The 92,070-nt window shown below is 41.5% G+C and carries 84 protein-coding genes and 2 tRNA genes (1 of these 86 running past the window's edge); 41 read left to right on the forward strand and 45 right to left on the reverse strand.

The window, feature by feature from the left end; genetic code table 11:
• The 20 genes from AB1401_03105 to AB1401_03200 form a co-directional block, all read right to left on the reverse strand.
• Positions 1-135 carry the 5' end (the start) of a radical SAM protein gene (locus AB1401_03105; protein ID MEW6614448.1) on the reverse strand. Its footprint begins 1,254 nt before the window's first position, so 135 of the gene's 1,389 nt are visible here — the first part of the coding sequence; it begins with the start codon at positions 133-135; its stop codon lies beyond the left edge, outside the window.
• A gap of 90 nt (positions 136-225) precedes the next feature.
• Positions 226-1,611, reverse strand: coding sequence for an NAD-dependent epimerase/dehydratase family protein (locus AB1401_03110; GenBank protein ID MEW6614449.1), 1,386 nt, complete (start codon positions 1,609-1,611; stop codon positions 226-228).
• Positions 1,612-1,644: 33 nt separating this feature from the next.
• Positions 1,645-2,682, reverse strand: a complete 1,038-nt coding sequence (neuB, locus tag AB1401_03115; GenBank protein ID MEW6614450.1) for an N-acetylneuraminate synthase — start codon at positions 2,680-2,682, stop codon at positions 1,645-1,647.
• Between the two features lie 25 nt (positions 2,683-2,707).
• A complete protein-coding gene (gene neuC, locus AB1401_03120) occupies positions 2,708-3,862 on the reverse strand; it encodes a UDP-N-acetylglucosamine 2-epimerase (protein ID MEW6614451.1) in 1,155 nt (384 codons plus the stop codon).
• 49 nt (positions 3,863-3,911) lie between these two features.
• A complete protein-coding gene (locus AB1401_03125; protein ID MEW6614452.1) occupies positions 3,912-4,577 on the reverse strand; it encodes a NeuD/PglB/VioB family sugar acetyltransferase in 666 nt (221 codons plus the stop codon).
• A gap of 2 nt (positions 4,578-4,579) precedes the next feature.
• Positions 4,580-5,749: a DegT/DnrJ/EryC1/StrS family aminotransferase gene (locus AB1401_03130; GenBank protein ID MEW6614453.1), complete on the reverse strand. Its 1,170-nt coding sequence runs from the start codon at positions 5,747-5,749 to the stop codon at positions 4,580-4,582.
• A gap of 51 nt (positions 5,750-5,800) precedes the next feature.
• Positions 5,801-6,949: an NAD-dependent epimerase/dehydratase family protein gene (locus AB1401_03135; GenBank protein ID MEW6614454.1), complete on the reverse strand. Its 1,149-nt coding sequence runs from the start codon at positions 6,947-6,949 to the stop codon at positions 5,801-5,803.
• A gap of 47 nt (positions 6,950-6,996) precedes the next feature.
• Positions 6,997-9,003, reverse strand: coding sequence for a hypothetical protein (locus AB1401_03140; GenBank protein ID MEW6614455.1), 2,007 nt, complete (start codon positions 9,001-9,003; stop codon positions 6,997-6,999).
• Between the two features lie 21 nt (positions 9,004-9,024).
• A complete protein-coding gene (locus AB1401_03145) occupies positions 9,025-10,503 on the reverse strand; it encodes a Wzz/FepE/Etk N-terminal domain-containing protein (protein ID MEW6614456.1) in 1,479 nt (492 codons plus the stop codon).
• A 34-nt stretch (positions 10,504-10,537) separates the two neighbouring features.
• Entirely contained in the window at positions 10,538-11,842 is a 1,305-nt protein-coding gene (locus AB1401_03150; protein ID MEW6614457.1) for an alkaline phosphatase family protein, read from the reverse strand.
• Positions 11,802-13,058, reverse strand: a complete 1,257-nt coding sequence (locus AB1401_03155; protein MEW6614458.1) for a GTP-binding protein — start codon at positions 13,056-13,058, stop codon at positions 11,802-11,804. Before AB1401_03155 ends, AB1401_03150 begins: the two co-directional genes overlap by 41 nt.
• Positions 13,059-13,061: 3 nt before the next feature.
• Entirely contained in the window at positions 13,062-13,865 is an 804-nt protein-coding gene (cysD, locus tag AB1401_03160; GenBank protein ID MEW6614459.1) for a sulfate adenylyltransferase subunit CysD, read from the reverse strand.
• Between the two features lie 254 nt (positions 13,866-14,119).
• The gene (locus AB1401_03165; protein MEW6614460.1) at positions 14,120-14,647 is read right to left on the reverse strand and encodes a UpxY family transcription antiterminator; all 528 of its coding nucleotides are present in this window, start codon (positions 14,645-14,647) and stop codon (positions 14,120-14,122) included.
• Between the two features lie 18 nt (positions 14,648-14,665).
• Positions 14,666-15,247 (reverse strand): winged helix-turn-helix transcriptional regulator, encoded by a 582-nt coding sequence (locus AB1401_03170; GenBank protein ID MEW6614461.1) that lies wholly within the window; start codon positions 15,245-15,247, stop codon positions 14,666-14,668.
• Between the two features lie 164 nt (positions 15,248-15,411).
• A complete protein-coding gene (locus AB1401_03175; GenBank protein ID MEW6614462.1) occupies positions 15,412-17,037 on the reverse strand; it encodes a Gfo/Idh/MocA family oxidoreductase in 1,626 nt (541 codons plus the stop codon).
• Positions 17,038-17,100: 63 nt separating this feature from the next.
• Positions 17,101-17,289 carry a hypothetical protein gene (locus AB1401_03180; GenBank protein ID MEW6614463.1) on the reverse strand — a complete coding sequence of 63 codons (189 nt, stop codon included), beginning with the start codon at positions 17,287-17,289 and terminating at the stop codon, positions 17,101-17,103.
• Positions 17,290-17,400: 111 nt separating this feature from the next.
• Entirely contained in the window at positions 17,401-20,409 is a 3,009-nt protein-coding gene (locus AB1401_03185; protein MEW6614464.1) for an SLBB domain-containing protein, read from the reverse strand.
• A gap of 146 nt (positions 20,410-20,555) precedes the next feature.
• Positions 20,556-22,118 (reverse strand): capsule assembly Wzi family protein, encoded by a 1,563-nt coding sequence (locus AB1401_03190; protein MEW6614465.1) that lies wholly within the window; start codon positions 22,116-22,118, stop codon positions 20,556-20,558.
• Between the two features lie 41 nt (positions 22,119-22,159).
• Positions 22,160-22,741 carry a ribosome biogenesis GTP-binding protein YihA/YsxC gene (yihA, locus tag AB1401_03195; protein MEW6614466.1) on the reverse strand — a complete coding sequence of 194 codons (582 nt, stop codon included), beginning with the start codon at positions 22,739-22,741 and terminating at the stop codon, positions 22,160-22,162.
• A gap of 5 nt (positions 22,742-22,746) precedes the next feature.
• Positions 22,747-23,883: a pyridoxal phosphate-dependent aminotransferase gene (locus tag AB1401_03200; protein ID MEW6614467.1), complete on the reverse strand. Its 1,137-nt coding sequence runs from the start codon at positions 23,881-23,883 to the stop codon at positions 22,747-22,749.
• Positions 23,884-24,387: 504 nt separating this feature from the next.
• Here AB1401_03200 and mnmG point away from each other — a divergent pair.
• The 19 genes from mnmG (at position 24,388) to AB1401_03295 (ending at position 38,807) form a co-directional block, all read left to right on the forward strand.
• Complete coding sequence (gene mnmG, locus AB1401_03205) at positions 24,388-26,265, forward strand: tRNA uridine-5-carboxymethylaminomethyl(34) synthesis enzyme MnmG (GenBank protein ID MEW6614468.1); 1,878 nt, start codon at positions 24,388-24,390, stop codon at positions 26,263-26,265.
• Between the two features lie 224 nt (positions 26,266-26,489).
• Positions 26,490-26,705: a hypothetical protein gene (locus AB1401_03210; GenBank protein MEW6614469.1), complete on the forward strand. Its 216-nt coding sequence runs from the start codon at positions 26,490-26,492 to the stop codon at positions 26,703-26,705.
• A gap of 86 nt (positions 26,706-26,791) precedes the next feature.
• Entirely contained in the window at positions 26,792-27,022 is a 231-nt protein-coding gene (locus AB1401_03215) for a type II toxin-antitoxin system HicB family antitoxin (protein MEW6614470.1), read from the forward strand.
• Positions 27,023-27,035: 13 nt separating this feature from the next.
• Complete coding sequence (locus AB1401_03220) at positions 27,036-27,185, forward strand: hypothetical protein (protein MEW6614471.1); 150 nt, start codon at positions 27,036-27,038, stop codon at positions 27,183-27,185.
• 136 nt (positions 27,186-27,321) lie between these two features.
• On the forward strand, positions 27,322-28,092 hold the full coding sequence (locus tag AB1401_03225) for a hypothetical protein (GenBank protein MEW6614472.1): 771 nt from the start codon (positions 27,322-27,324) through the stop codon (positions 28,090-28,092).
• A 5-nt stretch (positions 28,093-28,097) separates the two neighbouring features.
• Complete coding sequence (locus AB1401_03230; GenBank protein ID MEW6614473.1) at positions 28,098-28,346, forward strand: hypothetical protein; 249 nt, start codon at positions 28,098-28,100, stop codon at positions 28,344-28,346.
• Positions 28,347-28,535: 189 nt separating this feature from the next.
• On the forward strand, positions 28,536-28,697 hold the full coding sequence (locus AB1401_03235; GenBank protein ID MEW6614474.1) for a hypothetical protein: 162 nt from the start codon (positions 28,536-28,538) through the stop codon (positions 28,695-28,697).
• Positions 28,698-28,809: 112 nt separating this feature from the next.
• Positions 28,810-29,037: a hypothetical protein gene (locus AB1401_03240; protein ID MEW6614475.1), complete on the forward strand. Its 228-nt coding sequence runs from the start codon at positions 28,810-28,812 to the stop codon at positions 29,035-29,037.
• A gap of 33 nt (positions 29,038-29,070) precedes the next feature.
• Positions 29,071-29,235, forward strand: coding sequence for a hypothetical protein (locus tag AB1401_03245; GenBank protein ID MEW6614476.1), 165 nt, complete (start codon positions 29,071-29,073; stop codon positions 29,233-29,235).
• Positions 29,236-29,375: 140 nt separating this feature from the next.
• On the forward strand, positions 29,376-29,603 hold the full coding sequence (locus AB1401_03250; protein MEW6614477.1) for a hypothetical protein: 228 nt from the start codon (positions 29,376-29,378) through the stop codon (positions 29,601-29,603).
• Complete coding sequence (locus AB1401_03255; GenBank protein ID MEW6614478.1) at positions 29,591-29,821, forward strand: DUF2283 domain-containing protein; 231 nt, start codon at positions 29,591-29,593, stop codon at positions 29,819-29,821. The genes AB1401_03250 and AB1401_03255 overlap by 13 nt, the downstream gene beginning before the upstream one ends.
• Positions 29,822-29,953: 132 nt before the next feature.
• A complete protein-coding gene (locus AB1401_03260; protein ID MEW6614479.1) occupies positions 29,954-30,631 on the forward strand; it encodes a hypothetical protein in 678 nt (225 codons plus the stop codon).
• Positions 30,632-30,701: 70 nt separating this feature from the next.
• Positions 30,702-31,910: a nicotinate phosphoribosyltransferase gene (locus AB1401_03265; GenBank protein ID MEW6614480.1), complete on the forward strand. Its 1,209-nt coding sequence runs from the start codon at positions 30,702-30,704 to the stop codon at positions 31,908-31,910.
• Positions 31,911-31,914: 4 nt separating this feature from the next.
• The gene (locus AB1401_03270) at positions 31,915-32,358 is read left to right on the forward strand and encodes an Hsp20/alpha crystallin family protein (GenBank protein MEW6614481.1); all 444 of its coding nucleotides are present in this window, start codon (positions 31,915-31,917) and stop codon (positions 32,356-32,358) included.
• 10 nt (positions 32,359-32,368) lie between these two features.
• Positions 32,369-34,780: an endopeptidase La gene (gene lon / locus AB1401_03275; protein ID MEW6614482.1), complete on the forward strand. Its 2,412-nt coding sequence runs from the start codon at positions 32,369-32,371 to the stop codon at positions 34,778-34,780.
• A gap of 38 nt (positions 34,781-34,818) precedes the next feature.
• On the forward strand, positions 34,819-35,463 hold the full coding sequence (locus AB1401_03280) for a protein-L-isoaspartate(D-aspartate) O-methyltransferase (GenBank protein MEW6614483.1): 645 nt from the start codon (positions 34,819-34,821) through the stop codon (positions 35,461-35,463).
• Complete coding sequence (locus AB1401_03285; protein MEW6614484.1) at positions 35,448-36,542, forward strand: hypothetical protein; 1,095 nt, start codon at positions 35,448-35,450, stop codon at positions 36,540-36,542. The genes AB1401_03280 and AB1401_03285 overlap by 16 nt, the downstream gene beginning before the upstream one ends.
• Positions 36,539-37,879, forward strand: coding sequence for an exodeoxyribonuclease VII large subunit (gene xseA / locus AB1401_03290; protein ID MEW6614485.1), 1,341 nt, complete (start codon positions 36,539-36,541; stop codon positions 37,877-37,879). The genes AB1401_03285 and xseA overlap by 4 nt, the downstream gene beginning before the upstream one ends.
• A 184-nt stretch (positions 37,880-38,063) precedes the next feature.
• Positions 38,064-38,807: a M23 family metallopeptidase gene (locus AB1401_03295; protein MEW6614486.1), complete on the forward strand. Its 744-nt coding sequence runs from the start codon at positions 38,064-38,066 to the stop codon at positions 38,805-38,807.
• On the opposite strand, the gene ispH is transcribed toward AB1401_03295, so the two are convergent.
• From ispH to moaC, 7 genes are all read right to left on the reverse strand, one after another.
• The gene (ispH, locus tag AB1401_03300) at positions 38,799-40,562 is read right to left on the reverse strand and encodes a 4-hydroxy-3-methylbut-2-enyl diphosphate reductase (protein ID MEW6614487.1); all 1,764 of its coding nucleotides are present in this window, start codon (positions 40,560-40,562) and stop codon (positions 38,799-38,801) included. The two genes, AB1401_03295 and ispH, sit on opposite strands and share 9 nt — an antisense overlap.
• Before the next feature lie 117 nt (positions 40,563-40,679).
• Complete coding sequence (locus AB1401_03305) at positions 40,680-41,435, reverse strand: TlyA family RNA methyltransferase (GenBank protein MEW6614488.1); 756 nt, start codon at positions 41,433-41,435, stop codon at positions 40,680-40,682.
• A gap of 8 nt (positions 41,436-41,443) precedes the next feature.
• Positions 41,444-44,206, reverse strand: a complete 2,763-nt coding sequence (ppdK, locus tag AB1401_03310; protein ID MEW6614489.1) for a pyruvate, phosphate dikinase — start codon at positions 44,204-44,206, stop codon at positions 41,444-41,446.
• A gap of 81 nt (positions 44,207-44,287) precedes the next feature.
• Positions 44,288-46,360, reverse strand: coding sequence for a glycine--tRNA ligase subunit beta (glyS, locus tag AB1401_03315; protein ID MEW6614490.1), 2,073 nt, complete (start codon positions 46,358-46,360; stop codon positions 44,288-44,290).
• A gap of 13 nt (positions 46,361-46,373) precedes the next feature.
• Positions 46,374-47,243: a glycine--tRNA ligase subunit alpha gene (glyQ, locus tag AB1401_03320; protein ID MEW6614491.1), complete on the reverse strand. Its 870-nt coding sequence runs from the start codon at positions 47,241-47,243 to the stop codon at positions 46,374-46,376.
• A 469-nt stretch (positions 47,244-47,712) separates the two neighbouring features.
• The gene (locus tag AB1401_03325; GenBank protein ID MEW6614492.1) at positions 47,713-48,582 is read right to left on the reverse strand and encodes a helix-turn-helix domain-containing protein; all 870 of its coding nucleotides are present in this window, start codon (positions 48,580-48,582) and stop codon (positions 47,713-47,715) included.
• A 12-nt stretch (positions 48,583-48,594) separates the two neighbouring features.
• The gene (gene moaC / locus AB1401_03330) at positions 48,595-49,077 is read right to left on the reverse strand and encodes a cyclic pyranopterin monophosphate synthase MoaC (GenBank protein ID MEW6614493.1); all 483 of its coding nucleotides are present in this window, start codon (positions 49,075-49,077) and stop codon (positions 48,595-48,597) included.
• Positions 49,078-49,583: 506 nt separating this feature from the next.
• On the opposite strand from moaC, the gene tatB reads away from it, so the two are divergent.
• Positions 49,584-49,898 carry a Sec-independent protein translocase protein TatB gene (gene tatB / locus AB1401_03335; protein ID MEW6614494.1) on the forward strand — a complete coding sequence of 105 codons (315 nt, stop codon included), beginning with the start codon at positions 49,584-49,586 and terminating at the stop codon, positions 49,896-49,898.
• On the forward strand, positions 49,891-50,655 hold the full coding sequence (gene tatC / locus AB1401_03340) for a twin-arginine translocase subunit TatC (protein ID MEW6614495.1): 765 nt from the start codon (positions 49,891-49,893) through the stop codon (positions 50,653-50,655). Before tatB ends, tatC begins: the two co-directional genes overlap by 8 nt.
• Positions 50,656-50,678: 23 nt before the next feature.
• On the opposite strand, the gene AB1401_03345 is transcribed toward tatC, so the two are convergent.
• From AB1401_03345 to hrcA, 4 genes are all read right to left on the reverse strand, one after another.
• The gene (locus AB1401_03345) at positions 50,679-51,230 is read right to left on the reverse strand and encodes a phospholipase D-like domain-containing protein (GenBank protein MEW6614496.1); all 552 of its coding nucleotides are present in this window, start codon (positions 51,228-51,230) and stop codon (positions 50,679-50,681) included.
• Between the two features lie 119 nt (positions 51,231-51,349).
• Complete coding sequence (gene dnaK / locus AB1401_03350; GenBank protein MEW6614497.1) at positions 51,350-53,266, reverse strand: molecular chaperone DnaK; 1,917 nt, start codon at positions 53,264-53,266, stop codon at positions 51,350-51,352.
• Between the two features lie 47 nt (positions 53,267-53,313).
• Positions 53,314-53,976 carry a nucleotide exchange factor GrpE gene (gene grpE / locus AB1401_03355; GenBank protein ID MEW6614498.1) on the reverse strand — a complete coding sequence of 221 codons (663 nt, stop codon included), beginning with the start codon at positions 53,974-53,976 and terminating at the stop codon, positions 53,314-53,316.
• Between the two features lie 100 nt (positions 53,977-54,076).
• Positions 54,077-55,114 (reverse strand): heat-inducible transcriptional repressor HrcA, encoded by a 1,038-nt coding sequence (gene hrcA, locus AB1401_03360; protein ID MEW6614499.1) that lies wholly within the window; start codon positions 55,112-55,114, stop codon positions 54,077-54,079.
• Between the two features lie 420 nt (positions 55,115-55,534).
• Between hrcA and AB1401_03365 the strand changes: the two genes are divergently transcribed.
• The 8 genes from AB1401_03365 (at position 55,535) to AB1401_03400 (ending at position 65,791) form a co-directional block, all read left to right on the forward strand.
• Positions 55,535-55,622: transfer RNA gene (locus tag AB1401_03365), tRNA-Leu, on the forward strand.
• A gap of 225 nt (positions 55,623-55,847) precedes the next feature.
• The gene (locus AB1401_03370) at positions 55,848-56,606 is read left to right on the forward strand and encodes a hypothetical protein (protein MEW6614500.1); all 759 of its coding nucleotides are present in this window, start codon (positions 55,848-55,850) and stop codon (positions 56,604-56,606) included.
• Between the two features lie 124 nt (positions 56,607-56,730).
• Positions 56,731-59,853 (forward strand): CHAT domain-containing protein, encoded by a 3,123-nt coding sequence (locus AB1401_03375; GenBank protein MEW6614501.1) that lies wholly within the window; start codon positions 56,731-56,733, stop codon positions 59,851-59,853.
• A gap of 185 nt (positions 59,854-60,038) precedes the next feature.
• Entirely contained in the window at positions 60,039-60,683 is a 645-nt protein-coding gene (locus AB1401_03380) for a hypothetical protein (protein ID MEW6614502.1), read from the forward strand.
• 252 nt (positions 60,684-60,935) lie between these two features.
• The gene (locus AB1401_03385) at positions 60,936-63,602 is read left to right on the forward strand and encodes a valine--tRNA ligase (GenBank protein MEW6614503.1); all 2,667 of its coding nucleotides are present in this window, start codon (positions 60,936-60,938) and stop codon (positions 63,600-63,602) included.
• Positions 63,603-63,606: 4 nt separating this feature from the next.
• Positions 63,607-64,464 (forward strand): carboxylating nicotinate-nucleotide diphosphorylase, encoded by an 858-nt coding sequence (gene nadC, locus AB1401_03390; GenBank protein MEW6614504.1) that lies wholly within the window; start codon positions 63,607-63,609, stop codon positions 64,462-64,464.
• Positions 64,465-64,674: 210 nt separating this feature from the next.
• On the forward strand, positions 64,675-65,439 hold the full coding sequence (locus AB1401_03395) for a type III pantothenate kinase (protein MEW6614505.1): 765 nt from the start codon (positions 64,675-64,677) through the stop codon (positions 65,437-65,439).
• A 52-nt stretch (positions 65,440-65,491) separates the two neighbouring features.
• On the forward strand, positions 65,492-65,791 hold the full coding sequence (locus AB1401_03400) for a DUF167 domain-containing protein (protein MEW6614506.1): 300 nt from the start codon (positions 65,492-65,494) through the stop codon (positions 65,789-65,791).
• Here the strand turns inward: AB1401_03400 and AB1401_03405 are convergent.
• Complete coding sequence (locus AB1401_03405) at positions 65,788-66,567, reverse strand: inositol monophosphatase family protein (GenBank protein ID MEW6614507.1); 780 nt, start codon at positions 66,565-66,567, stop codon at positions 65,788-65,790. The genes AB1401_03400 and AB1401_03405 overlap by 4 nt on opposite strands.
• A gap of 357 nt (positions 66,568-66,924) precedes the next feature.
• Between AB1401_03405 and fabG the strand changes: the two genes are divergently transcribed.
• From fabG to fdhD, 7 genes are read left to right on the forward strand one after another with little or no spacing between them, the layout of a single operon-like run.
• Positions 66,925-67,662: a 3-oxoacyl-ACP reductase FabG gene (gene fabG, locus AB1401_03410; GenBank protein ID MEW6614508.1), complete on the forward strand. Its 738-nt coding sequence runs from the start codon at positions 66,925-66,927 to the stop codon at positions 67,660-67,662.
• Between the two features lie 60 nt (positions 67,663-67,722).
• On the forward strand, positions 67,723-69,801 hold the full coding sequence (locus tag AB1401_03415) for an ankyrin repeat domain-containing protein (GenBank protein ID MEW6614509.1): 2,079 nt from the start codon (positions 67,723-67,725) through the stop codon (positions 69,799-69,801).
• 10 nt (positions 69,802-69,811) lie between these two features.
• Positions 69,812-70,306, forward strand: coding sequence for a nucleotidyl transferase AbiEii/AbiGii toxin family protein (locus AB1401_03420; GenBank protein ID MEW6614510.1), 495 nt, complete (start codon positions 69,812-69,814; stop codon positions 70,304-70,306).
• Positions 70,293-70,472 carry a hypothetical protein gene (locus AB1401_03425; GenBank protein ID MEW6614511.1) on the forward strand — a complete coding sequence of 60 codons (180 nt, stop codon included), beginning with the start codon at positions 70,293-70,295 and terminating at the stop codon, positions 70,470-70,472. Before AB1401_03420 ends, AB1401_03425 begins: the two co-directional genes overlap by 14 nt.
• 14 nt (positions 70,473-70,486) lie before the next feature.
• On the forward strand, positions 70,487-71,860 hold the full coding sequence (locus AB1401_03430) for a caspase family protein (protein ID MEW6614512.1): 1,374 nt from the start codon (positions 70,487-70,489) through the stop codon (positions 71,858-71,860).
• A gap of 9 nt (positions 71,861-71,869) precedes the next feature.
• Complete coding sequence (locus AB1401_03435; GenBank protein MEW6614513.1) at positions 71,870-73,090, forward strand: DUF401 family protein; 1,221 nt, start codon at positions 71,870-71,872, stop codon at positions 73,088-73,090.
• 4 nt (positions 73,091-73,094) lie between these two features.
• The gene (fdhD, locus tag AB1401_03440) at positions 73,095-73,910 is read left to right on the forward strand and encodes a formate dehydrogenase accessory sulfurtransferase FdhD (GenBank protein ID MEW6614514.1); all 816 of its coding nucleotides are present in this window, start codon (positions 73,095-73,097) and stop codon (positions 73,908-73,910) included.
• Between the two features lie 10 nt (positions 73,911-73,920).
• On the opposite strand, the gene AB1401_03445 is transcribed toward fdhD, so the two are convergent.
• Positions 73,921-74,847 carry a bifunctional riboflavin kinase/FAD synthetase gene (locus AB1401_03445; GenBank protein MEW6614515.1) on the reverse strand — a complete coding sequence of 309 codons (927 nt, stop codon included), beginning with the start codon at positions 74,845-74,847 and terminating at the stop codon, positions 73,921-73,923.
• A 157-nt stretch (positions 74,848-75,004) separates the two neighbouring features.
• Between AB1401_03445 and AB1401_03450 the strand changes: the two genes are divergently transcribed.
• A tRNA-Leu gene (locus AB1401_03450) sits at positions 75,005-75,091 on the forward strand.
• A 102-nt stretch (positions 75,092-75,193) separates the two neighbouring features.
• On the opposite strand, the gene AB1401_03455 is transcribed toward AB1401_03450, so the two are convergent.
• The 12 genes from AB1401_03455 to AB1401_03510 form a co-directional block, all read right to left on the reverse strand.
• Positions 75,194-75,481, reverse strand: a complete 288-nt coding sequence (locus AB1401_03455) for a hypothetical protein (GenBank protein MEW6614516.1) — start codon at positions 75,479-75,481, stop codon at positions 75,194-75,196.
• Between the two features lie 3 nt (positions 75,482-75,484).
• Positions 75,485-75,817 carry a hypothetical protein gene (locus tag AB1401_03460; GenBank protein MEW6614517.1) on the reverse strand — a complete coding sequence of 111 codons (333 nt, stop codon included), beginning with the start codon at positions 75,815-75,817 and terminating at the stop codon, positions 75,485-75,487.
• A 153-nt stretch (positions 75,818-75,970) separates the two neighbouring features.
• A complete protein-coding gene (locus tag AB1401_03465; GenBank protein MEW6614518.1) occupies positions 75,971-76,627 on the reverse strand; it encodes a hypothetical protein in 657 nt (218 codons plus the stop codon).
• A 195-nt stretch (positions 76,628-76,822) separates the two neighbouring features.
• Positions 76,823-77,353 (reverse strand): GNA1162 family protein, encoded by a 531-nt coding sequence (locus AB1401_03470; GenBank protein MEW6614519.1) that lies wholly within the window; start codon positions 77,351-77,353, stop codon positions 76,823-76,825.
• Positions 77,354-77,852: 499 nt separating this feature from the next.
• Positions 77,853-78,269 (reverse strand): cobalamin-dependent protein, encoded by a 417-nt coding sequence (locus AB1401_03475; GenBank protein MEW6614520.1) that lies wholly within the window; start codon positions 78,267-78,269, stop codon positions 77,853-77,855.
• A gap of 112 nt (positions 78,270-78,381) precedes the next feature.
• Positions 78,382-79,632: an ABC transporter substrate-binding protein gene (locus tag AB1401_03480; GenBank protein MEW6614521.1), complete on the reverse strand. Its 1,251-nt coding sequence runs from the start codon at positions 79,630-79,632 to the stop codon at positions 78,382-78,384.
• Complete coding sequence (locus tag AB1401_03485) at positions 79,610-81,304, reverse strand: methylmalonyl-CoA mutase family protein (protein ID MEW6614522.1); 1,695 nt, start codon at positions 81,302-81,304, stop codon at positions 79,610-79,612. Before AB1401_03485 ends, AB1401_03480 begins: the two co-directional genes overlap by 23 nt.
• A 285-nt stretch (positions 81,305-81,589) precedes the next feature.
• Positions 81,590-82,498 (reverse strand): PAS domain S-box protein, encoded by a 909-nt coding sequence (locus AB1401_03490; protein ID MEW6614523.1) that lies wholly within the window; start codon positions 82,496-82,498, stop codon positions 81,590-81,592.
• A gap of 66 nt (positions 82,499-82,564) precedes the next feature.
• A complete protein-coding gene (locus AB1401_03495) occupies positions 82,565-83,767 on the reverse strand; it encodes an ABC transporter substrate-binding protein (protein ID MEW6614524.1) in 1,203 nt (400 codons plus the stop codon).
• A gap of 171 nt (positions 83,768-83,938) precedes the next feature.
• The gene (locus AB1401_03500; GenBank protein MEW6614525.1) at positions 83,939-84,883 is read right to left on the reverse strand and encodes a nitronate monooxygenase; all 945 of its coding nucleotides are present in this window, start codon (positions 84,881-84,883) and stop codon (positions 83,939-83,941) included.
• Positions 84,884-85,062: 179 nt separating this feature from the next.
• Complete coding sequence (locus AB1401_03505; GenBank protein MEW6614526.1) at positions 85,063-86,502, reverse strand: hypothetical protein; 1,440 nt, start codon at positions 86,500-86,502, stop codon at positions 85,063-85,065.
• A 109-nt stretch (positions 86,503-86,611) separates the two neighbouring features.
• Positions 86,612-88,141, reverse strand: a complete 1,530-nt coding sequence (locus AB1401_03510) for an AMP-binding protein (protein MEW6614527.1) — start codon at positions 88,139-88,141, stop codon at positions 86,612-86,614.
• Positions 88,142-88,694: 553 nt separating this feature from the next.
• On the opposite strand from AB1401_03510, the gene gap reads away from it, so the two are divergent.
• The 4 genes from gap to AB1401_03530 all read left to right on the forward strand — a co-directional run.
• On the forward strand, positions 88,695-89,705 hold the full coding sequence (gene gap / locus AB1401_03515) for a type I glyceraldehyde-3-phosphate dehydrogenase (protein MEW6614528.1): 1,011 nt from the start codon (positions 88,695-88,697) through the stop codon (positions 89,703-89,705).
• A 17-nt stretch (positions 89,706-89,722) separates the two neighbouring features.
• On the forward strand, positions 89,723-90,913 hold the full coding sequence (locus AB1401_03520) for a phosphoglycerate kinase (protein ID MEW6614529.1): 1,191 nt from the start codon (positions 89,723-89,725) through the stop codon (positions 90,911-90,913).
• Positions 90,914-90,945: 32 nt separating this feature from the next.
• Positions 90,946-91,698: a triose-phosphate isomerase gene (tpiA, locus tag AB1401_03525; protein MEW6614530.1), complete on the forward strand. Its 753-nt coding sequence runs from the start codon at positions 90,946-90,948 to the stop codon at positions 91,696-91,698.
• A gap of 185 nt (positions 91,699-91,883) precedes the next feature.
• Positions 91,884-92,070, forward strand: a 187-nt coding sequence (locus tag AB1401_03530; GenBank protein MEW6614531.1) for a hypothetical protein, incomplete at its 3' end; no start/stop codon positions are given.

The following is a 92,070-nucleotide window of genomic DNA, read 5'->3' on the forward strand; positions in this document are numbered from 1 at the left end:
ATAATGAAACTTGTCTTGATTATATATTTCTACCTGGTATCCTTCTTTTAAAAGTACTGAAGCAATATAGGCGAGGCCCTGTGGGAACCAATGTATATAAGATTCATTATCATATACTACTAACAGGATTCTCATTATTGTTTACCATTTCCCTTTTTATAAAATCCATAACCACTGGACAAGAGTTAGCTAAATTTAAGAAAAACATAAATATATAAAAGTCTTTTAAATTCTACTTAACGATAGATAATTGTGGTATTTTGAGTCGTTGTAATCATGGAACAGGTTTTCTTGCCGGTATGCAGTAACGAAATCTTTAATAGTATCAGCCAGTTTATATTCTACCGAAAACCCTAAGTGTCTCCTTATTTTTTCAAAACTTACTCTATAGTTTCTTTTATCTATCTGGTCCTTTAAATATTCTATTTCCACCTCAGGCAGAATGTTTTTAATAATCATGCCTATCTGGGATAATTGATAGTTCTCTCTTGAGTCTCCCAAATTGAAGACTTGATTTTTAACCTTTTCCCTATCGGTGTGTAGAACCTGGATAATACCCTCACAGACATCCTTGACAGATATGAATGGTCTCCATTGAACACCACCAAAAATCTTTATCTTTTTTTCTGCTAACGCTTTGATAGTTAATAAATTAACTACCAAATCGAATCGTTGCCTATAGGACTTTCCGTGAACCGTAGCCAGCCTCAGGATTGTGGGGCAAAAATTGTTACTACCATAAGACAAAATTGCCTTTTCTGATTCGATTTTACAACGGGCATAAAGTGAAACCGGATTCAGTTCAGATTCTTCATTAATCTCATGGTCATTCTGGCCATAGACACTACAACTTGATGCAAAGATAAGACGATTTATTTGATTCTTCATGCATTGTTCAACGATTCTATGAGTTGCTAAGTAGTTGGTTTCAATAGTAAATGATTCATTGATGCTACAAGCAGGGTCTCCAACAATCTCACCAAGGTGTACTACAGCATCAACACCATCCAGAACCTGTTTTATGGTTTCCTCGTTTCGACAATCTCCTCTGATGAATTCCAGATTTTCTCCTTCAAAATTACAAATAGGATTTTCTCCGTAAAGAAGCAGATCCAACACCCGTACCTTATATCCCTTTCTCAGGAGTTTTTCTACTAAAACGGAGCCAATATATCCTGCGCCTCCTATAACTAAAATTTTTTGGGGAGGGAGTATCATGCCATTTCCAATAAAGCTTCCGGAAGTCTGCTTGTTGAATAAGTCCTCTAAAATATCAGGCAGATAAATGTAATCGATTACACTCCTTTTTTTATCAACAATTGGTACCAGCATTTTCTCTGATTTAATAAAGAGTTGTTTTCTCATTTCTAATGGGATGCCATCAGCGATAACAAATGGTGTGGTCTTCATAATAGTTTTGACAGAAGCATTCAAGTCAAGATTGCTTAAAACAGCTCGTCTGATGTCAGAATCCATAACAATACCCATGAGTTCTCTGTTCTTATCACAAATGAATACTCCGCGGGTACCAGTATTGCTTATGGTTTCTATAATGCTGCGGATTGTAGAGTTAAGGGGAACGATGATGTCTGATAAATTCTTTTTTTTCATATTTCTCCTTGTTTCTTATAATGTATTGAACATTTAAAGGTCAAGTTGGGACCACTGGATCAAATGGTCTGCCAGTATATCTTTTTTAGCCCGGGTACCTGGTATCACTTTTAAAAACTTGGGGGGTATGCCTGTTCCCGGTCTTTTTGTTGATAGGTCATCTCTGTTAATAATCTGACCTCTCCTGATATTTTTAAGGGCAACAATGCTTTTCCTTGCAACATCCCTTATGTTTTCTTCTGAAGGCATACATCTCTTGATACCGTCTCCGAGGGCAATTTCAAGGAGTCTTATTTTCCGCACCATTTCCTTAAATTCATTTGGCTCTAAAGAAGCTCTATGATCTCCACCTTCCATATTTTTATCTAATGTAATATGTTTTTCAATAACAACAGCCCCCATCCCTACGGCTACTAAGGGGAGTTCTATCCCTTCGGTATGATCAGAAAAGCCAACCGGAAGATGAAATGCAGATCTAATGGTTTGTATAGCCCTGAGATTAGTGTCTTCCCATTTGGCAGGGTAGTCTGATAAACAGTGCATTAGAATAACGTTTTTTCTGTTTTCTTTGCCAATTGAGTTAAGAGCGTCCTCTATCTCACCGAGGTTAGCCATTCCAGTTGATAGAATAATAGGTTTGCCAAAGGAACCAATATACTCAAGAAGAGGAAGATTTGTGATCTCCCCGGACGGGATTTTAAAGAAGGGAAGATTCATTTTATGCAAAAAGTATGCACTTTTGTGATCAAATGGTGAAGAAGAAAAGATTATATTTTTCTGTTCACAGAAGGTTTTTAACTCTTCCTGTTCACTGTGGCTCAAGCTCATTCTTTTCAGTCGCTGAAATTGAGATTCTTTTGTATCTATAGCCTTAATTTGGTAGATTGCTTTTGGAGCATTTTCCGTGATCATCTCTTCTGGTGTAAAAGTCTGGAATTTAGCCACATCAGCGCCTCCCTCGGCTGCTACTTCAATCAGCTTCTTGGCAAGAGATATATCCCCATTATGGTTACATCCTATCTCTGCGATAATCAATACACTTTTTTTTATTAATTCGAAAAGGGTATCCATAAACCGAACCCTACCCCTGGATAATCTAATATGTCATTTTTTTTCTAATCAGACTTTCATCAATTTTCAAATCTTTCAAGATAGAGACTATTCTTTCAGACGCATGCCCATCCCCATATGGAGATTTGCAGTGTTTCACCTTTTCTTTAAATTCGTTATCAAAAATGGCTGTTCTGATAGCTTCCATAATCTGTTCTTTACTGTGGTCAACATCTATTACATTATCAGCCCTGAGCCTTCCTTCCTGACGAATCCCAATGTTTACAAAAGGGATTTTAAATGAAGGTGTTTCCAATACGCCAGAACTTGAATTGCCAATGAAAACACTTGCAATATTCATCAGTCCCCAAAAATCTGAAAACTCGATATTCTTGTGTAGCTGAAAATAGAGGCGCTCACTGTATTCCAGCATTACCTTTATAATTGACTCATAACCTGGATCAGAACAAGGATAGACTGCAATAGTCTGATAACCAAGTTGATCAATAGCTTCCATCGTCTGGCGCATCTGGTATTCAGCATCTTCTACCTGCCACGTAACAGAGTGCTGTAACAATAACAAAATAGGCTTTTCAGTATCCAGGTCAAACATTTGTTTTACCTTATCAGGATGACTAAAACGCTTCTGGCGTATCAAATCCATAACCGGTAAGCCCACATTATACACTCTCCAGGGTTCCTCTCCCATTTTCAGTATTCGATTGGCGCTATCCTGGTTTGAGGCAAAGTGTATGTTTGCTAATTTTGTAATAGCATGCCTGACAGGTTCATCAACTCCACCCTGGCAGATATCCCCACCAGCTAAGTGGACGACAGGGATATTCATCTCCAGTGCACATATGACCATTGCTAATACTTCACCTCTGTCCCCTAAAACAAATACAATATCTGGTTTTATTTGTGCCAGCAATTCTGATATCCCCATTATTCCGATACCAATAGATTTAGCCCTTGACATCTTCGAATCAGAATGTAGAGCTGTTTCTACAGAATATACATTTTCTGTCCACTTAGTTACCTCTTTGATGGTATTCCCAAAAAACGGGGAAAGATGCATATCAGAGGCTATGATTGAATAGGATAGTTTTGCCTCTTTCTTTATCAATTCAATAATGGGAACCATGTGGCTAAATCCTCCACGTTTCCCTGTGAAAAAGCATATATGTTTATTGGTGGACATAAAATGTTCTGTAATCGAAATCGAATTTACTCATAGTTCGGGGAGTTACTTAACTCCGTGTGCACTTTTTGCGGTGAGAATCAGTTTTAGTTACATGAGCTGGAACCCCCGCAACAGTCACATTATCGTTTACATTTGCCAGAACAACTCCTCCAGCCCCTATAACGGAGTACTCACCTACCTCAATTTTTGGGGCAACTACCGCACCAGTATAAACCGTTGCACCTTTTCCAATTTTTACATAACCTGCCAATGTAACCCTAGGAGCAAGATTCACATAATCTTGAATAACGCAGTCATGTTCAATAATAACACCAGCATGAATCATTACATGATTGCCAATACTGGCATAAGGTTGGATAACAGCATTGGAATTTACTATTATACCGTGCCCTAATACTGCTGTCCTTGCAATTACTGCTGTAGGATGAATAGCATTGATATACCCGGGAGAATATTTTGATAGCCTCTTTCCCAGTTCTTCTTTCGTTTTGTTTTTGCTACAACACAAAAGAAGATAAGGTTTCCTGTTCTTCAGGTAGATATCTTCAAAATTATCCAAATTACCAAGCAGATCAGCTCCATCTAACTTTTCAGTGAGCGTTTCTTCTGGTAGAGAAATTAACCCGGCTACAGGTACTTCTCTCAAATGGAAGATTTCGAGAGCATATTTTGCCTGAGCGCCGGTACCGATAATTAGTATCTGTTGAGACATAGTCAGTATAAATTGAGAACACTTTCTACAATATATTTAAGATCTTCTTTCTGAAGCGCAGGATGATTTGGTAATCCAATGATACCTCCGGCCAGTTCTTCGACATTAGGAAGATACAGCCGTTTGTAATCTGGAATATTTGATTCTGGTTGACAGGCGAAAGGGCATCTTCCGGGATAGGGACTGTAATCCTGGACAACTTTCTGCTTGTATAATGGCATATGATATCGTTGCCTCACCTCAATCCCCCTTTTTTTAAGTCTCTCGACCACATCACTTGTAATAAAACCTTTCCCTCTTTTGACTACTAGAGGGCACCAAAAAAAGGTATGCTTTACTTTGTCAGATAATTTAGGAAGGCCGAACCAATTTTTAGTCTCTTTTCTTAATTCGTTTAATAGAAATAGTGAGTTCTTAATCCTTTGCTCATTAAGTCTGTCAAGTTTCTTGAGTTGCACCAACCCTATCGCAGCTGCAATCTCGTTCATTCTATAATTATAACCGAGAACTAGATGGTCATCACGATTTATCATTCCATGACTTCGTATTTGTTTTACTTTCTCAATCCATGCTTCATTATCTGATGTAATCATTCCTCCTTCGCCAGTAGTCATGTGCTTAGTAGCGAAGAAAGAAAATGCCCCTATATGTCCAATACTTCCAACTTTCCTACCCTTGTACTCTGTTCCATGTGCCTGGGCGCAATCTTCGATTACATAGAGCCCGTGCTCATGAGCAATTTGCTCAATTTCGTCCATCTCGGCTGCGTTTCCATAGAGGTGCACCGGTATAATCGCTTTTGTCCGTTGTGTAATTCTCCTCCTGATATCTTCAGGTGATATGCAAAAGCTGTCTCTATCAATATCAGCAAAAACAGGGATGGCATTTTGGTGGAAGACAGACGTAATAGTGCTCATAAAGGTAAGAGGCGGAACAATAACCTCATCTCCGGGTCCGATACCCAGAACTGCCAGGGCTGTATGCAAGGCAGCAGTGCCATTATTTACTGCTGCGGCATATTTCACTCCTACATAAGAGGCAAACCTGCTTTCAAACTCCGAAACATTTTTACCAGATACAAACTGTCCTGATAAAATTACTTCTCGGACAACAGAAACCTCTTCCTCTCCGGTAATTGGTACGGCTACTTTTATATTCCTTTCATCCTGCATTTCCGTTTATCTCCGAATATGGTGCATCCAGACCGCAGAAACACCTATCTGTTATCCCAAAAAGCGGTCTTTATACTGTCCGATAATCTCCTTATAAGGAAGCAGTGACTTCAGCATCTGTTGTGTTCCCGATGAAATAGTATATTTAGGTTCAGATAGGATGTTAGAGAAATTTGTTGTATCCACTGTCATTTGATGTTCTTCTTTTTCTACTCTCGGATTTGGGATATGCTTTATCTCAATCTCAAGACCCAATTCCTTTCCTGCTGCCCTGATTGACTCAGCTAAGCTCACAATACTAACTATTTCTGAGGTTTGATTGTAAACCTTAAATTCCGCGGTCTTTTTTAACTTCAATGTATTTACACTCGATTGCACAACATCCTCAAGGGATATCTGTGGTTTTTTCTGTTCACCTTTGCCGTAGATGGTAATAGGGTAACCTGCAAGAGCCATAGCGCAAAAACGGTTGAGTACAACTCCGAAATAAAAATCGAAGTCAAATCGGGTAGCTAACCGTGGATCAAGCTTAGTTTCCTCTGTTTCTGTGCCATACACAATCGCTGTCCTCAAATCTGTAATAGATAGTTTCCACTGCCTATTGGCAAGCCATAGGTTATTGACATCGTTTGCCTTGCTCATGTGGTACCATGAACCAGCCATGCCCGGGAAAAGGATCAGGTCTCTTTCCCCTTTATTTTCAGCCATAACGAATCCCTCGGGAATTTCAAATTCAGGTGTTCCATAGACTCCCATAGTTGTTGTTTCGATAAAATGACAACTCTTCTCTAAATTGTTTTCTTTAATAGCCCAAAGGAGATTTCTTGTGGATTGGTTGTTATTAAACTGGGTAAAATTAGCGCGTTCTCCATTTATCTGTGAGTAAGGAGCGGAAGGCTGCGCTGCAAGATGAAGAACAGCATCAAATTTATACATCTCAATAAGCTGCTTGACGAAATCTCTATCGGTAAGATCACCCTCTATAAAACTGATATTTGAAAAACCAAATTCCCTGGCTATGGTGAGCCTTTCTTCCATATTCAAAACGGGTATGGCAGATATGGAACCAGATTCTTCTACCCATCGTTGCCTGCCCATATTATCAACTCCTATTATCCTCGCCTCTGGAAATTCCTTTGATAATTTTAGTGCCGTAGGCCATCCCATATAACCATCGATCCCTGTTAATAAAATATTCATTTTTTATCCCCTTAACGTTAAATCTGAAGTTTTATATACCCTGCCTTTTATCTAGATTCAATCGAAACAGTATGAGGGAAATCCTTAAAACCTTCAATATATTGTGCAAAGGTCCCGTTACTTGTCTCCAACAATTCGCTAAATATTTTTTTGATTCTAACAAAACAGTTTCCATCGAATTCAGGTCCTGCATAATGATTTCTTCTTATTTCTTTGATTACCTTTTCAGGGAAGCCGTTTTCTAATCCATAGTTCAAGTATGCTACGAGTTCTTCCTGGTTTCTGGCGACTAACCGATGATAGTATTTTCTATAAATGTGATATTCCCCCAATTGACGTAAATCGTAATAAGTGACAGGTATGCCTGCTATCAGGGCTTCACCGCCCAGACTGCTTGAATTAGTACAGATACACCAATCAATTACTGAAAGAAGATCATATGGGTCCATAGCTGGGTCTATTAATATCCGGTCAGATGGAAAAGACAGTAATAAGTCCTGGAACTCCGGATGTTTAAATTCATGATTAGTGCCCTTTGGCTTAACAAAAAGAAATATATCATCTCGCCCTTTTGCCCAGTCAAATACTACCCTGTAAAAATGCAAGAGGAGAGTCTTGGGAAATATATCATCTCGTCCTTTTGTCCAGTCAAATACTACCCTGTAAAAAAGTAAAAGAAGAGCCTTAATCTTGGTAGGGTGACTATCCTTGCTAAAAAATGAAGTTGCGAATACTGCAATTATCTTTCTTCCTTTATCTTTTATTTCCTTGGTCCAATCAAATTCATTTTTTTTTGCCATGTTTAAGTAAATATGATCTGTATTCGGGGGTCCCACTATAGGTATATTTCTAATTCCTTTCATAAACGGCCCATGTTTCTTTATATAAAAGTCTCCCCACATAAAGAAATAATCGAATACATCCCCGTATAGTTGCGGTCCAAGTGTGATAATATCGCCATGGCACATGGAAACGGTTTTGATATCCTTCTTGTTAGCAACGATTGTCAGGACGTGGTAAAATAACGGGTAATCAGTTCTGAAAACAATGACCTTTACTGTGATGTATTGCAATAGTAACTCTGCCTTAATAATGTTTGGAACAATCATTGTAATCCATAGAGCAATCATTGAATTGCTTTCTTTTTGAAAAAGATTGAATATAAAGGTTGGTAACAATAACTTATAGTATCTATTCAGGAAATTGGTAAAATATTTCAAATCCATTTTTATTTCACTATGATCTAGGAGGATACCTCCGTTGTCTTCTAAGTAATCTTTTTTTTCCTGGTTAAATCGTTCAAATGAACTGGCATGTATCGCCTGATCGATTCTGAACACACCATTTTTAAAATATAAGAAATCACTCCATACCCTTTTTTCCAGGAATCCAAACCGATGTTCGAAGAATATCTCTCTTTCTATAGGTTTTTCTTTCTGGGAAAGAATGACATTGTTGGAGATCAATTTCTTAACAAAAAGCAGAAATGGGAAAACAGTTGCTATAACAATCATAACCATTCTTTTGATTGTTTCGGTAATATAATGTGCCCATAAAGATGGCTTCACAAGACTAACATTACTTCCAGCATACAGCTCATGAACATATTTTGAGAGAAACACGTTTGAGGAAGGAACAATTTTAACTTTACAATCAGGGTTTCTTTTCCCAATCTCCCTTGCAAAAAAATAAACCTTTAATATTTTGAAGAAGTAATCAGCTGCCATTTTTTTTACAGGATGGATATATCTTTCGTCTTCACCAAATTTTATAAGGCATTTTGCTAGCCTAACGTTATTTTCTGTAAAATACCTTTCTGTCCATTGAACTGCCGACTCGATTATTTCGAAATATAAAGCAGGGAAATCAGAATAGGACAATCCTTTCAGGTTAAATGTTGTTGTTATCAACCTAGGCAGCCTATTGTTCCTATTATTTTTTTCAATATAATATACTGTTCGAAATCTAAATTTTGTTATGACCAGAAACACAAAACTGAAAAGATTTAATTTCTCAAGGATTAGTATTTTCGGTAATTTTTTCAAGGCGTTCAAACGTCGTTCCCTTTCAACCCACTAGGTGATCCTGTGAGATAGTATCTTTTTTATGCGGAGTAACGGAGAAGAAGTGGGAGGGATGATCACAATTGCTTTCGCTTGGTGGTCCGTAATCTTCTCTAAACTCTCCTTATGAAGAGCCAATTCTTTTATATATGTGTTGCCTATTTTAACCACAGGAAAAGTAATATCTGCCCACTCCACCAGATCAAATATGAAAGGAGACATTACGCCATGTGGGGCATCTGCCAGTACATAATCGTATTTGGAAAAATCTCCTGAACCCAGATTTTTTTCAGACGTACTTTTTAGATTAATGGTATTAGAAGGATTAGCCATTAACTTTTTATGTATCTCCTCATATATCTTCTGATTGTCAGTATTGTAGTTAATCACTAAAACCTTTCTGCCTATTTCGGATAATGCCTTTCCGATTTTACAGATCAAGATGGTTTTCTCAGGATTCTCATCCATACTACTGAAGACTATCTTTCGTGGGCATGTATCATCATTGACCATAAAGGAGCTTTCTATGTTTTTTCTTATTATTTTTTCTTCTTCTGAAATATACATTGTTTCAGCAAGGTTTTTCCTCCCTCTCCAGTTTAGGGTTAAGGTGCCTGAGATGGGCATACCTATCTTATCTATAGCTTCCATTTCGTAGATTCTTTTATCCAGAGCTTCCAGAGCGAAAGCCAATAATATACCGATGGTGAGACCAATCAGTGCCCATGTTAAGGCTATTTTTCTCCTCTGGGGTCCTACAGGTACTTCAGGTATAAGGGCACTATCCAATACCGTGAAGTTGGAATATGTATCTTCTTCAAGTTTGGCTAAATCATACTGCTGGATAGAGGATTGGCGGACTGCCTCTAGTGCCAGTACATTTGAGAATTGCCTTTTATAATTTTCAAACCTTATTGTATTGTCACGGAGTAATGCCTCGCTTCTTTTGATCTTTTCTCTTAAACCGTCTCTGTACGTTTTGAAATTTTTTTCCAAATAATTCCTTAAAGCCACCGGATAATAATTGGCTATGTCAGCTGCCTTTTTGGGGTTGGCTGACTCGTATGTTACGACAATCGTTCCCTCAGAATCAGCGGCATTGACAGACCCTTTGATAGACAGGGCAGCCTTCTCAACCGGTTCTCCTTTGGCCAGATTAAAGTGTCTGACTACATCTTCTGCTACTACCCTGCTTTTCAGTATAGTAATGAGATTCTGGCCGGGTCCGCCAGCCGGCCTGATGCCTAAAGCAGGCATCTGAGTTCCCGCAAGATTACCCAGTGCTTGCGAAAGCCCAGTCATTTGAGGGGCTGAGCCACTGGGCAGTATTATAGTTGTAGATGCCCTGTAGATATTGGGAAGTTTCTTGGCGTAAAATACAGCTCCAATGGAAAAAGCCAGTATACAGATGATAATATAGATTTTCCTTCTATTAAGGATTCTCAAATATCTTAAGAGAATGCCAAAATAATCGTCTTCATTTTTGGCCATAGTAATACCTCTTTCTTGTTTTCTTGAAGATAATCTACCCAAGACCCTCCATAATGCCAAACACATCAAAAACGCTTGGATTTTCAGGGATATAATAACCCTCAGAGCCTTTGACAATTAAGAAGGCATCATTCTGTGTATGTTTCCCGGTAAAGATGGTAGTTTCTGTAAGCGCTTCAGCCTGTAGCCGGGCCTTTAGATCAAACCCTCTATTAGGAATTAATACCAGATCCGGGGCTCGGTCGAGAAGGGAGCCTGTGTATATCTCCTCTCTTCTATATACCTGTTTTATCACTTTCTCACCTTCAACCTCAAGGGCATTGAAGGCATCGGTTAAATCACTAATGATAATATCTTTGTCCTTTTCTTTTACGCTGCCCCTTGGATACTTTGTAGCCTTGTTTACATAAATCCTATTTGGTTCAAGGGCAAATGCCCGAGTCCCTTGATCTATATCATCATAACTACTGTCAGGAGTTTTTTTTAGCTTCAGAAAGCCAGTTTTTCTTAAATAGTAATTTATATAGATGGATTTCTTCATCCTTTCGAAACCATGATCAGAAAGGATAATTAATGAGTCCTCAGGGCGTGTTCTCCATACAATCTCTCCAATCGCTTCGTCGATAGTATTAAAATATCGGAGAAAGGTATTATGGTATGGATGGGTATTGTCTTCATAAGCCTCCCATAAAAAGTGTCCAAGTCTATCCGTACCCGTAAAAACCAGCATGAAAAGCCCCCAGTCCTCCTTATCCCATAGATAACGGTATGTCCGAATTCTGGCATCGAGGGTTCTGTTTAAATCATCAATAAACAATTCCAGTGATTGATGGCCTTTTTCAGAATCCACGTCGATATGGTAATTAAGCCTTTTAATCTCATTGACCAATGAGGGAGGGTACACAGCCTTTTCCAAATCAGGGGCTACAAAGCCAGAAATTAAAATCCCATTGAGTTGACTGGCTGGATATGTCGAAGGCACATTGATGATAATAGATTTTCTACCATTCCTGTAATTCCAGAAAGGTATCCCATGTAAATTTGTAAAATTAGGGAAATAAAGACTGTAAGTCCCGGGCACCAGGTCTGTGAAACCATATATTCCGTGTTCTCCTGGGTTCTTGCCGGTTATTATGGAACTCCATGCCACAGAGGAGATGTCTGGTATTGAGGACTCCATCTGCCGGAAGATACCCTCTTCAATTAACCCCCGCATATTGGGCATAACGCCCCTTGATGATAAATCCTTTATCAGAGAATAAGGGACGCCATCCATACCAATAATGATTGTGCGCTTGTTAGGGCAGAGAAAAGTCATCGGCAATAATCCCTCCGGCACAAACCTCTCCATGTCGGGTCAGAACGAATCTGCCCAATTCCTCGGTCTTATTAAAGTCTTCAAAGACCATAGGATTGTCAATGGAGATTGTAACCTTGCCAACCTCAGTTTCCATCAGGATGTTACTGTTGCTTTCTATTATCTCCAGGGTTGAGGAGTTTATTCTTGTTTCAATGCTTTCTATGTGGCATTGCTCCTCCGCGGTAGCACACCTGATAGCCAATTGATTCTCGGTATAAAGCGGCTCAGACGATATCCAGAAGATGTTGGCATTTATTTTTGTCTTTATTTCAGGGGAATATTGGGGATGGCAAATTACTTCTCCTCTTCTCAGGTTAAACTCATCTTGAAGGATAACTCCAATACTCTCTCCTGCCCTGGCAACATCTTTCGTGGCCTGATATACCTTGATGGATTCTATCCTTGTTCTTGCCTTACTGGGTAAGATTATAACCTCGTCTCCCTTTTGTACCTTACCCGATAAGATCCTGCCTGCCAGGATCTTATTTTGATCGGAAATATAGGTGTCCTGAATCGGGAATCTCAAAGGCTTTCCAACAGGATCTTCTTTGGTTTCTAGCTTGTCAAGTGCCGCAAAGACTGTAGGTCCATTGTGCCATCTCATATTTACTGAAGCCCTTGCGATATTGTCTCCCAGCCTTGCCGAAATCGGGATGGCATAGTTAGGTTTTATCTCCAAAGAGTTAAGAAAGCTTGATACCTTACATTTTAATTCTTCAAAACGGTTCTGACTGTAATTGACCAGATCCATCTTGTTAATTGCCAGGATAACCTGTTTTATACTTAACATTCCCAGTATATAGGCATGCCTCCTGGTTTGTTCCTCTATTCCGTCTAAAGCTGACACAGTAAGAATTGCTGCTTCTGCCTGGGATATTCCGGTAATCATGTTCTTGATGAATTCCCCGTGTCCTGGCGTGTCAATAATAACATAGTTTCTTTTGCCTGTTCTGAAGAAAGACTGGGTGGTCTCAATGGTTTTCCCTTCTGATTTCTCTTCCTCTAAATGATCCATTAAGTAAGCAAATTCTATTGGTTTGCATGCTTCTTTAATACCTTGATCGATCTCTTCCATAATGTCTGAGGGTAGCGAGTTGGTATCATAGAGTAATCTTCCAATAAGGGTTGACTTGCCATGATCAATATGGCCAACGATGGCAATGGGAAGAGTGGTTTCAACTCCTCTACTCTTCAATTGCTACATATACCCCAGGGCTCTTAGCTTCTGCATCATGTAAGCTTCTTCTTTGTCCTGGGTCCTTCCTGCTCTCTCTTGTGTTTTTGCAGCATGCAACTCAGCGATGATAGAGTCTATATCCTTTGCATCAGAATCTATTGGTTCACAACAGGTGTGGCAGCCAATGCTCCTGTATCTTTTACCATTGACTGACCTGTAAAGTTCAATAAAAGGTATATTTTCCCTTTTGATGTAGTTCCATATATCTAATTCAGTCCAATGTAAGAGGGGGTGGACCCTGATATGCGTATGGTCCTCCGATTCAGATTTGTATTGATCCCACAATTCTGGAGGTTGATTATTATAGTCCCATGCGAATTGAAGGTCTCTGGGAGAGAAATACCTCTCTTTTGCCCTAATTCCGTGTTCATCCCTTCTGATGCCAAGGAGAATTGCCTTGTAACCTTCTTTGTTGATTAGCTTCCTTAAAGCATTGGTCTTAAGCTCGCTGCAACATTTCAATTTGTCGTTATTATGAGGACCTATACCTTTACGAATAGCTTCCTCATTTCTTACTATTCTTAGGTTTAATTCCCATTCACTCGAGTACTTATCCCTGAAGGAATAAATCTGAGAGAATTTATAGCCCGTATCGATATGTATAATAGGAAGGGAGATCCTGTCGAAAAATGCCTTACGGCAGATCCAGAGTAAGACAGTTGAATCTTTCCCGATGGACCAGAGCACTCCTGTATCTTTAAAATAGTAGTAAGCTTCCCTGATGATATAGATACTTTTGCTCTCCAGCTCATCCAGACGTTCCATTAATCTCTGCCTCTTATGAGATTTGAAAAACTGCCAACAGTGTCATTTCGACCGAAGGGAGAAATCTTGAACAGATTAAAGCTATTAAGATTTCTCGTCGCTATCGCTCATCGAAATGACAAAATTCAAAGCTCTCCCTATTTTTATACAGCTCCGCCCTCTGAGTTACATGGAATAAAACCATAAAAGTTCAATATTTACAATAAGTTATGTTAATTTATCTTCACATCAATGAATTAATGTGAAGATAAATCTTAAGAGCTGATCTTTTGAACAGCCCATTCATGCATCTCTACGGCAATTGAACGTTGGAGTAAAGGAATGGAAACAACTAACTTATCTTTCTTTGACTTAGGTTTCAAAATGGTGCCTACTACTCCCTCCAATGGACCATCAATGACCGTAACCTTATCCCCGGTTTTTATATAGTTATGAGGGAATACGGGTAAGCCACTATTTACCATGAGTTTGAGAGAGATAATCTCTTCCTCAGGGATGGGCCTGGGGCGGCCCTTTATACCTATTATTCTGACTACTCCAACTGTTTTAAGAATATCGTGATGACTATAATTGTCAAGCTGGCTTTGCACAAAAATGTATCCCGGAAATAATGGTACCCAAATCTTCTTTCGCCGGTCTTTCCTACGGCTCCAGGTTTCTGCCTTTGGTAGAAACACCTCGAAATATTTGTTTTTTAGCATAGTATAGACCTTTTCTTCGTGGCGGCTTCGAGTATAAACAGCATACCACTCTATAAGGTCTGCAGGGTATATCGAATTCATTGTAACCATTTAAAATGCCTATTTTATTTTTATAATCCTGTTTTTATTGATTCCATACTTTAATATTTCATCTATCGCTTCATTGTGTCCATCCACGGTTGTCAGTAAGATGTAATCAATGTTAGATTCATACAGATTTTCAGTTTTCAATATATTAAAGCTAAAAAATTTTTTACCTTCCTGAGTATTGTCCACAACAGCAGCCAGTTCAATATTTGTCTGTTGTAAAAAGAGATATGCCAATTCAGCAACCTCTCCAACACCATAAAAGACTATACTTTTAACCTGGGATCTCTCAAGTTCCCTGTAGATATTAAGCAATAGAGTCTTTATTTCGTTATAAAATCCTAAAGAATACTGCAAGTACTCAAACGCGAGTCTTGACTTTTCGGCTATTCCCTTTGGAGTTAACAAGTATTTTACGCGGTTTGGGGGAATAGTTGTTATCTTGAAATATCCTTTTTGTACAAGTCGTTTTATGAATATGTTAACAAGTCCGAGAGAAATGTTTAATTTTTTTGACAGGTCTCTTTGAGTTAAGGTATTATCATTCTCAATCTCCTGAAGGATCTTTAATGTATTTATTTCTTTCTTCTCCATAGAGCCCTTCCTGTTGTTCAAATTTTGAACATTATAGAGCAAACTCCCACACTGTCAAGAAGAAAATATAAGACCTCTGAAAAAGCGAAAACCATAATTTCGAGAAATGTCTTTCCAGAGGACTCAATGTTCACACGTTTAAACGTTTAAACGTTCACACGTAACTATGTCATTTTCAGGAGATTCAACCCCCTTTTCCTATATTGTTTATTACAGCTTGAACATACCGCCACAGAATTAATGAAATTAAGCCTTATTCCACACTCACATGCCCAACCTTTGATCCTGGCAGGGTTTCCTGTGACTATTGCGTAATCTGGAACATTCTTGGTAACTACAGCCCCTGCTCCAATAAGTGCATATCTGCCTATGGTATTGCCGCAAATAATAGTGGCATTAGCGCCAATAGTAGCGCCTTTCTTGGCCAGTGTAGGGAGGAAATGCTCTTTAGTATTCCTTGGCACCTCTGAGCGGGGTGTAAGTATATTGGTAAAGACCATGGATGGCCCACAGAAGACATCATCCTCCAGGATAACCCCTTCGTAAATAGAGACGTTATTCTGTATCTTTACGTTGTTTCCCATTGTTACCCCGGGAGAGATTACCACATTTTGCCCGATATTGCAGTTTCTCCCGATCTTTGAGTCTTTCATAATATGAGAAAAGTGCCATATCTTTGTTCCTTGGCCTATCTCACATGGTTCATCAATACAGGCAGTCTCATGGGCGAAGAACCGTGAATCCCGCACAATATCTGTGCGGTATGAATCGTGAATCGTGAGTTGTTTTCCACCCTGTTCTAAAGACTCCTGACAGCGCTCAAGTACTTTAAGCACACGCATGCCGTTTTCCCCATCGGTCTTGGGCTTTTGACGGGATGCCATGCAGTCAAGGAAATGTTGACATTCTATTCGGAGCGGCTCGGTCATCTCAAATTCTACTACCTCTGCATGCTCTTTACGAGGGATAGGAACCCTGCCAATCCAGTCAATCTTATGACTGTAAAGTAAGAGCTTCTCTTTTTCAGATACGTCATCAAACAGAGCCATTTTTCTATCACCAACTACGATTAGCTTCTGTTCTTTATAAGGGTGTAACCAGCTAACGAAGATATGGGATTGTACGCCACTTGCAAAGGACATGGTGGTGATTGTAACATCGGCGATCTCTTGATGAAGATAGTTTCCACCATGGGCAGATATTATTTGGGGTGTTTCACCAAGGAGTAATAGAATAACAGAGATATCATGAGGTGCAAAGCTCCAGAGGATGTTTTCTTCTGTCCGAAATTTCCCCAGGTTAAGCCTGTTTGAGTATATATAATTGATCTTTCCTAATTTACCGGTATCTATCAGTTCTTTGAGTTTTATAATACCAGGGTGATACTCCAGGAGGTGTCCAACCATCAGGATACGGCCTTTTTCTTCCGCTAATTTAACAAGCTCTCTCCCTTCAACGGTATTTAAAGCAAGAGGTTTTTCCACAAAGACATCCTTCCCTGCCAAAAGAGCCCTTTTTGTCATTAAGTAATGAGATTCCGCTGGGGTGGATAGTACTATACCCTTTATCTGATCGTTTAGCAGTACTTTTTCGAAATCGGTGGTCAGTGTTGGTGAGTCGTGAGTCGTGTGTCGGTGATCCGTGTCGGTATCAACTCCTTCACTCCTCCATTCCTCCAATTTTCCAGTATCTGTGTCACAGATGGTATGGAGAGCATCCAGTTCTGCAAAGTTCCTCACCAGGTTTTTGCCCCAATAACCACATCCTATAACGGCTATGTTTTTATTCATTTAAACCCTATGATTGACTCAGTTGGTATTCCGACCTTTAACTTGATAATTCCCTGTAGCTTGCTACATGGGTTCAATAGTCATTCCTGCGAAAGCAGGAATCCAGAAAACTAAAAGACTGGATTCCGTATCAAGAGACTGTGTCGTAATGCTCTTTTTGTCATTGCGAACAACCGAAGGGAGTGTGGCAATCATTGTATAATCAATGACATATAAGATTGCTTCAGTCGTTTCACTCCTTCGCAATGACATTGTGACACAGTCTCCAAGAACGGAATGACAGAATACAGAATAGCGAAAATTTATAATATGTTTGAATACCCCTCAGCTTGCTGCGGGGAGGTTCATTGGCGAAACACTCTGCTAAAATATAGCAGCGAGCGCAGCTATAGATAAGAGCGTCTGGGAGAGAATCTGGGTGATGTCCCTGGTGTATAAGAGGGGACTTATCTTTGCTTCAACCGTAGCCGGGACAATTATTGTATCCCCTGGCATTATCTTGGCGGACAAAAAATCTCCGCCTCCAAATACCCATCTATTCTCATTGCTCTTCCACAGAAGCCCCCCTTTTTTGGCTTCTGATTGGCTTACTACTGTACCATTGTATCTAACTATGTAAATGCTTTCCTTATCCGCATCTTTGGTTATTCCACCCACTTTTGACAGGTAGTATTTGACATTAGCATTTTCTCTAAAGCTTATGGATGTCTGGTTATAAACCCTCCCAATAACATTAACTATAGTAGGTCTGCTGGGTATTTTAAGGGTATCTCCAACCTCCAGCATAACATCATCCTGCGACCCTTCTAACTCTTTGAGGGGTTTCAGATTTATAGTTACTTTGCCTTCAACCTTCACTTCCTTAAGCTTCTCGATGAACATACGCCTCACCTCTAAAGACTGTTTCTGGATGGAGGCTGTCTCTCCGGATGTTGCTAACTGGGCTGCTTTTGAACTCTCTATGTTTAATCTCAACTCCAGATCCTTTACAAACTCATCGAACCTCATCTGCTGTTCTTTTCTTGCCGACTCTTTTATGAGATATGCCCCTTCAATAAAGGCATCTCTTGTATAACCACCTGCCCTTCGGATAAGGTCGCTCAATCTATCACCTTCTTGTATATTGTAATCTCCTGGGAACATCACCTTTCCTTTGATTGCTGCAATCTTTTTTATGTCCCAATCTGGGATACTTCTCACAAAGAGCGTATCATCTTCCTGAAGCAGTATATTGTGGTCAGGATTGTCCTTCAGTGCCTCTTCAAGACTGATATATATCTGTTTTGCTCTGGTACCATCTTTGTCCTTTATAATACGGGTGATCTCTGCCTTGGGCAGATACGCCTCTCTCTTCAGGTTACCGGCAACATATATGAGGTCCATAACTCTCATATTCTTAATCAGCTTATAATCCCTGGGATACCCTACCTCTCCATTTATATACACCTTTGGTAATTCTTTCATCTGTTCTTCAGAGAAAAGTACTACCCTGTCCCGGTTTTTTATTTCAATGTCTTCTTTTAGATCTCCCTTTAAGAGTTTTCCCAGGTTAAAGGATACGACTTCCGAATGGTAATCAGGAGGAACCAGTCTTGTTATTTCTCCATACCCGAGGAATGGTTTTGGAAGCAGTACGTCATAAGAAGGAACGAGATCACTGAGCCTCATTCCGGGTTTTAGCTCATATCTGCCAGGCCTCTTCACATGTCCTTCCAGGTGTACTATATTCTTAACCTCCATGAATATTGGAAATATTTTAATTAGGTCTCTGTCTTTCAATGGTGTAAGGATAGCCTCACCTTTGGGGTCAGATATATCGAGTTCCATAGCTACAGGTTCCTGGTGAGGAATAACCCTCTCAATCTGGACCCTGTTCAGATAAGTAGTTCCTGATAAACCTCCTGCGAGCTCAAGAAGCTTTTTTAATGAGAGCATATCTTCTTTGATCTCATATATGGCAGGTTCCTTAACTTCTCCGGTTATTCCAACTACATGCCCTATCTTGGGTACGAATATAGTATCCCCGGGTTGCAATTTGATATCTTTGCCCTGTTTGCCTTTTAAAAGGAATTCATACAGATCAATAGAAGAAATTACTTTGCCATTCCTTATCAACTGGATATTCCTCAAGCTTCCCTTCTTAGTTGGCCCTCCGGAAGCAAGGAGTGAATTGTAAAGAGTAGACAGGGAACCTACCTGATAACTGCCTGGAAATTGGACATCTCCAGTAATAAAGATCTGGATACTCTTTAGTTGATCCATGGTTACATTGAGCGAGATGAGGTTATCATATCTAGAAAACTGCTTTAAAAGAAAGTCCTTAAGTTCTGAAAACCTGAGCCCGGACACACTGAGGCTGCCTACGAAAGGAAGATTGATCTTCCCAGTACGGTCGACTATTACAGGAATCTCCTCATTTATTCCGCCCCAGAGATAGATAGTGAAGTTATCTCCCGGCCCTATGATGTAATCAGGTGGGGCAGGGAACCCCTGAAAAGGGACAAAACTGGAGACTATAGAGGAGAATGTGTCATATCCGAATTGTTTGATGACATTTTCCTCTAATTCTTTTTCGATCCTTTCCTCCATCTTCTTTTTGTTCTTTTCCGTTGTTTCTTTTGTTATCTTTTCTTCAAGCTCCTTTATATCCTCTTTTGTTATATCTCTTGGAGTCTTCTTTTCTAACTTTCTAATTTCCTCGTCCAGTTTTTCTCTTATCTCCCTTCTGATTTCCTCATTTAGCCCCCGTTCTATCTTTGTTGTCAGTTCCCTCTTGAGTCTTTCCTGAAACTCTTTTTCTATATGGGATAGGGTATCTTTCAACGGACGGGCTGCCACTTCGATGGTCATGATCCCCCCGGCTTCAGCATCCTCTTTAACAGTAGCTTTTTTTGAGGCTACGACTACAATATAATATGTCTTATCTGGATCCAGACCGGTGATAGTATAAGAGTTGAGGTTTCCTGCGTCTTTTTGATCTGTGTAATTGCCAGACTGAAGCCCCCACATCACACTGTAGGTTACATCCTGACCTTCAAGAGGGATCCAATTGAGGTGGAGGCTTTTTACCCCAGGTTTAACTGTTAGGCTGTTAGTAAAACTGTAGTTAATTCCTATATCTTTCTTTGATAGAGTATCTGCCCCCTCTTTTCCCTCTTTAAGCCCTTTAATTCCTCCGCTTGCTCTCTCTTCAGCAGATGTTAATCCGCTGCCCAATTGTCCACCAATACGACTTCCTAAATAATACCTCAATGCCTGCTCCTTATCCCTGTCACTTCCCTCCCCTGTTGAGATTCCATAGCCAACCATTAAAATACCGGCAAAAAGTAGGGAAGTAAGTAACGCTACCCTCTTTAGAAATACGTATTTCATGTTTTTCACTCCGTAAGTTTATATTTTAGATTCTTTTTCCATTTAGTTGTTAAGAAGGATTCGAGGATTCAAGGGTTCAAGTGAACGGAACTTAACCACTAGAATACTTTCCGCCTTTGGCGGACTTGAATCCTTATAATCTTAATTTAAAATCGAAATAGAACCTCAAAGCCCATTATATGGTGGTTTTTTGTTTCATCATTTACAAATCCAAAATTCTCTATCCTCTCAAAGCCGTATCTTCCCTTAAATTCAACCATATCAGTAATGTTATAGGACAGGTCGATCCCCACCTGGTAGTGCTCCTCTGGATACGCGTTGCTATTTCCTCTCTTTTCTATGTCAATATCGATTCCTATTGATAAATCGTTGTTCAAATAACTGGTACCCCTGATAAAAATATCCTGTGCATCACTTCCCATATGGTGGCCTATTACTGAATTTTTATAAGTGTAACCGGTCTTGTAAATATTATGATTATACCATAGGTTCGGGGTATTGCCGATATCGTTGTTTGCATATTCAATTCGAAGGGTTGTCCCTTCTTTCAAGAAGATATCCTGGAGTAAAATTCCTGTGAGATAACCAGTGCCGCTAAAAAGCCATCCGGCTTCATCTTCTCCTCCAATTTCTCCATAGATAATAATAGACCTGGAGATTGGTACAAATCTGTCAATATGGGGGATCCTTACAGAGAAATCGATAGATGCGATCTGGTTATTATTCTTGCCAGAATCGGATTTATTTTCCTGGTTAGCAAGAAACATTGATATATAATCGAAAAATTCAAGCCTCTCTCTACCTTCTCCACCAAACATAACCACCCTTGAAATACCCAGTTCAACCGTAGGGATTGGCTTAAAATCTAATCTAAGTCCTGTAAGATAAGGTTCAGGAATTGTTCTGTCTTCTTCCAGTCTTGTCAGAAACCAGGTTACCTTGAAAGGTCCCATGTATCTGAAAAACCAGGGCAATAGAATTGGTTGAGGATTAGAAATTTTCAGCATATCAAAGGGCTTGGCGTTATTGGTCATAAGCAGAGAACCGTGGTACCCGGGTCCCCACCAGAGAGAATCCCGTCCCAGCTCAAACTCTAAGTTGTTTTTTGTAAGTTTTACGTAGCCTTTTTCCAGGTCAAACTCATTTCTTGTTTCATTGTCTAAGTTTTGGTTGTATTCAAATATGGGCTGGTAATACAGAGATAAACTTTCAGATAATTTGCCATATCCTGAGAAATCTAAGGAGAGATTATGATCGTCACCATATCGAATCCCATCATTGTTATAAAGAGTGTAGTTTCCATCAAGCAAATTGTATTTTACTCTTAGTTCCTCTAGAGGTTTTATAAAGGTATCAAACCTGGTACCCTCAATTATCCCAAGGCTGATTAACTCATCCTTTAGTTCTCTTTTAAGCCGTTCTAAAAAATAGAGGGTTAACCTGTCCGTTTCATCTTTAAGCTTTTTTTCTGCTATTAAACGCATTGCCTCACCGGTTAATCTTGCTGCTTCTATTCGGGTGAGGGGTTTGGTGTTCATTAAATCACTTTCTGTTAACCCGACCAATGTCAGCCTTTCCAATGCGGGGTACACCCAACTGTCCAGATTAACATTTACCGATGTTTCAGAGAGAGACAGAGATGGGAAGATAAAGATTGAGAAAATAATCAGAGCGGTTTGCAATTTTGATTTAAATAATTTTCTTTTCATAAAAATTAGCCTCTCTTTAACGAATGCAAACACAATAACTTCTATTCAACCCTGCAAAGAATTTGTTTCCATATTTCTTCTTTCCCTTCTTTGGTAACAGCTGAAAATAGGATAGGATTGTTGTTCTTTAACGGAAGAGACTCTTTAATGAGTTCGATCTGTTTCTTCAATTTTGCCCTGGATAACTTGTCTGTTTTATTTAATACTATTACTCTCGGGATCTGATAAAAATCAAACCACTCTATAAGTTCAATATCTTCCCGGCATGGTATCCTTCTTACATCAAGGATAAGCAGCACCAGCTTTATAGCTTTTCCCGTCTTTAAATAGCCCTCTACTAAAGGTTTCCATCTCTTTCTCAACTTCAATGGAGCCTTGGCATAACCATAACCAGGCAGGTCAACAAACGTGATCCCATTGTTGATATTGAAAAAATTTATAGATTGGGTCTTGCCCGGGGTGGAACTGGTCTTGACCAGGTTTTTTCTGTTTACTAAGATATTTATTAGTGATGACTTTCCAACATTTGACCTGCCCGCAAAGACCACTTCCGGCAAGGAGTCTTTGGGGTAATCAGAAGGCATCCATGCACTCTTTACAAACTCTGCAGAGGTTATTTTCATAATGCTCAAACCTTCAAATAATCTGCTATTCTATCCATAGCTTTGCTTATGTTTTCTAATGAATTGGCATAGGAGAAGCGGATATATCCCTCACCGTTACTCCCAAAATCGATACCGGGTGTTACCCCAACCTTTGCATTTTCCAGGATGTCAAAGGCAAGTCTATAAGAGTCTCCTGAAAACTTTCTGGCATTGGCAAGTACATAAAAGGCACCGGTTGGTTCAATGGTAATTCCAAAGCCTATCTCCTTAAGCTTCGAAATCATAAATTTCCTTCTTTCATCGTATACCTTTTTCATCTTTGCCACTTCCTCTTTAGTTTCCTTGAGGGCAGCAATTCCTGCCCACTGGACAAAGGCATTGGCAGAAATGAAGAAGTTTTGATGGATCTTTTGCAGGGGACGAATAAATTCATCCGGGACGATAGCATATCCCAGCCTCCATCCGGTCATTGCGTAGAGTTTTGAAAAACCATTGAATACAAAGGCAGTATCTGTAAATTCCAGTATAGTATGTTCTCTGTCTTTATAGACCAATCCGTGGTAGATTTCGTCGGAAATAACCAGGGGCCCCAGCCCTGCTATTTCTTTCATCCTTTCAGCAGGTAGTATGTTTCCCGTAGGGTTGGAAGGGGAATTGAATATAATCCCTTTGGTTCGCTTTGTTATCTTTTCTACAATCTTTTCAGGTAAGTATTGAAAACCATCTTCCTCAAATACATCTACCCATAAGGGCTTTCCATCAACGAACTCTATAAGCTTAGAATAGCAGGAATAGGAAGGGTTAGGGAGTATTATTTCATCTCCGGGATTGAGCAGGGAAGAGAATAATAACAGCATAGCCGGTGAACTTCCTGAGGTAACAAGAACCTGGTCCGGAGAGATTTTCACATTGTATTTCTCGAAGTAATGTTCGCAAATTGCCTCCCTCAGCTCAATCAGACCCAGACTGTGGGTATAGTGGGTCTTGCCGTCCTTCAGGGCTTTAATGGCTGCCTCTTTAACACATGCAGGGGTATCAAAGTCTGGTTCCCCTACTTCAAGATGGATGATGTTTTCTCCTTTTCTCTCCATCTCTGCCGCCTTCTCCATCACATCCATCACTATAAAAGGGGGTATATGTATTGCCTTTTTTGATATCATATTCGAAATCCTAAGATAGTCGAAAATTTCAGATGCCAGAAGTTGACAACCTCATAAAAAGTCAAAACTCCCTCTCCCTCGATGGGAGAGGGTTGCCTGCCTGTGCGTGTCCGCACGCAGACAGGGGGTGAGGGTGGATATAGATAGTGATTTCTATCGGTTAGAATTTCCCTCCCTTTTATTCCCTTCCACCAGGGGACTGTGTCAAAATCCCCTTTTTTGTCATTTCGAGTAAAGCGAGAAATCTTAATCGTTAGTAATATTAAAATGTTAAGATTCCTCATCCACCAGAGGCGGATTCGGAATGACATGGGGGCGGTTTAAAAGTGAAAATTAACTTCTTATAGAAGAGATGTCAAGGTATTTTTGTTTACCCCATTTTTCGTTTATGCTATATATACCACTTGGGTTATTTCCATTAAGATTTCTCGTCGTTGTCGCTCCTCGAAATGACAAAATTCAAAGCTCTATAGGCATGATTGGGGAATTCTGTCGGGGGTTATATTGCCAGCCTATCCAAAGGAATATGATGTTATTGTAATTGGCGGGGGACACGCCGGCTGTGAAGCTGCACTGGCTGCTTCACGAATGGGGTGTAAAACCCTGCTCACTACTATCAATCTCGACACTATTGCTCTGATGTCCTGCAACCCGGCCATCGGTGGACTGGCAAAGGGACAGTTGGTTAAAGAGATCGATGCTCTGGGTGGAGAGATGGCGAAGAATATAGATGAGACTGGCATACAATTCAGGGTTTTAAACACAAGGAAAGGGCCTGCTGTCAGGTCATCTCGTGCCCAGGCTGATAGGCAGGCTTATCGTTTACGCATGAAGACGGTTTTAGAGAATCAGGACAATCTGGACATTAAACAGACCGTCGTAGATAGAATATTGGCAGAGGCTCATACTGTTTGTGGTATTAAGACCAATATTGATGAATATTTTGTTGCAAAGACAGTTGTTATTACTACCGGCACATTTCTGAATGGACTGATTCACATAGGTCTTGAGAACTTTCCGTCCGGAAGGATGGGGGATCCACCTTCTATAAAACTCTCTCAGAGTTTGAGGGATTTAGGGTTTAAAATGGGAAGATTAAAGACTGGTACCACACCACGACTCAATTGTAAGACAATTGATTTTGGAAGGCTTAAACCGCAGGAAGGGGATGACCCTCCTATTCCTTTTTCCTTCTCAACAAAGGAGATAAAGCAGTCCCAGGTTCCTTGCTACATTACCTACACCAATCCAAGAACCCATGAGATAATAAGAAGCGGTTTAGATCGTTCTCCACTTTATATGGGATTGATAAAAGGGACTGGTGTAAGATACTGTCCATCTATTGAAGATAAGATTATGCGGTTTTCTGAAAAACCAAGGCATCAAGTATTCCTGGAGCCGGATGGCATTGATACAGTGGAGATATACCCCAATGGTCTCTCTACAAGCCTGCCTCTGGATATACAATGGAAGATGCTCAGGAGTATAGAGGGGTTGGAACAGGTGGAGATAATGAGGCCTGGATATGGTATTGAATATGACTATATAGACCCTACCCAATTGAAGCCAACCCTGGAAACTAAACCTATTAAAAACCTTTACTGCGCTGGACAGATCAATGGCACTACCGGTTATGAAGAGGCTGCTGCCCAGGGTATTGTTGCCGGAATCAATGCCGTCCTGAATGTTCAGGGCAAGGAATCTTTTGTCCTGGACAGGTCTGAGGCGTATATTGGCGTCCTGATAGATGACCTGGTTACAAAAGGAACCGATGAGCCTTACCGAATGTTTACATCGAGGGCAGAGTACCGATTGTTATTGAGAGAGGATAATGCAGACATTAGGTTGCGAGAGAAAGGCTACCTTCTGGGGTTAGTAAGCAATAAAGACTACAGCAATCTTAAGGCAAAGGTGAAGGCTATTGAAGAGGAAATAGCCCGACTTAAGGCTAAAAAAATCAAACCAAACAAAACTGCAAATGAGAAACTCCTCAGACTGGGAAGTAGTCCTTTAGACAATGTAATAACGCTGGAAGAGCTTCTCAGGAGACCGGAGATATTGTATAACGATTTGAAATTATTTGATGATTCGACCATTCGTGAGTTGTCCCCTGACGAAGCCCTTCAGGTTGAGATTCAGGTTAAATACAGGGGCTATATAGACAGACAGGGGGAAGAAATAGAGAAATTCAGGAAGATGGAAAAACTACAAATACCCCATGACCTTGACTTTGGCAATATCCCAGGGTTGTCCAACGAAGTAAGAGAGAAATTGGTTAAGATAAGACCCCTTTCTCTGGGGCAGGCGTCCCGCATCTCCGGGGTTACCCCTGCTGCTATTTCTATACTTACAGTATATATGAAGAAGTTGGGGTATCTATAACATGAAGGTAGTTTTCTGGGATTATTGTTAAACTTGAAATTGCTAATCTGTATTCTGTCATTCCGTGCTTGACAGAGCCTGCCCCGTAATTGATACGGGGTTCGCAGGAATGACTATGGAAACCCTGTAGCAAGCTGCAGGGAATTATCAAATTAAAGAAAGATTGAAATTAATCAGATAGTTGTTATACTTTAATATACCAATCGGGGCAGGAGGCAATGAATGTGAATAGTATAGAGGCAACATCTGAGGTCTTCTTGACGGCGTTTCGAGCATTAACAAAAAAAGCGAGAGAGGCAGTGGTAGAAAAAATGCTCAATGATAAAGAATTCCTGGAGGACTTGATAGATACTGTTATTATCGAACAACGCCGTAAAGAACCATCTCGCAATTTGGATGAGTACCTAAAATCCATTCCCTCGCAATTCCAAGAAACTTAATTATCAAAGGACTAAGTTTGGCTTCACCGAAACTTCGTATATGCTGGAACCAATAGACAAAGCGGTAGTGTTATGGAGGTAAGAAAATGAGGCAGATAATCATTTATCTTGGCGAGGATGGTTACTGGGTAGCTGAATATCCGAGCCTTCCAGGCTGTATTAGTCAAGGAAAGACAAAGGAAGAGGCTATAATCAATATCAAGGAGGCAATTCAAGGGTATATCAAGGCATTAGAAGAAGATGGTCTTCCTGTTCCTGAAGAACATTTTGATGCTTTGCTCATCCGCCAGCCCTTTATGCGAAACGATGGGCTTTAAAAAAGAGGATAGAATGACTAATCAAAAAGTGAATTTCAAAACTGAAAAAGAACTTCAAGAAGTAATCTTGCAGGAAAAAGCAAGAGGGACCGCTGATTTAGAGATTGGACAGAAATATGGAGTCACATTTAGGTATATTGAGCGGACTTACAATTTTAACTAAAAAGGCGTCGATTCAATGAGACAAATTTTCCGGAAAGAAAAATTCCAAGGAATAAACGGTCACTTTTTATTAAATCCCCATTTTTGTATAATGATTATACTCGCTTAAAAATAGAGTTTTACATAGAGGAAATAAAATGGATAACCAAAAATTATCTTGGAAAGAAGTTGTCAGAAATGCCTTATTAGAATTAGGTGGACAAGGTCATTTGTCTGAGATTAATAAAATCTTAGAAGGTCATCCCAAAACTAAGACTAATCCAACTTGGCAGGATACTATTAGGCGAGTTGTAAGGCAATATAAGATTTTTAAACCAGTCCCACCCGAAAGAAGTGGTATTTACAAACTTTTGGAAGAAGTTTTAATGAAACCCGAATCGCAGAGTTTTACTCAAAAACCAGAAATTGATCACGGAATTGCTCAAGGAATGTTAGTTACATTGGGGAAGATTTACGGATATGAAACTTATGCACCTCCGCATGATCAGACCATTAGAAATTTTCAGGGAAAACCATTGAGAGATTTTGTCAGTGTATCTGACTGCACTGATATTTTCAGAGGTCCTAATTTATCAAAAATTAGGGAAATAGATTCCTTATGGTTTGACGAGGATGATTATGGATTATTTCCGGTATACGCCTTCGAAGTGGAAGAAACAACAAGGGTAAAATCTGGTCTAGATAGGCTATTAAAAATACCAAGAAGATTCCCTACCCAATTTTTTGTTATAGGCCCGAGCACAAAAGAGAAAGATTTGTTTAACCAATATGTTAATCAGACACCGTTTAGAAATTTTAAAGAGAAATTTCTGTTTAGACTTTATAAAGAGTTAGAAGAACTTTACAACTCTGCCTTAATTCATAATGACCGACGAGAACAATTTGGAATCATTAAAATGAGAGGATAGAAATTATGCTGAAAATAACGATTGATTCACAATATTACCGCGGCCAATTTGATGATTGGCTTGCAGGTGGCAAGGTTGAATATAAAGGGAGAACATATTATTGGTCTGCGCAGAATAGCAATTATGGTTTCGGCTGGGAAATTCAACCAGTTTCAGAAAAAGATTGGGCTAATATTGCTGAAGATACATTTAATAAATTCATAGGCTTTATAGAAAGGTGTCTCTATGAACATCGAATAGAATATGTTTTCTGATTTTTTCTCAGAAAGATCAACTTTATCTTCTTATTTTAAAACAGGCATACATTAGTCAGACCCTATTTAGGAGCTTTGGAGACAAATTTCTGTTTAAGCTTTTTAAAGAATTAGAACAATTATAGAACTTTGTATTATATCATAATGACCAACGAGAGCGATTCGGCATAAATGAAAGGTGAAGAAATTATGAATTCCGAAATAACAATTAAGTGTGTATGCGGAAGAGATGTAACCCTTGAACTTATTGCAGGGCAGTACCAGGATGAATATCAGGGTGATTGTAAATGTAGTCGGCAATGGTTTTTGAAAGAATTAACAGCGGCATTGGCAGAAATAGATGCTTGTTAAGATGTATGTTGAGTACAATTAGAGAGCCTGATCCCACAAGACAGATTGATTTTTAGAGATGATAGATTTTGTATTTTTAATGATATTTGCCAAATAGAGAAAAAAGTATTAAATGCCCCTAACAGTATTTCGATTGAAGGAAGGACCGGATGGAAGAGCGGAAAGACTAACAAAGGCGGAGGTGGTGGAATTTCATCTTGAAGATGAGCTCGACGCATCGTCTAACATATACGCTATGCCCCTTTGGTGCTTGCCCTTAGGGAAATTCACCTTCGACGATTATGGGAAACTGCGTTACTGCAACGCGGGGTTACTATCCATGGTTACCAGAAAACCATGAAGATTATAAAATTCTTACATGGTAAAAAATGAAATGGAAAATGAGAAGGAAAACTATTCCACATTGAAGAATTTGGTTATCGATTTAGGGGGATCGCTTTTTGGGGTTGCCGATATCAGAGACTTAAAGAACAGTTTCGTTGACCTCCCTCCCAGCAGACGAGCCAGCCGAGAAATTGTTAGAAAGAATAAGAAGTGAGGGGACAAAATAATCAAATTTGTGTAAGATAAAGCATGGTAGAAGAAAGGTTTTAAATGGTAATTGTTAGATCGAAGAATAATGTGCCTATACGGTTGACCATTGAAAGATGGGAGCACATAATTAGAAGGCATCCTGAAATGGATGGAGAAAAGGGGAAGGTTCTAAAAACTATTACTGATCCCGATCTAATTCAGAAAGGTGATTTTGGAGAGCTTATCGGGATTAGGTTTTACAAAAAGACACCGCTAACTTCAAAGTATTTGGTTGTCATATACAAAGAAGTTTCAAATACAGATGGGTTTGTAATAACAGCATATTGTGCTAAGAAGCCATCTGAAAGGAGAGAGGCTATATGGAAGCAATAAAGATACTTGAGAAAAAAGAGAATCTTAACTGGGAATATGATGAAGATGCCGATGTTCTTTACATCAGTATAGGACAACCCCAAAAAGCACTTGGGGTTGACATAGGAGAAGGAGCAGTAATTAGGTATAGAGAAGAAACCGGGGAAGTTGTAGGATTAACGTTTATCGGTGTAAAAGAACGTCTGCTTAGCAGCCTTAAAAAAATTGATTTTGTATAGAGGGTTTCTAAATGCCCAACAAATCTGCAACTATCATGCCTGATAGCAGGCAATAAACCTCCTGCTATTCCAAAGGATCTTGATTGGGAGAACCTCCTAAAAGCCTACTAATATGGTACTTGGGTAAATTAAATGGAAAATGAGAAGAAAAACTATTCCACATTGAAGAACATGGTTATGGATTTGGGTGGCTCGCTTTTTGGGGTTGCCGATATTAGAGACTTAAAGGACAGTTTTATTGACCTTCCTTCACGGCAGATTGAAGGGTTGGATTATGGCATCTCTGTAGGGGTGAGGTTGTCAAAGAGAGTTATAGAGGGTATAGAGGACAGACCTACCCAGCTTTACTTTCATCATTACAGGCAGCTCAATAACCTTCTAGACCAGATAGCCGTCAAGCTAACCGGGCATATACAAAAGGAAGGATGGGATGTCCTGCCCATAGCAGCTTCCCAGATTATCGATTGGGATAATCAAAAGGCACACATTTCTCATAAGAGGATTGCTGCTCATGCAGGTCTGGGCTTCCTGGGCAGGAATAACCTGTTGGTTAATCCAAGATTTGGCTCCCGCGTAAGGCTGGTTACCTTACTTACCAACATGCCTCTATTGGCTGATAGCCCCTTGAACCAAGATTGCGGTAATTGCCGGGAATGTATCCCCGTCTGTCCTGTTAGTGCTATTAAGGAGAGACAAGAAGATTTTGATCATCTGGGTTGTTTTGAGAAGCTGCGGGGTTTTAGGAAGGAATGCAATATAGGACAGTATATCTGTGGGGTATGTATTAATGCCTGTTCAGGAGAGCTTTGAAAAGGGGGCTTCTTCAAAGCTCTCGGAAGGTTCTGCAAAGGTCTCAGAGATGGAGTAGGAAGGAGGTACTATGTTTCACAGTGTGACTTCCCATGATATAAAGGATGGTAAGGTAACAGATGTCTACTTTACCCGAACCTATGAGATACTTAAGGCTAAGGGTATAGATAAAAGGGTTAAGGGTGAGATTATTGCTAAAAAACTGCCCGGAGATTGGCAGTGGGCAGTCCTGGCAGGGGTGGAGGAGTGTGCTTCCTTGCTGGAAGGGCTGAATGTTAATGTGAGGTGTTTGGCTGAAGGTACCTTCTTCAGGGAGTATGACCCGGTATTTGAAATCGAGGGTGACTATACTGACTTTGGGGTTTACGAGACCTCTGTATTGGGTTTTCTGTGTCAGGCGTCGGGTATAGCAACGGCAGCAGCCAGGTGCCGAAATGCTGCCGGAAACAGGCTCTTGATAAGTTTTGGTGCCAGACGAATGCACCCGGCTATCTCTCCCATGATCGAGAGGAATGCCTTTATTGGCGGATGCGATGGGGTATCCTGTATTAAAGGCGCTGAGCTGATAGGAAAAGAGCCTATGGGTACCATGCCCCATGCACTTATCCTGATTATGGGAGATACGGTAGAGGCAACCAAAGCATTTGATGAGGTCATATCAAAAAAAGTAAACAGGGTTTCCCTTATAGATACCTTCAATGATGAGAAGTTTGAGGCACTGAGGGTAGCAGAGGCATTGGGTAAGAACCTGTTTGCCATAAGGCTTGATACCCCTTCTTCCAGAAGGGGCAATTTCCTGGAAATTATAAGAGAGGTTCGTTGGGAACTTGACTTGAGAGGTTATAGTGATGTGAAGCTTTTTGTCAGCGGAGGCATAGATGAAAAGGCAATCTTTGAGCTTAACCCGCTGGTGAATGCCTATGGGGTAGGGACATCCATCTCTAATGCACCTGTCGTAGATTTTTCTTTTGATATAACAGAGATAGAAGGGATCCCCCTGGCAAAGAGAGGAAAGATGTCCGGAAGCAAGATGCTTATTAGGTGCCCCAGATGTTTTTCATATAGAGTTGTACCAGTAAGAGTTAAAAGTGAAAAGTTAAAAGTGAAAAGTGAGGAAGAAAGCGGAAGATGCGAGTGTGGGGGAGGTTTTCAGCCACTTACAGAATCCCTTATAGAGAATGGAAGGATAGTTGGGAGATTACCAGAACCCCAAGAAATAAGAAGGATGGTATTAGAACAACTGAGGCATTTTCCAGCACAACCCATTAAGGAGAGATAAGAATATGCATTCCGACAGTTTGTTAGATCAGATAAGAAAAATCAATTTGGAGATGGAGCACCATTTCTATCGCTTGTTTAGCCCCAAGCATCCTCTTCAATCCTTATCCCAAGAGAAATGGCAACCGTACACGGATGTCTATGAGACGAAGGATGCGGTGGTGATTAAAATGGAGCTGGCAGGGGTTAAGAAAGAAGACCTCTCAGTGAATCTCTATGAGAAGAGGTTGACAATTAGAGGGGTCAGAAGGGACTCTGCTCATGGGGAGGAGAGGATATATCACCAGGTGGAGATAAACTATAGTGAATTTGAAAGGGCTATAATGCTGCCTGAAACAGTGAAGCAGGAGGCTATAAAGGCGGAGTATAAGGACGGCTTTTTGAGCATAAATATCTCAAAAGAGCATGTTCAGACAGTAGAGAAGATACTGGAAATAGAGGTAGAATAGGGGGGACAATATGGCTTCAGAATTGAAAGAAACCGCTTCAGAAGAACTAAAGGTCATAGATAAACCAGGGGGCTACGACATACCCCATGAGTTAGCCATTATCCCTGTTAGTGATATGGTTATTTACCCCCATACCCTGGTTCCTCTTGCCATAGCGGATAAAAGGGGAGCTGATGCTGTGGATTATGCTATGTCTCAGAATAGAATGGTAGGCGCCATTGCCATAAGGTCTAAAGGGAAAGCAGAGATATCCGAAGAAGACCTTTATGAAATAGGGTCGGTTATGGTTGTTCACAAGATGTTAAAGATGCCCGATGGTAGTATGAGACTTATCATACAGGGTTTGGCAAAGATAAGGGTGACTGAATACATTCAGAAAGAACCATTCTACAAGGCCAGGATAGATGTTATGCCGGAAAAGGAAGAAATTACCGAGAGGACGGAGGCATTGATGAGGACCATATCCGGGCAATACCAGAAGATGGTCAACCTGGTCCCTTACATGCCGGACGAACTCCAGGCTGCCGTCATGAACATTGAAGAACCTATAAAACTTGCATACTTCACAGCGACTATGGTCAGAATGAAATTAGAGGAGAGGCAGGGGATACTGGAGGCAGAAAATGTAGAGGACAAACTCAGCAGGGTTTTATCCGTATTAAACCGGGAGCTTGAACTCCTGGAGTTAGGGGGCAAGATTCAGTCTCAGGTGCAAAGCGAGATGAGCAAGACCCAGAGAGAGTACTATCTTAGAGAGCAGTTGAAGGCTATTCAGCAGGAATTGGGGGAGACAGATGAAAGGCAGTCGGAAATAAATGAGATTCGAACTAAAATAGAGGCAGCCAATCTGCCGTATTATGTGTTTAAAGAGGTAGACAAAGAGTTAAAGAGATTTGAGAGATTGCCTCCCGCATCAGCGGAGTACACTGTTATCAGGACATATCTTGACTGGCTTATAGAAATTCCCTGGAACAGAGGAACAGAGGATAACATCGATCTGGTAAAGGCTAAAGAGGTTTTAGAGGCAGACCACTATGATCTCAGGGAAGTCAAGGAAAGGATTATTGAGTATCTGGCTGTAAGAAAACTGAAGGATGACATGAAGGGTCCTATCCTTTGCTTTGTAGGTCCTCCGGGCGTGGGTAAGACCTCTTTGGGTCAGTCCATAGCCAGAGCATTGGGGAGAAAATTTATCCGAATGTCATTGGGAGGGATAAGGGATGAAGCTGAGATTAGAGGCCACCGCAGGACCTATGTGGGTGCTCTGCCAGGTCGCATAATCCAGGGCATCAGGCGGGTTGAATCAAATAATCCTGTTTTCATGCTGGATGAGATAGATAAGGTGGGTGCCGATTTTCGGGGGGACCCTTCCTCTGCCCTTTTGGAGGTTTTAGATCCGGAGCAGAACAACTCATTCAGTGACCATTATATAGACCTGCCCTTTGATTTATCAAAGACCATGTTCATAACCACAGCGAATGTAATGGAGACTATTCAGCCGGCACTTAGAGACCGGATGGAGATTCTCAGGCTGGCAGGGTATACTGATGAGGAAAAGGTCTGTATTGCAGAAAAGTACCTTATACCCAGGCAGTTAGAAGAGCACGGTTTAAACATTGAGAACATTGAGTTTGCCGGAGAAGCTTTACGAAAGATTATTACAAGCTACACCAGGGAGGCAGGTGTTAGAAACCTTGAGAGGCAGATTGCCAGGGTTTGCCGAAAGGTGGCACATCAGGTAGCTATAGGAAAGAAAAATAAGAAACCAGTAAATGTTTTGCCAGAAAATCTATACGATTTCTTGGGGCCAGAAAGGGTTTTCCCGGAGGTTGCCAAGAGAACATCTCATCCTGGGGTAGCTACCGGATTGGCGTGGACAGAGGCGGGGGGTGATGTCCTGTTTGTTGAAGCGATGAAGATGCCAGGGAAAAAATCCTTATCTCTTACCGGTAGTATGGGGGATGTTATGCAGGAGTCGGCAAAGGCTGCATTGAGTTATATTCGCTCTCAGGCAAAAAAACTCAATATTGACCCTGAGTTCTTCGAAAAATATGATCTTCATCTCCATGTACCGGCAGGGGCAATCCCTAAAGACGGTCCTTCTGCAGGGATAACTATGGCTACAGCAATAGCCTCTACCCTTACTGAAAGGCCGGTCAGGAATGATATAGCAATGACAGGGGAGATAACCTTAAGTGGTACTGTCCTGCCGATAGGGGGTGTAAAAGAGAAGGTATTGGCGGCCAAACGTGCTGGAATAAACACAGTAATACTGCCCCAGAGAAATAAGAATGATATAGATGAAATAGATAAGCAGCTCAGAAAAGGCATGAAATTTGTCTTTGTGGAGAATATTGACAAGGTTCTAAGATTGGCTCTTACTGATAAATCGAAGAAGAAAACGAAAAAGTTGACGGTTTGATGCGAGGCTTGGCTAGAAAAACAAAGAATAGGTGTTCTATGGATTTCGATGCCGAACGTCAACGGATGGTTGAGACCCAGCTAAAAACAAGGGGTATAACCAGCCTCAGGGTTTTGGAAGCAATGCGAAAAGTTCCGAGACACAGTTTTGTGCCTCCGGAGTTTATATCATCTGCCTACTACGATGGCCCTCTGTCTATTGGAGAGGGGCAGACCATATCACAGCCATATATGGTAGCCTTGATGACTGAGTGTTTAGGGTTAAAGGGAGAGGAAAAGGTTTTAGAGGTAGGGACAGGGTCTGGCTACCAGACAGCCATACTTGCCGAACTGGCAAAAGAAGTATATAGCATAGAAATTCATAAATCTCTTTCTGAGAAAGCGAGACAGGTTCTTACATATCTGGGTTATAACAATATAGAATTCAGGATTGGCGATGGGAGCAGGGGGTGGGAAGAAGAATCTCCCTTTGATGGTATTATAGTTACTGCCGGATCGCCTGATATTCCCGGTACTTTACAGAACCAATTGACTGATGGAGGACGGCTTGTTATCCCTGTTGGTTCAAGGTTTGTCCAGACACTTTACAGGATAACAAGAGTTGGAAGGTATTTTAAAAGGGAAGAGTTTACCAGTTGCGTGTTTGTTCCTTTAGTTGGAGAACATGGGTGGAAAGGGGAGTAATAGCGATGGAATTTTCAGGCAACTGTTTGCCAACAACCATAGGTAGTATGCCTCATACGGATGCCAGGGAGGCTACCGAGTTGATGCTTCGATATACTCACCATATCCCTGCATGGGTTCAACTGCCCAAACTACCTAAAGAGGATATGCTGACCCAGTTTACCGAAGGCATACCCGGGCTGGTATGGAATGAGGGAAGCCCCCATTTTCTAAATGAGGGGCAGGAATTTGAAGAAGAAGTACTCGCGTTTTATGAAGACTACCTCTCTGTTACAGAGGGAGGCTCATCAATTCATTTAGAAAAAAGATTTGCTGTTTCTCCTGACTATGCCTCAGGATTGTACGCCTTGATCGATGCATTGAAAAGTAACCCGCTTTCACCTCTTGCCATTAAAGGTCAAATTACCGGTCCATTCACTCTGGGGACGTGTTTAACAGATAAGGCAAAGAGATATGCCTATTACGATCCAACCCTTAAGGACATAATTGTAAAGAGTCTGGCTATGAAGGCTAAGTGGCAGATCGATAAATTTAAGCCCTTTGGGGTACCGGTGATAGTCTCAATTGATGAGCCTGGTCTGGTGGGTTATGGTTCCTCACTCTTTATAAGTGTATCAAAAGAGGATATCCAGGAATCCCTGGGACAGGTAATAGTTAGTATTCACGAAGAGGGGGGGATAGCGGCTACCCATTGCTGTGAAAATACCGATTGGTCGTTACTCCTAAATACCGATATAGATATCCTCAGCTTTGATGCTTATGGATTCTTTGATAATCTGCTTATATATGAGAAGGAGTTAAAGGAATTTATCGAAAGGGGGGGCATTATTGCCTGGGGTATTGTTCCCACCCTTGATCCTACTCTTCTGTCACAGGAGACCAGCAATTCTGTAGTCTCAAAATTGATAAATAGCATTGAAAGGCTGACAGCGAAGGAGATTGAATTTAAAAGACTGTTGAAACAATCCTTGATTACCCCCAGTTGCGGGGCCGGGTCACTCAGTATGGAATTGGCAGAGAAAGCCCTCGCACTTACCAGAGAGGTTTCTGATAAAATCAGGAAGGAATATTTTTTGTGACCAAAAACCTGGATATTTTAACGGTTTCAGAGCTTACCCAGAAGATAAAGCTTCAATTGGAATCCAATTTCGAAACTGTCTGGGTAGAAGGCGAGGTATCCAACCTCAGGTCCCCATCATCAGGACATCTGTACTTTACCCTCAAAGACGAAAACAGCCAGATCAAAACAGTGGTCTTCAGATCCCATATAAGGTTCCTCAGATTTGAGATAAAGGATGGCATTAAGGTAATATCCAGGGGTAGAGTCAGTGTCTATGAGCCCAGGGGCGATTATCAACTGATAATCGATTATATAGAACCAAAAGGGGTTGGCGCCCTTCAGCTGGCTTATGAACAACTGAAAGAGAAGCTGAAAAGTGAAGGGCTTTTTGATGATTCTCATAAAAAACCATTACCCCTGTTACCCGGAAAGATAGGACTGATTACCTCTCCTTCAGGAGCTGCTGTTCGAGACATGATAAATATCATCCTCCGCCGGTTTCCCAACACAGGGATTCTTATCTTCCCTGTACGGGTTCAGGGAGAAGGGGCATCTTCCGAAATAGCCCACGCCATAGAAGAGCTCAACAGAATATCCGGGGTTGATGTGATGATTGTGGGAAGAGGGGGAGGATCCCTAGAAGATCTCTGGGCTTTTAATGAAGAGATTGTTGCAAGGGCAATCTACCACTCAGATATTCCTGTGATTTCAGCGGTTGGCCATGAAATAGACTTTACAATTTCGGATTTTGTAGCAGACCTCCGTGCCCCTACACCGTCTGCCGCTGCAGAACTGGTAGTAGCCAATAAGTCTGAACTTATAAATTACCTGAAAAACTGGATGGGAAGACTGGAAAATCTTGTATGCCAATTTCTTGAATCCAATCGTAATAAACTGGGTTTCCTTGAGAAGAGACTATCGGATCCGAGAAGAAGAATAGACGATTTCAGATTAAGGGTTGATGATATTTTCAATCGTTTGTCTATCGATACATCCAATCTGTTACGAAGAAAGGCTGAACAGTTTGAGAGAAGAAAAGACGCCCTTATCTCCAGAAGTCCGAAAAGCAGGATAGGGGAGTTGAAAAACCTTGTTTTTCAACTGAATAAAGAGACAGATGTCCATATGAGGCATTATCTGGGGAATCAAAGACACAGGTTTGAGAGGTCACTGGAGGGGCTGGATAAACTAAGCCCACTGAACATACTCCGAAGGGGTTACAGTATAACCAGGGCTCTGCCCGATTACAGTATCTTGAAAGATGTGAAGGGATTAAAGGTTGGCGACAGGATAAATGTCAAATTACACCAGGGAGAGATAATAGGTCAAATTAAGGAACTTATAGAGGAGAATTGATACGTTGTGGAATAGATTTTTGAAAAAGTATCCCTTTTCGCTTCAACATCCATTTTTTATATGGGGAGTACTTTCCATTTTCTTTTTCATCCTTCTTTTATCGGGGACTGCTTTCGCAAAACAGAAGGGGGTTCCCTTTAAGGTAAGCTGGTTCCCAAAAAAGTTCACACAGGGTGATGTATGTGTGGTTAAGGTGCTTGTTCCCAGAGGTACTCGTTCGCTCACAGGAGAGTTTCAGGAAAAAGGACTCTCCTTTTATAAAACAAAGAAGAGTAGGTTATTTCGAACTCTAATTGGCATAGATATGGAAACAGATCCTGGGACATATCAACTGGTAATATCGGCAAAAAACCGTTCAGGTAGAGTTGTAAAGGGCAGGTATCGTATAAGGATAAAAGGGAGGGATTTTGGCGAGCAGAGAATAACCCTGCCGGAAGAGATGGTTGAGTTGGACGATAATACCTTAAAGCAGGTGGAGGAGGAAGAGAAAAAGGTAAAAGAAATATGGATAAAGGAGAGAAATGATAGGCTCTGGCGAGGGAAGTTCATTAAGCCTTTAGACGGAGAGATTACAAGCCCCTTTGGGGTAAGACGCATTCTCAACGAATTGTCAAGGAATCGCCATAATGGAGTTGACCTGGAAGCAGAAATGGGAGAAGAGATACGATCCTCAAATGCTGGAATTGTTGTATTTGCAGGTGAACTGTATTTCAGCGGGGAGTCAGTTATTGTGGATCATGGGAGGGGGCTCTATACTATGTACTTTCATCTGTCCAGAATTGATGTAGATGAAGGGCAACGGGTCAAAAAAGGGGAGATTTTAGGTCTTGCAGGTTCCACCGGCAGGTCAACCGGTCCGCACCTCCATTGGGGGGTACGTTTGCACGGGGCCAGGGTTGATCCTTTTTCTCTGCTGAGATTAAGGTGAAAGGGTAGGAGGGTTATTATAAGACAACGAAAATAACCAGATTAACGAAACTAACCATCCAAGAACAAAATTACTCTCCACCATACCTTCCAGCAAAACACCATGGGATATTGTCTTTCTTTCGTAAATAAGCGTATAACTGTATGCATAGATGACACATGCCAGAAGTAGATAACCTAAAGATGGGATTACGCCTGATAGAGACGAAGATAATAGGATTATGGATAGAATTACTAACGACAACTTAAGTACGGACCTGGTCTTATTTTCTCCTATTATAATTGGGATAGTCTCTTTGCCTACGATTCTGTCCCCCTGGATGTCCATAATGTCAAATAGAGCCGACCGAACAAATACCAAGATAACGACAAATAAAAAGGCTATCCAAGTAGAAAAACTAATTCCTTGGTTAACGGACAGAGCAGGTAAAATTGAAATAACAGTCCCCCACGCAAGTGCTACAAATGCAGTTTTTGAGCCTGGTATATCCTTTAACTTTTTGTATTGAAAGATATTCCACAGGCTTTTGGGAATTATTTTAATGCCATATATCAATCCTAGAAGAGAGATGGTTATGAGGAAAACAAAAGCCTTTCCTCCCATCTTAAATGAGAGAAAAAGGAAGGTAAATGCAGAGAGTATGATAAGGGCAACAAAGATTCCAGCATGTCTTTCGTAAAACTCTGCCCTGGCAGGATCGTTATACCTCGCGGCATCCCTGTCCGTAAAATAATAGAGGATGTGCATAGAGAATACATAGGAACTGGCAATAAGAAAATAGGATAGCCTTGGGGTAATCCCCTGGAGTAAACAGCTAACGTAACTGAGACAACCAGCACCAAAGGCAACATATATGTTGCTCTTCACAAGAAATCCCAGAGAATTTGACCAGAGCCTCGAAAAGACTGAACTCCGCCTCTTTTGAAGACTTTCTATCCTGTCAACTACCCTGTTTATCATCCAGTTTGGTGTGGATGCCCCTGCTGTAACTCCTATGTTATGGCAATCTGTGAGCTTTTTCGGATCAATGTCTTCTTCAGTCTCTACATGTAGGGTTTGGGTGCCAGTGGATTCTGATATCTCTGCTAATCTCCGGGTGTTACCGCTGTTTCGTCCCCCGATGACCACCATACCATCTACCTTCTTTGCCAGATGGATTGCCTCTTTTTGCCTTTTTGAGGTAGAATCACATACGGTATTGAATACTATAACTTCAGGAAACCTCTCCCGGATCTTCTCAGAAATCTCTGTGAATTTTGAGGTGTCCTGGGTTGTCTGAGCTACAACACAGACCTTTTCCATATCCGCCGGTAGCTGATCAACCTCTTCTATACTACTTATTACCATTCCCTTATCTAAAGAGAATCCCAGAAGTCCGATTACTTCCGGGTGTTCTTTATCTCCTACAATAACTATATGGTATCCCTCTTTTGCCTGCCTTTTTATTATAGATTGAACTTTTATTACCCTGGGACAGGTGGCATCTAGGATATTCAACCCTTTCTCTTTAATTTGTGCCTGCTCTTCAGGGCCAATTCCGTGTGCCCTTATGACTACAGTCCCTGACAACGTTCCATTTAATCCATTAAGAGCCTTTATACCTTTGCTCTCAAGCATCTCAATGGCCTGAGGGTTATGTACCAGGGGACCATAGGTATATACATTGTCTTTCCCGTTTATGGCATCTAATGCAATATCTATAGCTCTCCTGACACCCATGCAGAAGCCCGCGGTCTTGGCAAGTCTTACAGGCATTTTTCTTTCCTTAGCAAATAAATACGCATACACTAATGTCATTTCGAGCGAAACGAGAAATCTTAATGCACACAAAATGTTAGAAGATATCTCCCTTTGGTCGATATGACATTGAATTTAGTTGATATTGGGCGTACTAATTAAGTATATGAAAAACTCTTTATTTCCATCGGCTCCCAATATAGGGGACTCAATAAGTCCTAGCACCTTTAGATCATGAAACAAAGCGAATCCTTTTATCTTTTCAATTACCTGCCTGTGGTTTTCAGGGTCCTTAACTATTCCGCCTTTACCTACTTCACCCTTTTCTACTTCAAATTGGGGTTTAATCAGGGCTATTATATATCCTTCTTTTCCTATTAGTTCCCTAACCTTGGGTAAGACCTTGGTGAGGGATATGAATGAGATGTCTATTACAGCGAGATCAGCTTTTTCACCGACCTCTTCTGGGTCTATATAACGGATATTCCTGCGTTCCAGAGTGACCACCCGCGGATCCTGTCTTATTCTCCATGCGAGCTGTCCGTAGCCTACATCAATAGCATAGACTTTTCTGGCTCCCCTTTGCAATAGACAATCACTGAATCCCCCGGTAGAAGCGCCTATATCAAGGGCTACCTTGTCCTTTACCTCCAGCTTAAATTCATCCAGGGCATAGGCTAACTTTACCCCCCCACGACTTACGTAGGGTATATCGTTCTCTTTTAATTTCAGGGAAGAATCAGCAGGTACTTTTGTACCTGCCTTATCAACCCTGATACCATTTACAATGACCTTCCCCTCCAAAATCAGGGCACTTGCCCTTTCACGGCTCTGGACTAAGCCTCGATCAACCAATAGTTTGTCAACGCGTTCTTTCTTCTTTGTCACCATCCCTCTGGCTAATCACCCTTTGTGGGTGCCACCTTATCTCTCAATACCGCCTGTGCGGCTGCCAGCCTTGCTATCGGAATGCGGTAAGGGGAACAGCTGACATAGTTCAAGCCTGTTTTGTGGCAAAACTCTATTGAACTGGGGTCTCCACCGTGTTCTCCACATATGCCTACTTTTAAAGATGGTTTTTCACCTCTACCCTTCTGTACACCTATCTCAACTAACTTTCCAACCCCGCCCTGATCCAATTGTTGAAACGGATCCTTCTCCAGTATACCTTCCTTGATATAGGAGGGCAGGAATTTACCTGCGTCATCTCTGCTCAATCCAAAGGTCATCTGGGTTAGGTCATTGGTGCCGAAGGAGAAGAACTCCGCAACCTGGGCTATCTCGTCCGCTGTGATAGCGGCTCTGGGTAGTTCTATCATGGTTCCTACCAGGTAGTCTATCTTCATATTATATGCCCCCATCACCTCTTTTGCAACCCTGTCCACTACCTCTTTCTGCATCATCAATTCCCTTACGTGTCCTACAAGTGGAATCATTACTTCAGGAACAACCCTGATACCCTCTTTTGCCACCTGACACGCCGCTTCAAATATTGCCCTTGCCTGCATCTCAGTAATCTCCGGATAGACTATGCCAAGGCGGCACCCCCTATGACCAAGCATGGGATTGGTCTCATGCAGGTTTTCTATCTTGGAGGTCAGCTTTTTTTTGGACACCCCCATTTTTTTTGCCAGCGTATCGACGTCTTTCGGATTTCCAGGAAGGAATTCATGAAGGGGAGGATCAAGGGTTCGGATGGTAACCGGCATCCCGTTCATCAGCCTGAAGATACTCACAAAGTCTTCCTTCTGCATTGGCATCAGTTTTGCCAAGGCATTTTCCCTTCCTGCCCTGTCATCGGCCAGGATCATTTCTCGGACTGAATCTATACGGTCTCCTTCAAAGAACATATGTTCGGTTCTGCAAAGTCCTATACCCTCAGCGCCAAGACTTATGGCAATGCTAACTTGGTCGGGTTTATCGGCATTGGTTCTTATCCCTAAAGTTCTAATCTTATCAGCCCAGGACATTATCTCTGTATATATCTGATGTGTCTGTGAATCTTCTGGCTTCAAAGTTTTATCTATCAGTACCTGTAGAGTTTCTGAGGGAGTGGTAGGGATCTTGCCGAGGATAACCTCTCCAAGAGTACCATCAATAGAGATATAGTCTCCCTTTTTTATGGTATTGTTCCCAACTTTCATTTTTTGAGCGGTGTAGTCAATCTCCAATGCTCCACAGCCAGCCACACAAACCTTTCCCATCTGTCTGGCAACCAGGGCAGCATGGGATGTCATTCCACCCCTGGCGGTTAAGATACCCTTGGCTGCATTCATCCCTCTAATATCTTCGGGTGATGTCTCAATCCTCACCAATATAATGTCTTTATCACCTTTTTTGGCAAGTTCTTCTGCTTCTGCAGCGTTGAATACAACCTTACCACAGGCAGCCCCAGGCCCTGCATTCAATCCTTTAGCCAGCAGTCTCCCTTCCTTTATGGCATTTCTCTTTCCTTCTGGGTCGAAGACAGGGCTTAACAGCTGGTTTAACTGTTCAGGCTCTACCCTCATAATCGCCTCTTCTTTTTTGATCAAACCTTCCTTCACCATTTCTACCGCTATACGTAGGGCAGCAAAACCGGTACGTTTCCCGGAACGGGTCTGCAGCATCCAGAGCTTTCCTTTCTGGATGGTAAATTCAATGTCTTGCAAGTCTCTGTAATGCTTCTCGAGTTTATCCCTGATATCGACCAGCTGGCCGTAAATATCAGGCAGTTCTTCTTCCAGAGAAGGAAGAGGACTGTCCCCTTTTTGGATTTTGTTAATAGGTCTTGGAGTACGAATGCCTGCCACCACATCTTCTCCCTGGGCATTCATGAGGTATTCTCCGTAAAATATATTCGTCCCTGTAGATGGATCACGGGTGAATGCTACCCCTGTACCACTGTCATCACCCATATTTCCGAAGACCATTGTCTGTACGTTTACTGCTGTTCCCCAATGTCCGGGTATATTGTTGAGCTCACGATAGGCAATCGCTCTGGGATTATTCCAAGAACCGAATACAGCTCCAATTGCTCCCCACAACTGCTCCATGGGATCCTCTGGGAAGTCAACGCCTAGTCTCTTTTTGATTTCAAGCTTGAACTCTGCTACTAATTCTTTGAGATCAACATGGCTTAGTTCATTATCGAAGGTAACTCCTTTCTCTTCCTTCTTTGCCTCCAGGATAACCTCAAAGGGGTCTCTTTCATCCTTCTCTACTGGTTTAAGGTCTAACACCACATCTCCGTACATCTGTACAAACCTTCGGTAACAGTCATAAGCAAATCTCTCATCATTGGATTGTTTGATAAGACCCTTGACCGTCATATCATTTAATCCTAAATTGAGCACCGTATCCATCATGCCTGGCATAGATACCCGTGCCCCGGACCTTACTGATACCAGAAGTGGATTATCCTCATTGCCAAATTTTGCCCCCATAGCAGTTTCAATCTTGGTTAAATTATCTTCAACCTGAGCCTTTAGCCCTTCAGGATAATTTCCATTATTATCATAGTATGCGGTGCAGACCTCTGTTGTTATGGTAAATCCAGGAGGAACCGGGATACCAAGATTTGCCATCTCTGCCAGATTACATCCTTTGCCACCCAAAAGCTCCTTCATTTTTGCATTGCCTTCAGTTTTACCACTACCAAAAAAATAGACATATTTTTTCACGTGAACATACCTCCTGTATAAATTATCTGCCAGTAAACCTACTTGAGAACCAGCTACTTAAATCCCAAACCTGTATCAAAACTACTCGGTTATAATCTTTGAAAAGTCAGCGATATTTAAAAAAAGCCCCGAAATTTCAGCAAGTATAGCGAGCCTGTTTTTCCTTGTTTTCTCATCTTCCACCATAACCATGACGTTATCGAAAAAATCATCCACAGGTTTTCTGAGTTGAACCATTTTGATCAAAGCCTCAAGGTATCTCTTTTTAGAAATCAGTTCCACCACGTATTCTTCGATCTCTTTATATGCCTCAAAGAGAGTGTCTTCCATAGAATCTTGGAACAGGGATGGAAAGACATCTCCCCCTGGAGAGGATTGGCTTAAGATATTGGAAGCCCTTTTAAAGGCTATTGCCAGAGGTTTAAAATCAGGCTGGTTCTTCAACTCCTGTAAGGCTTTTATCCTTTCAAAAGAATCAGCCAGATCGTCAAAATACAACGATAGAACCGCATCTATTATGTCGTAAGAGTATCCCTGACTCGTTAACTGGTATTGAAGACGGAGCCTGAAGAACTCCAGGACTCCCTCTTTAACCATAACGGGATCCCTGGATATCTTACCATTCAAATATTCTATATTTATTTCAATTAATTTCTTAAGTGAGATGGGATATCTTTTATCCAGGATGATGTTAACGATCCCCAATGCCTGACGTCTTAAGGCATAGGGATCAGATGTGCCTGTCGGAATCAGTCCTACCCCAAAACACCCTACCACCGTATCTAACTTATCGGCTATGCTAACGAATGCCCCTGCATGGGTAGAGGGGAGGATGTCCCCTGAGAATCTGGGGAGATAATGCTCATAGATGGCAGTTGCTACCTCCACGTCTTCACCCGAAAGCAAGGCATATTCCCTGCCCATAATTCCCTGAAGTTTTGGAAACTCTCCAACCATTCCGGAAGTCAGGTCGGCTTTACAGAGAATGGCGGCCTTTTTCGATATCTCTTTGAGTTCAGGCTTGATCTCCAATGCCAGGCATTCGGCCATCTTTTGGAACCTCATGACCTTTTCATAAAAGGTTCCCAGTTCTGATTGAAAAACTACCTCCTTTAAATGGTAAACCCTCTCCGGGAAAGGTATCTTTTGGTCTTCTTTGAAGAAAAACCTGGCATCAGATAGCCTGGCCTTCAAAACCCTCTCGTTTCCACTGACAACTATTCCATGGTCTTTTGCCAACGTATTGTTAACAGCAATGAAGTATGGTAACAACCTGTCAGCATCATCGACTACGGAAAAATACTTCTGATGTTCCCTCATACTGGATATCATGACCTCTCTGGGCAGATTCAGAAACCTCTCTTCAAATCTTCCCAATGTTGCTGTCGGATATTCCAGCAGATAGGTTACATCATCCAGCAGCTCATCATCCTCTAATACCTTTCCTGACACCGCTTTTGCAGCCTGAGAGATTATCTCTTTTATTTTATCTTTCCTCTCGATTGGATCGATAATAACATAGGCATCTCTGAGATGCTTGATATAATGGTTAAAGTCTTGTACCTTAAATTGATCTGGGCTCATAAAACGGTGACCAAAGGAATGGTCTCCGCTTTCAATATTATACATCTTAAAAGGAACTATCTCCCCATTAAATATACACAGAATCCAGTGGATGGGGCGAGCGAACCTTATTGACGAATCTCCCCATCTCATGGACTTGGGGAAGGGGATAGACGCAATGAACCTTGGCAGGATGGAGGATAGAACCCTTTTTGTATCATTGCCAGTCTCCTTTTTTCTGACTGCCAGGTATTCTCCCTTGAGGGTGCTTACCTGCTGGAGATCACTTGGGTTTATCCCCTGTGCCCGTGCAAAACCTATGGCTGCCTTTGTTGGATTCCCGTTTTGATCAAGGGCAACTTTTTTTGACGGACCTATAATCTCTATATAGGTATCCTCCTGTTTATCTGACATATGGTCAATATAAAGTACCAGTCTCCTGGGAGTCCCCAAAGTTTTTATCTGTCCGAATCCAATTCTAAGGTTCTTAAGCTCCTTTTCAATGAGTTCCTTCATATCCTTCAATGCGTTGGGTACAAACCCTGATGGAATCTCCTCTGTCCCTATTTCTAAGAGTAACTCTTTTGCCATAGTACTATCCTAATTAATCTTCAAGCAGTGGGAAGCCCATCTCTTCCCTTTGCTTAAGATACCCCTTTGCACATAATCCTGCAAGGTTTCTCACCCTGCCTATGAAACTCGTTCTTTCAGTGACACTTATAGCCTTTCTTGCATCCAGCAGGTTAAAGGTATGAGAACACTTTAAACAGTATTCATAAGCCGGTAATACCAAGCCCTTATTAATCAATTCTAAAGATTCTTTCTCATACATGTTAAACAGATTAAACAACATAGCCACATCAGCCAGCTCAAAATTATAGACAGAGAATTCTACCTCACTTTGATGATGTATATCCCCGTATTTTATCTTCCTTGCCCATTTAAGATCAAATACATTGTCTATGCCCTGGAGGTACATAGCAATCCTTTCAAGTCCATATGTCAGCTCAACAGAAACAGGATTGAGGTCTATGCCGCCAGCCTGCTGAAAATAGGTGAACTGGGTTATTTCCATCCCATCCAGCCAAACCTCCCAGCCCAAACCCCAGGCACCAAGGGTAGGAGACTCCCAATCATCTTCAACAAACCTTATATCATGGGCTAACAGGTCTATGCCAAGTTCTTCTAAACTATTCAGGTAGATATTCTGAATATCCATTGGGGAAGGTTTCATTATTACCTGAAATTGATAGTAATGCTGAAGACGGTTTGGATTTTCTCCATACCTGCCGTCGGTAGGCCGGCGGGAGGGTTCAACGTATGCCACATTCCATGGCTCAGGGCCCAGAACCCGAAGAAATGTGGCGGGGTTGAATGTTCCGGCACCAACCTCAATACCATAGGGTTGCTGAATGACGCAACCCCTGTCAGACCAGAACCTTTGAAGTGATAGTATAATATCTTGGAAATTCATAATGTTGTGTTACCCGGACTTATGAAGACATTTGAAAAATCCCTAATTTGTCATTGCGAACGAAGTGCAGCAATCCCTCTCCTGCCTATGAGATTGCTTCGCCCCGACTTGTCGGGGCGAAGCAATGATTGAAAGCGAATTCTTAGCACCTCTCTTATGGTCAACAACTAAGTAAGTAGCAGGCAAAAATAAAAGCCCTGCGGGCTATTTTTGCTTCTCAGTAACGTATTATAGTGAAGGACTTAAATAAGTTGACATCCACCATTTGTCATTGCGAACCCCGACAAGTCGGGGTGAAGCAATCTCTTGGGATTGCCACGTCCCCTTCACTTCATTCAGGGCTTTGGCTCACTCGCTCCTCGCAATGACTACTTTTCGAGGTCGTTCACTATTAGTATCCGTAAAAAAGAGTTATGATTTGGACAAGGCTGTTTAGAAAACCTAAAAGGAATTTTGCCAGACAGCGCTTTTAGACTGAAATATTTAAATCATTCATCTTTTTATATAAAGTATTCCTGTTAATCCCTAAAAAACGAGCTGCCTCATACTTTATGTTCTTCGTCCTCTTAAGTGCCAATTTTATTAATATCTTCTCTACGTTGGATATAATGTCGTCATATAATCTTCTTTTGCCTTCAGTCGTTACGTCCATTACTGTTATTATCTCATCCAGTTTCTTCTCTAAAACCTTTTCTATAGAGAGTTGTTTTTGTGGATTTGTTCTTAACTCATGTCTATCTATGGTGTTAACATCCTTTAGTTTTTCCAGCTCAAGACGCAGGTATTTGTTCTCTCTAATGAGATCTTTCTTTTCCTTTTCTGCTGTATAGTAAATATTTATTGTTTGTGCAATAATAGATGTAATGCTGTTTAGTAAAATTAAATCCTCATTAAATTCTACACTATCATCAAAAAGGCGATCTACTATAAGTACCCCCATAGCCATGCCTTCGATCTTCATTGGTACGCATAAATAGGAGATATCCTGCTTCTTTATGTCAGATATCTTTGAACTGTCCAAAAACAAAGGAGGGCCACCTAAACTGGAAATAGCTGCGGGTAGTCCACTTTCAAAAACCTTTTTGTGAATGTCCCCATCTTCTATCCCTTGTTTGTTAGGGCCATAGACAACTTCCATAATCAGTTCCTTTGTCTCGGAATCCAACAGTATCAAAGAACCCTGGCTCATGGTCAGACGTGAAGCAAGGATATTCATTACGTTACTGAGGGAGCTCTTTAGATCCAGTGATGAGCCTAAAGCCTTATTTATTTCTAATAAGGTGTTTATTTTTAAGGTCTCTTGAAAGTTTTCTTGATTCTCTTTGGACAAATCTTTCATTCTTTTTCTCCCTTAGTTTTTACCTATTATATAATCACCACTTTTCCCCCCGCTTTTTTTGAGTAGCTTTATATCTGAAATGACCATCCCGCGATCTTTGGATTTACACATATCATAGATAGTTAAAGCTGCTACTGACACGGCAATAAGTGCCTCCATCTCTACCCCTGTTTTACTAACAACCTTTACCCTTGATTCGATTCCGATTTTGCTTTCTCCTGAATCTGGATGAAAACGAATGTCAACAGTGGTAATATTTATGGGATGACACATTGGAATCAAATCACTGGTCTTTTTTGCTGCCATTATGCCCGCTATTTTAGCAACCTCTAAGACATCCCCCTTCTTGATCTCCCTTTTGGCTATCATTCGGAAGGTCTCTGGTTTCATTGCTATTATGCCAGAGGCAATCGCTTCGCGCCTCGTGACAGCCTTCTCAGTAATATCTACCATCTTGGCTCTTCCTTTATTGTCAAAATGGGTTAATTGGAGCATTCCTCTCTCCAGAAGTTCTAAAATTTTTTAAATAGTGTTAAAAGCTGTTTTTATCTCCTGAATTATCCCGGATAAAAAGAGTGAACTATAATGAACCGAAAAAGAAAATTGAGGAGGCCCGACCCCATCCTACCAGGGCCATAGTGAACAAAAGAAAAGATTAAATGTGATGCCAACATAGTAGATAGTAAGGTGGGATGAGAGTGTAATTTCTAATCTTACCAACGCTGTGATTAACGAAGCCCTTAGTTAAAAAACTGCAGTTATTTTTATATTAAAAGTTTTTTTTAGTCAAGGCTAAAAATTTAAAATTATCTCAAAGTTGTCATAAGTAACTTTTTTATAAGACTAAAATTTATTTTTCTTTTATGTACTCTTTGAATAATCAAAAGGTTGGCTTGGCATTTATAAAATAAGTACGAGGAAATAATCATTGACAGTTATAATAAAAAACTCTATTCTTATCAGTATGTTAGTTTGTGAAACCAATATCATAGGATAAAAGGATGTTTGGGATTGGAATTCCGGAATTGATAGTAATCTTTATAGTTGCTTTGATATTTATAGGCCCAAAGAAATTGCCTGATCTCGCCAGGGCATTAGCAAAAGGGTTAACAGAGTTTAAAAAGGCTGCCGAAGAGGTTAAACAGGAGTTGGATATTGGGGGGGAGCTAACTAATCAAAAAGAGGAATTGTTGAAAGACTATAAAGAAGTAGTAAGAAATGTTACGGAAACGATGGGCACGATGGGGTTAGAAGAAACAGAATACAAGAAAGGAACCTTGGAAGTTCAGGCAGTAAAGAAAGAAAAAAGTGACTGAAGAGAATAAAGAGGAGAGAGAAGATAGGGAGCTAAGTGCTGATGAAAAGCTCCCTTTTACTTCTCATCTTGAAGAGTTAAGAAGAAGATTGATCATCTGTTTTATTACGGTAGGTGTTGGGTTTGCTGCCTCTTATGTCTTCTCAAAGGAGATATTCAATATTTTAATGAAACCTCTACTCGATGTAATGCCACCTGGAGGGACATTAATATTTACTGGATTAACAGAAGCCTTTTTCACTTACCTAAAAGTGTCGTTGTTGGCCGGTATTTTTATTGCTAGCCCGGTCCTTCTCTATCAGATTTGGTCTTTTATTTCCCCAGGACTTTATAAGAGAGAGAAGAGGTGTGTCTTTCCTTTTGTTGTCTTTTCAACCGGTTTTTTTATTGGTGGTTCATTGTTTGGTTATTTTGTGGTCTTTCCTTCCGGCTTTAAATACCTTATGAGCTTTGCTACTGAAGCTATACGACCATTACCCTCTGTGAAGGAATATCTCTCTCTCTCTACAAGGTTGCTTTTTGCCTTCGGGATTGTATTTGAACTGCCTCTCTTTATCTTTTTTTTAACAAAGATTGGGGTAGTTGATGCCAAGATGCTGTCCTCTAAAAGGAGATATTCCATTGTAATCATCTTTATTGTTTCTGCAATACTTACTCCTACCCCAGATGCAATAACCCAGTTGATGATGGCAGTTCCTCTTCTGCTGTTATACGAATTGAGTATATGGGTAGCCAAGGTGTTTGGGAGAAAATCCTGAGCGGTCCACTTTTGACGAAGCCGTCACTTTTTTATCCAGAGCCTGTTGAATTCTCTCTCGAAAAGCTCGGCTACTCTGGTAGATGGTATGATTAGCAAATTTTCGTAATTCCAGTTTTCTGCTGAAGTTGTCCAGTTATAGGATCCGGTAATGACTACCTTCCCATCAATGACGGCAAATTTATTGTGCATCGAGCCGGTCTCATCGCCCAGATTATTTCTATTGGGTCCCTTTCTGTATTTAATGCTTATGCCTTTATTTTCAAGGAACCTGCTTTTGGAATAATCATCTGAAGAACTTTCTATGTCCATAATAACCTTTATGTCTGTCCCTCGTTTGGAGACCTTTATGAGTTCCCTTGCTATGCGGCCGTTTGTGAAGTTGAACATTGCTATGTGGATACAGCTTTTTGCCCTTCCAATTTCTTCAATTATCGCTTTTTCACAGTTGCCATTAGGGCTAAAGTAGATTTTAATACGCTCGGTTTCATCTACCCCTATAGCAGAACTAACAGACAAAAGAGTGAGTAGAGAAACGATAAAGGTGGATAAGGTTCTTTTTGGCAGCAGGGGCATTGTTAATAAATCTCACATTCCAGTTATTAATGACCTTGTAAAAAAGTCCATATGCAGTGCAACCCCACATATGGACTTTTTACTGTGTTATCCCAATCTAAATGTTCTGTATCTTTGAGTTATTTATCGTCCTTTACCTCTTCAAAGTCGGCATCGACCACATCTTCATCTGAGGGTTTCCCCGTATCTTCATCAGTCTGTGTTTTTGAGGAACCAGCGCCTGCGGCTTGAGATGCCTTGGCATACATACTTTCTGCCAATTTATGGGATGCTTTGCCTAGTTCTTCGCAGGCATTTTTGATGGCATCTGTATGCGAACCTTCCATCTCTCTCTTCACTTTTGCGATAGCGTCCTCTATGTTTTGTCTTTCAGCTGCATCAACACTGTCTCCGTGCTCTTTCAGGGTTTTTTCTGTAGTATAAATAAGGGTATCAGCCTGATTTCGGGCTTCTGCTAATTCCTTCTTTTTCTTGTCTTCCTCGGAATGTACTTCTGCCTCTTTTATCATGTTTTTAATTTCCTCTTCAGTAAGTCCACTAGAGGCAGTGATCTTTATGGACTGCTCTTTGCCGGTTCCCAAGTCCTTGGCAGATACATGGACGATTCCGTTAGCGTCGATATCAAAGGTTACCTCTATCTGGGGCATTCCTCTGGGGGCAGGGGGGATTCCAAGCAACTCAAACCTGCCAAGCGTCTTGTTGTACTGAGCCATTTCACGCTCCCCTTGCAATACATGGATACTCACTGCAGGTTGGTTATCTTCTGCCGTAGAGAATATCTGACTCTTTTTGGTAGGGATGGTAGTGTTTTTCTCAATGAGTTTAGTGAATATGCCTCCCAGCGTTTCGATACCCAGGGAAAGAGGTGTAACATCAAGCAGGAGCACATCTTTCACCTCACCTTTAAGAACACCAGCCTGTATTGCTGCACCAACAGCAACTACTTCATCCGGATTTACACCCTTATGAGGTTCTTTGCCAAATATCTCTCTTACCTTTTGCTGAACCTTTGGCATCCTGGTCATTCCACCCACAAGAATAGCCTCATCGATGTCAGAGGGTTTTAGTCCAGCGTCTTTCAATGCGGTCATACATGGGGGCACTACCTTCTCAATCAAGTCGTCCACTAATTGCTCCAGTTTTGCCCTTGTAAGTTTAATATTAAGATGCTTAGGCCCGCTGGCATCTGCTGTTATAAAGGGTAAGTTAACATCTGTCTCTGTGGATGTGGATAGTTCATGCTTTGCCTTTTCTGCTGCCTCTTTCAGTCTTTGCAGTGCCATCTTGTCCTGTCTCAGATCGATCCCCTGATCTTTCTTAAACTCGGCAGCTAAGTAGTCAATAATTCTGCGGTCAAAGTCTTCTCCACCCAGGTGGGTATCACCGTTGGTCGCCTTTACTTCAAAGACACCATCTCCAATCTCCAGGATTGATATGTCGTAGGTTCCTCCCCCCAGATCAAATACAGCAATCTTTTCATCCTTCTTTTTGTCAAGACCATAAGCTAAAGATGCTGCGGTTGGTTCGTTTATTATCCTCAAAACGTTTAATCCTGCAATCCTTCCAGCATCCTTTGTAGCCTGGCGTTGACTGTCGTTAAAATATGCCGGGGTAGTAATTACTGCCTCAGTGACCTTTTCACCAAGATAGTCCTCTGCAGTCTGCTTCATCTTCTGTAAGATCATTGCGGAGATCTCTGCTGAACTATAGTCTTTACCCCTTATATTAACCTCGGCATCTCCATTCGTTCCTTTCGAAATCTTATACGGAAGATTGGGTATGTCCATCTGGACTTCTTTTGAATCATATTTCCTGCCAATAAGCCTCTTGACAGCAAACACAGTGTTTTCAGGGTTGGTTATTGCCTGTCTCTTGGCTATTTGCCCAATCAACCTCTCCCCACTGTCTGTAAATGCGACCATAGATGGTGTTGTTCTACTACCTTCTGCATTGGTAATAACTTTAGGGTCTCCACCCTCCATGATAGCTACACAGGAATTGGTGGTCCCTAAATCAATCCCTATTACTTTGCCCATACTTTCCTCCTTCCTTCACCAGCAGCTATATCTATCAACCTTTAGTCTCAGTTAGTTGTTGTTTTATCCCCATTCGCTACATTTACCTTGTCGGTATCTTGTTTTAAAGATGATGTAGTGACTGTAACTTTTGCCGGTCTAAGAAGCCTACCATTTAAAAAATAGCCTTTCTGAAACTCTGAAATGACGGAACTAGCCTCATACTCATCGCTTTCAACTTGCATCATTGCTTCATGCCGATTGGGGTCAAATTTTTCTCCTACAGAAGAAAAACTGGTAACACCAAATTTTTCTAAACTCTTCATAAATTGGTTTAAAACCATCTCAACCCCTTCAATCAGAGATTTTGAATTATCAGGACTAGAATTTTCCCCATGTTTTAATGCCATCTCCAGGTTGTCAACTATAGGCAAAAGGTCTCTTATAAGATTCTCATTACAGAACCTTATTGTATCTGCCCTCTCTTTCTCCATCCTTTTTTTATAATTCTCAAATTCGGCTTGTGTTCGGAGTAATCTGTCGAAATTTTCTGCTGCCTCCTTCTCTTTAACACAGAGTTGCAACTTCAAATCTTCTTCTCGGTCTTCCTTTTTTTTCTCTTTCTCCGCATCTATTTTCTCTACAACTTCTCCCTCCTTTTTTGTGACATCGCTGTCTATCTCTACTTTTTTGCCTTTTTTGGGTTTACTGCCTGGTTCTTTTTTATTCATTACTTCCATCCTGACTACTGACCTCGCCAGAGGCACGGTCTCTAGCGGCCTCTTACGGGGCTAACTTCTCAAATTTATTGTAAAGCAACTGACTTAAGGTTTAGTATCTTGTACCCATTATTTTACTGACCGTTTTAGCAGTGTAATCAACTATTGGAACGACATCACAATAGTTCATCCTGGTCGGTCCAATTACCCCAAGGGTACCCATCGCATAATCTTTCCAGGTGTAAGGAGAGATCACTATACTGCATCCCTCTATTTCCTGAAATTGACTTTCTGTGCCAATAAAAATCTGGATTCCATCTGCCTCCATTGCTTTATCTAACAGCTTTATTAAGATGTTCTTCTCTTCAAAAGTACGTAGAATAGTTTTCATCTTTTCTACATCACAAAATTCAGGACAGTCAAAGATATTGCACTTTCCTCCTATATAGATGTCATCCTCCGGGTAGTTGCCGAAAACCTTCTGACTCAGTTTTAAAGCCCTTGACAGTAACCGGTCATACATATTACTTTCCTTTTTCATCTCATCGATGATCTTCTCCCTTACTTCTCTTAAGGTTAAATCGGTCAAGATTTGATTCAGGTATCGGGTAAACTTGTACAACTCATCTTGAGAAAGATTTTCTTCTATTTCGATAACCTTATTATGAATAATACCTGCTTTTGAAACAAAGACAACCAGTATCTGTTTTTCTTTTAATTTAATAAATTCTATGTGTTTAAAGATTCTGTTATTGAATTTGGGAGCCAAAACGATTCCTGTATATCGGGAGATTTTGGAGAGAAGCAGTGAAGTCTCTTTCATGACGTCTGTAATCTCTAAGTTTAAAGGCCTGTATCCACTCTTAATGGTCTCCTTTTCTTGTTTGGTAAGCTTTCTGACTTTTAAAATACAATCCACGTAGTAACGCAGCCCTTCATCTGTGGGAATTCTGCCTGCTGATGTATGAGGTTGGAACAAAAGTCCCATGTCTTCAAGATCTGCCATGATATTTCTTATAGAGGCAGGGCTCAGATCTACCTTATATTTTTTTGAAATAGTACGAGAACCTACCGGTTCACCTGTTAAAATGTATTCATTAATTACGGCGTGTAAGATGTTTGTGCTTCTCTCTAATAATGTTTCAGCCATTGCCCCACCTATCTGAAAATTGAGATAATTAAGGTATTTTATGAAGTTAGCACTCTTTTACAAAGAGTGCTAGTATTTATAAAATAACAACCACTACCTTTATTGTCAAGCAAAAAATTAAATAATCTAACCTTCCTTATTTTTTGTCCAAGAACTCTCTAACTATCATGTTTTTATAATGGTTTCCTTTTATATGCCTAGTTGTAAATTCCGTAACCAATCCCGGAGAATAAAGAGAGGATGTATCAAAATATTAAGAATTAAGAGAAAGGAAAGATTTGGTTTTATGGAATGATTTTAACCATTAAATAATGGGTTGACAAATGTTTTAAAAGATACTATAAAAATTTTATAAGTACATTAAGTCCTTTAGTTATTTACAGAAATAACTATACCTAAAAACATTAAAGAGTGTTGAGTGCCTGGGTGGCGGAATTGGTAGACGCAAGGGACTTAAAATCCCTCGGGGTTTAACCCCGTGCCGGTTCGATCCCGGCCCTAGGCACCAATAAAATCAAGGGGTTAGCCGATTGAGGGTAGCCCTTTTTTTAATAGAATATCGGTTACAGATATAGCAGCTCCGCGAATTAACGGGATTCCTTATAGCTTTCCATTCAGATTTGATTACCTCATTTCATCCTCATGGTGTCGCTGAATGTAGGAAATTTGTTCTTGTGTAGCTGGGATGCAGATCAGCGAGTCCATCGGGTGGAACAAAAAGAAGGAGAGAAATATGGCAGACGAAATTTATCCATTGAAAATGAATGAAACAGAAAAGGCATTCTGGACACTGGCTCTGAACGAAGCTAATGACCCTCGGCAGTTCTTTATAACAACACGCCTTTTCGCTGGAATTCTGATCAGGCTTGTAAACGAAGTAGAGAAAACCTTTGGTGATAAAGGCCATGAGATCTGCTACAAAATCATGCACCAAGTTGGGCTGGAGGTCGGAGAAAGAATTATGCAAAAACTGGGGCTCGAGGGTAAAGCAGACCTTCATACCATCCTAAGAGTAACGAGGTATCATGATCTCCAGATTTTCAACATTTGCGCCGAAATAATAGAATCCGAGGATAGACGAGGCACGTACCGGGTAACTTTCTGTCCAATTATGCATCATCCTGACTTTAAAGCACGTGACTGCCGTATTTGGTCATGGTATTTTAGGGGGATACTAGATGCGCTTGGTGTTGACATCGGGTTTGAATTAAAGGAATTGGTCCCTGCTGGTGGTAACGTTTGCGAATTCAGCTTTTTCTATAAAGAGGATGTCATTTCGAAAGAGATAGCGGATGAGATAATTGACTTCTTGAATAAAAGGAAGGAAAACGCAAAATTGAAGGAAATCTTTTTCCATCTTAAGAAGTTGGGATTAGTGTCTGATACAAATGAGGGGTTTGGGCTAACTCGAATTCATGCTTCAGTGCTAAGGGACAGGAACGATATTGTCCTTTACGAAGACGGGTTTGGTTCTCCGAAGGAAGCAGCTTAAGACCGTGAGTTAGTACCAAGGAACATAGTGGGGGAACGTAGTGAGGTAGTGCATATTAATTAATTATGGCAGGCAGAGATAGGGTTTTCGAGGGTCTTGATAAAACCAGATGAGGTAAACAGCCATGAATATATCGGCTTCCTTACTTTTTAAGCGTCTTATTCGTCTTATTCCTGTCGCTCTGATAGTATTACTACTTCCATCATGTGCGACCAAGATGTCCGTTGAAGAAGCGAAGAGAGTAGCCGTTTCTATAAGTCCTGTTTCAGGCTTTGTGCCTCCCCCGAGGAGGATAGATGACATCACTGCAATTCTGAACCAGCCAGGACAGTTTGACACAAAAGTAACAGAACGATTAATAGCCCAGGCCAATGCCACCCCACCCGAAAAAGCAGACGGTAACTTCTATCTCAGGAGGGGTTTTGCTGCCTTACAGCTTGGCTGGGCCAGGCAAGCACTTGAAGATCTGCGTGAGGCACAACGTCTTTCAGAGGCTGCCGGAATTAGTAACGCTCGAATTCACCGTCATCTCGCCTGGGTGGAGAGAACCATCGGAAATTTCAGCCGTGCTGTAGAGTTGCTTGAAGATGCCGCTAAAATTGACGATCACCCTTCTACATATTCAGGATTGGTAGAGACATACATCCAGATGGGAGATATAGAAAAAGCTGAAAAGACCGCAGGCAATGGAAAGATTTTCTGTGCCACCTCTCCGAAGCGGCGCAATTCCCAGTTCGTTTTATGGTGCGACATTGAAACAGCGGCTATGGAAGCTGATCTCCTGGAAGCCCGTGCAAAGTATAGTGAGGCAGAGAAGTCTATTCGCCAGCGACTCAGTCTCATGCAGGCCACGGAGAACAAATATCCTGGATTGCTCATCAACATCAGGCTACAGCTTGCAGGAAATTTATTGAGGCAGGAACGTTTCACAGAAGCAGAAATCGAGGCTCGAAAAGCCCTGAAGGAATCCCTGGGGCTCGGGGGGAAAGACGCTCTGTTAACAACAAAAGTAATCGCCACAATTGCCAGCATCCTGAGGGCTCAGGGCAGGCTCCCGGAGGCAGAAAAACTGGCTTCACTGGTAGTTCATGCCATGGAATCCTCCGGGATATCCAGCGAATCCAGAAATATGAACAACTCACGAATGCTGCTTGGCACTGTGCTTTCGGCTCAGGGTAACTTCACCGCTGCGATGAAGCAATACGAAGTCGCCCTCAAAGGGGTAAATGAAGATGAGTATCTTTATAAAAGATACTTCATGGGGAGTCCCGATTTTATTCTCTCACTTCTGATGACTGGACAGCACGAAATGGCACTAAAAATAGTAACCAACACCTACACCAGAGCTGTACAGAGATTAGGAGAAACGCATTACATAACCGCTGAGAGGCTGGCACTCCGGGGAATGGCTCACTACCGGATGAAACACCTCAGGGAGGCGGAGAGGGATTTTTCCATGGCGACGAACAGACTGCTTGAGTTTCAGATGGACAAGGCAGACTTTTCGAGGGCACGGAGGCTGAAGATAATCCTGGATGATTATATCAATCTGCTGGGTGAAATTCACGGCTCACCGGTAGAAAAAGAACTGGGTATCGACGCTGCGGGAACCGCATTCAGGATAGCCGAGGCATCACGGAGTCATACAGTCCAGCGTGCCCTGGCAGCGAGCAGCGCACGGTCGGCAGAAACAAATCCAGAATTGAATGACCTGATACGCCGTGAGCAGGATGCCCGGAAACAAATAGAGGTCATGGAGTCAACCGTCCTCGACCTTATAGCCGCACCATCTCAGGAACAAAAGCCGGAAATCATCAAGGATTTGCAAACAAAGATAAACAGCCTGAACAAAGCTACTGCTGCCCTGCAGGAGGAAATTAAAAAACGCTTTCCGAGATACTCGGATTTCGTGAATCCACGGGTAGCAACATGGGCTGTGACACAGCAGAATCTGCGCTATGGTGAGGCATTGATCTCCATCTATTCCACTAACATGAAAACGTATGTCTGGGCTATCCCCCACAATGGACACATGTCATTTCTTGTTTCCCCCTTCGGGAAAAAGGAAATCGGAGAGATTGTTGTCAGCTTGAGGAAATCTCTTGATCCAAGCCCTGTTACCGTGGGTGAGATCCCGGATTTCAACATCGATTTGGCTTACGATCTTTACCACAAACTCCTGAAACCGACAGAAAATGGCTGGAAAGATGCCTCTGATATCCTGATTGTCACTAACAGTCCCATGGATCAAATTCCGTTATCAGTTCTCCCTACTGCTCCTGCAAAGCTTGAAAGCGACAGGGACCTTCTCTTCAGTAAATACCGCCGTGTGCCGTGGTTCATCCGAAAGGCTTCTATTACCATTCTGCCATCTGTTTCCTCTCTCATCACACTCAGGACTCTTCCAGCAGGCGATCCCAATCGCAGGGCTTTTGTTGGATTTGGCGATCCCGTTTTTAACGTGGAACAATTAGCTCAATCGCAGGAGAGAAAAAAGTCCCTTGACACCACTTCTGTGGCAAAAAGGGGAACCGTCACTCAGATTCGCGGTGTCCGGATCACAGAAAAGGGGGGACTGGACAACTCTGATATCACAACCATCCAGTTGGGTAAACTGAGTCGCCTTCCTGATACAGCAGAGGAGATCAGAAGCATTGCTCAGACGGTGGGAGCCGATCCTGACAGAGATATTTTTTTCGGAAAGGATGCCTCAGAAAATCGTGTAAAGACCATGAATCTTTCAGACAGAAAGATTATATCCTTCGCTACCCATGCCCTGGTGCCGGGGGATCTGGATGGACTGGAGCAACCGGCCCTGGCTCTTTCTTCTCCATTCGTTACGGGTGATAATGAGGACGGCCTGCTCACTATGGGCGAAATCATGAAGCTGAAATTGAATGCCGATTGGGTCATCCTTTCTGCATGTGACACCGCTGCAGGGGAAGGTAATGGCTCGGAAGCCCTTTCCGGCCTTGGAAGGGCATTTTTCTACGCTGGTACGAGAGCGATTATCGCCAGCATGTACCCTGTTGAAACGACATCTGCAAGGAAGCTGATCACTGCTGCTTTCCGGTATCAGAAAGAGGATAATACAATTTCACGGGCGAGAGCTTTGCAGAAGGCCATGATAAACCTGATAGACAAAGAAAATTTAGTGGATGATGCCACCGGTAAAATCGTTGCAAGTTACGCTCACCCTCTCTACTGGGCACCTTTTATTATCGTTGGAGATGGAAGTGGAAGATAGTTGCAGTAACGAAATGGCGAAAACGCCAACGGGTAGCCAGAAGTATTACAAGCGTCCCAAGAACTGACCCAGGAGAAAAACACCCGGGAGAAAAAACCCTTGACACCTGTTTTGTGCAATGATAGGTTATTTTGAACTTTTTGCGACTTCATCAAAATCAAGGTTTGTGAAAAATAGAGGGCATAATGGGTAGTACTGAAGAAGATGAAGAGATCATCGAATTAGTAGATGTTATAGAGGAAGGGCCAGGGCTAGCTCTATTATATGAAAAGTCTCTCAAAGAACTTGAGGAATCCCGTAAGGAAACTGACCTCTCTGCGTCCGCCTCTGGCGGACAGGCAGGCCTCTTTAATAAACCTGAAAACCTGGAAGAATTAAGCTTTAAGGGAGTAATAAAAGAGCACCTCGAAGAGAAGTTCAGCATTGAAGAAGCAGACTTTACTAAAGAGCCCGAACTCCAGGATGAATGGGAAATAGAATGGGCTTCAGATGAAGAATCTATGCCCTATAAGGGTCATGTAGAAGGAGTTCCCCCCCCAGAACTTCCATACAGAGAAGTCCAACCCTCAGAAATCCCGGAAGAAACTCCAGATGACCAGGAGATAAAAAGTATTGGGATGCTGGAGGAGAAAAATGTTGAAGTAATTATCAGGGAAGTTAGTCGAGAGGTGATAGAGAGTGTTGCAATGAAGATTACCCCTGATATTACAGAGGCTGTGATTAAGGCTATGAACGAGAAAATAGAGAAAATAGCCGCGGACCTCTTTCCTCCCATAGCAGAGAAAGTGATTAAAGAAGAGATAGAGAAGCTTAAAGAAGGGGAAGTTTGACATCCAGATCATGTCGTATAAGTTGTAAAGCTAATGTTGGTATATCAGGGGATTATGTTAATCCCCTTTTTCACTTTTATACAGAGCGTCATAACTTCGCATACCTGTGTTGCTCCTCGGCTCGTCATTGCGGCGCACGACAAAAGTGCGCCTCATTCCTCGCTTTCGTCGCGCCTTGGTCTGCTTTGTTCTGACGCTCTGTATGCGGCGCTATCATATCGGTATGTATAGGTCTGATTGACAAGGAGATTAATGGCTGTGAAAGTATTGGAAAAAGGTTATGACCCTGCTAAAGTTGAGGACAAATGGTCTAGCTATTGGATTAACAATGGTAACTTCAAGGCTGATGTAAATGGTACAAAGGAGACTTTCTCCATTGTTATTCCTCCCCCAAATGTTACTGGTTCTCTCCATATGGGTCATGCTCTGAATAATACCTTACAGGATATCCTGGCTCGGTTTAAAAGGATGGACGGGTTTAATGTGCTGTGGATGCCGGGAACAGACCATGCAGGAATTGCTACTCAAAATGTTGTGGAGAAGAATCTAGCCCAAAAAGGGATCAGCCGCCATACATTAGGGAGAGATAAGTTTATCGAACATATATGGAAATGGCGCAAAGAGTTTGGGGGAATAATTATAAATCAGCTTAAAAAATTGGGGGCTTCCTGTGATTGGAGCAGGGAACGATTTACTATGGATGAAGGACTATCAAAGGCTGTTAGAGAGGTCTTTGTGGAACTTTACCATGAAAAATTGATTTATCGTGGCGATTATATCATCAACTGGTGTCCCAGATGTCAGACTGCCCTGTCAGATTTGGAAGTTGAACATGAAGAGACTGAGGGGTATCTGTATTATCTTAAGTATCCCCTTTGTAATAGCAGGAAATTCATCGTAGTTGCGACCACCCGCCCGGAGACTATGTTGGGTGATACTGCGGTAGCTGTAAATCCAAATGATGAACGACACAAAAAACTGATTGGAAAGAGGGCTGTTTTGCCTGTAATGGGAAGGGAGATTCCTGTAATAGCAGATGAGTATGTTAACAAAGACTTTGGAACAGGAGCAGTAAAGGTTACTCCAGCCCATGATGTAAATGACTTTGAGATGGGGTTAAGGCATAATCTGGAAGCGATTAAGGTTATGGATGTAGATGGCAGGATGAATGAGAATGCCGGTCCATACAAAGGTCTTGATAGGTTTAAGTGCAGGAAGGAAATAATCGAAGAATTTCAAAAAAACGGGGTGTTAAAAAAGAGAGAAAAGTATTCTCATAATATAGGGCACTGTTACAGGTGTAAGATGGTCATAGAACCTACCTTATCCAAGCAGTGGTTTGTAAAAGTAAAACCTCTGGCAGAGCCGGCTATCAAAGCTGTTAAAGATGGTAGTATCAGGATTATACCTGCATCCTGGGAGAAAACCTACTTTGAATGGATGAACAATATCAAAGACTGGTGTATTTCTCGCCAGATATGGTGGGGTCATAGAATACCAGCATGGTACTGCAACGATTGCGGGGGGGTTATTGTATCGAAAGAAAACCCCACCCGGTGTTCTAAATGTCTGAGTTCTGACATCAGCCAGGAAACGGATGTCCTGGACACATGGTTCAGCTCAGCCCTGTGGCCTTTTTCTACCATGGGCTGGCCTGAACATACAAAGGAGCTTGAACTGTTTTACCCAACATCTGTTTTGGTGACGGGTTTCGACATTCTATTCTTTTGGGTTGCCAGAATGATAATGATGGGGATAAAATTTATGGGTGAAGTCCCTTTTAATGATGTATATATCCATGCCCTGGTTCGAGACATCGAGGGCAAGAAGATGAGCAAGTCTAAAGGAAACGTTATTGACCCGTTGGTAATCATAGAAAAATATGGAGCGGATGCTTTCCGTTTTACTCTAGCGGCATTTGCTGCACAGGGAAGGGATGTTAAGCTTTCAGAAGAGAGGATCGGTGGTTATCGCAACTTTGCAAATAAAATATGGAATGCCTCAAGGTTCTCCCTGATGAACATGGAAGAATATGATGAATGCCTTCTAGATAAGAATGGGATTGAATATACCCTGAGCGACAGATGGATACTATCCCGATTGAACAGGACTATTGAACAGGTAAGAGATGCTTTAGAAAACTACAAGTTCAATGAGGGTGCCCATTTCTTGTACCAATTTATATGGCATGAATTCTGCGATTGGTATATTGAACTCATCAAATATTACCTGTACCAGAAGGATGACACGAAGCTTAAACTAAACACTCAATATGTTCTATTAGGGGTACTTAAAAAGGTATTGTGCCTGCTCCATCCTTTTATGCCTTTTATAACAGAAGAGATCTGGAGCAAATTACCGGATAGTAAAGGGAGCATTAATGTATACCAATATCCAAAATCAGATTCTAACCTTATAGATGAGAAGGCAGAAGCTGAGATGAATCTCATTATAGACATTGTGGGAAATATAAGGAATATCAGAGGAGAGATGAACATACCGCCTGTCACACAGGTTGAGGCATTTCTTTATACTGAAGATCAGGAGACATGCAAGAAACTTGAAAGGAATAAAAACCACATTGAAAATCTGGCAAGGATAGGTACCCTTTCTATCTCTTCCAGGAAAAAAGAATATAAATCTTCTGCTACATCTGTAGTAGATAAGGTGGAAATATTCCTCCCCCTTAAGGGGATAATTGACTTTTATGAGGAGGAGAAAAGATTGAGAAAAGAGAGTGATAAGATTGAGAAAAAACTCATGCTCTTGAATAAAAAGCTGTCCAATGAGGATTTTCTTAGCAAGGCACCTTCTCATGTAATAGAGAACGAACGGATTGAAAATATAAAGTTGATTGAAAAAAAGAGAAAATTTGAGGAAGGAATACAGAGGATGCAAGAGTTGCAAAGAGAGATATGATGCCATGTTTGAGATTAACAGTTTAATAAAAGTAGCCCTTGATGAAGATATTGGGAGTGGAGACTTTACTACCTCTTCAATAATTGCCCCTGGTATAAAAGGGAATGCTCAGATAATTGCAAAAGAAGATTTGATTCTTGCTGGCATAGACATCTTCTGTAGTGTCTTCACATTCTTAGATTCCAGGGCAAAATCCAATAATTTTTTTAAAGATGGAGATTTTGTAAAGAATAACAGCACTATCGCTGAGATTTCATGTGACGTGGTTGATCTTCTTCGTGGGGAAAGGGTTGCCTTGAATTTTTTACAGCGTTTGTCAGGCATTGCCACTTTAACCCGCAGATATGTAGATAGGGTTAAGGGATGCAATGTTAAGGTTTTAGACACGCGAAAGACTACCCCTGGCTGGAGGGCTCTTGAAAAATATGCTGTAAGGGTAGGGGGAGGGGTCAATCACCGTGGCGGTCTATTTGACGGGATTTTAATAAAAGACAACCATATAAAGGTCTGTGGCGGAATCCGTCAGGCGGTTGAAAAAGCAAGGGCTAATATTCCCCATACCTTTAAGATTGAAGTAGAGGTCAAAAACCTTGATGAAGTGAAAGAAGCCCTTGAGTCTGGTGTTGAAATCATAATGCTGGACAATATGGATTCTGTGGAGATGGAAAAAGCGGTTAAAGTCATTAATAAGAGGGCTGTGGTGGAAGCATCGGGAGGAATAAATCTCGATAATATAAGAGATGTTGCAGAAACAGGGGTTGATCTCATATCGGTTGGGGCTCTCACCCACTCAGCCAGGGCTTGCGATATCAGTATGAACATTGTAGAAGTCAACTACCATCGGCTAAAGCCGATGGCTTGAGGGTTCAAGTCCGCCAGAGGCGGAAAGGGGTCAAGTGATCAAGGGAGAATTTTTTCTTTACTACTCTCTAATCCTGGAATCCTCGACTCCTCGAACCCTTGCGGCGCAAAAGATCGAACTGAAGTCTTCGCCTAAAGGCGAGGGTTTTTCTCCCATTCCCCGAAGGGGACAATAAAGGGGTAATGGTTTAAGAACAGGAGACTAGAAGATATGTTGCTGGTTATTGATGTTGGGAATACTCACACTGTTATGGGGGTTTTTGATGGAGACAGACTGGTTCAGGACTGGAGAATCAGGACACAAGAAGACCATACTGTAGACGAGTATGGGATTCTGATCACAAACCTTTATTTTTCCAGCAGGATAGCCTTAAGGGATATTAAGGATATAGTTATCTCGTGTGTTGTACCCCCACTTAATATAACCCTGGAAGAGTTATGTAAGAAATACTTCAACATCAGCCCCCTGATTATAGAACCGGGAATTAAAACAGGGATGCCTATATACTATGATAATCCCAAAGAGGTTGGGGCTGACAGGATAGTTAATGCAGTGGCTGCATACGAGAAATATAAGCAGAGCCTGATTGTTGTTGACTTTGGAACTGCTACTACCTTCGATTATATATCGGCAAACGGTGAATACCATGGCGGGGTCATCGCCCCAGGGATTATAATTTCCAGTGAAGCTTTGTTCAAAAGGGCTTCTAAGCTGCCACATGTGGAATTAATCAAGCCCAAGTCAGTTATCGGTAAGGATACTATAAGCAGTATGCAAGCGGGGATTGTTTTAGGCTATGCCAGTTTAGTGGATGGAATCGTAAAAAGGATAAAAAAAGAAGTTAAATCAAATCCCAAGGTGATTGCAACGGGAGGATTGGCTTCCCTTATCGCATCAGTATCGGAAACGATAAGTGAGATTGATAAATATCTTACCTTGAAGGGACTGAGGATACTTCACGAAAGGAACAGGTAGGATATGTTTCTTTTTAAAAGGTATTCCTGAGAGCGAGAAGGGGGTCAGTAATATGTTATATATTAATGAAACTGCCAATGGGATAGTCTTTAAGGTTTGGGTGCAGCCCAAATCTGCCAGAAATGAAATCAAAGACCTAAAGGGAGATGCCTTAAGGGTAAGGATAACTGCTGTTCCGGTTGAAGGCAAAGCAAATAATGCCTGCATGGATTTTCTGGCAAGGGAATTGGGTATTAGTAAATCGCAGGTAGAGATTATCGGAGGCCATAAATCGCGAACAAAGGTGATAAGAGTAACAGGCGTTACGAAAGGTGAAATAGAACGACTTGCAATTCACGATTTACAAGCTTAGTCCAATCCTTTCTTTATTACCTGAACCATTTCATTGTGTATCCTCCCATTGCTGGCAAGGATTTCTTTAGAATAAATATCAAAGACTCCCCCTTTAAAATCCGATACCATCCCTCCTGCTTCTCTAACGATTAAGCTGCCCGCAGCCACATCCCAGGGGGATAGTTTGAGTTCCCAAAAACCATCAAACCTACCCATAGCCACATAGCACAGATCCAATGCAGCGGAACCTGCTCTTCTAATTGCCTGAGCATTCATTATAAAGTTGTTGAAATGAATAAGGTTGTTGTTTTTACTTTCTCTTAAATCATAGGGGAAGCCAGTTGCCAGCATACTGTGAATTAACTTATCAGTTGAAGAAACGCGGATTTCCCTCCCATTTAAACATGCCCCATTTCCCTTTTCTGCCGTAAACAACTCATCTAAAACAGGATCGTATATAACACCAAGCAGAATATCTCTATTCTTCTCGAATGCTATTGAAACACAAAAACATGGGTATCCATGGGCATAGTTAGTAGTTCCATCCAGAGGGTCTATGATCCATTTATGAGAGGAGGTGCCTTTCTGACTTTCACACTCTTCTGTCAATATCTGGTGATCCGGATAGGTATTTCTGATAATTTGAACGATTGTTTTTTCTGAATTTATGTCAATATCTGTCACCAGATTTATCTCACCTTTGAAACCGATTTCTACAGACTTTCCTAAGTTCTCCTTCAGAATTTCCCCGGCCTCCTTGGCAGCCTCTATAGCAACTTCCATAATTTCTCTCATTTATCCCTCCATGATTGATGGCTTCGTAAAAAGTTCTGTTTTGTAATTCCAAGGAGCGCAAGCGACGAGGAATCTTTAATGATATCAGATTCCTCGTCCACCAGAGGCGGACTCGGAATGACATGGGGGCCTGTTTTCGACATTTTACGAGCATATCATGATTTAGAATACCAAAAATCCTGCTCATGTTCGCTCCAATAGAAATTTTTCATTTTTCAGGGTGGACGAATTAAGAATATCAAAAAAGTCATAATTTAGCAACAACTGGCTTGGGTTTTTGTACATTGACTTTTCTATAATTTTTATGCTATAAAGTCTGTCAGAAATGGTCAGTAAACCCAAAATAAAGGAGAATTAATGAAGCTAAAAGATAAGGTTGCTGTAATTACCGGTTCCAGCCGTGGAATGGGAAGGTTAGTAGCTCTGGATATGGCAAAAGAAGGGGCTAAGGTAGTAATAAATGGCACAACCCCTGGGCCAGTGGATGAAGTCGTTAAAGAGATTACATCACAGGGAGGACAGGCAGTCGCAAACTACGATACTGTTGCTACAATGGAGGGGGGGCAGAAAATAATCAAGACAGCCATTGATAACTTTGGGAAAATAGATATTCTTGTAAACAATGCTGCTATCACAAGAGACAGATCCCTGGTCAAGATGACCGAAGAGGATTGGGATTCTGTAATAGCGATTGATTTGAAAGGGGTCTTTTCATGCACCAAAGCAGCCATGACGTATATGATAGAGCAAAGATATGGGAAAATAATAAATGTTGCCTCTGCAGCGGGAAAGGCAGGAAATGTAGGACAGGCAAATTACAGTGCAGCCAAAGCTGGTGTAATTGCTTTCACCAAGACATGTGCGAAGGAACTGGGAAAATACAATATTACCGTCAATGCAATAGCTCCATCCCATAAAACAAGGATGTACGATAATGTCCCTGAAGAGGTATTCAAGAAAATAATAGCTGCCAGAGCACTGGGAAGGATGTCAGAACCATATGAGATACCACCAACCTTTATATTTCTTGCATCCGATGATGCCAGTTTCATTACCGGACAAGTCATTGGTGTAGATGGCGGACTTTTCTTATAGAAGGGCAAGTCCTGAACGGGTTAAAAAGAAAGAGGTTGTTGTATTTGGAGGAGGTGTTCCATGAAGAAATTATCCGTGTATGTTTTAATCCTTTTTATCCTGCTCATCGCAATTCCCGGCTTTGCCTGGATTGGTGAGTTACATGATGCCGCAGAGCATGGCGATATTGAAAAAGCCCGTAGCCTGCTCAACAAAGGTGCGAATGTGAATGCGAGAGACAGCAAAGGCAATACCCCGCTCCATGTGGCTGCCAAGTATGGGAAAAAGGATATAGCACTTCTTCTGATTGAAAAAGGTGCTAATGTGAACGCAAAGGATAATGATGAATATGGTATAACCCCTCTTGATGACGCTGTGAATAATGGATACAAAGAGGTTGCCCAACTTCTTATTGAAAAGGGAGCTAATGTGAATGCAAAAAAGAGAAATACATGGACAGCTCTCCATGATGCTGCGTTTGGCGGGAAGAAAGACATTGTTTTCCTTCTTATAGAAAAGGGCGCAAATGTGAATGAGAAAACTGGTGTAGGCGACACACCTCTTCATATGGCAGCGTATAATGGTCACAAAGATGCCGCTCTGCTCCTCATTGAAAAGGGGGCATATCAAACAGAGAATAAGGATGGTTTTACCCAACTCCATGTCGCTGCAAGGCAAGGCAAAACTGACGTAGTCAGGCTTCTTATCGAAAAGGGTTGGCGTTTTGTGGCAAGGGACAATGCGGGCCGTACCCCTCTCCATTGGGCAGCGAGTGGGGGGCACAAAGAGGTCGCTCAACTCCTCATTGAAAAGGGAGCCGATGTGAACGCAAAAATGAACAATAACTGGACTCCTCTCCATGATGCAGCGTTTAATGGCTCCAAAGAAATTGTTCAACTGCTAATTGAAAAGGGAGCAGATGTAAACAGTAAAGATAATGAAGGCTTTACCCCTCTGCATAGAGCAACGAACTATATGCCTATCTTTTATAAAGGAGATGCAGAAGCTACTGTTCTCCTCCTCCTAAAAAATGGCGCGGATGTAAATGCAAAGACTAACGATGGTGATACCCCTCTCCATTTTGCTGTGCTAAGGAATGATAAAGTGAAAGCTACCCTCATTGAGAAGGGTGCAGATGTGAACGCAATGAACTTTAAAGGGCAGAACACTCCTCTCCATATTGTTTCTGGTATTGGCAATAAAGAGTTTGTCCTTTTCCTCATTGAAAGGGGCACTGACCCAGGCATAGCAAATAAAGATGGTAAAACACCTTTAAAGTTAGCTCAGGAAAAAGGCCACACAACCGTTGCCCTTATCCTTGAAGAGGCAGAGAAGGAATTTGTCAAAAAACTCCTCGCTAAAAAAACCGAACCTGAAAAAGCAGGTCAATATATTACTAAGCATGCTATACCTGATTTTAAATCTGCACCAAGACTGGATGACCTTGCAGTTATCATCGGCATTGAAAACTATCAGGGGCTGCCAAAATCCGACTATTCAAAGAGCGATGCGGGGGTTGTCAAAGAGTATTTCAAGGCACTTGGATTTCAGGAGAGGAATATTGAATTAATTACTGATGAAAAGGCAACAGGGAAAAGTATTGAAAAGGTAATAGAGGCATGGCTTCCCAATCGTGTTAAAAAAGACAGCAGGGTAATTGTTTATTATTCTGGTCACGGCGCACCAGAGCCAAAAACAGGAGATGCTTATATCGTTCCCTATGACGGAGACCCGAATTATCTTGAAGTTACAGGCTATCCATTAAAGAGGCTGTATGAAAAACTTGGTAAACTTGAGGCAGCGGAGGTCATCGTCCTTCTCGATTCATGCTTTTCAGGCGCAGGTGGGAGGAGTGTCCTTGCAAAAGGGGCAAGGCCGCTCGTGATGACGACAGAGGGTTTTGTTTTGCCGCAGAATATTGCAGTTTTATCTGCAACACAGGGAACACAGATTTCTTCATCATCTCCAGAAAAAGGGCATGGGATTTTCACATACTATTTCCTCAAGGCATTAAAAGACGGCAAAAAGAGCCTCGCAGAGATTTATGAATACATAAAGCCACTTGTAGAAGACGAGGCAAAGCAGATCAATGTCCAGCAAAGCCCAAGTATAAGCCCTGATGCTGAGAAATTAAAGGGAAGGTTTGAATTGAGGAAGTGAAGGAATAAATATGCTTGATTATCTTGGTATATTAAAAAAAATGAACGAAAAAGGAATTCGATACATTGTTGTCGGAGGAATTGCGGTCAACCTGTACGGTATTCCAAGGATGACTTATGATATAGACCTGATACTTGACCTTGAGGACAAGAACTTAGAAAAATTTTTGAAATTGCTAAAAAGCTGGGGATTCAAACCAAAAGTGCCTGTTGACATCATGGAATTTGCAGAGAAGAATAAGAGAGAAGAATGGATAAAAAAGAAGAATATGAAGGCATTCAATCTCGTAAACCCCGAATGGGCTATTTCAGAGATAGACATTGTGATTGATTCACCTGTAGATTATGAGAAGGCGCATAAAAGAATCAATGAGATTAAGCTTCATGGTTTTACAATCCCTGTAGTCTCGATTGACGATCTCATAAAAATGAAGGAAAGGACAGGGAGACAGCAGGATAAGGCTGACATAAGATATCTAAAGGAAATGAAAAATGAAAAGAAGTAAGGCCAGAGGCTTTGATTATTATCTGAGCAAAGAGGCAATTGAGAGATATAAGGAGAAGCCGCTTGAATTGAGGCTGAAGTGGCTTTATATGGGGAATCTTTTGCGGATGGGATACAGTAAAAAACTTATCAAACTACAAGATAAATTTAGAGAAGGGGAGAGGTAATAGGAGGTGAGATAATGAAAACCTTTATCTATATATGTCTGATTATTCTTGTTTCCGGGTGCGTCATACCTGTGCCCAGTCAATCAATTCAGCCAAAACGTCTTGACCCTTTGGCAGGCATTGATGTCGGACCTTCGCCTTACAGCGAGCTTACCGTTGGCGTCATAATGTCAGAAAACACAAAAAGCAGTACACGTTTTGGACAAGAAGGCAGACGCTGGGTTAATTTTGACCTTGAAAAAATCATTGAGAGATTTGACGACGCTTTCAGGCATAATTTCAAGACCGTCGTAAAGCTTGAAAAGATGGATGACGCCAATGCCGTGCATGTAGACCTAATCGCTGTCTTTGACCGTTATACCGAGGTTTCGCGTAATATCAAGTTTGACGCCAGTGTAATATTTTTCACGCCTGATCGTAGCGAGATTGATACCGTCAAGGTAGAAGGTATATCTCATAGTTTTAGTGGACTCCCGGCAAAGTCCATTGAAACAGCAGCATTTGACACTGCGCGCAGATTGGAAGCAGCGATTCGCTCTTCGGCAAAACTTAGAGAATTTGCAAAGTCGGCATCGCCTCATAAGGCTGCCGTCTATGCTTCAAAAAAAGGGCCTGTAATTATAGACATTCACCATATCCCTGATTTTCAATCAAGCCCGAGACCAGATGATTTGGCGGTTATTATCGGAATTGAGAATTATAAAAGCCTTCCAATGTCCGATCACTCAAAAAGCGATGCGGCTGTTATAAAGGATTATCTAAAGGCTTTTGGATTTCAGGAAAGAAACATTGAATTCGCGGTTGATGCCGATGCGACAAAATCAGCCATTGAAAAGGCAATTGAGGCATGGTTGCCAAATCGCGTTAAAAAAGACAGCAAGGTTTTCGTTTATTATTCAGGCCACGGTGCGCCAGAGCCTAACACAAGCGATGCCTACATAGTGCCGCATGATGGAGACCCCAATTATCTTGAGGTTACAGGGTATCCTTTGAAAAGGCTTTACGATAGATTGGGCAAATTGCAGGTGGCGGAGGTCATTGTCCTTCTTGATTCATGCTTCTCAGGAGCAGGCGGAAGGAGTGTATTGGCGCAGGGCGCAAGGCCGTTGGTTATGATAACAGATATTAAAACAATTCCATCAAACATGGCTATACTTTCAGCAACGCAAGGCAGCCAGATAAGCACATCATCTCCTGAAAAAGGACATGGCATATTCACATACTACTTCCTCAAGGCGATAAAAGACGGAAAGAAGAACATAGCAGAGATTTACGAATACATAAAGCCACTGGTAGAAGACGAGGCAAAGCAGATCAATGTTCAGCAAAGCCCGGGTATAAGCCCGGATATTGAAAAATTAAAGGGAAGGTTCATTTTGAGAAAATAGTAGTGTATTATGGTTGGTATTGTAAATATTGGATTGCTTTTTTTCTTAATCATCTTATTGGTTTTGAAAAAACTGGACCTGTGGCTTACCCTTATTATTGGGTCGGTTTTACTTGGGTTACTTTTCCAAACGCCTGTATCAAGCATAGGGGAAGTACTCTTGGCAGCCAGTATGGATCCCGAGACTCTGAAATTGATAGGGGCTTTGCTTCTGATACTGCTTTTCAGCAATCTGATGGATGAGACAGGTGAGTTAAGAAAGCTCCTGGAATCCTTCAAGAATATCCTCCGTGATCTCAGGATAGTAGTTGGCATATTGCCTGCGATTATTGGTCTCATGCCTCTTATGGGTGGTGCTTTGATATCTGCCCCCATGGTAGTAACAGCATCGGATGAGTTAAACCTCTCCAGAGAAAAGAGGACATTTCTGAATTATTGGTTCAGACACATCTGGGAATATGTGTTACCCACCTATCCAGGGATAGTTCTTGCTTCTGCAATCTTAGGGGTATCCATAAGAGAGATCAGCCTTTTTAACCTTCCACTTTTTATAGCAGCTGTTTGCAGTGGTATTATTTTTGGATACAAAAATGTTAGGAGAAACCCACCTGTTAATAAATCATGTAAAAAAGGGAAGCTGACAAATAATTTTTTTAAACTACTCAGATCATTATCCCCCCTTTTATTTGCTCTCTTCCTGGTCATTGCCCTAAAGGTTGATCTGGTCTATTCCTTTGTCCTTACTATTGCCGTATTATGGGTACTTTACAGGATTTCTTTAAGGGACATGGTAAGGATGGTCCGTAAAAGCATATCAATAGAGATGGCGCTTATGGTACTGGGGGTAATGTTTTTTCAAAAGATGCTCGAGACTACAAAGGCTGTATCCGTTATCTCGGAAAGCCTTTCGGCTGTAGGGTTCCCCGGCCTTCTTATAGTAATCTCTCTTCCATTTATTGTAGGTATATTGACAGGGATTACCATTGCCTTTGTTGGGATTACCTTCCCGATACTCTTACCCTTCTTTCATTCTGATGGCCATTTTCTCACCTATATGATGCTTTCCTATGCCAGTGGTTATTGTGGTGTCATACTTTCTCCCATGCACCTGTGCCTGATTCTGACAAAGGATTATTTTAATGCCGGGTTAAACGAGGTATACAGGTTGCTCTGGCTTCCGGCTATTTCTGTTTTTTGTGTAGGCTTGATAATCACCCTTATTTGGGGGTAGGAAGATGAGGGTGAAAAAGGAATCTTCAATGACCCAGGATTCAAAGACAGAACAACTGGATATTATTAGTTATTCTGAGGGCTCTTTTTCCAGCGCCAAAAAAAGCATTATAAGAGAGATACCACTGACTATTTTCTTAAATACTGTAGAGATTGTTACTCTCCTTTGTATTGATGATCACTTGAAGGAGCTGGCGCTTGGTTTTCTCAACTCCGAAGGCATGCTGAACTCCCCGGATGAGATCATATCTATCAGGCTCGACGAAGAAAGGGGGATTGTTGAAATTGCCACTCAAAAGTCATACCCTATCTCTGAGAAGCTCTTTATGAAAAGGACTATCACATCAGGATGTGGTAAGGGAAGCAGTTTTTACAATGTTATGGATTCCATCCAGTGTAAGAAGGTCAACTCCCAGCTGACAATCTCTGCCAAACAGGTGCTGGGTCTGATGAAGGAACTCCACAGTCTTTCGTATCTGTATAAATCTACTGGAGGGGTTCACAACTCTGCGCTAGCCACACCTGAAGGAATCCTTGTCTTTAGAGAGGATATAGGAAGGCATAACGCTGTGGATAAGATAAATGGAGAATGCTTTTTAAAGGGGATAGACCTGAATGATAAGATTCTCCTTACCACCGGCAGGATAACCTCTGAAATTCTAATCAAGGCAGGAAAGATGGGGATACCGATTTTACTCTCCCGTTCTGCCTCAACTAGTCTGGCTGTTTCTATGGCTAAAGAGATGGGTATAACAGCTGTAGGCTATATTCGGGGAGGCAATTTCACTATCTATTCCTACCCTGAGAGGGTGGAGGGTTGAGAGCTATCATCTATAGCTTATTAAATATCTCTCTGGTCCTTTCCACATCCTTTTTTATCTGCTCGACAAGTGTTTCAGGACTATCGAAGGCTTTCTCGTCTCTCAGCCTTTCTACAAAGGATACCTTGATGTTTTCGTCATATATGTCTTTATTAAAATCCAGGATATGCACTTCGATAGAAAGGGTACCATCTGCAAAGGTAGGGTTAAAGCCGATATTTACAACCCCCTGGTAAGGATGATCTCCATAAAATACATGAACTACATATATCCCCGGTTTAGGATGGATTTCTTCAACTGATTTGAGATTTGCCGTAGGAAAACCCAGGCCCTTCCCTCTGTCTCTACCCCTCCCTACCTTCCCCGAGATTGAGTAGTTTCTTCCCAAGAAGCCAGCAACCTTTTTTACATCTCCCTTGTGGATGCTATCCCTGATCTTTGTGCTGCTAACGAGGACATCATCCACTTTAACGGCATCTACAACGTGTACTTCAAAATCGAATTCTTCACCCAGCTGTTTCAGGGTATCAATATTCCCTTTTCTTCCTTTCCCAAAGGCATAATCATGACCGACAAAAACAGCCCTGCCCCCGATCTTATCCATAAGGATATCTTTCACAAATTGTCTTGGAGACAGATTGGCATATTCACGGGTAAAATCTTCGCAAATTACAATATCAATCCCCGATTCTTCGATTAACTTTATCTTTTCTGAAAAGGAAGTAATTAAGGGAACTTTCTTATGGGGAGACAGTATATTTAAAGGATGGGGTTCAAAAGTGTAGACTATCGAATCTCCTTTCAATTCAGAGCTCCTTTGTTTTACCTCCTTAAAGATTTTTTGGTGTCCCAGGTGAATGCCATCAAAATTTCCTATGGTTATAACTGGTGTGTTAAATTTTTTCTTTAAATTTGCGGTTCCTCGTATGATTTCCATTGAATCATTTCCTTCCGGATTTTCCTGGTGATAAGAGCTGACATACAAGCTAAAAACAGAATCGGCTTGACAACTCCAAGGGTATAAAGTATAAGTTAAAAATATGGATTTTGCAACTCATTAATTTCTTTCCAGTTGTTTCTGAAGTACTTTCTATGCCGAAGTGGCGGAACTGGTAGACGCGCTAGGTTCAGGGTCTAGTGAGGGGTTCCTCGTAGGGGTTCGAGTCCCCTCTTCGGCACCATTTCTAGCACTTTTCCCTTTGTCCAAAAACAAAATTAAAAACCCCATCTCTTTTTTAAGAAACGGGGTTTTTCGGTAACTAAATCTATTTCAATGCCTTTTTTCAGGACTCTGATATCTGTTCTTTTATAATGCCCTCATATTTCTGCCTGTCCAGAGGGCATTCCAGCAAATCGTCAAATTCCTCAACAGTCAATTTTAATTGCTTGGCCATGGATTTATATGTTTTTAGAGGAAGTCCTTTTCTTCCTTTCGGTACAGTGATTCGTGCTATCTTTATATCTCCCAGCTTGAACCAACCATTAAATTCATGACCATCCAGGAATGCAATCTCCAGTTTACCCTCACAGCAACGTTTCACATCATGTGCATTGAACTGACTATTTTTCATGAATCAATCCGCAATGTAATCCTTTAAAAAAACTTTAATTCTGAGCCACTCGTCGCTGTACTGATCATCTTCCATCAGGTTATTATGGAGAGATTCTATCTCCCGTTTGAGCATATCTACGGCATCTTCAGGAGTCTCACCACTGCCGTACAGGGGAATTTCAGTCGTACGCGCAATGTACCCATTCTCATCCGGTTCCAATACAGCATCTAACGGAATCCGGAGACGCTTATGAGGCAAAAAGTGGATTTTGATGAAGCCGGTTGCTTCCCTTCTGAATTTCTTTACCTCATTTTCCAGGGTATCGATTTTCTCCTCCAACATCTTCCTTTCCATAACCATATACTCTATAACTACTCCACAGATATTCCATGGGGTCCTTCACAACCCCTACCCTCAATGGGTTCTTCTCTATTTATCTCCCACATTCAAGAAGATAACAGTCTCTTTCTACTACTGCACTTTTGTATCCTCGTTGTATCCTTGCCTTCATTTTCGTACATCAATTTTGAAATCAGCCGTTATTGGTGGAGTGTTATCACCTGTTACAGTACACTTCGCTTCGTATATGCCTTCTTTCGGAAACTTAACCAATAATGGATTAAGTCTAGTTAAAACACTAGGCTGTAATATCCCCTTGGCAGAGTAAACATATGAAATATTGGGGTCTATTTCAGTCCATCCCCTTGACTTAGTAGCGTCAAATTTAACTTCCACTTTGCCTGAAAAGTGTAGGAACAGAGTAGGGTTTGAAAAATTAGTGTTGCCTAAGTTACCTATACCTAACCAGAATGACTGCTCAGAATTTTGCCATTTCATGACTGCAGAATGTGAACGAAGGTCAATACTTTCCTGGTAGTTATGTTCTTGTGCATTTGGATATTCCTGAGTAACAAATACACGACCTGGAACCTTGTGTTGGCTAGTGAATAAAGCTGGTTCAATTGGTTTTTTTGCAGTTATGTCTATTTCCGACCTTGAAATATGAAATCTTTCATAAAATAAATGTACTGAAGGAATAAGGATATACAAAAATAGAAACGATAAACACAAACCAACGAGCCCAAATTTTTTATAATTACACGCTCTTATGGCAAAAACCAGAGAAACAAAAGCTGCTATGAGATAAACTACAGTCCAGAACACTGTACCTCCTCAGCTAGAAAGGATGCTAATTAAGGAAAGACGTCCTCGCGATCACCCCTATGTTATTCCTTGATTTACTTGTAAGGAAAATAGTGAGCAAAACAGTGAGCAAAACAGTTCTTTTCATTTTAATAGCCCCTTATATTTGCCAGGGTTCCTTGTAGTGGGTTTCGAGTTCCTAGTGGACTTATGAATCTAGTGAGACGTTTCGGGTTTATAGACCTTATTTACCAATTCCTTAGCTAGCCTTTTACCTATCTCCGCGGCAACTAAACGATCCAAAGACATAATGTTTTGATAAAAGCTACCTGTCCATGTTATAGAACCAGTCTTTATATCAATCATTTTACACGATACAGTCGCAGGGAAAAATCCATACCAAAGTTTATATGTTTCGACAGAACCGACTATTAAATAATCACAGTCTGCTAGTTTGCCTATTTTTTCTAACGACACCTTTTGTAAAGCACCAGTTAAATCCAATCCTTGCTCTCTCAATATGCTTTGTAAATAAGTCCTTTCTACTACTTTTATGTTGGATTTTAAAAGTTCTTGGGTCATAGAATAAGGGATAATCGTTCCAATATTCACGTCATTACAAACAAATGGCAAAATAGCTATTTGAGAAGTTTTATCAAATTGTGTTTCAGGTAAAAGTTCACTGGAAATATGAACACACCCAAACAATAGTAATGCAAATGTAAGGATAATTACTGGTATCTTCATAATACTCTCCATTTTAGACATTAACCCCCTTTGCTTGCTACCTTAGCCATATCTTGGTAAACATAACAAGAACATCCTTTCGGCTTATGCCTTAAAACAAAAAAGGCGCCCTTCCTCTTCACTCCCTGTAATCCCAGGATTTAAAGAAAGACGCCCTCCATAATTGCCCCTTTATGCTTAGGGTTTAGGGACTTAAAACAACTATTATCTAACCATACACTTACCTATACCTTAATTATCAGACAAAATCCAGTCTTTTTTCGTCTTTTTAAACTCTTTCCATTAGACAATGAGACTGTGTTGTAATACATATTTTGTCACCCTGAACTCGTTTCAGGGTCTCATGACGTATTGATTTTATTAGATGCTGAAACAAATTCAGCATGACATTTTGCCTTGATATACTAATTGTGACACACTTTCAATACAGGGGGGATTTTACAAAATCTTCTCTCTTATCTCATGTTTTTCTTTGTCTCTATTAGAACAAACGTATTCATCATGAACTATGGGACTGGCGCTCTTTTTCCACGTAAACCTTCATGTCGTGAATATGTTTTGAGACCTCTTGAAGCGATGTGCCAGGACCAAAAACAGCCTTAACCCCAAGGCAGAGCAACTCTCTTGAATCATTCGGCGAGATGACTCCTCCAAAAATCAAGGGAATCCCCTTCATTTTTCTATCACCCATTAGCCTGAGGATCTCCGAAGCAAAATAACTGTGTTCTCCCATAGAACAACTGATACCTATGATATCAACATCCTCCTCCTCTGCTGCCCTTACTGCCTCTGAAGGGAATTCAAAACGGGTAAAAACAACTTCGAAACCTGCATCTCGAAGAGTATGTGCAATTGTTTTCACTCCTCTATCATGGGCGTCCATAGCCCACTTTCCCAGTAGGATTTTCATAATCATCCAATTCCTTCCTCAACCTGAGATTTATTCACATGCACAAAATTTAATTGGTCTTTGCCCATCTATCCGTTTGTTCCCATATCATAAAACATTATAGAATTTTCTTTAATTATCATTTGAAGGCTGGTTTTCTGAAGCCAGAAATGGGTGTCCATGTCTGTTTTTCGACATCGGCCTTATAGAACTTGTAAGCCTCTCCGCCTTTATGATTATTTTTACTATAGCTAACAGGATTTGAGATATCACCAGTGCTAAAGTTTTCAAAGGTCTCATAGGCATCTACAAGTGTGTCAGGCGTTAAACCTCGACCTGCTCTGTTCATTCCTTCAGCACAGATCATCGAAGTCACCCAACCCTGGATGTAACTTCTGGTCTTCATCTTCGTCTCGGGCTCATACTTCTTAGTAATTTTTCTCAGTTGACTCATTCCGGGTGTATCATCATACCAATAACCAAAGGGGCTAACCGCAATAACGTCCTTTGATGCACTACCTGCAGCTTCTACTATGGCCTCTTCACTAACATATATAGACCCAATAATCTTAGTTTTCAAATCATATTTTTTTGCGTCTTTCAAAAAGGAAATAGCGCCAGCTACAGCGTTATGAAGAATTATGTAATCTGGCTTCGATTTCTTTAAATTCAACACTTGAGAGGTTGCATCGATAGCACCAAGGGCAACAACTATTTTATCGCTTAATTCCATGTTGTATTTTGGAAGGTATTTTTCAGCGGCCCTTAATCCGGTTTTGCCTATCTCAACGTCTGGATAAACTATGGCTATTTTCGGGTTTTCTGCTTTCATATCTTTCATAATATAATCTATGATAATTTTTATGCCATCATCATAACTGGCCGAAGCATTGAAGATATATCGTTTTAAGGGAGTTGTCATAGTCTCTGCAAGACTTATTGGTATCACAGGGACCTTATATTTCTCAATCTCCCTTGCAAGGGCTAGAGTCTGACCTGTCCCTCCACAATAAAGGATAGATAAAACCACATCTTTAAAGAGAAGTTTTTTGAAAGCAGCAAATGAACCAGGAATTGTATAATGGTCATCTTCCAGGATAATCATTACTTTCCTTCCATTTATTCCTCCTGTATCATTGATATGCCTAAAATATATCCTTGTTGCTTCCTTTAGGGGGATCCCTACAGGAGCTCCAACGCCTGTTTGATCAGCAATTAATCCGATCTTTACAGTGTCATTGGTTACACCTCTACCCTCTTCTGTGTAGCCAAGCCTTGTAAATACAAATACCAGAAAGCCAATAACAAAAAACAGCATAAAGGTTTTATAAATGCTCGTAATTAATTTCTTTAGCATCGTACACCTCCTAGTAAATATAACTCCAGCCAAAGGTTTCCTTTAATACCCCCATGGATTCTTCTAACGTGGCGTTTGCCCTCACAGCCTCAACAAGATATGGCATCAGTTCTGCATTAGCCTTCGGCCAATTGTCTCTCACATCCATAGCCACCTTTTTTAACTCTGCCAGGGCGGCTTCTGTCTTCTTAGAATCTCTCTCCTTACGAAACTTCTTCACACGCTCTACCATTATTGCCTCTGCTTTAAGATCAGGCTTGTGAAGGTTTATCTCCATTTCCTCCTTAATCTGGTACTTGTTCACCCCGACCTTTATCTTCTCCCCGGACTCGATCTTCTGCCTCCACTCAAAGGCAGACCTCTCCAACTCTCGACGAATCCAGCCATCTTTCCAGCAATTGACGTATCCCATTTCCTCAATCCTCTGTATGAGCTTTGTGGCTTCTTCTTCTACCCTGTCGGTCAACCACTCCAAATAATAGGAACCCCCAAGAGGATCAACAACCTTTGCAACGTTTGTCTCCTCGTATATAATCTGCTGCGTTCTCAAACAGAGAGTAGCTGATTCCTCTGTAGGTATCGATAATGCCTCATCATAATGGGTAGTCCAGATTGATGTGGCACCCCCCAATGCAGCGGCAAGAGTCTGAATCCCTGCCCGGACAATATTGTTAAGTGGCTGCTGGGCGGTCAAGGAAGTACCTGCGGTTTCCGCCTGAATGATGGCTTTATAAGACTGAGGTTTTCTGCAACCCCACCTCTCCTTCGTAATTCGAGCCCACATCCTTCTAAAAGCCCTCATCTTCGCTATTGCTTCAAAGAAATCATCATCTATTGCAAAATGAAAACCATATCTGTTGACAAATTCATCTGCGTGAATGCCCAACTGTAACGTTGCCTCTGTAAAAGCTATTGCCGTCGCTACCATAAAAGCCAGTTCCTGGACAGGGGTAGCCCCTGATTCCTGAAAACCATAGCCCTGAAATGAAATAGGACTCCACATTGGTATGTTTTGAGTGCAGTACTTTATATACTCCGAGGCTACCTTCAATGAATTCTCAGGCAAGAATGAACGCAGGTCCCAACAGGTTTGTCTGTAAAAGTTGGCAACAGTATGTCCACGCAGCTTGTGGGCAGGAAACCCCATATTTTCAGCAGTAACCTGATACATTGCTAGTGTTGGAAGAGATGTATCATACGTTGCATATACAACCCCGGTCTTATCCAGGGGAAGATCATGAAAGAGTACCTCCATGTCCCTTGTATTGCTCCAATTGCTTCCTACAAGACCAACCTGCCCTTTGGCAGCAGGATTGTCCGGGTCATAGCCCTCCTGAACAACTGCATCAGGAGCAATAAAGTATTGGGGAACCATGCCCTCATGGGCGTCAAGACCTTGCCTTCTCAGTAGGTCGTACCTTTCACGGGCCCTTTCAGGGGTACCGTATCCCAAACCCTGCTGTGTTGTCCACATAGAAAACTGATACATAAGAGGATAAGTTCCCCTGGTATAAGGATAAACCCCGGGCATCGTGAGCTGCTCGGCATGAGTTTCCTCAACATCTCCGGGTATATATACAGGTTTTATCTCAATGCCGGAATCTGTAAATAATGAGAGTTTTCTGCCTTTGTAATACCTTTCATATTCTCTCCTCCACTCTTCCCCGCATTCTTTTGCTTTATCTATGGTCTTCTCGGAGAACATATCTTACCCCTTCATCTCTTGTTTCTGACAATAACATCTCCTCTCTTATTTGTTGAGCAAAAACAGAAACTCACCTGGACTAAACTGCAGTTTTCAAAATACAATCCTGTCCATATTCTTTCGCGGTTACATGATGCAAGTAATGATAAAGGCTTTTACTGTTGTGAGATATCTAAATGCAATAAATAATAACCCCCAGGAGAGTGTTTATGAATCGGTATAGCACACCAAGGGCAAAAGTCAATAGTAGATAATTGGCAAGAAAATGGTTAGATACAATTACAATTATGATAGAGATAACAGGTAGGATCTAAGGTTCGCTTTTTTGTTGTTTATTCCAATCTTCGCTCTTACATTTTTTCTGTGGGCATCAATTGTCCATGTAGATACATTCATCAATTCTGCTATTTCTTTCGCAGTCTTTCCTTGTTTCACAAGGTTCGCTACTTGAATTTCTGTTGGGGTAAGGTTTAAATATGTAGACGATAACTTCCGAGAAAATGGTGAAATGATATTTTTGAGATTTGATTCAAGGATATCTATGTATACCAGTTGCCTGCGATCCAACTTGGTACTCTTCAACTTATCCAAAAAGGGAGCTACCAGTTCTTTCACATTGGCCAACATTTTTTCCTCAATCTCCGTTTTGTCTTCTTCTCTTCTTTTCAGCAAGACTTTTAAAGCAGTATTCGCTTCCTCAAGACTCTTAGTCTTAATCTGTAAATCTGCCTCTCTTTGTTTCAACATTCTTTCTGCTTTCTTGTTTTCAGTTACATCTAAAAGTGAACCCATCACACATATCGCTTTACCCGCCTTATTTCGAACCAAGCTTGACGAAAGCAGAACATCGAATAGGGAACCGTCTCTTCTTTTGCCTTTAAGCTCTCCTATCCAGCTCCCTTTGGACAACGTAGCTTCTACCACCTTCAAAGGCTTCTTTTTCCTATCCCACAGTTCTAAATGATGCCTTCCCAATGCCTCCTTTTCATTATTATATCCCCACATTCTTATAAAAGATTCATTTACGTATGTAATTTGCCCATTAAGAGTACAGAAAATAATCGCATTTATGGCCGATGCTACGGCATTATCCTTTATCCTCATCGCATCTTCTGCCTGCCTTTGCTCGGTAGCGTCCATTGCAAGTCCTATAATTCCTGAGGGATTTCCCGCCTCGTCTTTTAAGGGGTTCATGTGGACGGTTCTCAAATTATCATTCATTTACAACTAATTAGAATTTAATCCTACTTCTTTGCCTGGTCATTTTGTTGACGGTGGCAACCTCCAATCCGTAATAGCAACGAATCTACCAGTTAGAGGGTTAGCCTTAAAAAGCTTACTGTAACGCAATGTGTGATGTATCGTTGGAGTATAATTTATTAGCCCGCATAAGCCCTGTGTGTCAAAGCCTTTTAGTGTTTCCAATGCACTTACCAATGTTTCAACATTTAAATCCTTCCCCGCTCTTTTAATCCCTTCGCAGAGAATAAGAGACCTGGTCCACCCAACAGAATAACTTCTGACTCCATAAGACTTGAAAACATCTTGATTATACTTCATGCTTATCTCTCTCATCTTTTTCGTTCCGGGAGTTTCTTCATACCATGAGTTGTATTGAGCGGTACCTGTATAATTCTTTGCTTGCTCGCCACTTATCGTAATAAGATCCTCGGTAGTCGAAGCACTGATTCCAAAGACGGGTATATCGAAATCATAGCTCTTTAACCCTTTAAGCAGGGCGGCTGCTACTGGTCCAACGTGAAATACTAAGGCGTGAGTTATTCCCGCTCTCTTCATTGAAAGAACCTGAGAGGTAAAATCAATGGAGTTCGTAGGAATTACTTCTGTCTGAAGCTTTACGTGAAAAAACTTTGCCCACTCTTCGGCTCCTCTCATGGCAACTTTTCCCGATTCAGCATCTAAATAGCAGATAGAAATCTTTGGGTTCTGGGGCTTCAACTCGTTAAAAATATAACCGAAGACTACACCCCATTCGTCATCATACAGGCCGCTGTTGGGAAATACGTACTTCTTGTACGGTTCCATAACGGACCTATCAGCTGCATATGGTAACGCAGGAATCTTGTTCTTCTCAATATGTCGAAACAGAACCTTGGCCTCACCGGTAGAGACAGGACCTAAAAGTGCCAGCACTTGATCTTTAAATAACAACTTCTTAAAGGCAGCTATCGATGTAGGAATGGAGTAACGGGAATCCTCTGCAATTAATTGTAACTTCCGTCCGTGTATGCCCCCTTGATCGTTTATGTATCTAAAATAGTTTTTGCTGGCTTCGACAACCGGAACTGTGAAATTCGCAGTAGGCCCTGTGTGATCGCCTATTGACCCTATTTTTATTAAGGTATCCGTTACTCCCCTAATATCCTTTGCATGACTGAGTGAATCAGTAATGAAAAAAATACTGCCTAACAATCCGATTGCCACAAATAACCTTCTTTTCATTTTCATATTTCACCTCTCTTCTATTAGCGTTTAAACTAAGTGGAAGCAGCTCGGTTGTGCTGCTTCCGCCTCGCGTATCTAGGCAGACACCAGTTTTTTCTTCTTCAAGAATTTCATTGATTTTTTCCCGTGCTGTCCTTCCATGTCCATAATGGAATCTACCTTTTCGTTCTAGCTTACGAGCTGTTTTAACCTGGAAATGATCTCTTCGGCACCAAATACGATCTCTTCTATTATCTCCTTGACACTTTGAGACTTCTTTATCATCCCTGCAACCTGCCCACCCGGAATTGACCCGTTAACCATATCTCCTTCGATAAGCCCTTTTCTGATTTTGCCCATTCCAAATTTTCTTATATCATCTCCGGAAATTCCCATACTCTCTTTGTCAAGCCATTCATCCGTGAAACGGTTTCTAATCGCTCTCATGGGAGTGCCTGTGACTTGTCCTGTCACAACAGTATCTTCTATGGAAGCTCTGATGATAAAATCCTTGAGATTAGGATGACAGGGGGATTCCTCCGCCACCATGAAACGGGTTCCCATCTGAATCCCACATGCACCCATTGCGAGAGCGGCGACAAATCCTCTGGCGTCTCCAAAACCACCTGCTGCGATCACCGGTACCTTCACTGCATCTACTACCTGGGGCACCAGTGGAAGTGTTGCGATTCCCCCCACATGACCTCCGCCCTCACAGCCAGAAGCTATGATTGCGGACGCCCCTTCTGCCTCTAACCTCAGGGCATGTCTCACTGAGGGAACGACGGGAAGGATCTTTACCCCGTGCTGTGAAGCCAACGGGAAAACTTTCTGGGGATCTGAAACGCCAGTCGTTATTACCGGTACCTGTTCTTCACACACTATCTCGAGCTTGCCCTGTAACATAAACTCCCACATAACTAAATTTACTCCAAATGGTTTATCTGTCAGGTCTCTAATCTTTTGGATTGACCCTCTAAGTTCTTCCAGTGGTACAGTACCGCTTGCCAAAATCCCCAATCCTCCAGCATTCGATACCGTTGCAGCGAATTCCGGAGTACCTACCCATCCCATCCCGCCGAGGATAATGGGATATTTAATTTTGAGAAGATCACAGATAGCTGTATGGATCATAATTAAACTCCTTTCTTGTTGCATCATACTTGAGATTTATATGACTGTTCTTTTTGCTGGTCTGAAAGACTCAGAAAATTAACACATGGCTTATGTAGCGATGGCATCAGAGAAATCAAGCAGTCTTTTTATCCTTTTCTGAACCCTTTATGTGAAGCTATATCAACGATGCCAATGTTTTACAAAGAAGTCTTTTTCGGTCTCCTGTCCACTACCTTGATCACCTTATAGCCACCCGGGGCCATGGGAATAGTTCCTGCTGAAATCACCTCGACATCCACAGGAATTTCTAATCTGTTCTCAAGAGTGGACTTAATCTCTCTCTGATACTGGGGATCAGGCAGCCTTCTTACTGTTTCCACCTTTAGCTCAAGCCTCTCCATGTCCCAGCTATCAAGAATCAATTGATAGATCAGGGTAGTATCCGGGATGTCTCCAATAATTACCTCCACATCCCAGGGCATCAACTCTTTGCCTTTTACATTGAAGATGTCCTTCAGGCGTCCGGGAATGGGTTTGAGCCAGGTCTTTAGTGTCCTGCCACAGTAGGGACATGGCTCAGTCGTGAACGAGTTCTCAAAAACATCTTCCATACCAAACCTGATAAAGGGTGCAATGTGATTGAAGAAATTGGTAGTTACAAGCTCGCCCCGTTCCCCAAAAGCAACCCTCTGCCCGGTTCCAGGTTTCACAACCTCAAATACAGCCAGGTCTTCGCTATTGTGAAAGAGATCTAACCCCTTCTCAGCCGAAAAAAGGCATTCTGTAGCAACTCCACTTTCATAGGCACCTGTTATATTAGGAAACCCCCTCGGCTTCTTGTAAAGTGAGCGTAATTCCTGCCGCAACCTGGAAGACAAGGGTGTCCCGCCAGGGAGCACTGCATCGTAAGGGTTTTCCTTACCCATTCTCTTGAACTGCTCGCCCAATGTGATCAGAAATTCTGGAGCCATAAAAGTACACAGAGGCCTGTAAAACTCTCCCAGTTCAAGCTGGAACGCAGCGCTTGCTGCTGGATCGGCCTGGTAGCCAAATATTTCCTCATGGTAATGGAGAAGACCGACTCTTCTCGCCACGCCAGTCATTATCTTTATCAATGAACCCTTAGCTGCCGGTGCAAAATCTACGAAGGCGCCCCCTGTCCTGCCACCTCCTGACCACACCCATCGGGCGCGTGACTCTTCTATCGCTTCTGTGTCCTCAGGTATCCAGGGGTGCAATGTTGGTTTGCCTGTGGTTCCAGTTGAACGGTAAAGTGCAGGAACGTGGGGTATAAGCTCTTTTACCACCCGCGATCCAAAGAACGGATTCTCCAGTTCATCCTTTCTCTGCTGGTCCTTCCTCCAAACGGGTAGCTTCTCCAGGTCGTCATACGTTCTGATGTCCTGGGGCCTTACCCCCGTCTTATCCCACATTTTATGATAAAATTCTGATTTCTCGTAAGCCCACTTAACTATGTGACGAAGGTGCTTGTCCCTGAGTTCCTCTATCCGTTCTCGCGGAGCACACTCGACAGGATTGTAACACTCTTCACCGGCATGTGGCGGGAAATCCGTTCTTATTGAGCCGTCTTTCTTGAATTCCTCAAGCCATTCCCTTACTTCATCGATTGCCGACATACTCTACTCCTTTTCTCAGTTTTTAGTCTGTCTCCTTTTGTATGTATCCCTCTTTTTCTCCCTTTAAAGGGTGGTCATTGTTTCCTCAATGTTGAGAAGAAGCCTGTAGTTATAAGTATTTCTCTCGTAATTTGTATCTCTGCACCCTACCTGATGCGGTTTTTGGTAAGCTTTCGGTAAAATCTACCGATCTCGGAACTGCATAGTCAGGAAGGTTTTTCTGACAGAGTATAATTATCTCTTCCTCAGCGACCGCTCCTCCTCTCTTTACTACGATGGCTTTAATTGCCTCGCCCAGTTTTTCATCTGGTATACCTATTACTGCTGCCTCAAAAACCTGCGGATGCTGCAATATGATTTCTTCTATCTCTGAAGGTAAGACCATCCTCCCCTGAGTGGTGATGCTATCCTTCTTCCTGCCAGCAAGGTAGATATATCCCTCCTCATCTACCGTGGCCAGGTCACCGGTGTAGACGTAGCCTCCTCTTATAGTCTGTGCCGTAGCTTCAGGTGCAGTCCAATAGCCTTTCATTATGTCAGGTCCCTTAGCAATAATCTCACCAACCTGACCTGGTTGAACATCCTCTCCTTGATCATCCACCACTCTTGCATCAACACATAGGGCTTCTCTGCCACAGGACTTCAATCTTCTCACCTTTTCTGGCGGGCCTTCGAAGATGAAGTCCTCAGGGGGAAGAAAAGTGATTAGCCCTATCTCACTTAGACCATACCCCACTACAAAGATATTTCCAAATAACTCTACCGCTCTTCGCCACACCTCTGGAGGATAATATCCAAATATAAATATACGGCGCAAGCTGGAGTAGTCATACTTATCAAGGTCAGGATAATCCATAATCTGCTGTAAAAATGCGGTGCCTGTGGTTAAGTTAGTTACTTTCTCCTTTTCAATGGTCTGGAGAAAACCTTTAGGTGTGAGGTCAGATGGGATAGCCAGGGTACAACCCATATAAAAGCAGGGTATTGTTATTCTTGGAAGTAAATATGCCCAGAAATGAGGACCGCCAACAAGGCTAACACCCCCAGGACTCATATCATAGTTCATTGCATCTAAATCCATCAGGGCAGTTGCAAAAAGACTTTTATGCGTGTGCACCACCTGCTTTGAGATGCCGGTTGTCCCGCTCGTATTGGCGAAGTAGAGTAAATCGTTTTCATTAATCTCAATGTCTGGCTCACGAGACGAAGACGTCGATATGAGTTCCTCATAGCCCACAAAGCCCTTGTCTGATGGGCCAAGAGTAATATAGCCTTTTGCACTTTCGAGGGTAGGGCGTAGTGATTCCACCAGATTACGATACTTATTACCGCAGACTACAGCAGCGGCTTTGCCATTAATGATCAGGTGAAAAAAGTCCTTTTCGTGTAAAGCTGGATTTAGTACTGATGTCGCCACTCCTATCTTTGCCCCTGCCCAAAACAATTCCACATGCTGAAAGCAATCATCAGCAATCATAGCCACCCAATCGCCCTTACTCAAGCCCATATCCATCAGTGCGTTTGCAAGGCTATTGATACGCTCATTGAATTCCCTGAAGGTATATCGTATGTCTTTAAAAATTATAGCATTTGCATTAGGGTACCGTCTGGTATTACTCTTGAGGATGTTTTTTATCATTATTCTCCTCCAATATGTTCCTGAAATAAAATAGGCGCCCTCCTTTTTGCCCTCTGTAATCTCAGGAACTAAGGAAAGACGCCCTCATAGCTGACCCCTTTGTGTTTAGGGTTTAAAGACTCGCAACAACTATTATTTAACCATGCACGTACCTATACCTCAATTATCTGGTAAAATCTAGTTTTTTTTCATCTTTTTCTAGCCCTTTATTTCTGCATCTATGAGGCTTAAAAATGTACAGGATGTGATTATATAAAGCTGGCTACCACCATGTTTGGTTATACTCTTCTACCCAACTAACTTTTTGGTTGCGTACATGGTGAGTACATGGTATATAGAAGATGATAGACCTTCTCCAGTTTATCTAATCTGAGAATCAAACCTTGTCTTTAACCTTGAATGTTAAACGAATCTAAAATGCGAAACCCTGAATTCCTAGACAGGAAAATAATATTCAAATGTTCAATGCAACCAGCGATATGAAAGTAATAATTATTTTTAAGAGAAGAATCAGAAATTTTCTTAATTCATATATAGTAAGGAGGAACATATTATGGCTATAAAATTGGCTATTAATGGTTTTGGGAGGATAGGGAGGTATATCGTCAGGGCGGCTGTTGACAGGAATGATGTTGACATAGTGGCTGTTAATGCCAGATCTGACGCTAAGACACTTGCTCATCTTCTTAAATACGATTCAATCCACAGGTCTTTCCCTGGCGAGATTAAACAAAAAGGTGATACAATTGTTGTCAATGGTAAAGAGATTAAGGCAACAAAGGTGACCGGTAAGGTTAGCGAGCTTCCCTGGAAAGAACTGGGAATTGACATTGTTATGGAGACTACAGGTAAGTTTCGAGACAGGGAAAGCACCTCACAACATCTTGTTGCCGGGGCAAAGAAGGTAATTATTGGAGCTCCCGGTAAGGAAGTTGATGCTACTCTGGTATATGGGGTTAATGAATCCAGCTATAACCCTTTGAAACACCACGTGGTATCCAATGCCTCCTGTACTACCAATTGTCTGGCTCCTGTTGCCAAAGTTTTGCATGAAAACTTTGGTATAGTGAAGGGATTAATGACAACAATCCATTCTTATACTATGGACCAGAGGTTACTGGATGGGTCACATAAGGACTTAAGGAGAGCCAGGGCAGCAGCTTTATCTATGATTCCAACAACTACCGGTGCTGCTGTGGCAGTTGCCCAGGTCATACCTGAATTAAAAGGCAAACTGGATGGATTGGCAATTAGGGTGCCTACACCAAATGTGTCCCTGGTTGATTTAGTAGCTGATCTCAGCAGAAATGTAACCGTGGAAGAGGTAAATGGTGCGTTAAAAAAGGCATCAGAGGGAGATCTAAAGGGTATCCTTTTGTATTGTGATGAGGAACTGGTTTCTGTTGATTTTACAAGCAGCGCTTTTTCATCTATTGTAGATGCACCAACAACCAGCGTCATGGGTGGAAACATGGTAAAGGTATTAGCATGGTATGATAATGAAAGCGGGTTTTCTAACAGAATGATTGACCTTGCTGCCTATATGGGAGAGAAACTAAATTAAACAGGGAGGAGGATGGCGTGCCGATAAGATATATAAACGACCTGGATATTAGTGGGAAAAGATTACTTATAAGGGTTGATTTCAATGTTCCGCTTGATGAGATGGGCAATATTACTGATGATACCAGAATAAGAGGAGTCCTTCCAACCATAAATTATGCCCTCGATGAAGGTGCCAAGGTGATTCTGGCATCCCATATGGGTAGGCCAAAAGGTAAGGTTGATGAAAAACTGAGTTTGGAACCGGTAGCAAGAAGACTTAGGAGATTATTAAAAAAAGATGTTGTTATGGCCAAAGACTGTATTGGTAATGATGTAGAGAAGATTGTTGATGATATGAACTCAAATTATGTTGTTCTCCTGGAGAACCTTAGATTTCATATCGAAGAAGAGAAAAATGATGAGAGTTTTGCAAAAGAGTTAGCCAGGTTAGCAGACGTGTATATCAATGACGCCTTTGCTATGTCTCACAGACCCCATGCCTCGGTAGTTGCCGTAACCAGATTCTTCGATGTATGCGGCGCTGGATTTTTGATGAAAAAAGAGCTTAATTACTTTGCCAGAGCGATGGATAATCCAGCCAGACCACTGGTGGCTATCATAGGGGGTGCCAAGGTTTCAAATAAACTGGCTGCGTTGGAAAATGTTATCAAGAAAGTGGATAAGTTAATAGTTGGGGGAGGGATGGCATTCACCTTTCTTAAAGCCCTTGGATATGATGTTGGAAAATCGTTGGTTGAAGACACATTAATAGATACAGCACAGAGGATTTTAAAATCTGCAAAGAAAAGAAAAGTAAAGTTTTACCTGCCTGTAGATTGTGTTGTTGCAGACAGGTTTGACCCTGAGGCAGAGACCAAGATCACTACATTCCAGGAAATTCCCAAAGGCTGGATGGCTTTGGATATTGGTCCTGCTACCACCACACTTTTTGCTCAAGCCCTGCAGGATGCCAAGACCATTATCTGGAATGGGCCTATGGGGGCATTTGAGATGGACGCGTTTAGCAGAGGAACATTAGCAATGGTAAGTCATGTTGCCAATTCTTATGCACTGACTATTGTTGGTGGTGGAGACACAGATGTAGCTGTTCACAGAGCTGGAGAATTAAGCAATATATCCTATATATCCACTGGTGGAGGCGCCTTTATAAATTTGCTGGAGGGCAAGCAACTCCCCGGAATCGAGGCATTGAGGAACCAAAAGTAACCTTAAAGGTACAGTTCAAGATGGGTTTAATAGTGAGAAAAGCAGTTATCGCTGGAAATTGGAAGATGAATAAGACCGTTTCTGAGGCGGTTGATTTAATATCCAATCTCAAGGGTCTTGTATCAGATGTGACAGATTTGGAAATTGTGGTTGCCCCTCCTTTTTTAGCAATCTATCATGTGGCCCAGGAGGTAAAAGGCTCCAATATTCACGTTTCAGCTCAGGATGTATTCTGGGAGGAGGAAGGGGCATATACAGGTGCTGTGTCTCCAAAGATGCTGTTAGATATTGGATGCGAGTATGTCATTATCGGCCACTCTGAACGCAGGCAGTACTTTAGTGAAACCGATGAAACTGTTAATAAAAAAATAAAGAGTTCCCTGCAGCATGGTCTTATACCTATCTTTTGCGTAGGGGAGACCCTTCAACAGAGAGAGGCAGGAGAGACTTTTAATATAATTGAAACACAGATTAAAAGTGGGCTGTCAGGTTTTTCTCCTTCAGACATGGAAGATGTAATCATTGCCTACGAGCCTGTATGGGCTATAGGTACAGGCAGGACAGCGACCGGTGAGCAGGCTGAAGAGGTTCACAGTTCTATAAGAAAGCTTTTAAAGGAAATTTATAAGGATACCGCAGACAGTATAAGAATCCTGTACGGTGGAAGTGTAAAACCCGATAATATAGACGGACTGATGGCAAAGCCGAATATAGACGGGGCGTTAGTTGGAGGGGCAAGTTTGAAAGCTGATGATTTTGCAAGGATTGTAAAGTATCAAAGGTAAGAATTCTGAATATCTCTGAAACCATAGTCAGATAATGCTATCGAAAATCTCTATTGTCAATAATTGAGTATTGTGTACCCAGAATTAAGAATTATGCCCAGAATTAGCAGAATTCCAGAAGGCTAATTTTAACGTATTCCTGTCCTCGAAAAACAAGTTCTTGTTGCAATCTTAAAGAGGTCCTTATGTTGACCATTAGTTATATAAAAGTTATTGCCGAGAATTTTTATTGTTCTCAATGTGGGGAATGGGTATATTGTCCTGAAATGAACTATAAATACCAGGATGAAGATGGAAAAAGCGTTGAGAAAATTGGTGAAGGGTGTACAAAACAGGACAAAGAGGGAGAATACCTTGAATGTCCTGCGTGTA

The sequence above is a fragment of the Thermodesulfobacteriota bacterium genome, assembly GCA_040757775.1.
Classification (GTDB): Bacteria; Desulfobacterota; UBA8473; order UBA8473; family UBA8473; genus UBA8473.

Coding starts and splice junctions, on each gene's coding strand:
- AB1401_03110 (MEW6614449.1), bottom strand. CDS start 1,611: ATGAAAAAAAAGAATTTATCAGACATCATCGTTCCCCTTAACTCTACA.
- neuB (MEW6614450.1), bottom strand. CDS start 2,682: ATGGATACCCTTTTCGAATTAATAAAAAAAAGTGTATTGATTATCGCA.
- neuC (MEW6614451.1), bottom strand. CDS start 3,862: ATGTCCACCAATAAACATATATGCTTTTTCACAGGGAAACGTGGAGGA.
- AB1401_03125 (MEW6614452.1), bottom strand. CDS start 4,577: ATGTCTCAACAGATACTAATTATCGGTACCGGCGCTCAGGCAAAATAT.
- AB1401_03130 (MEW6614453.1), bottom strand. CDS start 5,749: ATGCAGGATGAAAGGAATATAAAAGTAGCCGTACCAATTACCGGAGAG.
- AB1401_03135 (MEW6614454.1), bottom strand. CDS start 6,949: ATGAATATTTTATTAACAGGGATCGATGGTTATATGGGATGGCCTACG.
- AB1401_03145 (MEW6614456.1), bottom strand. CDS start 10,503: ATGGCCAAAAATGAAGACGATTATTTTGGCATTCTCTTAAGATATTTG.
- cysD (MEW6614459.1), bottom strand. CDS start 13,865: ATGGAACGTCTGGATGAGCTGGAGAGCAAAAGTATCTATATCATCAGG.
- AB1401_03165 (MEW6614460.1), bottom strand. CDS start 14,647: ATGAATTCGATATACCCTGCAGACCTTATAGAGTGGTATGCTGTTTAT.
- AB1401_03170 (MEW6614461.1), bottom strand. CDS start 15,247: ATGGAGAAGAAAGAAATAAATACATTAAAGATCCTTCAGGAGATTGAG.
- AB1401_03175 (MEW6614462.1), bottom strand. CDS start 17,037: ATGAATAAAAACATAGCCGTTATAGGATGTGGTTATTGGGGCAAAAAC.
- AB1401_03180 (MEW6614463.1), bottom strand. CDS start 17,289: ATGTCATTGCGAAGGAGTGAAACGACTGAAGCAATCTTATATGTCATT.
- AB1401_03185 (MEW6614464.1), bottom strand. CDS start 20,409: ATGAAATACGTATTTCTAAAGAGGGTAGCGTTACTTACTTCCCTACTT.
- AB1401_03190 (MEW6614465.1), bottom strand. CDS start 22,118: ATGAAAAGAAAATTATTTAAATCAAAATTGCAAACCGCTCTGATTATT.
- yihA (MEW6614466.1), bottom strand. CDS start 22,741: ATGAAAATAACCTCTGCAGAGTTTGTAAAGAGTGCATGGATGCCTTCT.
- AB1401_03200 (MEW6614467.1), bottom strand. CDS start 23,883: ATGATATCAAAAAAGGCAATACATATACCCCCTTTTATAGTGATGGAT.
- AB1401_03215 (MEW6614470.1), top strand. CDS start 26,792: ATGAGGCAGATAATCATTTATCTTGGCGAGGATGGTTACTGGGTAGCT.
- AB1401_03220 (MEW6614471.1), top strand. CDS start 27,036: ATGACTAATCAAAAAGTGAATTTCAAAACTGAAAAAGAACTTCAAGAA.
- AB1401_03225 (MEW6614472.1), top strand. CDS start 27,322: ATGGATAACCAAAAATTATCTTGGAAAGAAGTTGTCAGAAATGCCTTA.
- AB1401_03230 (MEW6614473.1), top strand. CDS start 28,098: ATGCTGAAAATAACGATTGATTCACAATATTACCGCGGCCAATTTGAT.
- AB1401_03235 (MEW6614474.1), top strand. CDS start 28,536: ATGAATTCCGAAATAACAATTAAGTGTGTATGCGGAAGAGATGTAACC.
- AB1401_03240 (MEW6614475.1), top strand. CDS start 28,810: ATGCCCCTAACAGTATTTCGATTGAAGGAAGGACCGGATGGAAGAGCG.
- AB1401_03245 (MEW6614476.1), top strand. CDS start 29,071: ATGGAAAATGAGAAGGAAAACTATTCCACATTGAAGAATTTGGTTATC.
- AB1401_03250 (MEW6614477.1), top strand. CDS start 29,376: ATGGATGGAGAAAAGGGGAAGGTTCTAAAAACTATTACTGATCCCGAT.
- AB1401_03255 (MEW6614478.1), top strand. CDS start 29,591: ATGGAAGCAATAAAGATACTTGAGAAAAAAGAGAATCTTAACTGGGAA.
- AB1401_03260 (MEW6614479.1), top strand. CDS start 29,954: ATGGAAAATGAGAAGAAAAACTATTCCACATTGAAGAACATGGTTATG.
- AB1401_03265 (MEW6614480.1), top strand. CDS start 30,702: ATGTTTCACAGTGTGACTTCCCATGATATAAAGGATGGTAAGGTAACA.
- AB1401_03270 (MEW6614481.1), top strand. CDS start 31,915: ATGCATTCCGACAGTTTGTTAGATCAGATAAGAAAAATCAATTTGGAG.
- lon (MEW6614482.1), top strand. CDS start 32,369: ATGGCTTCAGAATTGAAAGAAACCGCTTCAGAAGAACTAAAGGTCATA.
- AB1401_03280 (MEW6614483.1), top strand. CDS start 34,819: ATGGATTTCGATGCCGAACGTCAACGGATGGTTGAGACCCAGCTAAAA.
- ispH (MEW6614487.1), bottom strand. CDS start 40,562: ATGCCTGTAAGACTTGCCAAGACCGCGGGCTTCTGCATGGGTGTCAGG.
- AB1401_03305 (MEW6614488.1), bottom strand. CDS start 41,435: ATGGTGACAAAGAAGAAAGAACGCGTTGACAAACTATTGGTTGATCGA.
- glyS (MEW6614490.1), bottom strand. CDS start 46,360: ATGGCAAAAGAGTTACTCTTAGAAATAGGGACAGAGGAGATTCCATCA.
- glyQ (MEW6614491.1), bottom strand. CDS start 47,243: ATGAATTTCCAAGATATTATACTATCACTTCAAAGGTTCTGGTCTGAC.
- AB1401_03325 (MEW6614492.1), bottom strand. CDS start 48,582: ATGAAAGATTTGTCCAAAGAGAATCAAGAAAACTTTCAAGAGACCTTA.
- moaC (MEW6614493.1), bottom strand. CDS start 49,077: ATGCTCCAATTAACCCATTTTGACAATAAAGGAAGAGCCAAGATGGTA.
- tatB (MEW6614494.1), top strand. CDS start 49,584: ATGTTTGGGATTGGAATTCCGGAATTGATAGTAATCTTTATAGTTGCT.
- AB1401_03345 (MEW6614496.1), bottom strand. CDS start 51,230: ATGCCCCTGCTGCCAAAAAGAACCTTATCCACCTTTATCGTTTCTCTA.
- dnaK (MEW6614497.1), bottom strand. CDS start 53,266: ATGGGCAAAGTAATAGGGATTGATTTAGGGACCACCAATTCCTGTGTA.
- grpE (MEW6614498.1), bottom strand. CDS start 53,976: ATGAATAAAAAAGAACCAGGCAGTAAACCCAAAAAAGGCAAAAAAGTA.
- hrcA (MEW6614499.1), bottom strand. CDS start 55,114: ATGGCTGAAACATTATTAGAGAGAAGCACAAACATCTTACACGCCGTA.
- AB1401_03370 (MEW6614500.1), top strand. CDS start 55,848: ATGGCAGACGAAATTTATCCATTGAAAATGAATGAAACAGAAAAGGCA.
- AB1401_03375 (MEW6614501.1), top strand. CDS start 56,731: ATGAATATATCGGCTTCCTTACTTTTTAAGCGTCTTATTCGTCTTATT.
- AB1401_03380 (MEW6614502.1), top strand. CDS start 60,039: ATGGGTAGTACTGAAGAAGATGAAGAGATCATCGAATTAGTAGATGTT.
- AB1401_03385 (MEW6614503.1), top strand. CDS start 60,936: ATGGCTGTGAAAGTATTGGAAAAAGGTTATGACCCTGCTAAAGTTGAG.
- nadC (MEW6614504.1), top strand. CDS start 63,607: ATGTTTGAGATTAACAGTTTAATAAAAGTAGCCCTTGATGAAGATATT.
- AB1401_03395 (MEW6614505.1), top strand. CDS start 64,675: ATGTTGCTGGTTATTGATGTTGGGAATACTCACACTGTTATGGGGGTT.
- AB1401_03400 (MEW6614506.1), top strand. CDS start 65,492: ATGTTATATATTAATGAAACTGCCAATGGGATAGTCTTTAAGGTTTGG.
- AB1401_03405 (MEW6614507.1), bottom strand. CDS start 66,567: ATGAGAGAAATTATGGAAGTTGCTATAGAGGCTGCCAAGGAGGCCGGG.
- fabG (MEW6614508.1), top strand. CDS start 66,925: ATGAAGCTAAAAGATAAGGTTGCTGTAATTACCGGTTCCAGCCGTGGA.
- AB1401_03415 (MEW6614509.1), top strand. CDS start 67,723: ATGAAGAAATTATCCGTGTATGTTTTAATCCTTTTTATCCTGCTCATC.
- AB1401_03420 (MEW6614510.1), top strand. CDS start 69,812: ATGCTTGATTATCTTGGTATATTAAAAAAAATGAACGAAAAAGGAATT.
- AB1401_03425 (MEW6614511.1), top strand. CDS start 70,293: ATGAAAAGAAGTAAGGCCAGAGGCTTTGATTATTATCTGAGCAAAGAG.
- AB1401_03430 (MEW6614512.1), top strand. CDS start 70,487: ATGAAAACCTTTATCTATATATGTCTGATTATTCTTGTTTCCGGGTGC.
- AB1401_03435 (MEW6614513.1), top strand. CDS start 71,870: ATGGTTGGTATTGTAAATATTGGATTGCTTTTTTTCTTAATCATCTTA.
- fdhD (MEW6614514.1), top strand. CDS start 73,095: ATGAGGGTGAAAAAGGAATCTTCAATGACCCAGGATTCAAAGACAGAA.
- AB1401_03445 (MEW6614515.1), bottom strand. CDS start 74,847: ATGGAAATCATACGAGGAACCGCAAATTTAAAGAAAAAATTTAACACA.
- AB1401_03455 (MEW6614516.1), bottom strand. CDS start 75,481: ATGAAAAATAGTCAGTTCAATGCACATGATGTGAAACGTTGCTGTGAG.
- AB1401_03460 (MEW6614517.1), bottom strand. CDS start 75,817: ATGGAAAGGAAGATGTTGGAGGAGAAAATCGATACCCTGGAAAATGAG.
- AB1401_03470 (MEW6614519.1), bottom strand. CDS start 77,353: ATGAAGATACCAGTAATTATCCTTACATTTGCATTACTATTGTTTGGG.
- AB1401_03475 (MEW6614520.1), bottom strand. CDS start 78,269: ATGATTATGAAAATCCTACTGGGAAAGTGGGCTATGGACGCCCATGAT.
- AB1401_03485 (MEW6614522.1), bottom strand. CDS start 81,304: ATGTTCTCCGAGAAGACCATAGATAAAGCAAAAGAATGCGGGGAAGAG.
- AB1401_03490 (MEW6614523.1), bottom strand. CDS start 82,498: ATGAACCCCTTAAAAGACGAGGCGGGAAATCCCTCAGGAATTATAGGA.
- AB1401_03495 (MEW6614524.1), bottom strand. CDS start 83,767: ATGAAAAGAAGGTTATTTGTGGCAATCGGATTGTTAGGCAGTATTTTT.
- AB1401_03500 (MEW6614525.1), bottom strand. CDS start 84,883: ATGATCCATACAGCTATCTGTGATCTTCTCAAAATTAAATATCCCATT.
- AB1401_03505 (MEW6614526.1), bottom strand. CDS start 86,502: ATGTCGGCAATCGATGAAGTAAGGGAATGGCTTGAGGAATTCAAGAAA.
- AB1401_03510 (MEW6614527.1), bottom strand. CDS start 88,141: ATGATAAAAAACATCCTCAAGAGTAATACCAGACGGTACCCTAATGCA.
- gap (MEW6614528.1), top strand. CDS start 88,695: ATGGCTATAAAATTGGCTATTAATGGTTTTGGGAGGATAGGGAGGTAT.